The following is a 115343-nucleotide window of genomic DNA, read 5'->3' as shown; positions in this document are numbered from 1 at the left end:
GTCGTAGTTACGGAAACCGTCAGCTACTGGCTCCAGCCATGCGAACTGCTCAACGTCGGTCTGCTCTTGGGTTGCGTCAACACGGCCCGGGGTGAATGGAACCTCGATCTGCTGACCGCCAGCTGCAGCGCCCAACTCAACACCTACGTTGCCGGCAAGAACCACAACGTCAGCGAACGAAGCCTTGACCAACGAAGTGGCGTTGAAGTTCTCAACAATTTCTTCCAGCTTCGCGATGACGATCTTAAGCTGCTCTGGCTGGTTCACGCTCCAGGAAACCTGTGGTTCCAGACGGATGCGGCCACCGTTGGCGCCACCACGCTTGTCTGAGGAACGGAAAGTTGCCGCTGCCTTCCATGCGGTGGAAACCAGCTGCTGAACGCTCAGACCGGAGTTCTTGATCAGTTCCTTCAGCGAGGAGATCTCTGCAGCGCCCAGGGTGGTCTCTGGTGCAGCTGGCAGTGGATCCTGCCAGAGCAGGTCTTCTGCTGGAACCTCTGGACCGAAGTAGCGGGACTTCGGGCCCATGTCGCGGTGGGTCAGCTTGAACCAAGCGCGAGCAAAGGCGTCAGCGAACTTTTCCTGGTTGTCCTTGAACTCGCGGGAGATCAATTCGTAAGCAGGATCTACGCGCAGTGCCAGGTCGCTGGTGAGCATGCGTGGTTCTCGGCGAGCTGCAGCGTTGTGAGCCATAGGAACCAAGTCGGCACCGCCACCATCCTTTGGACGCCACTGCTGTGCGCCGGCCTCAGAGTGGAACAGTTCCCACTCGTAAGCGAAGAGGATGTGGAAGAACTCGTTATCCCAACGGGTTGGGTGGTAGGTCCAGGTAACTTCCAGACCGGAACCGATGGTGTCATCGCCACTGCCGGTACCGAAGTCAGACTTCCAGCCCAAGCCCTGCATTTCCAATGGGGAAGCTTCTGGGTCGCCACTCTTGTGCGACTCTGCGCTGGCACCGTGGGTCTTACCGAAGGTGTGGCCACCGGCAATCAGGGCGACAGTCTCTTCATCATCCATGCCCATGCGGCGGAAGGTTTCGCGAATATCAGCTGCGGAGGCCAGTGGGTCAGCAACACCGTCTGGACCCTCAGGGTTGACGTAGATCAGACCCATCTGGACTGCAGCCAGTGGAGCCTCAAGGTTGCGGGCGCCGGTGTAGCGTTCGCTATCCAGCCATACCTTTTCTGGACCCCAGTAAACGTCGTCGTCTGATTCCCAAACGTCCTTGCGGCCGCCGGCGAAGCCGAAGGTCTTGAAGCCCATATCTTCCAGAGCCACGTTACCGGCAAGGATCATCAGGTCGGCCCAGGAGATCGACTGGCCGTACTTCTTCTTTACTGGCCACAGCAGACGGCGAGCCTTATCCAGGTTCACGTTATCTGGCCAGGAGTTCAGTGGAGCGAAGCGCTGCTGGCCTGCGGAGCCGCCGCCACGACCGTCGTGTGAACGGTAGGTGCCGGCGGAGTGCCAAGCCATGCGGATTAAGAATGGACCGTAGTGACCGAAGTCAGCTGGCCACCAGTCGTAAGACTTGGTCATTAGCTCAGCTAGGTCAGCCTTGACCGCTGCCAGATCCAAAGCTTCAAAAGCCTTGATGTAATCGAAGTCTGCATCCAGAGGGTTAGTAGCCTCCTGATTTTTTGCAAGGATCTTTAGATTTAGCTTATTTGGCCACCACTCGGTGTTGGCGTTGCCCTGGGTCGGGTGTACTCGACCAGTGTTGCCTACAACCGGGCACTGACCTGCTGTTGTCTCAGACATATGCTTTTCCTTCCGGATTTCTTGGGTTTAGGGATCGATGCTCATCGCGCGAGAAGTAACGCTCGATGACAAAGCGTAAGGGCCTTGCGGTTACTCGTTGATCAGCTCAGCCTGGCATTCGGGGCAGGTGCCCCAGTAGATGACTTCGGCTTCGTCAATTTTAAAGCCGTGATCATCCGAGGCGTGTAGACATGGCGCTCCGCCGACGGCGCAGTCGACGTCTGCGAGTTTTCCGCACCGGCGACAAACCACATGATGGTGGTTATCGCCAACGCGGGTTTCGTAGCGCGCAATATGGCCTTGTGGCTGAATCTGACGGATAACACCCAAGCTAGTGAAGAGTTTGAGTGAATCGTAGACCGCTTGGTGTGACACTGCGGGGTGCTCGCGGTGGACCGCCGAAATAATTGTTTCGGTGTCACCATGAGGGTTTGCTGCAACTGCTGCGAGGACAGCAACGCGCGGTTGCGTCACTCGCATGGATGCCGCTTTGAGCACTTGCTCAATCCCGTCCTGTGATGTCATATCTTCAGCATGCCTGCTTATTTTGAACGAGTCAAGATAAGTCGCAATGTATTTCAGGTTACGTCACAAAGACCTGCTGGTTAATCGCCACTTCACTGGCTGGTTAGTGAATATTCCGAATGGAGAATATGTTCTGCTGGATCTGAATCAGGGCCCAGCGTGTGCAGATGAGGCAATTCTTGCTCCACACAATTGCAAATTGCTCCAGAATCTCAGGGCTAGAATTCGGGTCCTGGAAGTCAGAAATAGGTGTGGCTCTCACGGGGAATTGCGCTCACGAGAGGGAGCTCACAGGTTTGCAATCCCTTAGGCATACTGCGCGAAAAACGGGCCATCTTGGGTCAAGAACCGCGAAAAATCAGCACTCTGGTTTGACCAATGGGTGTCGTTCGACCATGCTTAAAAAGGACTATTTACGATTTATTGTGAGAATCCGAGAAGAAATAGCGTCGGGTCACCGGAGAAATTGCCCGGTCATTCCCACAGGGTCGCTGTACCAATCAGCGCCCGCTGACGCTAGATTTGGAATCAGTAAATCTACACCGATAAGCAATTCGCAATCAAGCACACTGCACGGCAACCACTTCCCGCGGGAACGGTTGTTTGTCGGGCTCCGGCCGGATTTCATCCGCAGAGCCTCACCAGTGAAGGAAGAACGCAATGGAGCAGACGGATCAATCTTTTGAAGACCTCGTCGGCGAGCTGCATTCGGCTCGACAACGACGACCAAAGAAATATTCGGTTTCAGGAACCGACTATTGGGTATTTGGTATCGCCGGCGCCTTAGCGCTGGCATTTATTGTGTGGGGTTTTGTGACCCCTGAGGGCCTAGGCAAAGCCTCAGATGTAGCCCTTGACTGGGTCATCACCAACACCGGTTGGCTGTTTGTTATTGCAGCCTCGGTCTTTGCACTCTTTGTCATTGTGGTCGCCGCGAAAAACTTCGGGCGCATCCCACTAGGCAAGGACGACGAAAAACCACACTTCAGCACTGTTTCATGGATCTCCATGATGTTTGCTACCGGTATGGGTATCGGCCTGGTCTTTTACGGCGTAGGAGAACCACTGTTCTTCTACATGTCGCCTCCACCAGGAACTGTTGAAGGTTCCACGGACGCAGCATTAAGCACCGCCATGGGTACCACGCTGTTCCACTGGACGCTGTTCCCATGGGCAATGTACGCCATCGTTGGTTTGGGTATGGCCTACGGTAGTTTCCGTTTGGGACGCCCACAGCTATTCTCAGCGATGTTCACCTCGATCTTCGGTGAGCGCATCATCCACGGCTGGGGCGGACGAACCATTAACATCTTGGCTATTATCGCCACCCTGTTCGGTTCGGCCTGTTCCCTGGGCCTGGGCGCACTGCAGATCGGCGGCGGTATCCAGTCCGCTGGAATCATGGAGAAGGTTGGCTCCGGTGTACTGGTAGTCATCATCGCTATCCTTACCGCACTGTTTGTTGCCTCGGCCGTTTCCGGCATTGAGCGTGGCATTCAGTGGCTGTCGAACATCAACATGGTTCTGGCAGTGATCTTGGCACTGATCGTATTCATCGGTGGACCAACCCTATTCATCCTGAACGTTATTCCTAACGCAGTAGGTGCCTTCATTGGTGACCTGCCGCAGATGGCATCACGCACGGCTGCCTCGGGTGACAGCACCATGTCTAGCTGGCTGTCCTCCTGGACCGTCTTCTACTGGGCTTGGTGGATCTCATGGAGCCCATTCGTAGGCTTGTTCATCGCGCGCATCTCGCGCGGTCGCACCATCCGTCAGTTTGTCACCGGCGTTCTTCTGGTTCCATCAGCCGTAACGCTGGTCTGGTTCTCGATCTTCGGCGGCGGCGCCATTGGTTTGCAGGAACGTGCAGAGCGTGCAGGTAACACCGGCGACATGCTGACCAAGATGGCGGACGGAGCTCCGGACATCAACTTCGACCTGGTCCTCTTCGACCTGCTCGATAAGCTTCCGGTCTCCGGTTGGGTCGCAACGATCCTCATGATCGTCACGGTCTTGCTGATTGCCATCTTCTTTGTCACCGGCGCTGACTCGGCATCCATCGTGATGGGTGCACTGAGCGAACGTGGTGCAGAGGAACCAAGCAAGAAGGCAGTGATCTTCTGGGGTGTGGCTACCGGTGCTGTGGCAGCAGTGATGTTGCTAGCCGGTGGTGATCATCCGGCCGAGGCACTGAATGGTCTGAAGAACATCACCATCGTTTCGGCACTGCCGTTTGTGATCGTGATGCTGCTACTGTGCGTTGCACTGTGGAAGGACCTGAGCCGAGATCCGCTGATCTTGCGCGGCAAGGTGGCACGTACCGTGCTGGAGCAATCGGTGACCCAGGGCGTGGACCGGCATGAAGGTAGCCAGTTCAGCTTGATGACCACCGAAATCCCTATCGTTCAGCCGGCACAACAGCCTGGTGAATCAACTGGGGAAGCAACACAGGTATTTGTTACTGAAGCTGATGAGAAACCATTGGATCAGTCCAAGGACTCGTAGCTAGAAGCTCGTAGCTAAACAGTAAACAAGCCTCGTCTGGCAATTGCCAGACGAGGCTTGTTTACGTTAACGCACTTTGTGTTCTGAAGCAGGACTACCTGCCAAACTAGTTGCGTGCCCGGCAGATCGCATTGATTTCAGGGATGCACGGTTCATTTTGCAGGCTGGTGGTATCACCCAAAGCGGTGCCTTCAAAGAGCTGGGTGAGCAAGCGGCGCATGATTTTTCCAGAACGAGTCTTGGGAACGTCTGGAACCAGCACCACATCGCGTGGCTTAGCAATCGGCCCAATTTGCGTGGTTACCGTGGAGCGCAGCTGACTAATAAATTCTGCCTGTCGGGCAGCGAGCTGCTCATCAGGGTGTTCTGCAATCAGGGACTTATCCAGTGGCACCACAAAAGCGGTAGCGGCATGACCGGTCTTTGCATCCGGGGTCGGGCAAACGCCAGCTTCCACCACGCCTGGGTTGGTAACCAACGCTGATTCAATTTCAATGGTGGATAGTCGGTGACCAGAAATGTTGATCACGTCATCAGTGCGGCCAAGAATGAAAATATCTCCATCGTCATCAAAGCGAGCACCGTCCCCAGCCAAGAACCATCCTTGCTGAACGTACTGCTCCCAATAGCTGGTGTAATAACGTTCCGGGTTGCCCCAGACCGTACGTGCCATTGATGGGCCGGTTTGGGTGATGACAATATTGCCTTGGGTATTCGGCGCAACGCTGTTCCCCTGAGCATCCACGATATCTACGCTGACTCCGGGCAGGGCGCGAGCGGCGCACCCTGGCTTGAAGTAGTCATCGGTGGGCAACGGGGAGAGGATGGTAGCTCCGGATTCGGACTGCCACCAGGTATCAACCATGGGCAGACCCGCAGTGGTGTCGCGGCCGAGCTGTTCGCGGAACCACTTCCACGCTTCGGGGTTAACAGCCTCGCCCACGGTGCCGCCAATGTTGATGGTGGACAGATCGTATTTGGCTGGAATACCTTCTGGGAACCACCCCATCAGCGAGCGAACCAAGGTTGGTGCGGTGTAGTAACTGGTGACCTTGTAGCGTTCAATCACTTCAAAGTGTCGTCCCGGGTGCGGCGCATTGGGCACACCCTCGTAGATCACCTGGGTGACGCCGTTAGACAGCGGACCGTAGATCTCGTAGGTGTGCGCGGTAACCCACGCCAAGTCAGCAGTGCACCAGTGCACGTCGTTGTCTCGCTGGGACGCATCAGGGTTGGCGAAGAGCAAGTTGTAGCTCGCGGTTGCCTGGGTCAGGTAACCGCCGGTGGTATGAACCAAACCCTTGGGTTGGCCAGTGGTGCCGGAGGTGTACATGATGAACAGCGGCGTTTCTGAATCAAAGAACTGTGCCTGATGTTCGGTGGACTGGGTCTCTACGGCCTCGTGCCACCACACGTCACGGCCTTCGGTCCAAGGGATCTCATCGCCGGTGCGGCGAATGACCAAGACCTTCTCGATATTGTTCTCACCGGAGACCGCCTGATCGGCATTGGCCTTAACCGCAACTGTGGTGCCACGTCGGTACTGGCCATCGGTGGTGACCAGTACTTTGGCCTTGGTGTCTTCTACTCGGAACTTCAGCGCTTCGGCCGAGAAGCCACCGAAGACCAATGAATGAATGGCTCCGATGCGCGCGCAGGCCAGGGTGATGACGATAGTTTCAATCAACACCGGCAGGTAGATAACGACACGGTCGCCCTTGACTACACCCAGAGCTTCCAATGCATTGGCTGCTTGGCTGATGCGCTCTTGCAGGTTTTTGTAGGTGACGGTCTGTCGGTCACCGGGTTCGCCTTCAAAGTACAGCGCGACTTTGTCTCCGCGGCCAGCAGCGACGTGGCGGTCAGCGCAGTTGACCGCAGCGTTGAGTTGGCCACCTAAGTACCACGAGATTTCTGGACCACGCTTGGCAGCTGCGTCGGCTGGGACGATTTGGCTAGTGGTGTGCCAGTTGGTATCCCAATCGAGGAGGTTTGCCGCTTCGTCCCAGAATGCTTGGCGTGCTTCCTCTGAGGCCAGCGTTGAGGTGGATGCCGATTCGATGGTCATGACAGAAAATTTCCTTGATGTGTTTTTTGGTTGGCGAAGTTGAATTGGGACAGCGGGAACTCTTAGGTCCAACGTTTAATGGCCCAGCGTTCTGCTATCGAGAGCAGGGCGTCGGTAATTTTTCCGAAGATGGCCAACAAGATGATGGTCATGATCAGTCGGTCCAGTCGGCCGTTGTTCTGCGAATCAGTCAGCAGGAAGCCCAGACCCATCGAAGCGCCGAGTAATTCAGCGGCAACAAGGAAGAGCCAAGACTGCGCTAGGGCTAGGCGCAGCCCGGAGAAAATCGAAGGCACCACCGCAGGAAGCTGCACCGTACGCAGCAACTTGATTCCGTTCAGCCCGAAAGATCGGGCGGCTTCTACCAGCTGGGCATCCACATGACGAAGAGCCAAGGCCACGGTGGTGAAGACGGGGAAGAATGCACCAATGATCACTAGGGTGACTTTGGAGTCTTCACCCATTTTCATCCACAGCACCAGCAGCGGGACCCATGCTAAGGATGGCACCGCACGCAACGCACTAATGCTCAAACCCAACAGAGCATCAGCCAATTTGGACAGGCCGACCAGTGCGCCAAGCAGTAGACCGAGCAAGGAACCAAAGAAGAATCCAAGCAATACACGTTGCGTGGAAATGCCAATGTGTTTGCCAAGATCTCCGTCACGCAATAGCTCAACTGCTGAAGTGACTACAGAAGTGGGGGTGGGCAAAGTCCAAGGAGCGACGATTCCAGTGGACGTCACGACCTGCCAGATCACCAGAACAATAACCGGCAAGATCAGGGATAACAACCAGTGTGGAGCGCGCAAGATGGTGGCAGAGACTCCGGATTTAGCCTTCTTCGGATTTCTCGTGGAGACGGTGGTGCTCATTGCTGACTACTCTCCGGAAATTTTGGTTGGGTCAGCTTTGGTAGCAAATTGGTCATCAACCAAAGTTGCTAGGGCCTCGTCTACGGATTCCTGCTTGGAGACATCGCCGCTGGCGACCAAGGTGGGCGCGATAGTCTTCAAGACTTTGGTGTACTCGGTTCCGGGAACGGCCGATACGTCCAAGTTGGAACGTTCTTCGATGACAGTGGTGGCAACCTTAGGATCTAGACCGGCAACATCAGCCAAGATCTTGGCGGTCTCTTCTGGATGCTTGCCCGACCATTCGCGTGCTTTCTCGTAGGAGTCAACGACCAGCTGGGCTAGTTCGGGGCTCTGCTTGATGAAGTCTTCGCGAGCATTAAGTGCACCGTAGGTGTTGAAATCTAGGTTGCGATACAGCAGCTTCGCACCGTCTTGTTCGGCTGCGGCCATGATGGGATCTAGTCCGCTCCAAGCGTCAACCGAACCGTTGACCAACGCGGTACGACCGTCCGCGTGTTGCAGATTCTGTACGGTGATGTCCTTTTCGCTCAGACCTGCCTGCTCTAGTGCTTGAAGCAGGAAGAAGTAAGGATCGGTGCCTTTGGTGGCGGCCACAGTTTTGCCCTTGAGGTCTTTCACCGATTTGATCTTGGAGTCCTTAGCAACCACCAGAGCGGCCCATTCTGGCTGCGAATACAGGTCGATAGTCTTGATCGGTGAACCGTTGGACCGGGCTAACAAAGCGGCGGATCCTGCGGTGGAGCCAACATTCACTGCGTCAGCACGTAATGCTTCATTGGCCTTGTTAGAGCCAGCGGACTGAACCCATTCCACCTTGACGCCTTGATCCTTAGCGGCGTCGTCGAGCCAACCTTTTTCTTTGATGACCAGGCTCAGCGGGTTGTAGGTGGCGAAGTCAATGGACAGGGTCTTATCTGATCCTGAGGCCGTAGCGTTTTCTCCGGCGCAACCGGTCAGGGCAGTAGCCCCGATCAACAGTGCTGCGGTGGCAAGTGCGGTACGTCGAGTGAAGCGGTGCGAAAGCATAATAATCCTCTAAATTGTGCGTGCGGGTAAGCGACAGCTATGTCGCTGATGGAGTAGATCAGGGGGAATCGGTGTTAAACGTCAATGGTTAGTCGGGTCCACACCAAGAAGTCGAAGCAATCCTGCGCGGTGAGCGATGAACTGATCTTCGTTGTGTTTGCGAGGATGAGAAGCGCTCATTGAGAGTTCTTTAATGACGGTGGCCGCGGTATCTTGACCCTCACGTCCCAGGACGATGACTCGGTCAGCCAAGGTCAACGCCTCGTCCACGTCGTGGGTGACCATAAGAATTGTGGTGGGGAAGGAAGCATGGATGGAGAGCAATAGATCTTGCATTTTCAGCCGCGTCAAAGCGTCCAGTGCGCCGAAGGGTTCATCAAGTAGCAGCACTCCAGGGCGCCGTGCCAAGGCACGAGCCAGCGAGACGCGCTGAGCCATACCACCTGAAATTTCGCGCGGGCGAAGATCTGTCGCGTGGCTGAGCCCGGTCAGCTCGATTAATTCATCAATCAGTTCAGCACCGTCGGCCTTGCTGGTACCTGGCGCGAGGCCCAAAGCGATATTTTCTCGGACCGATCGCCACGGTAGTAGTCGTGGTTCCTGAAATGCGACCGCACATAGTTCGTTGATGCCATCTACGTTGCGTTTTCCGGTACGGATGGATCCGGTGGATGGTTGGTCCAACCCGGAGACCGCGCGAAGCAGTGTGGACTTGCCGCAGCCGCTAGCACCAAGGATCGCAACAACTTGGCCCGCGGGGATCTGCAAGTTGATATCGCTGAGGACCGCGCGGCTTTCACTTTTGGTGGTGAAGGTGCGCGAAACATTGCTGAATTCCACGTCTAAAGCGGTCGAGGTGTGCGCTTGAGGCAGTGCAAGGCTAAGAGCCATGATCATCTCCATCGGTCCTGGCGGTAGCACCGGCCTATGGAGTGTGTCATCCATAGGTGGTTGCTGCGGCGTCACTGAGCCAGATCTCTCGGCCGCTCGGGATGGTTACGTGTCCATTACAGGCTTTCGAACGATTTGAAAGCAAATCTTGCGTAACATGAAAAATCTTCGATAACTACGTCACATGCGCGGGTTATTTCGTTATTTATTTCATTAGAAGGCTGTTTAATCGATAGTTGGGGATTCTTGCCAAGTCATCTTCGATATGACGCGTCATTGACTGTGCAACGCAACTGTCAAGCCACCTGGTCTGAACAATGAAATGTGACTTCGTGGCTTGGAATGATTGCTTTGTTACGGCTACAAATGAATGACAACCCATCCAGAGCGGCTGAGAGATCTGGCTCGACGACGCCGCAGCAACCACCCGAATCGCGGGACGGTGCTACCGCCAGGACCGATGGAAAGAATTGAGGACTTCAATGTCATTTGGCGAGTCGCCGAACTCTTCCGGTTTGGACTTCAACCAGCTCAGCGATCCTTCGCAGGCTAGCGCCATGGGACTAGATGACTTCGAAGAGCAACTGCCTACCCGGCAACTACTCAAAGTCACACCCGGTCCGGGCGCGGATGAACAGTATGACCGTTTGGCTGAAATTTTCCGTCCGGTATTCGCGCAGATCGCGTCTACCGCAAGGGACCGCGATCGCAACCGCGTGCTTCCCTTTGAACAGGTGGGCCTGCTGAACCGCGACCGCTTTGGTGCGCTGCGCATTCCAGTTTCTGAGGGCGGCTACGGCGCACGTCTGGTTGACGTGTTCCGCCTGCTGATTGAACTTTCCGAGGCTGATTCCCATGTTGGCCAGCTCTGGCGAGCACACATCGCCTTTGTGGAGAGCATTCTGATTCTTGAAGATCAAGAGCTGCGCAACAAGTGGGTTACCCGTATTGCTGCCGGTCAGATTGTCGGCAATGCGTACACCGAACGTGGCGGCAACGCACTAGGTACGCTGAACACCAAGGTCACCGAGTCTGAGGGCCGCTGGCTAGTTGACGGTGAAAAGTATTACTGCACCGGCACCATCTTTGCCGACTGGACCGCAGTGGCAGTGGCCCATCCAGAAAAGGCTGGCCGGCAGATTGCCGTCGTTTCCACCCAACGCAGTGGCGTAAAAATCCTTGACGATTGGGATGGGTTTGGTCAGGGGCTGACCGGTACCGGCACCACCGAGTTCCATCAGGTGCCCGTGGACTGTTTTATCCCACAGGCAACTAACGACTCCGAAGCTGCGATCTACCAGCTGGTCCTCACCGCAGTGCAAGCAGGTATTGCCCGCGCCGCGCTGAACGATCTGCGCCAGTCGGTCCAGAACCGTACCCGCATCTTCACCACCGGCACCGGCGTTCCGGCCTACCGCGAACCACAGGTACTTCAGCTGGTCGGCGAAGTCTCAGCAGAGTCCTTCGCCGTCGACTCGGTAGTGATTGGCGCAGTACTAGAAGTTGAAGCAGCACTGGTAGACCCAGGACTGAACGACGAGGAACGCTACGCGGTCTGTGAACTATCGGCTAACCGCGCCCAGACCATCGTGCAACCGTTGGTGCTCGGAGCAACCAGCAAACTCTTTGACGGTTTAGGGGCCTCATCAACCAGCATTGTGTGCAACCTAGATCGGCACTGGCGTAACGCACGAACCATCGCCACCCACAACCCGGCCATGTACAAGGCGCGCATCGTGGGGGACTACGAAATCAATGCGGTTCAGCCTCAACGTCTCTTGGTCACCGGCGAAGACAGCAACAACCAAAACTACGGCGCCTAAGCGCCTAATTTCTAATTTCACCAATACAGATTCACGGCAAGGAGAACACCTATGAGCACGAAGCGCGAAATTCTCTTCAACGCATTCGACATGAACTGCGTGGTGCACCAGTCGCCAGGTCTGTGGCGTCACCCAGATGACAAAGCCTCAACGTACAACACCATCGGCTACTGGACCCACCTAGCGAAGGTGCTAGAAAAGGGTAAGTTCGACGGCCTGTTTATTGCCGACGTACTAGGTACCTACGATGTCTTTAACGGCACCAACGAATCCCCACTGCGCTCGGGCGCACAGGCACCGGTTAATGACCCGATGATGCTGGTCTCGGCCATGGCTGCAGTAACTGAAAACTTGGGCTTCGGCGTCACCGCCGGAACCGCCTATGAGCACCCATATGCTTTTGCCCGTCGTCTGGCTACCTTGGATCACCTCACCGATGGTCGTGTGGGTTGGAACGTGGTCACCGGTTACTTGCCTTCGGCCGCCCGCAATATGGGCCAAGAAGACCAGATGGAACACGACGAGCGTTATGACCACGCCGACGAATACCTCGAAGTGGTCTACAAGTTGCTTGAAGGCTCGTGGGAAGATGACGCGGTTCAGAACAACAAGGAAACCGGGATCTACACGGACCCGGAAAAGGTGCACAATATTGAGCACGAGGGCAAGTACTTTAAGGTGCCCGGTATTGCTATCACTGAGCCGTCCACCCAGCGCACCCCGGTGATCTACCAGGCCGGCGCTTCTTCACGTGGCATCAAGTTCGCCTCACAGAACGCTGAAGCAGTATTTGTTACCAGCCCTACCCGCGAAATCCTCAAGGCTACGGTCACCAAGATTCGTGACGCTGTTGAGGCTGCTGGCCGCGACCGTTACGATGTGAAGATTTTCGCCATGCAGACCATCATCACCGATGAGACCTCTGAAAAGGCTCAGGCCAAGTACGAAGACTACAAGTCCTACGCGGACGTCGAAGGTGCACAGGTACTGATCTCCGGTTGGATGGGTGTTGACCTCTCCGAGTTGGATCCCGATGAGCCACTGGGTTCCAACGTGAAGTCCAACGCCATCCAGTCCTCGGTGGAGACCTTCCAGAAGGCCAGCGGCGATGACGGCAACCCATGGACCATCCGTCAGCTTGCTGAATGGGTTGGTGTTGGCGGCTTCGGTCCAATCACCGTTGGCTCGGGCCCAGAGGTTGCAGACAAACTCATTGATTGGGTGGACTACACCGACGTTGATGGTTTTAACCTCGCCTACGCCGTGACCCCGGCAACCTTCGAAGATGTTGTTGAGTACGTAGTTCCTGAGCTACAGGCTCGTGGTGCCTACAAGAGTGAGTACGCCGACGGTTCGCTGCGCAACAAGCTCTTCGGTACCGGGGACCGCGTGAAGGAAACTCACCGCGCTGCAAAGTACAAGATCAGCAATCGCTTGGCTGCCAAGAGCTAAAGTTCCTAAGGCCTAGCTAGCTACAAAGCGTGGAGGCGTTGTTCACTCAAGTGAACAACGCCTCCACGCTTTTGCGTTAGAAACTTACTTGGTTGGGTCAAGCACCAGGGCAGAACCTCCGCCACGGCGCACTGGTTCGGCTGCCGCCGTCAGCGTTCCGTCAGCATTGATTTCTACGGCTTCCACCGCACCAATTTCTGCCTGCGGGGTGAAGGAATCTCCGGCAGGAGTGAGCTTATGACCGAAGGCTTCCATCGCTGAACCGTATTTGGAGATGAACTCAGGTTCCGCGGTGACCGCGGCAGTATTGCGTTGCGAAGCACGAGGTGCAGCAATCGCCTCACTGATGCTCATGCCCAGATCGTAGCGGTTGAGCAGGGTCTGCAACACCGTGGTGATGATGGTGGAACCACCAGGGGAACCGATGGCCATAACTGGCTTGCCGTCTTGCAAAACAATCGTTGGCGCCATCGAAGAGCGCGGACGCTTACCTGGTTCAAGACGGTTTGGATCTTGCGGATCATAAACGGTGGAGAAGTCGGTGAGCTCATTGTTCAGCAAGAACCCACGGCCTGGAACTACCATGCCCGAACCACCGGTCTGTTCAATGGTCAGCGTGTACGCGACCGCATTACCCCAACGGTCAACCACCGACAGGTGGGTGGTGGAGATGTTCTCGGTGTCTTGCTCCTTAGCTGGCTCAGCAGTACTTGCTGGGCACTGACCATCAAAGTTTGCGACATCACCCGGAGCCACCGGCTTAGTGGCGGCCTTAGCTGGATCGATTTCGCACGCACGGTCGGCACCAAAGAGCTTACTGGTCAAGGTTTGGGTGGGAACATCGACAAAGGCAGGATCTCCCACATACTTACCACGGTCAGCGTAAGCCAACGCGGTGGCCTCAAAGTAGTGGTGCAACGCGTCGGCTGGTTCCATTGATGCAAGGTTAAAATTGCTCAGAATATTCAGTGATTCACCAATGGTGGTTCCACCGCTAGAGGATGGGGCCATGCCATAAACATCTAGTCCACGGTATTTCACCGTGGTGGGCTCCTGCTCCGCGACCTTGAAGTTGGCAAGATCTTCGGTGCTCACGTAGCCAGCGGGTACTGGCAGTTTGGTATCTTCCACCTTGGGTGGAGCCTGCACGGTCTGGGAAATCTCTGAAGCAAGATCACCTTGGTAGAAAGCTTTTGGACCCTTGGCTGCCAACAGCCGGTACGTGTCGGCCAGCTCTGGATTCTTGAAAATGGTGCCTACCTTTGGGGCATCACCCTCAGGCAAGAAGAGATCGCTGGTTGAGCTGAAAGCAGCAAAGCGTTCCTTGTTATCTTGAGTTTGTTCATGGAAGGTCTTGTCCACCACAAAGCCTCGCGAGGCGACCTGAGTTGCCGGTTTGAGAACCTGCTTGAGGCTTTGTGAACCCCAGTTATCTAGCGCCCGTTGCCAGGTGGCCACGGTGCCAGGAACGCCTACTGCTACACCGCTGGTGACCAGTTCGGGGGTGAAGTTATAGGGCTTTGAGGTAGCCGGATCGATGAAGGCATCATGCGGTATTGCTGCCGGCGCGGTTTCACGCCCATCGATGGTGCTGACCTTGCCCGTGGACGCGTCGTAGTACATGAAGTAGCCGCCGCCGCCAATGCCAGCGCTGTAGGGTTCGGTGACACCAAGGGCTGCAGCGGTAGCCACCGCGGCATCAACAGCGTTGCCACCCTTACGCAATACTTCGAGTCCTGCTGCCGAAGCTTCTGGATCCACGGAAGCTACTGCGCCTCCGGTACCGGTAGCAGTCGGGGTCTTTTCTGTGTGCCTTGGGTCAGCGCTCGCCGGGAGGACTGTGAAAGCTCCTAGTCCCAAAGAAAGAATCGTTGCGCCAGCCAAAGCGCGCAAACTTGATCGTTGCATACTCTGATCTCCTGAAAGAGGTGGGGATGAAGTATGCGTCAATTTACGGGAAGTGCTCGAAGCGCTAGGGGTGTGACACGAGCCATCTTTTTAGAAGCGTTGTAATTCCGCGCAAGTGATCACAATATTTATAGTTATGACGTTAGAACTGTGGGCAGTGATCCCCGACTAGTCAGTCGAGGATCACTGCCCACTTCAGCGTTGGTGCAGCTGGTTAGTTTACTGAGCCAGAGCTTCCTTGATGGTCTTACCCAACGATGCGGTTGGACGGCCAATGAGCTGGGAAAGATCTGCCGAGTTCACTTCCAGGGCACCGTCACGAACCTGCACGTCGGTATCAACCAGGATGTCTGCAAACTGTGCTGGCACGCCGGATTCGGTGTAGATCGCAACGAGCTTCTCTGGTTCAACTTCCTGGTAATTGACCTCTTGGCCGGCGGCGGCGCCCACGGCACCGGCCAGCTGACTCAGGGTGAAGGCCTTGTCGCCACCAAGTTCGTAGATCTTGCCGGACTCATTTTCTTCGGAGAGCAATACCGCTGCGGCTGCTTCTGCGTAGTCGGCACGTGGGGCGGCGCTGATCCTGCCGTTACCTGCGGCGCCGAGAACTACGCCGCTGTTGAGGTAGCCCAGGAGCTGATCGGTGTAGTTTTCGGTGTACCAACCGTTGCGTAGCAAGACGTATTCAATGCCGGAGCCCGCCAGTAACTGTTCGGTAGCCACATGCTCTTGCGCCAGTTTCATGTTGCCGGTCAGGGCATTGGCAATAGAGGTATAAGCAATCAGCGATACGTTCACGCGCTGGGCAGCGTTGATGACGTTCTCATGCTGGGTGATGCGCTGGCCAACTTCGCTACCTGAAATCAGAAGCAACTTGTCTACGCCTTCGAGAGCTGACACCAGGCTTGCCTCGACGTTGTAGTCAGCGGCGCGGGTCTCCAGACCCTTGCCCGCCAGAGGAGCGAGTTTTTCTTCAGAACGTCCAAGGGCAACCAGTTGTGCAGGATCTGCACCGCGCTCTAATAGTGCGTTGATAACCAGTTGGCCCAGCTGTCCGGTGGCTCCTGCAATTGCAATCTTCATGTTGTCCTCTCGTTGGTCTGCAAACTAATACAACCACGTCCCTCGCGGTTCAATTCCCGACGGTCAGTCGTGCGCATGAAACCAAAAGGGGAATCAATACGTCAAGGGTCGTCGTCTTGATTCGAAACCTTTGAGGAAAGTGAAGAATTGCTACGCAGACCAAAGCAATTTTTTGACGTTGTGAGTAAGTTTTGGTGACTTCATGACTTCCGTTTACGTAATTATTGTTCGGTCATGGCCATGGAAGACAGACTTAAATCGTTCGGACCGTACAACCGAACACACACCATCCAGAGCGACTGAGAGATCTGGCTCAACGACGTCGCAGCAACCACCCGTAAGGGAGCGGTGCTACAGCCAGGACCGATGGAGTACTTTCACTTCGCGACGGGAAAGTCTGTTTAAAGACAGGATTTCCTCGTGAAGAACGCTCCGTATAACCAAGCAGTAAAGGAGCGATGATGATTCGTCTTGAGAACGTAACAACAACATTTGGCAATGGCCAGGATCAATTCACGGCAGTTAAAGACGTGACCCTGAACATTGAAGCCGGAAGCATTCACGGGATCATCGGCTTCTCCGGTGCTGGCAAGTCAACGCTGTTGCGCAACATCAACTTACTTCAGCGCCCAACCTCCGGTCAGGTTTTTGTCGATGACGTGGAACTTACCGGACTCAGCGATGGCGATTTGCGTAAGCAACGACATGAAATCGGAATGATTTTTCAGCACTTCAATCTGCTGAACAATCGCACCGCGTTGCAGAACGTGGAACTGAATCTGAAGTTTGCTGGTGTAGCAAAAAACGAGCGTCGCGAACGCGCCTTGGAAGCTTTGGCCATTGTTGATTTGGCTGACAAGGCCAGCGCATACCCAGGACAGCTTTCAGGCGGTCAGAAGCAACGCATCTCCATTGCACGAGCGTTGGTGACCGAGCCAAAAGTCCTCTTGTGCGATGAACCGACCAGTGCAGTGGATCCGCGAACCACGACCTCGGTGCTGCAGTACCTCAGCGACATCAACGCCAGCCTCGGAATCACCACAGTTATTGTCACGCACGAAATGAACGTTATTAAGGCCATCGCAGACCGCGTCTCGGTGATGGAAGACGGTTCAGTAGTTGAAGAGTTCGCCCTGAATGAGTTGCAAGAGCCTGGCTTTGAACCCACGACGCCTATCGGACGCTATCTGATCAGCGATGAAATTACGTTGAACCGCAGCCCAAAACCCGTTTCATCCTCATCAGCTGCCCACGTAGCGCGCGTATAAAGAACCTGGATTACCAATGAACTTATCTTCACTAGTGCTGGGCACGAGCAACGGCAGTGCAGCAGCTTTTAACTTTGACCGAATTGTTGAACTGGCCCCGGAAATTTGGGTGGCCATGGCACAAACTTTCGCCATGCTTCTGGTCGCCATTCCAATTGCAATTTTGCTCGGAACGCCACTGGGGATCTGGCTGTTCTCCATGTCGCCTAATGGTCTGCGTCCCCGTCCGCGGTTGCACCAGATTGTTGACGGAATAGTGAACACCATCCGTTCCTTCCCATTCCTTATTTTGCTGATTGCCATCATCCCGTTCACCCGGTTTGTGGTGGGAACGACCATTGGAACTGCTGCCGTCATTGTTCCGCTGACGATTAACGCGATTCCTTATTTTGCACGTTTTGTGGAACAGAACATCAGCCAGCTTGGCAATGGAGTTGTTGAAGCTGCGCAGGCCATGGGTGCTACCCGCGGACAGATCATTCGCGAAGTATTACTTGTCGAGGCAAGACCTGCACTGCTCTCATCTATCACCATCATGACGGTCAGTTTCATCTCGTACTCAGCGATGGCCGGTCTGGTAGGTGGCGGAGGTATTGGCGATTTTGCTATCCGCTACGGCTACTACCGTTACGAAACCGGCGTCATGCTCCTAGCGATCATTCTGATGATCTTGCTGGTGCACGCAGTTCAGTTTGTTGGTACTCGGCTCTCGCGTGCAGCAGACAAACGCTAAACACTTCTTCTCAACTCGCACTTTATCTAAGGAAAACATCATGGCAGTATCTCGTCGTACTTTCTTGACCTTCGCCGCTGGCTCGGCAGCACTCTTAGGACTAACCTCATGTGGTCTGGTCGGAGGCGGAGAAGCTTCCGGAACTGGGGACAAGACCATCAAGATCATTGTCACCGAATCGGCTCCGTCGCAGGAGCCCACCAAGATCGCTCAGAAGCTACTGGCTGAGAAGGGTTGGAAGCTGGATGCCACGTATGTCACCGATATCGTGCAGCCAAACCACGTGGTATCTAACGGTGAGTATGATGCGAACTTCTTCCAGCACGGTGCCTACCTTGAGCAGTTCAAGAAGGACCAGAACGTGGATGTGGATCCAGCCTTCTACATGTACAGTTCACCAGCCGGCGTGTACTCGAAAAAGTACGATTCCATCAAGGAACTGCCTAACGGTGCCACCATCGCATTGCCTGTAGATACCGCTAATAATGGTCGCGCATTGGCCCTGCTTGATAAGGCAGGGGTATTGAAGGTCACGCCAAACAAGAGCGTGATTCGCCTGTCGCAGAATGACATTTTGGAGAACCCAAAGAACTTCAAGTTTGTTGAAGTTGATCAGCAGTCATTGTCCAAGACTCTGCCGGACGTTGACGCCGGATTCCTCTTTGCTCGCCTCGGCGCCGAGATTGGTCTGAACCCAGACGACGCGTTGCTCTTTGAAAAGGAAGAAGAAGCACTTCCATACATCAACATCATTGGTGCCAAACCTGGATTCATGGATACCGAGAAGGGCAAAGTCCTTGAAGAGGCTTATCACTCAGATGAGGTCAAGCAGTGGTACGCAGATTACCTTGACGGCGCTCTAGGCACCCCATGGGCCCGCGACCTGGAAGCAGATTTCGCCACCTGGAATAAGTAGGCCTTGGCCCCACGACGATAGTTGATCCGCGTCGTGGGGCCACTACTTTTTGATACTGAACTTAGATACCGATGTCCTGCAGGGAGAAGCAATGACGACAATCGCCGCGGCAACAACAGAGAGCCACTACCAGGAACTGCTCAAGCGTTTCAGTGAAGTTTTCGCACGAATAGCTGAGGGAAGCCGAGAACGCGAACAAAACCGTGTTCTGCCATTTGAGCAGGTGCAGTGGCTCAAGGACGCAGGATTTACCACGTTGCGCGTACCTGAAAGTCACGGTGGCACACCAGTCAGTCACGAGCACCTCTTCCGTTTGCTGATTGAACTTGCCACGGCAGATTCCAATGTGGCTCATTTGTTGCGCAGCCATTTCGCCTTTGTAGAGACCATCGCATTGCAACCCGAGAAGTTTCAGGACCGTTGGTTCCCACGGGTGCTGGATGGTCAGATCTTTGGCAACGCTGCAACTGAACGTGGCGGCAACGCATTAGGCACCACGAATACCAAGCTCGTGAAGAACGCTGATGGCTGGGTCTTGCGCGGTGAAAAGTACTACACCACCGGATCGATTTTTGCTGATTGGGTTGTGGTCATGACCAGTACGCAAGGTGTTGAAGGGCGTCAGTACGCCATCGTTGACCGGAACGCTGACGGGGTGGAAATCCTGGATGATTGGGATGGGTTTGGCCAGCCATTGACCGGTACCGGTACTGCCATATTCACTGATGTTCCGGTTCAGGCCGAGAACATTATTCAGCGTAAAATCGCATCTACTCTGGAACCTGCGTTCTTCCAACTGTGTCTACTGTCGGTACTTGTAGGCATCGGTAAGGCCGCCCGCAATGAGGCAGCACAGATCGTAGCTACGCGTACCCGCACCTTTAACACCGGTTCGGGTTCTTTGTTCAAGGATGATCCGCAGATTCAAGAGTTGGTTGGACGCTTGGCGGCGAATGTTTTTGCTGCTGAATGCATAGTCACCACAGCAGCCCGCGAATTAGACGCGGCCCTAGATCCGCAGCTGGCTTTGGATTCTGATGCTGCGTACCTGCGTGCAGAGTTGGCAGTTCAACAAGCTCACGTAACCACACCAAAGCTGATTTTGGATGCCACCAGCGAACTCTTTGATGTCACCGGCGCGTCAGCGGTATCGACCTCTAAATCGTTAGATCGTTTCTGGCGCAATGCACGCACAGTTGCGACCCACAACCCGGTAGCCTTCAAGGCTCGCTCTGTGGGCGACTATTTCATCAACGGCACTGTGCCAAATGGCCTGAACTCTATCGGCGAAGCAAAAGCAGGGAAGTAATCATGGGAACTTTTGAATCACGTCCACGTTTGCTGCTCTCAGCATTCCTAATGAATACCTCAAGCCACATTCTTGGTGGCATGTGGCGTCACCCAGAAGCGCAGCAGCACCGTTTTAATGAACTGAATTTGTGGGTGGATTTGGCAAAGAAGCTGGAAGACGCCAAATTTGATGCGTTGTTCTTTGCCGATGTTGTGGGCCTTTATGGAGATCATGAGGGTGGTTGGGCATCCCACGTACGCAAGGGCCTACAGGTTCCTAGCCATGATCCGCTGGTACTGCTCTCTGCCTTGGCAACAAGCACCAAGGATATTGGTTTGGCCATGACCAGTTCTGTCATTCAGAGTCACCCTTTCCAATTTGCCCGACAGATTTCAACCCTTGACCACCTCTCGCAGGGCCGCGTTGCGTGGAATATCGTGACCAGCGTTCTAGAAAATGCACACCGCAACTTTGGTGGCAAGGACCTCGTAGCTCACGATGACCGCTACGGGTGGGCTGAAGAGTATGTGGAAGCTGCCTACAAGCTGTGGGAGGGGTCTTGGGAAGAGGACGCGTTGCTGGCCGACAAGGTCAACGGAATCTATGCTGATCCGTCCAAGGTCAACAAGATCAATCACCGTGGGGACTACTACCAAATTGATGGCCCACATCTTGCTTTGCCCAGCGCACAACGCACGCCGTTCCTCTTCCAAGCTGGATCATCAGCGCGCGGTTCGCAGTTCGCAGCAACGCACGCAGAAGCAACCTTCCTCTTCGCACCGCACGCAGAATATGTTGCAAAGAAAAACGCTCAGCTAACTGAAAATCTCGTTGCTGCAGGACGCCAGCGAGAAGACATCAAAGTCTTCGCAGGGTTGTCCTTTGTTGTTGGATCCACCGAGGCTGAAGCCAAAGCCTTGGAAGCCGAATACGACGAGTACTTGGATCTAGATGCGATTGTCGCGCACATTGGTGGCGGTCTGGGAGTAGATCTAGGCGGGTTGGATCTGGACACCCCATTGGGAGACATTCAGACCCAGGGTGCCCAAGGCGTACTTGAAGCGATCAAAGCTTCTGTCCCGGGCGGCAATCCTACGCTGAAGGACTTGGCCCATTACCGGGCCAAGGCGCAGCAAATCGTGGGTACCCCAGAAAGTATCGCTGATGAGCTTGAACGCTGGCAGGATGCAGGAATTGACGGCTTGAATATCATGAACCATGTGCTGCCTGGCTCCTACGACAACTTCATTGAAGGACTTATCCCTGAGTTGCGCCGACGAGGTCTGGCACAAAGCGAATATGAGCAGGGTAGCCTGCGACAAAAAATCTTTGGACGAGGAGACTACCTGCCACAGAACCATCCTGCGGCGCAGTATCGGGGAGCATTTTCCTCGCTGAGCGCAGCAGATACCGAGGCAGACGTCCAACTGCAGAAGTAGAAGGATCACGTCAGTGAGGTCAGCAGTCTCAGGTCAAGGATCGCTGCTGACCAACTGAGGATTATCAAACTATGCAGTGTCGCAGGTGGAGCGAGTAATGTGGCGCGTATGCACAATAGTCACGTAAATGATCCCGCGGTGATTCGTCGGATCTTGAGTACCCCGGGCAGGTGGGCAGTAGTTGGACTCACCAACAATCCCACCCGAGTAGCTCCGTCCATTGCACGATTCCTGCGTGATGAACTGTCTATGCAAATCATCCCGGTTTCACTAGATGCTCAGGATGTGATGGGGGAGCAAGGGTATTCAAAGCTTGCCGACATTCCAGGACCTGTTGATGTTGTTGACTGCTTTGTAAACTCGTCAAAAGTTGGCGATATCGTCGACCAGGCAATTGAGATCGGGGCCAAAGCTATTTGGATGCAGCTAGGTGTCATTGATCAAGACGCTGCCCAACGTGCCAAGCGTGCTGGGCTCGATGTTGTCATGAATACCTGCCCCAAAATTGAGTACCCGTTTCAGTAGTCGAGGCGAGAATGACAAACGATAAAAGCCAAGAAGTACTCGAACAAGCATGGGCGAAGCTGTGTTTGAGCCTGCCTTGTTCCTTCGCTGATTATCCTTTCGGTCCCGAATACACCGTCTTTAAAGTTTCGGGGCGGGACACGAGCAAGGCAAAAATGTTCGCGATGGTGATAAGCCTGCAAGGTGAGCCAGCGTTGAACCTCAAATGCGAGCCAGCGTTGTCAGATCAGCAACGCAGCGAGCACCCGGAAATCACGCCTGGCTACCATATGAACAAAAAGCATTGGAATACCGTCAGATCTGGTTTAGACCTTGAACTGATGCGAGAACTCATTGAAGATAGCTATGATCTTGTGGTCGAGGGCATGTCGGTGAGGGATAAAGAATACATTCGTTTGCAAGACACCATTAGCCACGGAGCCCTATACTAGAGGCATGTACTTCATCGTTGTTAAATATCAGGTAAAGCCAGAAAACACCGAGAACTTCATGGATCACGTTGCAGAGTTCACCAAGGCCACCCGCGCCGAAGAAGGTAACCTCTGGTTCGATTGGTCCGTGAGCGTGGAGGATCCCAACGAGTTCGTTCTTGTTGAAGCCTTCCGTGATGACGAGGCAGCTTCTGCCCACGTAAATTCCGCACACTTCGCAGCTGGCATCGAGTCCATGCGTCCGCTGCTAGTTTCTACTCCAAAGATCATCTCGCGCAAGGTTGAAGGCGACGATTGGGATTCCATGGGCGAATTGGTCATCGACTAATTTCCCAAACAGTGAAGGGACGTAACCACGAGATAATTCGTGGCTACGTCCCTTCGTTCATGTCCGGCTGTTTCTAGCGTCCGGCCTTGTTGCCGAAGCGGCGGATCAGTAGCAAGATGATGCCTGCCAAGACAATGACTCCTGCAACGATGCCAATCCAGCCAGCGGTGAAACCGGTATCGGCCAAATCCTCGGTGTCCTGCTGCTGAGAATCATCCGAGGAGTTATCCTTCGAATCGTCCTCTGACGGGGAAGATGAGTCGCTGGTTGGCGCTGAGCTATTAGTCGGCTCCGGAGAATCAGAGTCATCCTCAGATGGTGAGGATGGATCATCTGAAGAATCAGATTCGGAAGGTTCCGGTGTTTCAGTTACATCTTCGGACGGCGAAGGCGTAGCTGACGGCGAAGCCGACGGGGTCGGCTGTACTGGCGCTGCAACGACCGAGAAGTCAGTTGTAATGTCTTCATGCTGTACCTGCGAAACAATCAGCTGGTAGTCGCCAGGGGCTACAGAGCTTTCGACTGGAAGCTGGAACTTGGTGGTTCCGGATGCATCCGCAGCCGGGATGCCAGCAACCTCAACGGCGCCATCAAAAGCAGAAGCCGAGATTTGCGCGTTTTCTTCCAAACCGGTGACCGTCACCGTAACGTTTTCACCAGCGGTTGCTTCAGTTGGCGCAAGCGCAACCTTGGCCCAGTCGGTGCCAGCCAATGCTGCACGGCCTAGTGGAGATGGCGAGACTACATCGTGAGCCTTGAAGAAGTTCACGGTGGCATCAAGGTCAACCTGACCAGAATCAGAATGGTTGGTGCCCTCAGCGAAGGCCAAGAAGTTATCGCCACCGCCAGCCAAGAAAGCATTGGCGGCTACGCGGAAGGTCTCCGACTCATCCAGCGGCTTGCCGTTAAAGGTGATCTTCTTGATGTGTTTGCCTGCTGGGGCATCCTCAACGTAGGTGTAAGCCAGACCTTCAGAAATACCCAGCTGCAGCTTGTTACGTTCAGAGCCCTCAGGCTGCCACTGCTGTTCTAAGGCTTCACGGATCTGAGCTCCCGTGAGGTTAAAAGTCACAAGGGTATTAGCGAAAGGCTGGACCTCTGCGGCGCCCTGATAGGTGACGGTTCCGTCCTTGCCATACAGCAGATCAGCACGAAGACCGCCGGCGTTCATAAAGGCAATCTGAGCTGGCTTGCCAGCGAAGTCTTCATTGGAAGTGGCCCAGAGGTGAATATCTGCCACGGTGTTGCCTAAGGTAGATTCAACGCCGCGGTCTGAGCCTGGGGTCTGCCCACCACGCAAGATATCTTCCGAAATTGCGCCGACCTTCTTGCTGCCAACAACTTCAGCTTGGTCTTCGGCGTCCTTCACAATCTTCGCCACAGCTGGATCCGCCGCGTAGTTTGCCGTCCAGTTTCCCTCGGAATCTTCAGTGGCCAGCGGAAGACGTTCGCTGCTGGACTTCAAAACCTCACCGGTAGCAGGATCAACATCGAGGCTGACCTTGCCCAGAGTGGAACCGTACTGGTGCGATTGAATCACTGGGCGCTCGCCGGAAGGGCCAGCAATAGAGCAGTCATAGGAGTTGTGAGTGTGCCCGGAGAAGATCGCATCGATCTTGCCACTGGCTTTGCGCAGCAGATCTCCGTACGCAGTGTCTTCGGCAGCGATGCTTGGGCATTCGGCATTGGCTGAACCGTTGTGGGTTAACAACACAATCACGTCGGCTTCGCCGTTGGCGTCGTCGCCGTCGCTGAGCTGGGTAGCAACACGGTTGGCTGCCTCAAGTTCGCTTCCGATGCTCAAGCTTGAGATGCCGCTAGGTGAAACCAAGGACGGAATGTCTTCTGTTGCTGTGCCGATGAAGCCAACGGATAGCCCGCCCACTTCACGGATTGCGTACTCTTTCAGAGCTGGAGTTTTGGTGCCGGCCTTGTAGACGTTGGCGCCTAGCGCGAAGTCCGCACCTGGCTTTCCCGTTGCTTTGGCGAACCTGTCAACTACCCGTCCTTTGAGGTCCTCGTAGCCCTTATCGAACTCGTGGTTACCAACTACCGATACGTCCAGGCCAGCTGCACCCAATGCGTCGATTGTAGGAGCATCCTGCTGGGATGCGGAGGCGAAGGTCGAAGCTCCAATATTGTCACCAGCGGAGAGGAAAAGTGTGTTTACGTTTTCGCTTCGAAGCTGGGTAACTGCTCCGGACAAAACAGCCGCGCCGGCGGAATCCCTATCGGCTGCAATCCGGCCGTGGAAGTCGTTGATTCCCACAAGGTCCAGGGTCACCGAATCTGCTGCTGCGGTTGAGGCTGAGCTTTTGGTTGGCTCCTCGGTGGAAGCTGCCTGCGCAAGAGCGGTGCCGGTAGCTACGAGCGAAAGTGTTGCCAATGATGCGAGACTGAGTTTTCTCATCTGCTTGAATGCAGACATAGATGCTCCTAAAGAGTGACGAGTGTGACTACTTACATATCTATCCCATCTATATGAACCTGTCGATGCCTCGGTGTTAAATTGCCGTGAAGGACTACGACTTCTGGCGATTAAATAGTCAAAGCAATACACCAGCGGTGGGCTGACGTATTGCTTCGAAATGAATTTGGGGCTCTAGCGGCGACGTTTTTTTCGTGGTTCCGGGGACGTGACCGCAGAAGAACCCAAGATAATTCCCAACAGCAGCATCGCTGCAGCAATGAAGAATATTGTTGAAAGCACCCAGCAACCCATGGCTGCATCGCGATGGGAAGTATTCAAGGCAAACGCAAAAAGGCAGACGCTTGCTAGCAGCAGAAGGGCAGCTGACAACTTAGTCTTCATTGTTCGCCTTAGCAGCAGAGAATTTTACTGGCAGTCACAAAACATAATGACCATTAGCTTGATAAACACCATGATGCCACAAATCCATCAGGTTGACTATAGGTCTTAAGGAGGATATTTCTCCGCATAGCCAAGTTCTGTGTCTGCACAATGGGTCGATAGCCATTAATTACACGCAGGATTTTAGAATGCGCTCAATGGTGTCGTGTTCTGCCTTTGTCATCCACGCGCCGTACTTGGCTTTGACCTGTGTCTGGCGTGAGACGTATTCGCAGCGGAAGCTTTTGTTGGGCGGGAGCCAGGAAGCTGCGTCCTTGTCGCTCTTGGATCCGTTGGTCGGTCCGTCCGAAGCCATGAGGTTTAGCGGATCGTTGGCAAATTCGAAGCGTGCTTTTTCACTCCAGCGCTGTGCACCCTTTTGCCAGGCATCGGATAGGGGAACAACGTGATCAATCTGAACTGCAGTGCTGGTGTTCTGACCGCGAACAAACTTGATAGTTGTATTGGTATACGGATCGTGAAAGATTCCGCTGAGCACTACGCAAGGCCTTGACGCTGATTTGTACTTCACGTTTTCCAGATCGCGGGTCAGAATGTCATTGCGGGCATCACATCCGTTGTGATCCGGATCTTTCCAACCATTACTGAATTTTTCTCGCTCGTACCCGGTCTTTGGCGCACGGCCCTTAATGTCAATGTTCGCCAACAGATCCAGGGAGCCAGCGTAGCCGGCACGTTGCTTGGCAGAATCTTGTGAAGGGGCCGCCTGAGCATCCGGCGTTGTGTAAAGATCGATGGAATCCAAGGTTGAGCAACCGCTCATGACCATAGATGAAGCGATGAGGGCAAAAGCAATGGTGCGGCGCAGCAAACGCATGCGGTGGTACGGCTCCTAGGGCGACGACGAAAAGTAGGGGAGAGCCCCCCTAGAAAACTATATGGATCGCAGCGGACCATTTAGACGGCTGCGCGACGTGTTTCAGTGTGAGATCTATGGGAAATTTGTGGTGAAGTATCCGTTGACTGCGAATTACTTGCTCTCTACGTGCGCCAATATCCGTTGTTTAACTGGGCGTCGTGGCATAGGGTCAAAGAAAGTTTTGCAGTGTGGTGACTCGGAGAATATATGAAGCGGATTGTGCCAGTGGCTGTTGTGCTTGTTTGTGCTCTCACCTCGTGCACCACTCCGGTCTCGAAGCTGAAACCTTCGCAAGAACCGACCGTGTCCGTTGTTGAAGAGACCACGCAAGAACAATCGTCCGGTCTTGACCCGTCGTGGTTTCCGCCAATGGCCAATTTTGGCCACACGATTCTAGTGGGCAATGGTTTGCTGAATATCGAAAATGATCAGGGTGGCGAATTCATGGCAGTCAACGGTAACCACTCGGTGGCGTCATCGGTAAACACATTTCGGTTTAGCGACGAGGGTGAAGCGCTGCCGGAGACTTTGATCTATCGAGTTCAATTCGGGACAAAAAATCTTCTCAGGTGAGCCTGCCAAGGCACCGGAGCGGTTCAACTTCAAGTGCGGGTGGGTCAGGAAATGATCGCTGAAGATACCGCGCAATGCGCAATCCCGGCCGATGAGCTTAGCATGGAATTTGATGTCCCGGCCGGCCCTGAAGTAACGATCATAGAACAACCTAGCCCGGAGACGCGCGGATTCTACGAGATAGCATTTTACGACTAAATCGGTCCTCAGAATAGCTGGGTCGAGTGCCTCGGGAGATTGACTCCTAGCCTGCCTTCGCGAAGGGTCCAGTATGAAGAGATATGCGTTGCTCGTTTATCTAGATTCCAGTACTTGGTGATGTGGTTAATGGCCTTGACCGTTGAACGCTCGGCGTGAGCGATTACCCCGATTGGTGCCGTTGGTAACGGCAAAGTGCGTAGCGCTTCGGCGATAACGTGACTGCGCCCGGCTGGATCTTGATTCCGCGGAAGCCAGCTTAAAACAACCCCTTCGGGATGTTTCACGTCAAACATTGAAGTTGCCTCGGCAACTTCGAGCAGTGCCACCCCTTGTGCCTGTGCCGGTAGGGCTTCTAGAACTTTGGCAATCGCAGGCAACCCCGCTTCATCGGCAGCAAGCACATAGTATTGAGCATCCAGCGAAGGGGAGGACTTGCTGCGAGCTGGAGAAATAACTAATGGTTCTCCCGGCTTTGCATGTGCTGCCCAATGCCCAACCGTCCCCGGATCTCCATGAACTACAAAATCTATGGAGAGCTCGTTGAGCGCGGTGTCGACCCAACGGATCGTATAAGACTTTGAGCGGGGTACCTGTTCGCGCGGCAGTCGGTGACGCAAGGCATGGATGTCATAGGGCGGTACTAAGCCAAGTTCAGGGTCGGCTACATAGACCTTGACGTATTGGTCTAACGCCGAGTTGGAACGAAAGCCAGCTAAGTCTGGGGCGGCAGCAATGATGCGAACCATATTGGCAGAGAGCTGTTCTATCCGCGTGATGGTCAGGACATGTTGCTCAACTTTTTTGCGAGGTGCCTGGAAGTTTCCGAGCGACGGGGAGTACTGGGCCAGAGGTTCTTCATAGTTCTTTGGAGAAACTTGAGTAGCAACAGTTTCAGGATCAGCGGACAGCTGTGGCTCAGCGTTTGAACGGAAAGAACTTCGAAGCGTTTTGTCGATCACCTTACGGGCGGCGAGCAGCGCAGCTGCTGATCCGGCGCGCTGAGCTGCTGCCAGCAACTCTTCGGTCTCTTGTTCGTTGAGGATCTCGTTGTTGTTACCAATGCTGCGGTAGAGCTCTTCTTTTGCCACCGCATATCCAGCCTTGGCCCCAGCTTTTTCGGCGATGGCCAATACTTCTAAGGTCAGTCGCTCACCTGCGGGGATCGCGCTTGAAACGTGGTGCCCGCGATGCTTGTAGTGTTTAGACATTGGTGCGCTGCCCCCTCAAAGTGCTGTCGCAGTATTTGGCTCCTATGGCTGAGTATGAGCGCGGTTGATGAAACAAAACAAGTGGTCTTATAACAGCCTGCCCGCTTTGGGCCACCTTGGTGAATGGGAGATTCTAGGGCCGAAGTTGGCAACGGTATTCGATATTCGATTCATTCGACAATGGGAGTTCTGAGTAACTAAAATTAGCCCCATGTCTGATTCTTTGCCTCCGTGCCCAAAGTGCTCCAGCGAGTACACCTACGAACTTGATGCGTTGCTGGTTTGCCCTGAATGCGCACATGAATGGAACGCTGAAACCGAGGAATCGGAACCAACCGAGACCGTCATTAAGGACGCAGTGGGCAACGTTCTGCAGGATGGTGACACTGTCAGCATTACCAAGACCATGAAGGTCAAGGGCGCCCAGAGTGCACTGAAAGCCGGCACTAAGGTCCGCAACATTCGCCTAGAGCCAGGCTCCGGCGATCACGATATCGCCGCAAAGGTGGACGGCTTCGGCCACATGGAACTCAAGTCTTCCATCGTGAAGAAGATCTAATACTTCACCACGGTGATACTGGCGGTCAGCTTTCCTTCGAGGAAGCTGGCCGCCTCAGTTTTTAACCTGACAAAAATTGTGGGAATTTAATGGCGATTGACTCTAACGCCAATTTAGCGCAAGACTCTAGCTAGAAGGCAAAGGCACCAGCAAAGGGTTTATTGTGAGCGCAGAAAACACGGCAGGCATGCTCGACACCATCGTTATTGGCTGGGGCAAAGGTGGCAAAACGCTGGCTGGCACGCTAGCTCGCTCGGGTGAACGAGTGGCGATGGTTGAACAGTCGGCCCAAATGTATGGCGGAACATGCATCAACATTGGGTGTGTGCCCACCAAGATCTTGATTCATGAAGCCGAGCAAGCCCACGGTTCTGATTTTGATCCGCAACGCTTTGAAGCCGCGGTGCAACGCCGAGACAAGCTGACCTCGATGATGCGCGCCAAGAACTTCTCGATGCTTGATGATCTTGAGTCGGTCTTGGTCCTCACCGGGCACGCCACCTTCAGTGGACCTCGAACCATAAAGGTCAGTACCGAAACTGAAGAGCTGGAATTGAGTGCGCGGCGGATCATCATCAACACCGGTTCGGTTCCTGCCCAACCAAAAATTGAGGGAGTCGAAATTCGTGGCCGCGTCCATGACTCCACGACGTTACAGCATGCGGAGATGCCAAAGTCCCTGATTGTTGTGGGTGGCGGTTATGTCGGCATTGAATTTGCGTCAATGTTTGCGCAGTTTGGCGCTAAAGTTACCGTCTTGGATCGTGGTGAGCGTGCGCTGTCCAAAGAAGATCAGGACATCGCCAGCGAGGTTCAGTCATCATTAGTTGATGCTGGAGTTTCTATCATCAGCTCTGCTCAAGTCACTAAGATTAGCCAGGATCATTCCAGCGCAACGGTCAGTTTTGAACTCGACGGGCAAGCGCAGCAACTTGAAGCTGACGCAGTATTAATTGCCTTAGGCCGAACCCCAAACACCAGTCATCTGGGTCTTGAAGCTGCCGGAGTAAAAGTCGGTGAGCGAGGGGAAATCGTCGTAGATAAATTCTTGGCCACGAGCGCCGAGGGAATTTATGCTCTGGGTGACGTGAACGGTGGCCCGCAATTCACCTATGTATCACTGGATGATCATCGAGTTCTGGCCAATCACCTCTTAGGTGATGGTTCGCGTAGCACCGAAGATCGCGTGGCTGTTCCCTATACCATCTTCACTACGCCACCATTGTCGAGGGTTGGGCTAAGCGAAGCTGCAGCTATCGAGCAGGGCTTAGAGGTCAAGATTGCGGTGAAGAAAGTCGCAGAGATTGCCGCCATGCCACGGCCAAAAATAGTCGGTGACCCGCGAGGCGTGATCAAGTTTGTCGTTGATGCGCACACCGACCAGATTCTTGGTGCAGCGCTCATGCACGTTGATTCCCAAGAAGTGATCAACCTTGTGGCTTTAGCCATGCGCCAGAAAATGACCGCCAGCTCGCTACGCGATCAGATTTTTACTCACCCATCATCCACTGAGGCCTTGAACGAGGTCCTTGGCCAGCTCTCGTAATCTCGAACGAGTAGCGGGCTTAGTTTTGCCGTTCTTTCTTCCGCGCGTAGGCTCGCGCAGCGCGGACCCGGTCGCCACAGCGTGTTGAACACCAGTGCCGGCGGCCGTGGGTGCGCAGTAAATATCTGGTGCAAGGCTCTGATTCGCATTGGGCTAACTGAGTGGCCTCGTCGCTACTCAACAGGGAAGCCGCATCTTCGGCCAGTGTGGCTAACGCATGTTCAGTTAGCTGCGTGGCGGGGTGTTCCAGCGCGCGGAAAAATCCCTTACCGCCCTCTTGCTTCAGCAAAGGCGTATTTGGTGCTGCCAACAAGGCCGCGTTGATTCCTTGCAGCGCCACTTCATCAATTGGTGTACCCGAAGTGCTTGCCGAAAAAGCCTGGCGCACGTACTGGCGCAAGGTGACGAGCCGGTTCTGGCAATACTCCTGAAGCTGCGCATCTTCAGGTACGAGTTCTCTGTCAATCAGCCAGTCAGTGGTGGATTCTGGTGAGGCCAGCGCGTCGAATGTTTTGTTACCGGGTAGCTGGATTTCACTGTTGACCAGATCGATGCTGCTGTGTTGCTGCGCACCGGGGCTCGGGGGAAGTGGCATCTGAGTCATACTCTCATGGTATCAGTCTTGTTTTAACGTGATTTCCTGTTAGGGTGAGTATCACGGTAAAAGTCAAAATAAACATGAGAAATGAGATTTGCTTTGCAACCAGCGCCACGATTTGGCTCTGCGCCTTTCGCTCTGTCTGTACACACTGGTGGCGGACCAGGCGTCGGGCAAACAGCTCAAGATGGATTGAGTGACACCATCGATCTTGCCAAGGCAGCGGATCAACTGGGCTTCCACCGATTCTGGACGTCGGAACATCATGCAATGCCCGCACTATCCGTGGCCTCGCCCCCGCTGATGATGGCCAGGCTCACCGCCGATACCCGCCAAATCAGGCTCGGTGCCGGTGGAATCATGCTGCCAAATCATGCACCGTTGATTGTTGCTGAACAGATTGGAATGCTTGAAGCGCTGGCGCCAGGGCGGATAGACCTTGGGGTGGGGCGAGCGCCCGGTACCGATGGCGCAACAGCAGCAGCGCTTCGTCGGGGAACTGGAAGCGCGCAATCATTTGATGAGCAGCTAGCCGAACTTATTGGATTCTTGGCCGACGACTTTCCGCAGAATCACCCATACAGCACCGTGCACGCCGTTCCTGGGCCATGGCAAAACCAGCAGAACCAAGTGCCGGCAGCGCAGCATCAAACCCCGCTGTGGATCTTGGGTTCTTCGCCTTATTCGGCGCAATTAGCGGCGCGTCTGGGCCGGCCATATGCGTTTGCCCTGCAATTTGGTGAGGCTGATATTGAAACTGCGCTGCGTATCTACAGAGATAACTTTGTTCCATCAGCGCAGTTGGAGCACCCCTACGTCCTGGTCAGTCTTAGTGCCATTGCCTCCGAAGATATCGAATTTGCCGGGGCACAGGCAGCATCCGGGGCCATGGCTATGCTGCGGATGTTTAAGGGCGAATCCTATAAATTGCTGAGCCCTCAAGAGGTGGCCGACTACTCGGCGACACTCAACGAACGAGCCATCATTCAGATGTACACCAACCGTACCTTCGCAGGAACAGCGCAACAGGTTGCGTGGCGGCTCGAAGAATTGCAAGAGCGAACTGGCGCCGATGAGCTGATGTTAGTGACTGGTTCTCACGTGCGGAACGCCGCGCTAGGTACCGTGCAACTGATGGCAGAGCACTACAAGCCCGCCAGCAAGTCTTGAAAAACGGCACCAACCGGTGCCACCGTTATACCGAATCAAAGGAGAACATCATGTCCACACCACGTCGTGCACTAGTCGTCATTGACGCTCAGCAAGAATATTTTGAAGGCCTGCTCAAGATCCAATACCCTGAGCGTGAGAAGTCCGTAGCAGCCATTGCGCAGCTAATGGACGCTGCACAACAAGCCGATACCCCTGTTGTTGTAGTCCAGCACCAGGGTCCTGCAGGGTCACCGGTTTTCGCTCCTGAATCTTCAACCTTCGCCCTTCAGCCACAGATTCATGACCGGCTTGAGTCGGCAGCTCTGCGCATCACTAAGAACTTCGCCAGTATCTTTGAAGGCACCGGACTTGAAGTTTGGTTGCGCGAGCGAGAGATCGACACATTGACCCTTGTTGGCTACATGACCAACAACTGCGTGATCGGTTCGGCCGCTGCCGCCGAACCACTGGGATTCGCGGTCGAGGTGCTCTCCGATGCCACCGGCGCTATTGATATCGTCAACTCCGCTGGTTCAATCCCCGCCAAGCAAGTTCACGAAACCTTGATGGCTGTTTTGAACTCCAATTGGGCTGCCGTGGCACCGAGCGCCGAATGGGTCAGCGCGATTGAATCCGGCAGTGCATTAGCCGGGGATAACCTTATTGAATCAGCAGCCCGAGGGCGCACCGAACAGTAGTCACCACTGGCTCTAATAAAGCCAGTGAGGGCCCTGCGTAGTTTGATTTAGTTAGGCGGAGGTCGCCAACTGAGCCGATCCAATGAGATCGGCCAGTTGCGCCTCTGGCCGGTTGGCGCCAAACGCTGGCTGCCCCGGTTGCAATCGTTGACCTTCACTCAGCGAGCCGATGCGCAGTGGATCAAATCCAAACTCGTCCACAATTCGTGCAACAATTTCCAGATCTGCTTCAAGATCGCCGGCCACTGCGATGGCCTTGCGCCCAGCGACGCCAGCTGCACGAGATTCCTCTTCAATCTCGTGATAACCCATGTGGTTGAAGGCTTTCACTACACGGGCGCCGGGCAAGAACTCTTGAATCAGTTCGCTGGTGGAAACTTCTGGTCCGTTCAGGTCTTCACGGATACCGTCGGTTTCCCACCAGTAGTTCATGGCATCGATAACCAGTTTTCCGGCCACCTGCTGTACCGGAATGCTTTGGTACTTTCCCAGCGGCAGAGCCAAGATCACAATGCCGGCGTCTTTAGCCGCGGTATGCGCATCAACGGCTACTGCACCTGGCGTGAGGATTTGAATGGTGAGTGCGATGGCGCTGGGGTCACCGGAACCTGCAATGAGCACTTTGTAGCCGGCCTTGAGGGCTAGCCGAGCCAGTGCGGTGCCAATCTTTCCTGCACCTAGAATGCCGATAGTTTGCTGTTCCATGTTCGTGCCTTCCTGCAAAGTCGGTGATGCTAAGTGATTATGCTTGGGCAAGCATTTCGCGGACCATTGGGATGACCTTGCTTCCGTACAGTGCCACAGCGTGAAGTCGAGCGCCTGCATCCACGGCTCCGCCGGAGTAGATCAAATCAAAGCGTCCGATATCAAGGGACTTCACCGTGTTGGCGATCTTGCGGGCAACGGTTTCAGGCGATCCGATGTACAACGAGCCTTCGATTGCTTCATGCTCAAATTCTTCGCGGCTCATTGGGCTCCAGCCTCGGCTGGCGCCGATCCGGTCGCGCTGTTCCTTGTAGGCGTCAAACATTGCTTCGCGGGCCAGTTCATCGGTATCAGCTACGAAGCCCGGGGAATGTAGACCAACCGGAGTCGATTGGTGGCCGAACTGCTCATTGGCGCGGCGGTACAGGTCGATATAAGGTGCGAAGCGTTCCGGTGAGCCGCCGATAACTGCGAGCATCATTCGGAAACCGTAGTGCGCCGTGCGGATCACGGACTGTGGGGAACCCCCGACGCCTACCCAGGTGCGCAGTCGGCCGGATTCAGTTTTTGGGAAGACGTCCATGTCGGCTAGTGAAGGACGCTTGGTGCCTTGCCAGGTAACAGGCCTCTCGTCGAGCAGCTTGTGGAAGAGGTCGATTTTCTCATCAAAGAGGATTTCATAGTCGGCCATATCGTGCCCAAAGAGTGGGAAAGACTCAGTGAATGAGCCGCGCCCCAGCATGACCTCAGCGCGTCCGTTGGATAGCGCATCTACGGTGGAGAAACGTTGGAAAACGCGCACCGGATCATCAGAGGATAGGACGGTAACGCCGGAGGAGAGGCGAATACTTTCCGTTGCGGTGGCAATGCCAGCCAGTACGGTTTCCGGGCTGGAAATAGCGTACTCAGGTCGGTGGTGCTCACCAACAGCGATGACGTCAACGCCTGCCTGATCAGCAACCATGGCTTCTTGGACGGTGGCACGAATGGCTTGCGCTTGAGTTAGTAGCTGGCCATTGGCTCCGCTAGGTACATCACCAAAGGTGTCGATGCCGAATTCGATATTTTCGATGCTGTCCATGACCCGCTCCTCGTACCACGAATTAAGTTGATGCATCAATCATGACTCAATATTGTTGACGTGTCAACTATATAAATAATGTACTGCGGAAAGGCGCGCGTCTGGGCGTCGTGTGCGGCTGACGGGTAGGCGGGGTCCCAGCCATGGGCCATCAAAGCAATTGGCCCGCCTCCCAGAAAAGGGAGGCGGGCCAATCAGGCTTCAACCGGTGGGTATTAGCCGAAGTACTTCTTCATGGTGCCTTCGTTAGCCTCACGAAGCTCATCCACCGAAGCGGTGAATTCACCCTGGACTTCCAAAGAACCGGACTGCGCATCAACGATGCCCAAGCGAGCCACGGTCACACCGCGGGCGCTGGTCATATCCTTAAAACGAACTTCTTCGCTTCGTGGGACAGCAACGATGGCGCGGGCCTGAGTCTCCGAGAACAAAGCGGTGAAGGAATCTACGCCGTCACGTTCCTTGATCTCATCCAGTGCTACACGAGCGCCAACGCCGAAGCGCAGAACCATCTCGGTCAATGCTGCGGCCAGACCACCTTCTGACAAGTCGTGAGCTGCATCGATCATGCCATCGCGGCTAGCGTTGATCAGGATCGCGCCCAGTTCCTTTTCCGCTTCCAGGTCAACTACCGGCGGTACACCGCCGAGGTGACCGCGCAGGTTGGCGAACTCCGAGCCATCCAGCTCGTCCTTGGTGGTGCCGATCAGGTAGATCGCCTGGCCGTCGGCCTCTTCGCGCCAGCCCGAAGGGGTGCGGCGAGCAACGTCGTCGAACTTGCCCAAGGTGGCAACCACTGGGGTTGGGTGGATCGGCTTGTCGCCGGTCTGGTTGTACAGCGACACGTTACCGCCGGTGACTGGAACACCAAGCACCATGCAAGCATCAGACAGACCACGGATACCCTCGGCTAGCTGCCACATGACATCTGGGTTCTCTGGGGAACCGTAGTTCAGGCAGTCCGAGACCGCCGCAGGGATTGCACCAGAGGTAGCAACGTTGCGGTAGGACTCGGCCAGTGCCAGCTGAGCGCCAGCGTATGGATCCAGATAGGTGTAACGGCCGTTGGCATCGGTAGCGATGGCCACACCCAAACCGGTGGACTCATCAATACGCACCACACCGGAATCATCCGGGGCGGCCAATGCGGTGTTGCCACCAACGTAGCGGTCGTACTGGTTGGTGATCCAGGACTTGTCGCACATATTTGGGCTGGCAATCAGTTCCAGCACGGCAGCCTTGAGCTCATCACCGGTTGCTGGCAAGTTCTTGCCGGCCTCCGAAGACTTAAAGGTGTCAGCCTGCAGAGCATCCTGCCACTCTGGGCGAGCGTAAGGGCGGTCGTAAACCGGGCCGTCGTGGGCCACGGTCTTAGGGTCCACGTCCACGATGACCTCACCCTTCCAGGTGATGATCAAACGGTCGGTATCGGTCACCTCGCCCAACCAGGAGTACTCCACGTTCCACTTGGCCATAACAGCCTCGAACGCGTCAACGTTTTCAGGGGTGACAACTGCCATCATGCGTTCCTGGGACTCCGACATCAGGATTTCGCCCGGGGTCAGGGTGGAGTCGCGCAGCAGCACGTCGGTCAGCTCAACCTGCATGCCGCCTTCACCATTGGATGCCAGTTCGCTGGTTGCACAGGAAATACCTGCAGCACCCAAGTCCTGGATACCTTCAACCAGTGAAGCCTTAAACAGTTCCAGGCAGCACTCGATCAGTACCTTCTCGGCGAACGGGTCACCGACCTGTACAGCAGGGCGCTTGGAAGGCTTGGTGTCATCGAAGGATTCGGAAGCCAGCACCGAAGCGCCGCCGATGCCATCGCCACCGGTGCGTGCACCGAAGAGCACCACCTTGTTGCCCACACCCGAGGCGTTAGCCAGGCGCAGGTCTTCGTGGCGCAGTGCGCCAACAGCCAAGGCGTTCACCAGTGGGTTGCCCTGGTAGATCGGATCAAAGACGGTTTCGCCGCCGATGTTCGGCAGGCCCAGCGAGTTGCCGTAGCCGCCGATGCCCGAGACTACGCCGTGCACCACGCGTTGCGAGTCTTCGTGATCGATGGCGCCAAAACGCAATGGATCCATCACGGCGATCGGACGGGCACCCATGGAGATGATGTCACGTACGATGCCACCAATGCCGGTAGCAGCACCCTGGTATGGCTCAACGTAGGAAGGCGAGTTGTGCGACTCGATCTTGAACGTCACGGCCCAGCCGTCGCCCAGGTCGGTAACACCGGCGTTTTCGCCCATGCCGACCATCAGGTCCTTCTTCATCTCATCGGTGACCTTCTGCCCAAACTGGCGCAGGTGGTTCTTGGTGGACTTGTACGAGCAGTGCTCGGACCACATCACCGAGTACATGGCCAATTCAGCAGCGGTGGGACGACGGCCCAAGATCTTTACGATCTCGGCAAATTCGTTGTCCTTCAAGCCCAGCTCTGCCCAAGGCAGTTCTACATCTGGGGTGCCGGCGGCGTTATCGACGGTGTCGATGTTGAATTCTTTGGTGACTTCCTGGCTCACTTTTTTCCTCCAACAAGGTGGGTCAGAACACTGGTGAAGAAGGTTAGCCCATCGGTGCCGCGGGCATCGGGGCCAAAGCCGACCTCAATGGCATGCTCCGGGTGAGGCATAAGACCCACCACGTTGCCAGCCTTGTTGCTGACGCCAGCGATCGAACGGCGCGAACCATTCGGGTTCCAGCCCACATAGGAGAACGCAATGCGGTTCTCGGCTTCAAGCTCATCCAGGGTCTTCTCGTCAGCCACGTACTGGCCGTCCTGGTTTTTGAGCACGATGGTGATTTCCTGGCCAGCTTCAAAACCATTGGTCCAAGCGGTCTGGTTGTTCTCCACACGCAGCAGCTGATCGCGGCAGATGAACTTCAGGTGATCGTTTTTGATCATCGAGCCAGGCAAAAGATGCGACTCGGTGAGGATCTGGAAACCGTTGCAAATACCCAGTACAGGCAGTTTGGCATCGGAGTTCGCAGCGTCGGCGATCTTGGCCATCATTGGAGCAAAACGCGAGATCGCGCCAGCCCGCAGGTAGTCACCGTAGGAGAAGCCACCAGGGATTACCACGGCGTCAACATCCTGCAGGTCGGTGTCGGCGTGCCACAGGGACACTGCCTCGGCACCGGAGGCGCGCACTGCACGGGCGGCATCACGGTCATCAAGGGTGCCCGGGAAGGTCACCACGCCGACGCGTGCTCCTGACAATTCGTTTGTTGGCGCTGAGTAGTCGCCAATCAGGGGGAGTTCGGTGCTCATTAGTCTTCGACTACCTCGACGTTGACGACATCTTCGATCACCGGGTTGGAGAGCAGGGTTTCTGCTGCCTCACGAGCCTGAGCAAGGATTTCTTCGGTCACCTCGCCGTCCACGGAAAGTTCAAAGCGCTTGCCCTGGCGGACAGCTTCGAAGGAGGTGAAGCCTAGGCGGGGAAGTGCTCCCGCGATGGCCTTGCCCTGAGGGTCAAGGATTTCTGGCTTGAGCATGACATCTACAACGATGCGGGGCATCCGGCATATCTCCTGTTGGCGAGGTTAAGTTAAATGCCACACGGAGATGCCGTCTCACACCAGGGGGATTTGGCGCTCCGCGAGCTTGCCCTAACAGTCTACCCGTGAATGTGACCGGCCAGACGTGCCTGTGCCTGATCGGGCCGATATCCCTAGATATAAGTCATGTGATCTTTGGCTCACGGGGCGCAAAACTGTGTGCGACGCGTATTCTGAAAGCGTGAAAAACTCTAGTCAGACAACGTGTTCATGCCGTGAATTGGACTCGGTCAAGCTCAGTTACGCTCAGTGCTGCCAGCGCTTTCATGACGGACGGGCGGACGGTTCGGTATTGCCTGAAACCGCTGAAGAACTGATGCGTTCGCGCTACAGCGGATTTGTGCTGGGCCTGGTTCCCTATCTTCTGGCCACCTGGCATGAGAGTACTCGCCCTCAAGAATTGGATTTGGACCCCCAGATGCGCTGGGCGGGTTTAGAAATCCTGTCCACTCGTGCTGGTGGTGCTCAGGCCACCCGTGGTGTTGTGGAATTTGCCGCGCACTATGTTGATGGGGGCAATGCAGCTGCGCAACATGAGGTGAGCACCTTTGTCCGCGAAGCTGATGCTTGGTTTTACGTTAACGCCCTGTGAGCTTTAGCGGCGGCTAGCAGTCTGCAGCATGGTTAACATCTGCGTCTGCTGGCGATCACGGGCCATCTTGAAAGCGTCGGCTCCGGTACGGTCTTTGAGTCGTGGATCTGCGCCGTTGGCAACCAACAACTCGGCGATATTCACTGAACTCTTGGTGCCTTGGCCCAGCACGATAGTTTCATGCAAGGCAGTCCAACCCAGATCATTCACGTGGTCAATGTTGATGTTAGTGCGCAACAGAATTCGTACGGCCGCAACCTGGCCGTTTTCGCTGGCCACAGTCAAGGCGCTGCCACCCATCCGATTGACCTCTTGGACGTTGGCGCCGCCCTTGATAAACATCTGCAGCGCACCGGTTTGACCGTTAGCGCTGGCGCGTAAGAACGGGGATTCCTGGTAATTGTCCTTGATGTTCGGGTTGGAGCCGGCATCAAAGAGTGTCTTGATGATGGGCTCATTTTTGGCAATGACTGCCTGCATCAGTGCCGTGCGTCCGGAGCCATCTTTGACTGCCAAATTAACGCCGGACTTCAGGACCTTTTTGACGCCCTTCAGATTATTGGCCTTGATGGCAGCAAATAGCTTGCTTGATTCGGCGGGAAGAGCCGCCACGGTGGATTCCACTGATTTCAGAGTCTCGCCGGATCCGGCTCCGGAAGCCAAAGGTGAGAGGGTGCTCTGCGAACTTGCACTACTTGGGGTGGCGCTAGCTGTAGCAATTGCTGAAGCAACAGTTGCTGGAGCACTAGTGGCTGCGGGGGTAGCTGACGGTGTGGCCGCCGTGCTTTGAACTGGTGCCTGCGAAGCGGAACTAGACGGTAGCGCTGAGGATTTTGAAGCTGTCGAAGATTCTTGAGCGACGGTTGGAGCTGGCGTGGCACTGGAGGCACTAGGGGCGTTGCTTGCCGAAGGGCTGCTGGACTGCGTTCCTTGGGCTTGCGGTGAGGACGGGGCGCAACCAGTGAATGCACCGATCGCGGCTGCCAATGGAAGCGCAATTAACGCGATGCCACGGCGGCGCGTGGAGAGCCCGGTTAGAAGTGCCATCTGTCCTTTCGCGGTTTCGGCAACCGTTTCCCATGACAATTAATGCCAATAGGGGATTTCGCTTGGAAACTTTCGATTTCCTTTGTGAGCATATCGGCTGAAGCTGAAAATTTACGGTCAATCAGCGCCAAAAATTCTTGGCGTTTGTTGTAGCAGATCTTCGCTAAAATCGTAGACATCATGGAATGCCTCTACTTTTCTGCCTCCCGTTGCCGCTCATGCACACAAATGACGGTTCCTTATGCCCGCCAGTTGCAAGCAAAAGTTGAGGATTGCCAACATCTGCTTGCCGACTTTGACACACTGAAATTCTTGCCCGCTCAACCAAGCAATGAACAGGGCTTCCGCAATAAAGCCAAAATGGTCATCTCCGGAACGACCCAGGCTCCGACCATCGGCATCCTCGATACCGAGGGGCACGGCGTGGACCTGCGCAACTGTGGCGTCATTGCGCCAACCTTGCGCACACTGTTGCCGGTGATTGAGCGATTCATCAAAGAACTCAAACTCATCCCTTATGACGTTCCCAAGCGCAAGGGTGAGCTCAAGCATGTAATCCTCACACTTTCGGACACCGGAGCGGTGATGGTGCGTTGGGTCTTGCGCACAAAGAAGCACTTTGTGGCCTTGCGCGATTCGCTGCCACAATTCTTGGAACTGTTGCCGCACCACAGTGTGGTTTCGGTGAACTTCCTTCCGGAGCACAAGGCAGTGCTGGAAGGTGAGGAAGAAATTATCCTTACCCGTCGCACCACCTTGGAATTTGGGCTCAACGGTGTGCCAATGCATCTGCGTCCACAAGGTTTCTTCCAAACCAATACCGAGATCGCTGCGGCCCTGTATCGTCAGGCACGCCAATGGATTGATGACGTTGAACCTGAAAGCGTGTGGGACCTGTATAGCGGAGTCGGTGGCTTTGCCCTGCATACCGCTGGCGAAGGCCGCACCGTCTACGGAATTGAAACTAGCGAAGAGGCAGTTGCTGCCGCAAAGATCAGCGCTGAATCAATGGGTTTCACCGATGCGCACTTTGTTGTCTCAGATGCCACCGAGTTTGCACTGAACGCAGGCTGGGCCCCGGACGCAGTGATTGTGAACCCACCGCGACGAGGGATCTCAGCTGAACTTTCGCAGTGGCTGAACAAATCTGATGTGCAGCACCTGATCTATTCCAGCTGCAATGCCAAGTCCTTGGCCCGGGACCTTGAGCGTCTAGAAAACTACACGCCTCGGGTGGCCCGTGTAATGGACATGTTCCCGCAGACTGACCACTACGAAGTCATGGTCAAGCTGGAGCGCAAGAGCTCCTAGCGGTCCAAGGTGGCGGTGCGTCGGTCCAAGCGGACAACAATCTCGTCCACCAAATGCGGATCAATATTCGGTTCGCGGCGAGCCTTGAGCAACTCGTCGCGGGCCGCTTCCAAGGCAATGGCCTGGATCGAATCTGCCTTGGCGATCACGGCGCGAATCTGAGTGTATTTTTCATCAGAGATCGCATCGTGCGGGTCCGGATCTTTAGACAAGATTGAATGCAATGAGTTCATGCGGCGGCGTACTGCCTGCTGGTAGTTCTCCGGTAACTCCTGCAAGTCAACGTTCTTGCGCAGCGTTGACATTGCAACAGCTTCAGCGCGACGGGCCAAAGCACGACGAGCACGTTTGGTGTCCTGCTCGTTATTGCGCAGCTTCAGTACACGCATGAGAGCTGGAAGGGTCAGACCTGGCACCACCAAGGTGCACAGCAATACCGCGCACGCGGTCACCACAACAAAGTTGCGTTCTTCGATGACCGTTCCGTCGGCTCGTACATGAGGTAGCGCCAAGGCGAGGGCCAAGGTTGCCAGACCGCGCATGCCACACCAGGTGAGTACCAGTGAGTCCTTGCGTGCGGGGATTTTGGCCTTGCTGCGGTTAGGCAAATAATACGTGCCGAACATCCACAGTGCACGTATCGCGATTACTACGAAACAGATGGCGGCAATACCCGGGATGTAGCCAATCAGGTTGCTGCCTTCCTCCTGAATAACCTGGTTCATTTCGATGCCCATCAAGCCGAAGGCCAGACCGGTGGCGAGCAGTTCCAGTACTTCCCAGAAGGCCTGACGGGTCAAGCGTTCCGCCGAGTCCTGAGGACGGTCACGACGAACCATTTCCAGGGCGGTGACCACCACTGCAATAACCCCTGAGACATGGACTTCTTCAGCGATCATGTACACCGCGTAGGGGGCCACCAAGGTGGCGGCGCTACGTGCGGCCAGGTTAGGAACAAAGCGGTTCAGCGCACCAATAGCCCAACCCATGGCTAGACCCAAGACCACTGCACCAGCAGCACCGATGACAAACTGTGGGATGAGCTCCAGCCCGACACTTGAGTTATCCACGGTGGCTTGAACAGCCAACTGGAAGATCACGATAGCCATGGCATCGTTGAACAGACCCTCGGTTTCCAGCAACGAAGTTAATCGTCGTGGCATTTTTACCTTCGTCGCAATGGCGTCCACTGCTACCGGGTCAGGCGGGGCAACAATCGCGCCCAAAGCCAGTGCCAATGGGATCGAAACGACGGGGGTGAAGGCCATGGCTGTGGCCGCGACCGTACCCGCAGTGACCACAATGAGCACTACCGCTAGCCGGATCAGGGCTTTCCACCGAAGTCGGAAGACCGACCAGCTGCTTCGCTGCGCTGTGGCAAAGAGCAGAGGCGGTAGGAATATTGGCAGGATCAGTTCTGGTTCGATATGCATTTCGGGCATGAACGGGAGGAAGCCCGCCAGCGACGCGAATATCAACATCAGGATCGGGTAAGGCAGTTTAATGCGTTCTCCGACACCGACGATCAGAATAGTGGCGAACAATAATCCGATGACCAGAAGGAAAAAATCCATAGTCTTCTAATTGTAGTAGATTCTTGCAACTAATTTGTGGTTTGTTTCCCTCATGTACCGGAATCCAAGAGGAATTTTGCTGCGTCCCATTGGCTAATCAAGCAGCCGTCGGATCGGGAGAATTCGAGGTTTACCGCTTGTCCGCGCAACAGTCCAGAGACCTGGGCGCGTTGCGGCCCACCGTAAATTTGGGTACAGACTTTAGTGGGGTTGGGCGAGGAATTTACTAGGGTAGTTAACTTTTCCAAAGAAGCACAGGCAGCCAAAGCATCGGGCAGAGTGCTGGTATTGGTGGCCTTTTCCCCATTGCAGTCCAGGGTGTGCTGGGCGGTAACTTTTTCACCGTCGGCACGGAAGATGATTTTCAGTTGAGTTTGCGCAGAAGGTTGCTGTGGCGCTGAGCAAGAAGTCGCCACCAAGATCAGTACGACGATGAATCCATGGATTAGAACCCGACTAGGGCGAGTATTGGTGCCCATAAAAACATTGTGCTCCGTGACCCTAACCAAGATCTAGTCTTGGACGATAAGCGGTAGGTTGTTGGCGACTTCCAGCAGTCTAAGACGCAGCACATCAGCCCTATCGGCAAATTGTTTTTGCAGCCGAACGTATTCGGCTTTTCCGCTAGGAGTCTCGATACGAATCGGCTCATGGCCCCAGTCGCCCAGGTCATAGGGAGAAGCTTGCATGTCCATGGTGCGGATATCCCATGCGAGTTCAAAACAATCCATAACCAAGTCGCTAGGCACGGCTGGGGAGAGCTTATAGGCCCACTTGTAGAGGTCCATGTTGGCGTGCAGGCAACCGGGCTGTTCCAGGTCGCGTTGAGTTTCGCGGGTGGGCTGTAGCTCGTTGAGGCCCACTGCTTGTGGCGTATAAAAACGGAAGGCATCAAAGTGCGTGCAACGAATTTTTTCGGTTTCCACTACTTCGTCGGTAGCCGCTGCGCCCAAGCGCAGGGGTAGGTACTCATGACGGATGCCATTAACCTCAGATTTGTAGGCCATGGCCCATTCGTGCAAGCCGAAGCACGCAAAATTTCCGGCCCGTTCCGAGGTGCCAGCCAGAATTACTCGGGCAAAATCTATGGCCCGGGCACGTGCCTGAACAAAGGCCTGTGCATCAAACTCGTAGCCGGTGCCCGAGGCGGTTTGAACCGGTCGATAGAACTTCCAATCAGCACGCTGTTGAGCCTGCTCCCCGCTGAGCACAACATTCATTCCTGGATGCCAGCGATACAGCTGACCCGGCTTTTGCGTGTAATAAGTGAAAAGAAAGTCCTCAATCGGATGCTTCTTTCCCTTCATGCGTCGGTCTACAAATGGTTCACCGAAGGCACGCGCGCGGGCCTCGTGGTGGTTGGCCAAGGGCGTCCACTGTGAGGCTTCCAAAATGGTGGCGGTAACGGGCATACTTCTCATTATTCAATTCATCGCTCGGTGAGACCACTTTGGTACGCCAACTCACACCAACCTCAGGAGTAGGCCATGGATGATTTTCCTGTTTGGGAACCGCCAGTGTTTGCTAGCGAAGAGCTGCACCTATTTGCCATGCTTGATCGGTTGCGGGTGACTTTTAGGTACAAGGCTGACGGGCTGCAGATCACGCAATTAACTGCACAACTGCCCAGTAGTGCCTTGAGCCTTGGCGGTCTGCTCCAACACCTTGCAGCAGTAGAGGATGAGAAATTCACTTATCTCATTGCACAAAAGCGTCCCGAAGTGTTGCTGGAACTCACCGCTCAGGGACACGATCCATTTGCTGTAGACAGCTCTCAAACAGCTGAAAATCTCTATGAACTCTATGACCAAGCGGTGGCCAATAGTCGAATGATCACGCAACAGATCCTCGAGAACAACCTGTTGGATACCGAATCAGCCCTGGATTTTGAAGGACAATTTTTGTCGGTACGTCGGATCGTTTGCGACTTGATTGAAGAGTACGGCCGGCATACCGGACACGCTGATTTACTGCGGGAAGCCATCGACGGCAGGGTGGGTGAAGATCCGCCGCAGGATTTTCTCCCCTCATGGTTTGACGCTTAAAAATGCGGCGTCCCGCAGTGCTCAAGATTGAGGACTGCGGGACGTCGCTTTTGAACTAATTACTGTCTGCGGGCATTAGCCCATGTGGATTGCTCCGAAGATCACACCGGTGGCAAGCATAACCAAGGCCACAACCAATGCGCGCCACAATACCTTCTTGTGGTGATCGCCCAGATCTACGCGAGAGAGCGATACCAGCAGCAAGATGGCAGGAACCAGTGGGGACTGCATGTGTACCGGCTGGCCGGTGATCGAGGCGCGAGCCATGTCTACGGCTGGAACACCGAAGTGTGCACCGGCTTCGGTGAGCACTGGCAGGATGCCGAAGTAGAAGGCGTCGTTGCTCATCAGGAAGGTGGCCGGGATGGAGATCAAACCGGTGATAACTGCCATGTATGGGCCCATGGAGTCAGGGATGATATCAACCAGCCACTGGCTCATGGCATCAACCATGCCGGTGCCGGAGAGCACGCCGGTGAGTACTGCTGCACCGAGAACCATGGAGACCACAGCGATGATTTCGCTGGAGTGCGCTGCAATCATCTTCACCTGGTCGGAGACCTTCGGGAAGTTCACTACCAAGGCAACTGCGGTACCAACCATGAACAGGTAGGACAGTGGAAGAACGTCAACAACCAGCAACACCATGATGGCTACGGTGAGCACCAAGTTGAAGTAGAAAGTCTTTGGACGCAGGGTCTCGCGGTTTGGATCCAGTACGGTGCCGTTCATCGTGGCAGCTTCTGAACCATCCCCCTTGCGGGCTACAGCTTCAAGGACAGCAAGGTTTCCACCGGATGACGAAGTGCCAGCTGGTGAGGTGCCACCGGTTGGGGAGCTCATGTTGCCGCCACCGAATTCGGTGCCCCAGAGCTCTGGGCGTTCACGCTGCAAGCGACGGCGTTCAGCAACGCCCATCTGCCATGCGAACAGGGCAATAACAACCAGTGCGACACCCAAGGAAGGAAGCATTGGAACAAAGACGTCAGCTGCATCAACCTTTAGCGCTGCGGCAGCACGAGCGGTTGGGCCGCCCCAAGGAACGATGTTCAGCGTGCCGTTGGTCAAACCTGCAACGCAGGTCAGTACTACTGGGCTCAGGCCCAGACGCTGGTAGATCGGCAGCAGGGCTGCGGTGACCACGATGAAGGTGGTGGAGCCGTCACCATCTAGCGAGATGACTGCGGTGAGCAGCGAGGTGCCCATAACTACCTTGGCCGGGTCATTGCCTACAAGCTTTTGAATGCCAGCAACCAGGCGGTCAAAGAGGCCAACATCGATCATGATGCCGAAGTACATGATGGCAAACATCAGCAGTGCTGCGGTGCCGGACATGTCCTTGATGGAGTCCATGATCATGTCGCCCAGGCCGAAGCCGGCGCCGGTGAACAAACCGAAGATGGTTGGGACGAGAATCAATGCCAGAAGTGGCGTCATGCGTTTTGTCATGATCAGCGCCATAAAGGTGGCGACCATGAGGAATCCGAGTGCAACAAGCATTGCCCCGACCTCCATTTCGGTGAGTGGTACGTCTTTGTGTCACCCAGAAGTTCAGGGCACCAGTCAAAAGTACGTGGCGGGGCTCACGTTGCGCGCCTTGTGCTGATTATTGAACGCTTAAGTTCTTAACCATCTTTTTGCTCTTTAAAATCGCGTTGGCTCTTCAGTGCGTCTATGCTGGGTGGCATGTTCCGTTCTGGCCCTCGCTCGAGGCATTTTGCATCGCGCATTATGCGTTTGCAGTTCCTTGTTGTTGGTGTACTCATCGTGCTGGTCACCGCCGGAACGCTTTATGCCAGTTATGACCGGGTGTATTCGCGCGCCGAAGACACCTCGCTGACCATCGCTAGATCTGTCGCGGTACTTCCGGAAGTTGTTGACGAGGTGAACCGCTACTCGGCGATGGAAGACCTTGATGAAAAAGAGCTATCCAACGGGAAATTGCAGCAGCTGGCCAATGCCATTCTGGAACAAAAACAGGCGTACTTTGTGGTGATTACCGAGGACCGCGGACTGCGCCTGAGTCATCCCAATCCAGCAGAAATAGGCCAGATGGTTTCCACCGATCCGGTGGCACTGGACGGAATCGAAGCGGTGTCTAGGGAGCATGGCACCTTGGGCGAATCGGTGCGCGCCAAGGTCCCTATCCATGGCGGATCCGGCCAGATCATCGGCGAGGTTTCGGTGGGCGTGACCACCCAGTCACTGACCGGTGCACTCTTACAATCGTTTAGCTGGATCGTGCTCTTTGCCCTCTTGGCTGCCGGGCTGGCCACGGTGGCCGGACGGATCACCGTGCGCCGACTCAAACGCCAGACGCTGGGACTTGAACCGACCGAAATTGCCCAGCTGGTCCGTGATCAGCAGGCGGTGCTCTACGGTGTGACCGAAGGCGTGATGGGCATCGGCGTTGACCGACGGATCACCGTGCGCAACAAAGCGGCCCGGCAACTTTTGGGCCTGCCACATCGCACCGAACTCGAAGACGTAGTTGGGCGGCACTTTGAATCTGCTGGTCTGGACCGACGGTTGGTCAAGGCCATTAAAGAACGAGATCCGGCCCCGGTGCGCCTGGAAGCCAACGGCAATTCACTGGTTGCCCGAGTAAACGAGGTGAACCGTGACGGACTGGATTTGGGGCAGGTGGTGCTGCTCCATGATGTCACCACCATCGAGGCCCTGGGCACCAAGCTGGATGCGGTTCAAGATATGGCTGATGCCTTGCGTGCTCAGCGCCATGAGTTCGCCAACCGTATGCACGCGGTATTGGGACTTATTGATTTGGGCAAAATTGAGCAGGCCGAAGCCTACCTGCGTGAAGTGATGGAAACCGGGCCGAAGATCGCACAGGTGCCCGGACTGGAAGCGATCCAAGACGCCTATCTTTCGGCATTTATCTCGGCCAAGGCGGTCCGTGCTCACGAACAGGGCATCAAATTGCGGGTGTCGAGTCAATCGATGCTCTTTGGCCAGATCGCCTCGGCTCATGATGCTCAAGACGCCACCGCGGTGCTGGGCAATCTGCTAGACAACGCCTTTACCGCGGCCTTGCGCGGTAGCGGAGAGCCGTGGGTGGAAATTGATTTGCTCTCCGAGGCGACAACGCTGCACCTGGCGGTGGCAGATTCCGGTCCCGGCATCACCACCACGGAAGACATTTTTGCCCGGGATGTCAGTACCGGATCGCATCTAGGCAATGAACATGGGCGCGGGGTCGGGTTGCCCTTGATCAAGCGACTGGCACAGGCCCGCAGTGGGGATGTCTGGATTGCTGATCCGGGCAACGGCACCGACGGCGCGGTGTTTGCCGCCCGATTGCCTGCGGTACTGGTGGAACCTTCCACCCCAGAGAACAACAACAAGACTGAAGGAGCGTAGTGATGAGCGAAAACGCCAATGGAAACTATCAAGTCATGATCGTCGATGACGACTTTCGTGTAGGTGCCCTCCACGCAGAGATGGTCAATTCCATTCCGGGTTTCCAAGCTTTGGAACCAGTCCAAGACCCGCGCACGGTACCCAAACTTGTCACTACGCTTAAGCCTGACTTGTTACTCTTGGACCTGTACTTGCCACATGTCAGTGGCATTGAGCTGCTGCGTGAACTGGACGTAGATGCCATCATGATCTCGGCGGCCACCGAGCCAAAAAACATTGACAAAGCCATTCGGCACGGCGCCCTGGCATTTATTATCAAGCCTTTTGACGCTAAAACTTTGAGCGCCAAACTCAAAGGGTGGGCACGGTATCGACGTCAACTCACCGGTGTGACTGAATTTAATCAGCAGGGTGTTGACCGACTCTTCAGAGCCTTGCAAGGCAGTGAAGAAACAGCCCCGAGTGTGGGTGCTGCTCCCACCGAACAGGCGGTGCTCAACTGCGTGAAGGAAGCAGCTGAACCAATGAGTGTGGCCGAGGTGGCAGAAGCCGTAGGCGTTGCACGAGCTACTGCCCAGCGTTATCTCGCTGCCCTGGTAGCCAACGAATCCTTGGAGCTGCAGTTGGGCTACGGGACCCGAGGCCGTCCCGAGCATCGCTACGTGGCACGCTAGAAACGTGGATTAGGTAGCGTCCCAGATACGTGATGACGGTTGCCGCTAACAAGGCAATCCTGCCTTTGGCTGATCTGAATACTAGATGTTGAGGGTCAGGTTAGCACTCAGCGTAACTGAACTGTCCGTAGTGCGAATCCTCTAGCGCGTAGCTGAAACTGATCCGGCATCAATAAGCTTCGGAGACAAGTAATCAGTGTTGTCAATGATGAAGGTGGCGCGTTCCCACGGTTTGGCGGCTTCGAAGTACTGTCGCTGGCCGCCGACGTATCGATTCATCGTTGGATGCTCGGGGTCTGGATTGCTGCCGTTGCGAACTGCCATCCGAGCGGCAGTTTCTATGAATGGGACGTCGAGGAACATTGAGCAATCCCAGTGTGAAACTAGTTCGTCACGGTGGAGGAACATGCCTTCAACTATGATGAGTGCATTTGATGGGGCCAGTGCCTTGTCAGCCAACCTGAACTTGTCCATTTGAACGTCGTATGAAGCCGGCGAATACTGTCCGTTGCCGTTGGCCTTGAGTGGTTCTAACACGTGGTCTATCAACGAATGATAGTCATAGGTGTCTTCCCAGAAGCCTTTGGGGGAGGAGCGCCCCCGGGCATGACGGATTGAAGCTGGATTCAGAAAATTGTCTACGTGGATGATGATGACAGGCCGTTCATTGATCTCCGCTATGAGGTTAGCTGCGAAAGATGTTTTGCCGCTGCCGTCCACACCGTCGATCGCCACTAGTCTGCGTCCTGGCCCGACGTTGTCGAGAACTCTTTCTGCCAATGACTTCATGAACTTCTTCATGGACTCATTTTCCATGAAATCAGCTGAAGATAAGTGCCGGATTACGGATGCGCTGAGAGCCGAGTGCAATGAACGAAACCCTACTTTGGCTCCTCCCCGCTTTTTGCCCAGCTGAGCATCGCGGAACGAAGATGCTCTGGGGTTAGCATGAACTTCGGTGTTAGCTCTTCCCAACCTGGCTGCTTAACTTGGCGACTGTATCCTGCGTGGGTCGCATCAATAGCGTGCTCCTCATCGAGACCAGACCCCTCGGTTCCCGTGAGGCTCAGGTGATACATCCATGCTGAACCATCAGCTTCCTCATGGCGGAAGGTCGCTTCAAAAACTGCACGTTGAGCAGGTATTGATGCGAGGCACTCATCGTATCTATCGTTGAGAACGGACATCCATTCTTCAAACTTTTCTTCTTGGCCTTCAACGCTCTTTGAGCGGCTGAGCTCGAGACGTAACCCCTCTGGCACGGACAGTGGCATCAGGTGCCCCGGGAAGTCGCGTGGTTCGGGACGAAATGGGATGGCTGGGTAGTTGTTATCCATGACAGAATCCTGCCAGATACGCGCACCGGAAACCTTGATTGAACCAGTTCGTCGACTAGCCTCGCAGGATAAATGCTCCGCGGGATTCCGTAAATCACCGAGCATCTAGTCCACGTTCTGTACTGAAATAATGTCCTTCTCGAATCTGAGTACCGGATGCCATGTCGAGTCAGGCCCGAATTCAATGATTCCGCGTTCGCGGTAACCGAGCCCTTCATAGTATCTACGTAGATTGTCGTTTGTTGCGACGCAGTCCAGTCGGGCAACAGCGCGACCGCTGCCTCGAATTTTTTCTTCCGCCCATTTCAAGATAGCCTGACCAATCCTTTGCCCGGATAGAGAACGATCAACCATCAGGCCGTGGATATATGCCGCAGCTGGATTGCGGTCAGGCCAAATGAGGTCGTCAGTATTTGTTAGGCGTACGGCGGCTGTGACATCTTGTGCGTCGGTGCGAATCCACCATTCAGCAAGGCTGATTTGTTCTGCAACGTCGCTAACGGGGAGTTCTCCTGGTGACCATTGCTGAATCGACTGTTCCTGTTGCCAAAGAGCTAAAGAGTCGCGAAGTTCAACGATTCCATTTGCTGATGAGCGAGTGGCACGATGCAGCGAAGCTAGCGTATCCATGCATTGAATTGTCGCATGTGACCAGCAGGCAGAGTGACTTCGGACCACCTCCAATGACGCCGAACTTCAATGAGCGTCTAACCGGCAAGTGCACTGCTTCACCGCTGAAACAGCGCCGTGAGGGGTGTGCCCGGAATGCCATTTTGGAGAGTCCCGTGAGCCGGTCGTCTTACGGGACAGGCGTCGATCTGACTCGTGATGATTTCATGACTGCGAATTCTCAAAAGTTTTGATTTCCCGTACACCCCGCCGGATAGAATTCTCGGAGTAGGGGCCCATTCAATACAAGCTGTGACACCATGTGAGCTTGGCATTTGAAGAAGGTGCTTTCAAGCGATCTAGCCCAGCGAGTTTTCGGTGCAGCGGTCGCTAGGATAATTTCTCTTTGTATTCATCTCAGCTCAAGGAAGCGGCTGAATTAGTCATGAACACTGAATTCCATGACTAATATTTCGCGTCGAAATTTGCTGACCGGCGCCTTGGGCGCAGGAGCCCTAGGCCTCGTTGGGCCCACCGGTGCCGCTCTGGCCTCTAGCAGCCCACGCTTGGTCCGTTCACGTTTGGGACTCACCAGTGGTTTCTCCATGGGTGACGTTTCCACCAACAGCGCGGTACTCTGGGCCCGCAGTTCTGGTGAAGGCCGACTGCGCGCACAGTTGCGTGCCGTGGATGAAACCGGACAGATCATTCGCGGTCGGGGATCCTTCGCCCGCACCCTAAGAGGTGCCCAGGCTACCGAGGCGAGCGACTTCACCGCAAAAATCAGTGCCGCCCATCTGCCAGCTGGAACACGCTTCTCGGTAAGCATCGGTTTTGAAGATGAGAACGGAACCGTAGGTGAAACCGAACAGGGCTGGTTTAGCACCGCACCATCCCTCAACGGCCGCCGCAACCATGAGGCTGCCCGAGCGCAAAGCTTCGTTTGGTCGGGCGACACCGCCGGTCAGGGCTGGGGCATCAATGAGGAAATCGGAGGCATGCGTGCCTACGCCGCGATGCACGCCACCAAGCCTGACTTCTTTGTGCACAGTGGTGACACGATCTACGCTGACGGTCCGATCCTTGCCGAGGTTAAAGAAGCCGATGGCCAGATTTGGCGCAACCTAGTGACTGAAGAAGTTTCCAAGGTTGCCGAAACTTTGGCCGAATACCGTGGGCGCCACCGCTACAACATGATGGACGCTAACGTGCGGGCGATGTATGCACAAGTCCCTGTCATCGCGCAGTGGGATGACCATGAAACGCACAACAACTGGTGGCCGGGGGAGACCATCACTGATGAGCGTTACACCGTGCGTGATATCAATACCTTGGCATCCCGAGGACGCCAAGCGTGGCAGGAATATCAGCCCATCGCTGATCCTCGTGCTTTGCGCGGTGGCACCGGTTTTGAAGCTGCACGAATTTACCGCAAGATTTCCCGCGGTCCGGCCTTGGACTTGTTCGCATTGGATATGCGCACCTTCAAGTCAGAGAACACCGCTGGCATGGAGTCAAAGGAAACTGCGATCCTCGGTGAAAAACAGCTGAGCTGGTTGGTCGACGGGCTAAGCCAGTCCAAGGCGACCTGGAAAGTCATCCTCAATGATCTGCCTCTGGGCATCATCGTTCCTGACGGCAAGGCACAAGAATCCATTGCTAACGCTGATCACGGTGCCCCGTTGGGTCGAGAACTGGAATTGGCGCGACTGCTCAAAGCCATTAAAGACCGTGACATCAAGAACGTCGTCTTCCTGACCGCGGATGTGCACTACTGCGCGGCACACCACTACTCGCCTGAGCGAGCGGCCTTCAGCGACTTTAACGAGTTCTGGGAATTTGTTGCCGGCCCGGTTAACGCCGGTTCCTTCGGCCCTAACAAGATGGACGGAACTTTTGGGCCGAAGGTGGACTTCGCTCTGGCCGGTACCGTCGCTAACCAGTCACCTCGCGATGGCAAGAGCCAGTTCTTTGGACATGTTGATCTGGATGATCAAGACATGTTTACCGTCAGCCTGCGCAACGGGTTGGGCGAAACTGTCTACTCCAAAACTTTGGAACCAGCCAAGTAATCGAAATATCCGCTCAAAAGATCAGGCCGGTGTCCGCTGAAAATTCAGCAGACACCGGCCTGATCTTGGGTAGAGCGGACTTAGCGTCCGGTGCCGCCGTAAACGGTAGCTTCTACGTCGGTATCCAAATCAAAAGCGGTATGGATGGCACGCACAGCGTCATTAAGCTTGTCAGCGTCGGTGACCACAGAGATGCGGATTTCTGAAGTGGAGATCATATCCACGTTCACGCCTGCGGTGTGCAGGGCTTCGAAGAAGGTGAAGGAGACACCTGGGTTCGAGCGCATGCCGGCACCGATCAGCGACAGCTTGCCGACCTCGTCGTTGTGCTCAATGTCTTCAAAACCGATCTCGCCCTGAGCGGTGGTGAGCGCGCCCAATACGTTCTTGGTTTCAGTCATTGGCAGGGTGAAGGAGATATCGGTCTTGCCCGAGCCGCGAGTCGAAATGTTCTGCACGATCATGTCGATATTGGCCTGAGCTGCGGCGATGACACCGAAAATCTGGGCTGCTTTGCCAGGGATATCTGGCACGCCGATAACGGTGACCTTGGCTTCGGAGTGGTCGTGGGCGACACCTGAGATGATTGGCTGTTCCAAGGGTTCTCCCTCTTGAATTTTGATTTTGTCGTCGGGGTTCGGGAGCACCCAAGTGCCCTCGTGAGTGCTGAATGAAGAACGCACATGCAGCGGCACACCAAAGCGTCGCGCGTACTCCACACAACGTAGGTGCAGAATCTTTGAGCCGCTAGCGGCCATTTCCAGCATTTCTTCGCTGGTGATTTTTTCAATCTTTTTAGCTGAGGCGACCACGCGTGGGTCAGCGGTGTAAATGCCGTCAACGTCGGTGTAGATTTCGCAGACGTCGGCGCCGAGGGCTGCAGCCAATGCCACTGCGGTGGTATCAGAACCACCGCGACCCATGGTGGTGATGTTGTTGGATTCCTTGCTCATGCCTTGGAAGCCAGCAACAATCGCGATGAAGCCGCGGTCAATGGCCTTACGCACACGCTGTGGAGAGACCTCCATGATGCGTGCTTTACCGTGGGATGAGTCAGTAATCAGACCGGCCTGGGATCCGGTGAAGGAAGCAGCTTGCTCACCAAACTGGTTGATGGCCATAGCGAGCAAAGACATCGAGATGCGTTCTCCGGCGGAGAGCAGCATGTCCATTTCTCGTGCAGGTGCATCATCGGTGAGCTGACCCGCCAGATCCAGCAGGTCGTCGGTGGTGTCACCCATCGCGGAGACGACAACTACGACATCGTGACCCTGGGACTTGGTTTCAATAATTCGACGCGCCACACGCTTGATGCCGTCGGCATCCGATACGGACGAACCGCCAAATTTTTGAACAATTAGGCCCATGGGCACTCACTCCACCTGTTTGAAAGCTATGTCTCGGCGTTGGTGCTGCACGGGTAGAAACGTTCAGGTTTCTAGTCCATGGCACAGCGCAAGACATCTACCAAATAAATATTGTGTCAGTTGCAGGCCAAGTTCACCTACTTGTGACGGTAAACATTGGTCATATTGCCTAGAAACTTTCACAGCTGTTGTTGAAAATCGCTGACTACTTCTTGAATTCGGCCAATATTTGTCGCCAAAAGCTCTTCCAATCCGACAACTGATCTGGTGTCTTAGCCTTAGTAACGTTAATGGCAATCGAGGATTTGTCCCCTTTGAGCCCAATGTCTACTTGGGTCTTGGTGCCGTCGGAAAAACTCGCACGCCAGTAACGCCAGCGTTCGGAGCTACTGGTACGGGCGGGGTCGCTGAGAGCTTGGGAATTGAATTTGTCTAAGTGTGCAATGGTAGATTCCCACTTGGCCAGTGCAGCGTCCAAATCGGCATCGGTGGTGGTGCTGACCGAACCTTGGAAGGTTCCATCTTGGGCCTGTCCAGGTAGACGCCGTCCAATTTGCTGCTCGTAGGCTACTGCTACGGACTGCGCCCACCAGCCTGGGTTCTGCACTGTTTCGGACATGTGAGCGTAAGCGAGCTCGGCAATTTCCTTATGTGTCAGTGCGCTTGCGTTCTTCGACTCCAGCGTTGCGCTCCACTGTTCCCACGAGGTGCCGGTGGCATTGGCGATGGCGCCGGTATTGCTGCTCTTGATTCCCATAGCTGAAGTTTAGGCATGGCCAGTTGCTTCGGACCAGGAAAGACTCGGGCACCACGGGATTTATCCCGTGGTGCCCGAGTCTTCGCACCGATCTTGTTGACGAAGCAGGCTTGCAGCTAGATTGTCTGAATCTCCGAGTTCAACCTACCCAGAAGATCAACCAACGTATCCAAGTCCGCATCTTCCCAGTTGGTCATACGTGAGCGAAGTTCTCCTCGCCATTGCTCAAAGCCGCTACGCCAACGACTTTTTGCGTGCTCCGTTGGTAGCAAGTCGAAGGCCCTGCGGTCCTCGGCATTGACTTCACGAACAATCAGATCAAGTTGCTCCAGCTTGGAAACCATCCGAGACAGCGTGGCCTTATCGATCAACAGCTTTTCGCAGATCTCGGATTGGGTGATGCGCTCAGTGCGCAAAATAAGTCCGAGTACCGGCAAATATCCCGGGGTCAGCTGACCATGGAGGCGGACCGCTAGTTCACGTTTAAAACGCGAGGTGAGGGCAATCAAGGAAAACAATTCCTGTTCGGCCTTCGAATAGCGGTCGGTGCGCTCCTGGCTACAGACTGCGTCATCCGTTCTAGTGGTATCCATGGGAATACTCCTAGCTATCGGCTGACTTCTGCGCTGACTGCGAGGTTGCGCTGTGTGCCGCAACAGCTTCCATTGTCTCAGCCTCGCGCTCAGCGTTATTGCTGGTGCCGGTGGAACTAGCTCCAAGAACGGCGGCCTCGGCTTCAACTTCCTGCAGACGCTCGGAAGCGTTCTGAGTGGTTAGTGACTGATTAGGGATCAGGCATACGGCGACAACAACGAGCAAGGACAGCGGAGCTGCGAAGGTGAACAGTGAAGGCACTGCATCACCATAGATGGATTCGAAGATCACTCGTACCGGCTCTGGCAGGGTGGAGACCGTTGGCAGGTTGCCCGAGGAGAGAACCTCTGCCACGGCCTTGCCCTTTTCGCCGAGCGATCCGATGGCCTGCATCAAATCTGCCTGGCGATCAGCGATCATGTCCGGGATGGTGGCTGCCAAGATGGCACCCAAACCTGCGGTACCTGCGGTGCCGCCCAAGGTGCGGAAGAAGTTCACCGAGGAAGAAGCAACACCCAGTTCCTTGATGTCCACCGAGTTCTGCACTACCAGCACCATGTTCTGCATGACCAGACCCATACCGGCGCCAAGGATGAACATGAAGGAAGCAACTACCGCGTAGTTGGTGTCGTAGTGGATGGTTCCCAGCAGGAACAGTCCAATGACGATGAGTACCGAACCGGTGACTACCAGTGCTTTCCACTTACCGGTGCGCGAGATGATTGCGCCACCGATGGTTGAGATCACCAGCAGGCCGCCCATCAGTGGGAAGGTCATCAGTCCGGCCATGGTGGCTGAGGCACCACGAGCCATGATCATGTACTGGCTGAGGAACACCGAGGTGCCGAACATTGACACGCCAACAGCCAACGAGGCAATGACAGCGAAGGTGAAGGTGCGGTTCTTGAACAGGGACATGTTCAACAGTGGTTCTGAAGACTTGATTTCAACAATGATGAATGAAGCAATCAGAACGATCGCGCCAAGGACCATCAGGAAGCTGGTGGTAGAAGCCCATTCAAATTCGGAGCCGCCCAGCGACATCCAGATCAAGAGCAAGGAAACGCCGCCGGAGAGCAACACGATGCCCCAGTAGTCGATCTTGACCTTGCGCTTGGCAACAGCTGGCAGGTGCAGGGTGCGCTGAATCAGGATGACTGCAGCGATGGCAAATGGCAGGGCGATAAAGAAGTTCCAGCGCCAGTTGATGGTGTCAGTGACAAAGCCACCGATCAATGGTCCACCGACGGTACCGATGGCCATCACTGCGCCGAACAGCCCCATGTACTTGCCACGTTCGCGTGGGGAGAGGAAGTCGGCCATGACAATCTGTGCCAGGGCGCCAACGCCACCACCGGCAAGACCCTGGATGACACGCATGGAAATCAGGAAGGCAGTGTCCTGCGAGAAGCCGGCAGCCGCTGATGCGAGAACGAAGATTGCCAGCGAGATCTGCAGCAACAGCTTACGGTTGCCGAGGTCAGCGAGCTTTCCCCAGATAGGGGTAGAGATGGTAGTTGCCAGCAAGGTGGCGGTTACTACCCAGGTGTAGGAAGTTTGGCTGCCGTGCAAATCGGAAACGATTACCGGCAGTGAACTGGAAACGACGGTATTAGCCAAGATCGAGACGAACATGCCCATGAGAATGCCGGTGAGGGCGGTGAGGATTTCTCGGTGCGTCATCTTTACCTTGACGACCGGTGCGGTTTCGGTCATTAAAGCTCCAAAGAAAAAAGGGTCGGCTATGAGAGCCGATTGGTTGATTTATATCAACCATACGCCGATAGTTGATAATTCTCAACTAAGCGTGTTCCATCGCACACCTATGTATTGACCGTCGGCTGAAACTAATAAACCCCGCCGTTCCCGCGAGCTGCGGGTGGGCGAGGTTCACTAGGCGAAGCCTTGATTAGTTACCGGCTACGGTGGTCATCCATCGGTGGAACTACCGGGTGTGACGGGCGCGAAGCTTCATCGGCGGGAGCCTGATCCGGGTTAACCGCGCGGAACAACCGGGGTTCTGCGCTCGAAGAAGCGGGTGCTTTGTCCTCTTCTGCTTCGTCGTTTCGCGCTGGAGCAGATGTAGGTGCATCGTTGCGTCGTGCTGCCGCAGAGTTTGACCCTGCGGTGCGTCGACCTTCAAAGGCACGAGCCAAGGTGACCTCATCGGCGTACTCCAAGTCGCCACCCACCGGAAGTCCGGAGGCCAGGCGAGTGATTCGAATGCCCAAAGGAGCCAGCGCGCGCACCAGATAAACTGCCGTGGCCTCGCCCTCAAGGTTCGGGTCGGTAGCCAGAATCAATTCGGTGATGGACTCATCGGCCAGGCGGGTGACCAATTCACGGATGTGTAGCTGTTCCGGGCCAATGCCAGCCAACGGATTAATCGAGCCACCAAGCACATGGTATTTGCCACCAAAGGCGCGGGTGCGCTCGATGGCCATGACGTCTTTGGATTCCTCGACGATGCAGATCTTGGTTCCGTCACGACGTTCATCACGACAAATTGCACATCGTTCTTGCTCGGAGATGTTAAAGCAGATCTCGCAGAACTTAACCTTTTCCTTGACCAGCTGGATGGAAGCGGCCAACCGGGTCATATCCTCAGAATCGGCATCAAGAATGTGGAAAGCAATGCGCTGAGCCGACTTTGGGCCGATGCCAGGTAAGCGACCGAGCTCGTCGATCAGTTCCTGTACAGCACCTTCGTACACGTGCGCCTTCTTTCTTGCCTTGCTTAGATCTAGTGGAAAACTTCCGTGTTACACCTTAGTGTCTCACCCCGACAGTTCGCCGTGGTGCGGGCTACAGGCTGCGCTTGATTTCCACAACATTGCCGTTAACGTCTCGCTGCTCAATGACTAGACCACCGAGCAACCGTTCCACGGCGGGAACACCGATGAGCGCTGAATCTTCGACCTGGATGTCGTCGTCGCTCGGGACGAACTCTTCAGGCTCTTGGATCGCGGCGCGATCCGGAGCTGCGCTCGGACCGCCCCAACCGCTGGCGGCTTGAGTCGGTGCTGGTGCAGTGGGCGAATCCTTGGCCTGGTTCATCAGCTGCTGGTAGCGGCTCATGCGTTGTCCTGCGGCACTGGCTGCAGGCTCGCTCGGTGCAGCGGCTTGTTCCTGTGGCGTGCCCCAACTCGGGGCTGCTTCTGGAGCCGGTGCGGCGTGAACCGGCGCAGCTTGAACCGGCGCGGGCTGCTGTTGCTGTTCAACCGGCGCCGAGGCAGGCGCAGGAACAACGGCGGGAGCAGTGGTCGGTACGGTAGCTGGTGCCGATGCTACAGGTGACTGCGGCTGTGGCTCCGACTGCGACTGCGGAGCAGCGACAGGTTCTTGAACCTGCGGTGCTGGATCCGGCTCAGGGGTAGTCAAATTCTGGAACGACGCAGTTGTGCTCTGCGGATGCAGCGGCGTGGAAGAGACTGGGCGCGGAATATTGAGCGCTCCGCCCTCAGCTTCACGCGCGCTCATGCCAGCGGTCATGCGTGGTTTAGGCGCGACCGGGGGACCACCAAAACTGCGCGGAGCACTGGACTGTGGAGCAACAACCTCAGCACGCTGCGGCTGTTCGGTTACCACCTGGACAGGTGCTTCCGCTACCGGTTGAGAAGAATAATATGGATCATCCGGGTACGGAGGCTCATCCATAAAAGGCTCGTCGTAAGGCGGCGGAACGTCGTCATAGCTACTGGTGTAGCCATCGGCAGAGCCCGAACGCGGTGCAACTGGTTGCGGTGCCTGTATTGGGGCCGAAGGCGGAGCGCTCGGATCCGGTACAGGAGCAGCGGCCTGCGCACGTGCTGCGGCACGTGCGGCTACCCCAGCGGAAGTTACAGGCTTGTTGAACTTAGTTGGTGCTGGGATTTGCGCCGGGAGTGGCCGGCGCTCACCTTTTGGGGAACCACCACCGCCCGGGTTAGAGCCGCCCTCGGTAAGGACAATCTCTATTGGTGAACCAGCGACCTGGGACACCACACCGGTGATGGTATTCATCAAATCTGGACGATTGCGCAGATTCACAATCGGGCCTGTGTTGCTGAAGGCCAACGTGAGCGTGCGACCATCAAAGCCAGCCACCGAACCATAGGTGGACACCATCGAATGAAGAACTCGCGAACTGCCCTGCAGTTGTTCCAGAATCATCGGCCAAGCCTGCTGGAACTTCTGCACGCCAGAACTTGTAGCCGGTTGCTGCGCCTGTGGAGCAGGTGCTTGCTGTTGCTGGGCTTGCTGTTGAGCTGCGCGTTCGGCAGCTTCACGCTCAGCTTGCTCACGTTGGGCCTGTTCGCGCGATGCAGTTTCTTGAGCTTCACGTTCAGCTTGTGCACGCTGAGCCTGTTCGCGTTGCGCCTGCTGCTCCTGCTGTTGCTGAGCCTGCTGGGCAGCCTGACGCTGCGCATCAATTTGAGCTTGAGAAGGCTGCTCAGTTTCAGCCGGTGCCGCTGGCTGTGTCGGTGCTTGAACCGGCTGCGCTACTGGCGCTTGCGGTGCCTGCGGTTGCTGTTGTGCGGGGGCTGCTGGTTGCTGAGTGCGGTTTGCCGCGGTGCGACGAGCGAATTCGGCCATGGCAGGGTTCTGTTTGACGTCATCAATAGATACACCGGTGCCGAAGGACAAATCTTCGCCACTAGATGGGTCAGGAACCAGACTGAACGGCGCAACACCCTCTGGACGTGCAGCCGGAACACTAGGACCAGGCTGAACTTCAGTGGTGACCGAACGACTATCGTCCTTTGGTCCCCAGGTTGCTCCCCAGTCCGCAGCTTCACCGGTATTCAGCGAATCTGCGCCCGGATCCAATGGTGCATTTGGATCTTCGTTTTCGACCGCTGGTGCCTGCAGCTCGCCCTGAGGTTCGGCAGGCTGTTCCTGCTGAACCGGATGCTGAGCTGGTGCTGGAGCTGACGGCTGCTCTTGGACCTGCGCCACTGGCTGCTGGACCGGCTGAACTGGTTGCGTTGGCTGCTGGACCGGTTGCGCTGGTTGTTCCTCAGGTGCAGCGGGTGCTTCGCTGGCAGCAGGCATTGGAGCGCCTTCACGGCGGGCCTTGGCTGCCGCTAATGCTTCACGTACTGCGGCAGCACCCTGACGGGCGGCTACCGGATTAACTGGCGCGCCCAAGGAAGCAGCAGCTGTCGCTGCATCTCCTTCTTCAAGGGCCGGCAGTGGGCCGCCAGTCATTGCTTGGCGTTCGAGTCGATCCAAACGGGCTGCAAAAGCAGAATCAGAATTCTCTGAACCCGGCAGCATCAGACGAGCTGCCAGCAATTCCAGATGCAGCCGCGGCGAGGTCGCGCCGGTCATCTGGCTCAGAGCCTGATTGGTGACATCGGCCCAGCGCGAAAGCTCGCCAGCGCCAACCAACCCTGCCTGCAGATGCAATGCCTCAAGCTGATCTTCGGGGACTCCACGCAAGATCTTTTCCAGACCTTCAGGCATTGCCTTGGCAATGATCAAGTCACGGAAGCGCTCAAGAATATCTTCAACAAATCGGCGTGGATCCAAGCCAGTCTGGATAATGCGATCGATAGCGCCAAAGAGCCCAGCACCATCAGATTCGTGAAGCGACAGGGTTACTTCATCCAGCAAGGTGGAGTGCGTGTAACCAAGCAACGCAATCGCAGTTTCGTAATCCAGGGTGCCTTCCCGAGCGCCAGCCATCAGCTGGTCCAGAACGGAGAGGGTATCGCGGACTGAACCGCCACCGGCACGAATTACCAAGGGGAGTACACCCTCGGCTACTGCAACGTTTTCGCGTTCGCACAACACCTGCAGGTACGCCAACAGCGCCTCTGGTGGAACCAGACGGAATGGGTAGTGGTGGGTACGCGAACGGATAGTGCCGATAACTTTTTCAGGCTCGGTCGTCGCGAAGATGAACTTGATGTGAGCCGGTGGCTCTTCAACAATTTTCAGAAGCGCGTTGAAACCTGCAGCGGTGACCATATGAGCCTCATCGATGATGAAGATCTTGTAGCGGTCACGGGTAGGAGCAAAAGTTGCACGTTCACGAAGGTCACGAGCATCATCCACACCACCATGGCTGGCAGCGTCAATTTCGATAACGTCTAGGGAGCCCGGGCCACCATTGGCTAGCTCCACACAGCTAGGGCACGTGCCACACGGAACGGGAGTCGGACCCTGTTCACAGTTCAGGCAACGAGCCAAGATGCGTGCCGAGGTGGTTTTGCCGCAACCGCGAGGGCCGGAGAAGAGGTACGCGTGATTCACACGGTTCTTTTCCAGAGCCGTCATCAGGGGAGCGGTAACGTGCTCTTGTCCGATGACGTCGCCAAACGTATCGGGACGATATCTGCGATATAGCGCTGTACTCACACCGGTTCCCTATCGGTTGCGTGATGCTCGGGGCATCAGCTGTTGGACGATATTTTCAGGTTCTACGATCCACGGTTCACGAGGCAAGTTCACCGGATCGAAAGCTTCTAGGGCTGCCTGCAAACTTGTGCTTGGCAAGCCCAACGACTCTAGCAAAATCGCCACAACATCGGCTGGATGTACCCCGTGTTCGGTGATCTCTTCGAGTGTTACTGCACCATCACGCTTGGCTAAGCGCTGGCCTTTGCTATTCAGTGCCAGCGGCACATGAACATAGTCGGGAATTTCGTAGCCCAACAGTGAGGCAAGATAGCCTTGGCGCGGTGCCGAGGAGAGCAAATCATCACCGCGCACTACCTGGTCGATTCCACAGGCAGCGTCATCAACGACTACAGCCAAGTTGTATGCTGGCGCCCCATCGTTACGGACCAAAACAAAGTCATCCACGGTGCCACTGTAGTTACCTGCGAACTGGTCATGAACAGAAAATTCGTTCACTTCAGCGCGCAGGCGCAGGGCTGCGGGACGGATTTTCGCCTTAGCTTCGCGTTCACTATCGCTCAGGTTTCGGCAGGTGCCCGGATAAGCCCCGGGTGCGGCATGCGGTGCACTGCCAGCTTCGGCAATGTCCTTGCGTGAACAGAAGCATGGATAAACGAGATCTCGTTGTTTGAGCTGCTCAATGGCTGCAAAGTAAATCGGGAAGCGCTCTGACTGACGCAGGAGGGGACCAGCAAAATTCAGTCCCAAAGCTTCAAGTTCAGAAATTTGGGTGGCTTCGGCACCGGAACGAACTCGGTCCAAGTCTTCAACGCGCAGTAGAAATTCGCGTTGTGTTGAGCGGGCAAAAAGCCAAGCGAGAATAGCAGTGCGTAAATTGCCAAGGTGGAGTGGCCCAGAAGGGCTAGGGGCGAAACGGCCAGCGCCCACGTGGACTCCATTCGACTTGCGTGAAAAAGTAAAGACCCCTCATGCACCTGCCAGAGCCTATCTACCCTTGCTACCTTCCGGTCCTGGGGGAGTTCAACAGGATGACACCACACGAGGGGTCACCCAAAATACTACCCGAGACTCGTGCCTGATAAAAATCGGTGAGCGTGCGCTTGCTCTCAGCTTTCAAGTGCAATGAAGAGCGCAGATTAAACGCATCTCAACTAGGTTGTTTTCACCCTGTTTCTTGATCTGGCGGATCAATCCAACCTAATACTCGGCGTACCCGATCGGTCAGTTGCATGGGAGGAAGCATCGGGGTCTGGTCCTTTTCAAAATCGAAATTCTGCACATTGGTGACACTGCCTGGCAGCTCAATGCAGATCACCCCGTGCGGAGAACGCCAATTCACCGAACCATCAGCCAAGTATGTGGCTTGCCAGCCCAAAGCGTGTTTAAACATCTGGTGCCGCTTGCACAGCAGATGGGTGTTGGTCCTAGAGGTATGTCCACCGGCAGCCCATGCCTCAATATGATCTATTTCTGAAGTCTCGGCTGGCCGATTACAGCCAGGGAACCGGCAACAGATGTCCCGGTTGCGCAAGAAGTCCCGCAAGGCCTTTGAAGGACGATACTTTTCTCGCCCAACATCAATCACAGCGCCGGACCACGGATCGGTGAGTACCTTCATGAATGACGGGGCGTCCTGAGCAATGCGCAGCGCGGTCCCAATAGGTATTGGTCCGTAGCCTTCTAAATCTGCCAGTGCACGCTTCGGGTTGGCCAACATCTCCAGTGCGGGGATCGTCACGGCGACTCGTGCCTTCAACGGCGTTCCCGGCGCGGCAGGCCAACCGTCGATCAGGGCATCACAAATAATGTCCAGTCTTCGTTGCTGTTCGGTTCGTTCATCATCCGGGTCATCATGCTGCGAGGCGTGCCAGTTGACGGTGTTGATGATGCTCAAGGCCTTTTCTGCAGGGACGTGCAACTGTAGCGTCGACATTCCATTGGGCTCATGCCAGTAGATGACCTTGCGGTCCTGGACGCCCTTTTTGTGGCGCTCTTCAATGGGTTGAGGATGTAACCGTTCATGAATTTTTCGTGCCCTATGAGCCACTGCCGAATCAGCTGCGGTTCGCGCGATAGGCAAAAGCGTCTGTTGCATGTAGCGCACGTCTGCTGGTTCAAGATCTTGAGACTGCTTAACGATTTCCTGCGCGGTCCTGGTGGTGATCTCACCACAACTGAGTTCTTCAAGAGTCTCCGGGCATAAATGTCGCAGACCTTCAGCGATAAATAATCGATCTCTAATGTTGGCTTCGGATGCACGTATGGCTATGGACGCCTCGGCAACGAAGGAAGAACGCACTATCGCCTCATCGGAGGGATTCACGCTGTAGTACGCGGTGGCTTGCTCTTGAAATGGGTCTGGTGACGAATCAATGAGCGGCTCTTGGGTGCCTTGAGCAGATGCTGACTTCACGGCATGTTCAAACGAGTCAGCTAAGACGGCGGCTTCTGCAGCATCAAGCATGCTGCGTAATCGCGACATAGTCTTCAAGGCATCCAAACCTTGGGCCGCTGAAGAAACCGGCGGTTGTTCATAGAGCTGCCGGGCGGTGGCCGCAATTTGCGTGAAGAGATTATCTTGATCTAGATGCGCTGCCCACCGGCCGAAATCACCCGGAGTTGTCCGCGTTCCGGGAGGGCTAATGTGCAGGCGCCGAGGATCATCGGTGCTGTGAAATACCTCTCTTTTGCTCATAAATAGCAGTATCAATGCTTCTGTGGGTTGCAAAACGGGAAAGTTCCGAGCTGGGCATAACCCATAAAATCACCGGATTTCAGGGGAATGCGCCTTGGTTTCTTCGGGCGGATACGATGGGAGAGTGCCCGATTCGTTATTGGGCGAGAATTTAGATATGCTGGACTCTGCTCCACGGAGCAAACTGAGGAGGATTCGCCTAGCGGCCTATGGCGCACGCCTGGAACGCGTGTTGGGTTAACGCCCTCAGGGGTTCAAATCCCCTATCCTCCGCCAAATTTAATGTCCTGATTCATCATGAAAATGATGAATCAGGACATTATTTTTTTGCCTATCAAGATCCCGTGAGCAGTTCCCGGTAGGATCCGAGACATCTATCAATCGATGAATGACTCGACGAGGCAGTAATCATGGCAAGCGTTTTGAGTGAGATTTCCATTGACTGCGCTAACCCGGTGCTCTTGGCTCGCTTCTGGAGTGAAGCGCTAGATTATCGAGTCTTTGAAGAAGAAGTCGGGCTGATCAGCATTGGTCCACAATCGCAAGAAGTGTTTCCCGTGATCTTGACCTTCGCTCAAGTCCCGGAAGCAAAAACCATCAAGAATCGATTGCACCTAGATGTGAGCCCGCGCGAGCTTGGTCAGCAACAGGAAGTTGACCGGTTGCTGTCCCTAGGTGCTTCCTACGCCGATGTTGGTCAAGACGTAGACGTGAGCTGGGTAGTTCTCGCTGATCCTGTAGGTAATGAGTTTTGCGTGCTCGCCGGCAAGGATTATGTAGCAATAAAAAAGACCTGTTGATCTCAACTTCGAAAATCAATTTCGAGCTGAGACCAACAGGTCTTGTCTGTCTTTGCCCAGAATCAGGGTAGAGAGGAAGAATTAGGCGCTTTTCTTGGCCTTGGCAATCTCCGGGTAGTGGATGGCCGCGGTCTGTGGGTGAGCACGCAACCAACCCTTAAGGACGTTGGCCCCGTAGGAAGCCAACATTGGGTTCTGCGGATCATCAGAAACACCACGGGCGTCTGCAGCTAGTTCTGCTGGCAACTCGACCTTGTCGATGACTGCATCTAGACGTGGTGAGTAGAAGAAAGGAACCGAGTAACGGTCAACACCCGCTGGTGGTGCAATGACGCGGTGGATGGTTGCCATCAGGTAACCGTCGGTAGCAACCTCAAGCATCTCGCCGAGGTTCACCACCAAGGCTCCTGGAGTTGGTGGAACTTCGATCCACTCTTCTTGACCATATGGCTGGACCTGCAGTCCGCCGACCTGATCCTGAAGTAGCAGGGTGACAAAACCGTAGTCTGCGTGCAGGCCAACACCCTGGTTGCCCGATTCAGGAACTACATCGCCGGAAACGTAGTGAACCAACTTGCCCATCCATGATGGGGTGTTGGCGAACGGTTCGTCGAAGTGATCTTCGGACAGGCCTAGACCTACTGCGATGGCCGACAGTAGTTCATGTCCGGTTTTGTTCATCAGCTCTGCCCAGGCCATGGCGCGGTTTTCGAGCTGCGGGAAATCTTCTGGGAACTGGTTAGGGCCCTGCAGGTTCAAGTAAGGCTTGTCCTGGGGAACAACGGCCAAGGCATCACGCTCTGGTCCATAATCAATCTGCTCACGGGCGTCGGCACGACCACGGGTGATTTCGGTGCCCATGCGGGTGTAGCCGCGGAACTGTGCGCTGTTGCGGTTATCTAGCTTGATCTTCTGCTCTACAGGCTTGTTGAAGAATTCAGCGATGGTGTCCAACAGCTCCTGATCTTGACCATTTTGGGAGCTGTAGCCAACGATTTGGAAGAATCCAACACGATGGGCCGCATCGCGAAGTGCAGCGACGAAATCTTCGTTGAAGCTTCCGTCTGCGTTACGCGAGGTAGAGATGTCGAGGAGTGGGATCTCGGTGACTACGTTTTTCATAACTCCAGCGTGCACCTTATGACGCGACTGTTACCAGCTAAAGTTACGCCCGGTTCCCTCAAGTTTCTTGCGCTGTAACATTGCTTGCAAAGCGCCTGGGAGAGGAAGATAATTCGCCCTCACGCACTTAGTGCAAGTGGCGAAACCCTTGAATCTTCAGGGAAAATCGCGTGGAGTCGGCAAATCCGTCACCAGCTTTCAACAGCATAGGGTCCGCATGCGGATTGCCGCGCATGGGTTACGCGGTAATGTAACGGTCTCCCGAGCGCCGGTTTGGAAGCTGTGACGAACTTGAAACTCGGATGTTTACCAAGAAAACTTGCTTAAGCGCACATCACTAACGCGTAAGTTCTTTCCAGCGATTCAAACACTCAGATCGTATGCTTAATGGGTGATATTTCGAGCAGTAGGCGATGGCCGTCCGTACCCAGAACACGGGTTGGTTTCTTCGCGCGATTGGAGCGAAATCCCACCACAGCAGGTGAAGTTGGATCAGTTGGTCACGACTAAGTCGACTCTGGATCTTGAAACCTTGCTGTCTGAAGATTCCACCTTCTACGGGGATCTGTTTTCACACGTGGTCCGGTATGAGGGCGTCTTGTATCTTGAAGACGGGGTGCACCGTGCATTACGTTCTGCGTTACATCACCGTTCCGTAATACACGCCCGGATATTGGATTTGGACGTCAATTAGATAAGCTATCGCCACGAGGATAACGAAGCTGTTCTCCTCAGCTAGTTACAGCCGAAGGGTTGCCGGAAGCTAGGTGGGAAGATGCGTAAAAGTGAAGACCCGGATCAATGGCACGGGGCACACATCGTTAATGGGCAAGATTTGAGCTTCAGCTCAGATCACAAAGCGAAAAAGTCTGCGCGCAGACGACAGAATATTGTCTTTATGGCGATGGCGGTACTAGTTCTTGCAGTGACCGTTGGAGCGCTACTCATCGCCACTGGAAACTGGAAACCGGGCGCGAAACCCACCGTCGCGAACGAAGTAACGCCAAGTCCCACAAAAATTGAAAACACCAAGTGTCCTGAAGTGAACTTCTCCTATCAGGACCCCGCGAGTTTCCGTATCCGGGTTTTGAACACCACTGAAATTTCCGGCCTGGCCGGAGATACAGCCAAGTCCTTGGAAGACCGTGGCTTCAAGATTTCTTCGCTAACGTCTGGCTGGAATTCGCTGTCAAACACGGTTGGAGCAGTCATCGCCGGACCTGATGGATACGCTCAAGCCTTTACCGTACAACGACAGGTGCCAGGAACGGTCTTCATCTTTGACGAAGACAAATGGGGCAGCAACGTAGACCTGGCGCTCGGTGAAAAATTCGAAAGCCTGCAAAAGGACCGCAAATTGGATACTTCTGCAGGCAAACTCGTCTGCGAATAGTCGGAGGTACTGATCCGACCATCGGTGTCTACTAGGCGTTAACCTTCTCTGCGTAAACCTCGGTTAGTGCGTTAGCAAATACCTCGGCTGGTTGTGCACCGGAGATGCCGTATTTACCGTCAAGAACGAAAAACGGAACTCCCGTGACACCGATCTGCTGGGCTTGGGAGATGTCCGCCTTGACGTCCTCAGCGAAGGCGCCAGCTTCAAGCTGCGTCGCTAACTCCTTGGTATCGAGCCCCAATGATTCGGCAATTTCAAGCAACGTCGGGGTATCGCCGGTGTTCAGGCCCTTTTCGAAATGTGCAGAGAGCAATGCTTCCTTCATCTCGTTGCCTGCGCCATGCTGCTTTGCGTATTCCAGTACACGCAAAGCGGTGAACGAGTTTGCAACCTTTAGGTTGTCAAAGTCGTACTTCAACCCCTCGGAAGCTGCCTGAGCGGTCACATGTTCGAGCATCTGCTGAACCTGGGACTGGTCTATGCCCTTCATTGCTGAAAGATACTGAGCTTCGCTACCTTCATAGTTATCGGGCAGGGAAGGATCTAACTGATAAGCGTGCCAGAACACGTCAACATTCTCCGAGTATTCAAAAGCTTCAACGCCATGCTCAAAACGACGCTTACCAATGAAGCACCAAGGGCAGGCGATGTCGGAGAAGATATCTACCCGCAGGCGCTTAGATTCAAGAGGCTGATTGCCAGTATTTTCAGTCATGCTTGACTCAACAACTTTTATGCCGATTGCATTCCACTATCCCTTTGTACTGAGTACGACCTAGAGCTGGAATAATAGAGAAGGCCTAGCGCCTCAGCAACGAGGCGAACACCGAAAACAAAGAAAGCAGTGCACGTGGCAAAGAATCTTCGCTGGCGAGCTATCCTCTTCGCAGGAACCATCACCGCCATGGCAGGATTTGTCGACGGTGTCGGCTTTGTGCACTTTGGTGGCTACTTCCTATCGTTCATGTCCGGTAACTCCACCCGCTCTTCGGCCGCACTGATGACCGGGGATAACACCGGTTGGATTAACGCCATGTCGCTTGTGGCTAGCTTTGTTATCGGCGTAGTTATTGCAACGTTGATTACCGCTCCACTGGCAGCTCTACGCAGGCCCGTAGCCATGTATTTCAGTGCCGCGTTACTTCTGACTGCCGCAGCAACCGGTTCGGCTTTCCCACATGCCACGGCCTTGTTATTGGCTGGTGCGATGGGCGTGGTGAATGTTTCCTATACCCGTTCCGGGGAAGTGTCACTCGGTCTGACCTATATGACTGGCACCTTGGTGAAATTAGGCCAAGCGCTCGGCGGAGCGATCCTTGGGCTGTTGACCGGTTCCAATCAAGGAACTATTCGGCTGTTATGGCTGCGCTATGCGGTGCTGTGGGTAATGATCACCATCGGCTCCCTTGGCGGAGTGCTGGCCTACCTAAACCTCGGTTTAGCCAGTTTGTGGATCGTGGGACTGAGCATGTTGCTGTGGGCGTCTCTGGCGCTGTTCCAAGAATTGCGCTCCGTTGCAGATCCTCTTTCAATCGCAGAACGCACCGGGGATAGACGCCGAGTCGACTAGATTCCTGCTTAAAAACAGTGGCACCCAGCTTCACGATGAAGCCGGGTGCCATATTGCAAGCGCCGGTTATTAGCCCAGCAGCGAGTCGCTATCTTGTTTGCTTGAATCGGTAGGGCGCAGCAACACCTTGTAGAGCACACCCAGCAAGATCAACCAGACGACGCCGGTGTACAAGGCCACGCGGGTTTCCGCGCTCAGTGCTAGCAGTACTACAACAAAGACCATGAAGATCATCGCTGCCCAGGCTGCGATGGTTCCGCCCGGTACTGCGTACTCGCGAGCTACCGAATTATCGCGCCCAGCCTTCGCTTCTTTGCGGCGCATGGCTAGGTAGGAAGCCAAGATCATGATCCAAACCCACACGGTCGCGAAGGTGGCGATCGAGGCGATAATCGTGAACAGCGCTTCAGGCAACAGGGCGTTGAGCACCACGCCAACCAGCAACACAATAGCCATGACTATCACCGACATCCACGGCACGCCGTTGCGTGAAACCCGGCCGAAGGACTTCGGTGCATGGCCCGCCAGAGACATGGCGTAGAGCATGCGTCCAGCGCCAAAGGTATCGGCATTAATGGCTGAAATGGCTGCGGTGATAACCACGGCGTTGAGTACGTGTGCAGCTGCCGGCAATCCCAGTCCGTCAAAAATTTGCACAAATGGCGAGGCGGAGCCGTCAATCTGGCGCCAATCAAAGAGCATCATCACTACAGCCAGGGAAGCTACGTAGAAGAGCAAGATACGCCATGGCACAGTGTTGATGGCCTCTGGAACAGACTTCGAAGGATCATCAGCTTCGCCGGCGGTAATACCGATGGTTTCGATGCCGCCAAAGGCAAACATCACCACGGCGAAGGACAATAGCAGGCCCATAAAGCCGTTGGGGAACAGCGTGCCGGCACTCATGAGCGTGGCAAAGCCAGTAGCGGTATCGGTGTCTGGGGCGTTAAAGCCGAAGATGATCAGGGCAACACCGCCAACGATCATGGCGATAATCGCCGTAACCTTCACAATGGCCAACCAGAATTCGGTTTCGCCAAAGACCTTAACCTTCATCAGGTTAATGGTGGCGATCAGCAGCACCACCACCAGAACCCAGATCCACTGCGGTACCTGCGGGAACCAGAAGCCCATATAGATGCCAAAAGCGGTCACATCGGCGATGGCCACAATGGCCATTTCAAAGCTGAAGGTCCAGCCAGTGACAAAGCCTGCAAAGTTGCCCAAGTAGCGCGAAGCGTAGTGTGCGAAGGATCCGGAAACCGGATGCTTCACGGCCATCTCACCCATGGCGCGCATAACGATGAAGACGGCTGCGCCGCCAATCATGTACGCAAAAAGTACGGCGGGGCCGGCAGCCTGGATAGCGGAGGAGGAGCCATAAAATAGGCCCGTTCCGATCGCTGAGCCCAGGGCCATGAAGCGGATGTGGCGGGCCGTGAGCCCGCGGGCAAGTGAGGCCTTGATATCGGTCACGATAGTATTGCTCGGATCCTATTGGGGTGCATTCGATCTGGGCCTGAAAGCGTTCAAAAACAGAAATCAGCCGAGAAAATCCTATGTGTTCACAAGGCTTTGGTGTGTAGAACGTGGCACAGATCAATCGTGAGCTTGACCACCAGCGGTTGCCCGGTAGCACCATTGAGGTGGGAGAATGGGCTTATGAAACTTGGATTCGTCCGCCACGGACAGACGCAATGGAACCTTGAAGGCCGACTGCAAGGCTCCAGTGATATTCCGCTGAACGACACCGGACGGACCCAAGCAAGCGAAGCAGTGAGCGTACTCGCCGGCGGTAACTGGGACGTTATCGTTTCCTCCCCGCTATCCCGAGCACGGGAAACCGCGCAAATTATCGCCGACGGTCTGGGCCTGGAACTTGGTCCTAGCTACGACCTGCTGATCGAACGCGACTACGCGCAGGGTGAAGGCATGGTGGAGGCCGAAGCGCTTGAACTGTGGCCAGATAAGCTCGGTGGCGGCATTGAACCACTGGACTCCGTCGTTGACCGGGGCCTGCGCGCAATCAATCAGATCGCGGCAGACTACCCGGGCAAAAATGTTGCCATCATCTGCCACGGCACCATCATTCGCTACACGCTCTCGCACCTAGCCGGCTACAAGCTGGATACCATCCGCAATGGCTCGGTAGCCATTGTGGGCCAGGACCAGACTGGGGCCTGGGAGCTGGAACTGGTCAACGACGCAGTTCCAGAAAAGTTGGTCCGCTAGTTATCCAGTACTTCGTTGCCTTCGGGTAATACCGCGCGGATGCAGGAGGTCAACTGTGAATCACGTTGTCTTGTTTTCAGGGCGGCAAGCCACGAGCCGAGGCTACGGTAGGCGGCAGCACGCACCGTTGGTGTGGACAAAAAGATGTCATGTAGGGCTCCGGGAAGGCGCACAATATGTAGTTCTCGTCCTAGGTTCAGGCTGCGCTGCGCCACCGTTTGGACGTTGAGAGCGACATCGGCACGGGTGGCCGTGTCATTCCAACGGGGCAGTAAGTAGTTATGGGCTGAGAGCATCACCAAGGTAGGCATCTGTAGGTCTAACCCCTTTTTCACCTTGGCCTGGGCGGAAAATACTGCAGAGATGAAACCGGTGGTGAGTTTAAACCCGTTGGCCGGACGCCACTCAAGGTCATAATCCCACTCGCCAGCAAATTGGCTGGAGACGGTACGGGTATAAAACCCGGGATCAATGGTGGGCAAAAAACGGTGGGGGTTTCGGGTAGTGGCAGGTTGAATCATCCGGGCCAGGGCGGTGCGTCCAAACTCGCTGGCCTGAAATTCCAGCCAGGGGCTGTTGAGCGCCAACGCATCTACCTTGTGAGGATTGGCGCTGGCATAGAGGCAAGCGCTCAACCCACCGGTGGAATGTGCCAGCAGGACAAAGCGGGTGCCCGGGTGGGCACTGGAAATGATCCGGTGCGCAACATCAAACTCTTCAAAATATTCTTCGAGGTCGGTGGTGAACCCCGGGCTGGTTTTTGCATGCAGACCATGAGCCTGGTCGGCGGCGAGGTTGCGTCCGTAATGGCGCAGGTCCAGTGCATAAAAATCTGCGCCGGCTTCGCTGAGGAATTCAGCCAACTCTTTTTGGAAAAAATAGTCAGACCAGCCATGTACGTAGAGCACCGCAATTCCACGCAATGGTGGGGAGAAACGTAGCCGTTGCTTCTTCTTGGGCTTGTGCCTAACTAGCGTCGCAGTAGAACCATCAACCAGTGGCAGTTGGCGCGCAGAAAAGTTCTCGCCCAGTACATCGGGTTGCCAAAGATCCTCGGCTGGATTCTTGAACTGGAAGGCCATGGCTACAGCCTAACCAGTGCACACAAAAAACGGCATCCGCCCGCTGGACTGGTTACCAACGGATGAATGCCGCTTTTCGTGGCCGATCTTGAGGACGACTGGTGACAATCGGCCGGGTATTAGTAGCTACTTAGCCTGCCATTTCCAGCGTGCGAGCTGGAGCATCAAGGTAGCGCAGGTAAGCGTTCTTGGTCAGGAAGGTTGGGAAGTCATCACGCAAGGCGCAAGCTTCAAAGATTTCCAAAGCTTCCTCAAAACGGTCTCCTTCAAACCGCTCCAAGTGATCCATGGTCTCTTCGGCCAGATCCTGTACCCAACGACGGGTGATGATTTCGCCTTCATCGGTGATGGCTGACTGGTGGATCCACTGCCACAGCTGGGATCGTGAAATCTCAGCGGTAGCTGCATCTTCCATCAGGTTACGTAGGGCCACTGCGCCATTGCCGCGCAACCAGGACTCGATGTAACGGATACCGATTTCGATATTGTCGCGAATACCGCGCTCGGTGATCCTGCCACTCACACTCTGAATGTTCAGCAGTGCCGAATCCGAGACCTCAACATCTTCACGGGTGCGCTGCAACTGATTCGGTTTTTCGCCGAGCACTTCGTCGTACACCTCGCGGGCTACCGACACCAGATCTGGGTGAGCCACCCAGGAACCGTCAAAACCATCGGCAGCTTCGCGAGCCTTGTCCTCACGCACCTTGCCAAAAGCGATCTCGTTGATCGAAGCATCCTTGCGGTTTGGAACAAAGGCGCTCATCCCGCCGATTGCGGTGGCACCGCGTCGGTGGCAAGCACGAACCAACTGCTCGGTGTAAGCCCGCATGAACGGTGCGCTCATGGTTACCGTGTCACGGTCAGGGAAAACAAAGCGTGGTCCGCGGGAACGGAAGTTCTTGATGATCGAGAAGATGTAGTCCCAACGACCTGCGTTCAGCCCCGAAGAGTGTTCACGCAGTTCATAAAGGATCTCTTCCATCTCAAAGGCAGCGGTGATGGTCTCAATGAGAACCGTGGCGCGAATGGTGCCGCGCTTGATGCCCATCAGGTCCTGAGCCATGTTGAAGACGTCGTTCCACAAACGTGCTTCCAGATGGTTTTCCAGCTTTGGCAGGTAGTAGTACGGTCCACGACCTGCAGCTAGCAAGCGGTGTGCGTTGTGGAAGAAGTGCAGTCCGAAGTCCACCAGGGCACCGGACATTGGGGTACCGGCAACCAGCAGGTGCTTTTCTGGAAGGTGCCAGCCACGAGGACGAACCACAATGGTGGGCAGTTCGCGCAGCTCGGTGTGGTTCAGCTTGTACTCGCGGCCATCTGGTGCGGTGAAGTCCAGTTCCTTATCCAGGATGCGGATCAGGTTTACCTGATTTTTGATCACGTTCTGCCAGGTGGGCGAGCAAGCATCTTCCATGTCAGCCAGCCATACGTTGGCGCCGGAGTTCAAAGCATTGATGGCCATCTTGCGCTCGATTGGACCGGTGATTTCTACGCGGCGATCTTCCAGCCCCGGAGCAATCGGAGCAACCTGCCATGAATCATCGTCGCGAATTGAGCGGGTCTCGTCCAAGAACTTTGGATCGCGTCCGTTGGCAATGCGTGCCCGGTTGACCTGGCGACGCTGCATCAGTTCGGCACGGCGGGTTTCAAAAGCACTGTGCAGGGATGACAGGAAGTCCAAGGCATCGCTGGAGAGGATTTGTTCCTGATGGCGAACTGGGATAGCGGTGATGGTGATGTTGTTCAAGGTGATGGGGGAGTTCATGGCAGCGTCCTTAAAAATCAAAAATGGTGGTGGTGCTAGCCGGCGACCTTGCCGGCTAGCACCATCGACCCATTAGGGTCTAATGGAATTGGCCTTCTTCGGTGGATCCCACCAGGGCCAGGGTGGAGGCGTTCGGGTTCAGCGCCGTGGAGATTGCGTCGAAGTAGCCGGTGCCAACTTCGCGCTGGTGCTTGGTGGCGGTGTAGCCGGCAGACTCGGAAGCAAATTCGCGTTCCTGCAGTTCGACGTAGGCGCTCATGCCGTCCTTTGCGTAACCCTGGGCGAGATCGAACATTGAGTGGTTCAATGCGTGGAAACCAGCCAGGGTGATGAACTGGAAGCTGAAGCCCATGGCACCAAGTTCACGCTGGAACTTAGCGATGGTGGCATCGTCAAGGTGCTTCTTCCAGTTGAACGAAGGTGAGCAGTTGTAGGCGAGCATCTGATCCGGGAAGTCCTTCTTGACCGACTCAGCGAACTTGCGGGCCAGCTCCAAGTCCGGGGTTCCGGTCTCCATCCAGATCAAATCCGAATACGGTGCGTAGGCCTTGGCTCTGGCGATGCAAGGCTCGATGCCGTTGGTGACCTTGTAGAAGCCTTCCGGAGTGCGCTCGCCGGTGATGAACTGCTGATCTCGTTCATCAACATCCGAGGTGATCAGGGTTGCTGCTTCTGCGTCGGTACGGGCAATCACCACCGAGGGTGTGCCAGCCACGTCGGCGGCCAGGCGGGCCGCGTTCAGGGTGCGGATATGTTGTTGAGTTGGAATCAGCACCTTGCCGCCGAGGTGGCCGCACTTCTTTTCGCTGGCCAGCTGGTCTTCCCAGTGAACGCCTGAGGCGCCGGCCGCAATCATTGATTTCATCAGTTCGTAGGCGTTCAGTGGACCGCCAAATCCGGCTTCTGCGTCAGCGACGATTGGGACCATCCAGTCTTCAACGCTGTGAATGCCTTCGGAGAATTCAATCTGGTCGGCACGCTGTAGTGCGTTGTTGATGCGACGAACCACTTGTGGGACCGAGTTTGCTGGGTAGAGCGACTGGTCTGGGTAGGTCTGGCCTGAAAGGTTGGCGTCTGCTGCAACCTGCCAGCCTGAAAGATAGATGGCTCGGAGTCCGGCTTTGACCTGCTGTACTGCTTGGTTGCCGGTCAGTGCGCCCAGTGCGTTGGTGTAGCCACCGGTTGGGGTTTCCTCGGTGAGCTGCTTCCACAACTTCTGCGAACCACGCTTAGCCAGGGTGTGCTCTTCTTGAACTCGTCCCTGCAGCTTTACAACGTCAGCGGCAGTGTAATCACGAGTGACATTGTTCCAGCGGGGGTTGTTCTCCCAGTCAGTCTCGATAGCTGCGATGCGGTTGTCGATCGAGGTTTCGTTGGTGTTCTCGGTAGTCATTACCTTGGCTCCTTTGCGCAAGTTCCGGGTTCATGTTGATCGGTAGATGATCTTGTGAACTTCTTCGTGAGAACTACTTTTCCTCAAGCGCAAGGGTTGAAATAGGGGTTTTCTACTTTAAGATCTTCACTTCTTCTCAAATATGAAAGATTTACGCTTCTTTGGTCAAAAGTATCCCAAAGCGCAAAAAATCGGCCAGACCTAGTGGTCTGGCCGAGAAGAAGTATGAAATTTTAGAATGTCTCGCGTGATGACGAGCGTGCAGATAACCGAAACCCTCTGTTGAGGGGTGCACTGTGCCGGCCCTCTACGGGAAAGGACGTGCGCTTTTAGGCAAGGTCGAAAGAAACAACCGCCATGACACCGCGACCGGAAATGCGTGGCTCTTGAACGTCCGAACCTGCCACGGTGTCGCGAAGATTAACGGGCAGCTGATCTTCGCCGAGTAGCAAGGTGGCTGAGCCTTGGAGCAGGATGCCTAGCTGTCCATCAAAGAGGTACTGCTCGCGCTTTTTGGACAGCTCGACGATTCTCACCGTAGGGCGAACCTTCTGCGGATCGGCGGCAACATAAACGGTGAGTAGTTCTTCGGTAGGCTGGCTGGCTCCAACCGGTGCTTCGGTGGTGAACTTCAGTGGACGCAACGGTTCTAGACCGTGCTGCTCTCCATCAACATCCAACTCAACGAAGTCTCCAGCGATCAAGGTAATAACTTGGGCTGGGAGAGTGGCAGTGAAAGAAGCTTCCTTCTCAATGGAGCGAATGGAAACTTGCCAGGACGCTTCAGCTTCACCGCCTCGCTGCAAGGTGCCGTCATCGGCCAGAGTGCCTGCGGCGATAAGTCGGACTTGGCCCAGTTCCCACTGCTTCTTGGTGCTCTTGGAAAGCTCAAGAATGGTTCCGGGTGCGTAGGTAGCCTGTGCTTCGCTCATGAGTCGAGTCTACTTGCCTGCGATCATGCGTAACTGATCAACCAATAGCGTCGTCGGCTTTGATGCATCAAGTACCAACCAGTCGTTGAGTTCGGCCAAACGAAGGTATTCGGTTCGTGCTGCCTGAAGGTATTCCACGGATTCTTCGTCTTCATCTCGCGCATTGATGCGTTGTGAGGCGAGGTAAGGATCAACGTCCAGAAGAATGACGGTGGTTCCCTCGGCGCTTTTCTTCGCAAGCCACGGCAAGAGGATCCCCGGCTTGTGGCCGCGAACGTGGCGTAGCACCAACTGGCAATACAAGTGGCGGTCCATCACCGTGAGGCCCGGAGCTTGTGCGGCGGTGAGGGAGTTTCGGGCAACGTTGAAGAGTCGAAACGTTGTCTCGATTAATTCCTGAGCAAGGTGTGGCACCGGGATGCCGGAGGTTCGCGAAAAGTTATTAAGCCAGCGGCGCCCCGCAACATTAGCGAGTTTGCGTGCCGGGATCTGCTCATTATTTAGTTCTTGCACCAGAGCGGTGATGACGGTGCTCTTACCTGCGCCGTCGATACCCATCACGACAAAAGTCTGTGGTGGATCGTGGGCGGAGTTTTTCGCGGATAGTACTTTTTCGACAATGGCTGTCATGGCTCTCCTCGTAGTTCACTATTGATATTTTCAACGAGTGGCAGGGGTGCAAGATTCCGGTGTAGCGCTGTGCATTTGTTGTGAGTGACGAGGCTTAGAGGCAATCGGAAGAATTGAAAATATTTCCTTGGTTGCGCTCCGCAAGACCGGAGTAATGGATCTTTTCTCTCGGACTTCTGGAAAAGTTGAGCGTTCTTCGCCTAGTCTAGGTATGTGACTGCAACCACATGGAACCGCGCAAAGAAGCCGGAAAATAGCAACGGACCCGGAGAAGCTCCGGAGATGGACGCCATTGCTCTGGGACGAAGGATACGTTTCCTTCGCAAAAGTAAGCAGATGACTTTGGACGATATATCGGCCGTGGTTGATACTGCGCCGAGCCAGCTTTCACTGATTGAAAATGGCAAGCGCGAACCAAAACTTTCTTTGCTCAAGTCGCTGGCCGGGGCCCTCGACGTCGGAGTTGATGACCTGTTGGGCACCGAGCCTCCTTCACGTAGAGCGGCCCTGGAAATCGAGTTGGAGCGCGCTCAACGTGGACCGCTATACGAGTCACTAGGTTTACCCACCGTACGTGTGGGTACGCGCCTTCCCATGGACGTGCTCGAATCATTGGTTGGACTTCAGCATGAACTTGAACGCCGACTGAACGACCAGGCAGCGACTCCGGAAGAAGCCCGCCGAGCCAATACGGCATTGCGTCACGAGATGCGAGGTCGCAATAACTACTACAAAGAAATTGAGCAAGAAGCTTCCAAGGTTCTTTCGGCGGTAGGCCACGATGCTGGTCCGCTGTCTCATCACCGTGCAGCAGACATTGCTGAACATCTTGGCTTCAGTCTGCGCTTTGTAGGCAACTTGCCTCACTCCACACGTTCGGTGACCGATCTGAAGAACATGCGTATCTACCTGACTCAGGCCAATCGCACCGATCATGATCCGCGGTCAGTTCTCTTGCAGGCCTTAGGGCATCATGTCCTGGGACATAAAACACCGACGGATTACTCTGACTTTCTGTCCCAGCGTGTGGCCACAAACTACTTTGCCGCAGCATTGATGATGCCGGAGAAATCGACTGTTGATTACCTGCGTCGTGCAAAGAACAATCGTGAGCTGGCCATCGAGGACCTGCGCGATGCGTTTGCGGTGTCCTACGAATCGGCTGCTCACCGATTCACCAATCTTGCTACCGAACACTTGGGTATGACTTGCCACTTCCAGAAGGTGCACGAGTCAGGAATCCTGCACAAAGCTTATGAAAACGACCGCGTGAATTTCCCTGCGGATCATACGGGCGCCATCGAGGGACAGAGCATCTGCCGTTATTGGACCAGCCGAGTGGTCTTTGAACAGATGGACAAGTTTCGGTCTTTTGAGCAGTACACGGATACGGTCAATGGCACTTACTGGTGCTCGGCACGCACCGAACGGCACTCCTCAGGGCTGTATTCGCTATCAATCGGTGTCCCGTTTGAGCACGTGAAATGGTTCCGCGGTCGTGACACCAAAGAGCGTTGTCAGTCCACCTGCCCGGACGAAAATTGTTGTCGCCGCCCACCGGCAGATCTTTCTGACCGCTGGTTTGGCAACGCGTGGCCAGCCACTCGTGCCAACACGCACTTGCTAGCTGCAATGCCGACTGGTGCCTTCCCTGGTGTGGATGAAACAGAGGTTTATAGCTTCTTGCAACGTCAGCAATACTGATCCTGTGGAAATTTCTCAGATGTTCATGCCGGTGCGCCGGGTGGAAGCTATCGACCCTCAGGCTCTAGAGGGAAATCAGCAATGGCCTTTTGTTCTTCCTCCGGTGCGTCAGCTTCTTCATGATGGTCTGGACCTAGGGCAGGTCACGATTCTTGTCGGCGAAAACGGTACAGGAAAGTCGACACTCGTTGAAGCATTGGCCATGGTCTATGGAATGAATGCTGAAGGTGGCTCCACGGGTGCTATGAACACAACGCGAGCCAGCGAATCGGAGCTATGGCAACAGCTAAAGCTTCAGCGCGGTGCGGCAGCTTCGCGCAAAGGATTCTTTCTGCGTGCTGAAACCATGCACAGTTTCTATACCTATCTTGAAGAATCGCGATTCAAAACAAGGTTGCACGAGCGAAGCCATGGCGAGTCCTTCCTTGATCTTGTAGAAGAGAGAATTCCCTATATCCAAGGACTATGGATCTTGGATGAGCCGGAATCAGCACTGTCTTTGGCAGGTTGTCTGCGGCTCATGAAGCTGCTTCGAACCATCCTTGATTCCGGGTCTCAGATAGTCATCTCAACTCACTCACCAATGCTTGCGGCGTTCCCAGGCGCGCGAATCTTGGAAGTCGGTGTGTGGGGATTGCGTGAGAGTGAATATGAGCAACTAGATCTTGTGCGTGGATGGCAAGAGTTTTTTGATGACCCGCAAAGTTGCTGGCGTTAAGGCGCGGTCTATAGAGCGTGCTTGGAAATGAAGTCCACAGTTGCACCGGCCAACCAAGCGCCATCCTGTGCCACCGTTCGTTGTGAACGCGCCACCTTGAATGAATGATTGCCGCCTTCGAACCAGGCCAGTTCCGTCGACTTATTTAGCTTCGCAACAACTGCTTCCATCTTTTCCGGGTTGGCAAACGGATCCTTGGTGCCTTCCAAAAACAGCATCGGAACTGCTAAGGGGTAGAGGTGCTCGTCGCGAAGCTTATCTTCCTTTTTAGGTGCGTGCAATGGGTAACCCAAGAAGATCAGAGCGTTCGACGGCATACCTTCGGCGACAGCCAATGAGGCCATACGTCCACCAAATGACTTGCCGGCAACAACCACTGGCAGACCGCCGGCTAAATGATCTTCAACCCATGAACGCACTTGATGCCAGACAGCGATGGCGGTAGGTGCCTTGTCTGGGAATTTCTTTCCTGCGTCCATATACGGGAAATTGAAACGCAGTACGCTGACGTCGAGATCAGCGACTGCTTGAGCGAACCCAGTCATGAACTCGTGGTCCTTGCCCGCACCAGAACCATGGGCCAAAATCATCAGGGCTTTAGCCTTCGATGCCGGCATCCACAGTGCGCTCAGCACAGAATCGTTAAAAGGAATCGACAGTTCTTGCGTCATAGATTTAAGCCTAGGGCGCGATGCGGATAGCGGCAGAATCTGTTGAGGCCGGGGTTCTAGCTCTATTGAATCCAGTCTTCACGATTGGCAGTGCCTGTATCCCCGCCGGACCTAGCGATGACGGTCAGCTTATCGACTTGCTCTCCGGCAGCAGCTTTGTCGTTGATCTTGATGATCATGTTTGAGGAGACGAAGCTTGAGGCAGGAGTGTCATAGGTTCCACCCATCCACGGACCGTCCTTGATGGTGACGACAAGTTCACCAAAGGCCGGTGACTCCACCTTATCTACGTAGGCATGTGGGTCATCCGGAAGGCAGCGGCGGTACACCTCTAAGGTGGTAATTTCTGCGTGGCACATGGATTCGTAAACGTCATTCATGCCCGAAAGCCACTGCGCGTATTTTTCTTTGGCCCAGGCTTTGCGGTCGTTGGGGTCTGCTCCGGTTCGGGCGCGGGAGTAGGTTCCGGAATTCTTGCCGTCCTCGGTGGCGAAAGTGATGCTTTCCAACTCCGGCGACTTCTCACCCACGCTCTCGAACATGATTAGGCCCATGAACCGGAGTTCATCCTCGCGGGTCTGGTAGCTTTCTTGCATTCCGTCCCGGTTGAAAATCATGCTGTTGTCTAACGAGATATTTATGACGCCCGGCTTTGGCGACTCCCATGAAGTCATCAAATTGTAGGGGTACGAGAATCCTTGAGTGGATTTGATGCCCGAATTGTCTTTCCACATCTTAATCTTGGAGTCCGCCCATGCCTGACCAGTCAAGGGTGCTGCAGTGGATTTAGTCGGAGACGGGGCGAGCGAATTTTCAGCAAGCTCGGTGTCAGCAGTTACCGCAGAGGCCGGGGCGTTAGCCGGGGCAGTTGCTGACTCTGAGGGTTCGGAAGAAGGTGTTGGGGCTTGGCTTGCGCTGCACCCTGTCATCAAAATGGCAACGAGAGACAAGGTCATGAAACTTCGGATGCGCAAGAGTAGCTCCTAGGAGAGTGATGAATTCCCAGTCTATTAGGGGACCTGCGCTCAAAGCTATCTATTTTAGAATCGCGCGAATACCCTGATTGGCCCAGATTTAAAATCTGCACCTTCAGTCAGCCCCATCGATTCATAAAACGCTCGTTGCCCTGGCTCATCATCGGTAATAAGCACAAACTGGCGAAGGTGTTTGTATCGGTCTTGAACGGCAGTAAATAGTTCCCTGCCGGCACCGCTGCGCTGGGCTTCTGGGTGAACCAAGATGTCTTGCACGTAGCAAATGGTCGCGTCATCGGAAATCGCCCGGGCTAAGCCGATGAGTTGGTGTTCCTTGTCGTAGGCGTAGACAAGAAAGTCAGAGTTTTTCAGTGCCGTGGCCAGTACGTCGGGGTGATCCGTATAGGCGCTCCACCCCACGGAGTTGTACAGAGCAATAACTTGCTCAGGGGAGGGGACCTTAGTGGTGGAGATTTCCATAGCGCAGTTGCTCTCATCGTGTCCAAGAATTGGGTTCACCCTAACACGCAGTAACTGAGCTCCCGCTAAAGATCAGTGCACACACAAAAGGGGGCTTGATACGCCGAAGCCAAAGCTCCGGCGTATCAAGCCCCCAACAGGCTAGTGCTTCCTAGTTATCGAAGTAGCTAGGTACCTGCTCGTTCTGTGCTGGCGGGGTGGGTGCATCCACCTTCTTGCGCACCACCAGCTTGTCCTGCGCGTAGTCCACCACGACGGTGTCACCGGCAGTCAGCGAATCATCGATGAGCAGATCGGCGATGGCGTCCTGCACCTTGCGCTGCACCAAGCGGCGCAGTGGGCGGGCACCAAACTCTGGATCGTAACCCTCAGAGGCTAGCCAATCCACGGCAGCATCACTGACTTCCAAAGCAAGTTCCTGATCCACCAGGTGCTTCTCGGTATCGGCGATGACCAGCTTGACGATCTGGCCGATCTCCGACTGCGAAAGCTTGGAGAAGAGCAGGACCTCGTCCAGACGGTTCAGAAACTCGGGGCGCATGAACTCGCGCACCTTGCTCATCACCTTGGCCCGGATCTCGCCGGCTTCACTGGCAGCCTTGGCCGAGGTGAAACCGAAGTTTCCGGCCTTGTTGGCCAGGTACTCGCCACCGAGGTTACTGGTCATCAGGATCAGCGTGTTCGAGAAGTCCACGGTGCGTCCGGCCGAATCGGTCAACCGTCCGTCATCAAGGACCTGCAGTAGTACGTTGAATACATCTGGGTGGGCCTTCTCGATCTCATCAAGCAGGATCACCGAGTACGGATTGCGGCGAACCTTCTCGGTGAGCTGCCCGGGCTCGTCGTGGCCAACGTATCCCGGAGGGGCACCGATCAGACGAGCAACGGTGTGCTTCTCGCCGTATTCGCTCATATCAACGCGGACCAGCGAGTCAGCCGAACCGAAGAGGTTGGTCGCCAGTGCCTTGGCCAGCTCGGTCTTGCCCACGCCGGTTGGGCCCAGGAACAAGAACGAACCAATTGGACGACCCGCAGGGGAGAGGCCAGTACGGTTTCGACGCACGGCGCGAGCCACGGCAGAGACCGCATCCTTCTGGCCGATCACCGAGGCGTGCAGGGATTCTTCCAGCGAAGCCAGACGCGACTTGTCGTCCCCGGTGATCCGCGAGGTAGGGATACCGGTGGAGCGGGCGATAACCTCAGAGATCTGAGCTTCGTCCACCACGCGGGTTACGCCCGCATCGCCGGCGGCCTCGGCGGTATGAATCCGAGTGGTCAGCTCCGCTATATGATCGCGCCAGGCGCTGGCGTCCTCATAACGTTCCTCGCCAATGGCGCGGGACTTTTCGCGTTCCGCTTCCATCAGATCGGTGCGCAGGGACTGCACGTCCTCGGTATCTCCGGCGGCGATTGAGCGTCGTGCACCGGCGATATCGATCAGGTCGATGGCCTTATCTGGCAGCTGGCGGTCGGTGAGGTACCTCGCCGAGAGTGATACCGCGGCCTTCAGCGCTGCTGGGGTGTACTGCACCTGGTGGTGATCTTCGTAGGATTCACGCAGACCTTCGAGGATGGCCAAGCTGACTTCCTGCGATGGCTCATCCACGGTGACCTTGCCGAAGCGGCGGGCCAACGCGCTGTCCTTCTCTACCTTGCGGAATTCGTCCAGCGTGGTGGCACCGATCAGGTGCAGCTCACCGCGTGCCAAACGAGGCTTGAGGATATTAGCTGCATCCATATTGCCCGACTCTCCGGAGCCAGCGCCGACCAGCAGGTGCATCTCATCGATGAACACCAAGATCTGACCTTCCGAGTCGGCAATCTCTTCAAGCAGGCCGGTGAGGCGTTGCTCAAAGTCACCGCGGTAGCGGGTGCCGGCGAGCATGCCGGGTAGGTCGATAGAGATGAGTCGGGCGCCACGGATCTGTTCTGGAACCTGGTCATCTACGATGGCGCGAGCCAGGCCTTCAGCGATGGCGGTTTTACCCACGCCGGCTTCACCGATCAATACCGGGTTGTTCTTGGTGCGACGAGCCAGGATCTCAACTACCTGATCCAGTTCGTCATCGCGACCAATGACCGGGTCAATCTGTCCGTCGGCAGCCAGGGCGGTCAAGTCAGTTCCGAAGCGCTCCAACATGGATGCATCGGACTCTTCCTGCCCCTGGTCGCCTCCGCCGTTCTGGGCGCGCTGGGCTTGCTCCATGGCAGCCTGCTGGAGTGACTGGCCGGTGATGCCGTGCTGTGCCAACAGGTTGCTGACCGGCGATTCCGGGTTGAAGACAAAGGCAAGGAACAGGTGGTCCGGGTCAATGTAGGTGGAACCGTAGTTGCGGGCCACCTGGTAGGCGTCGAAGAGACTGCGCTGAGCGGCCGAGGAAAGGCGTGTTGGCTTCTCTCCGGACTCTTGGCTCTTTGGCATGTGCGCAATTGCGTCCTTGCCGAGGGCTTCGATGTCGATGCCCATGGCGGTCAGGTGTTCGCCAACTGGTTCGGTGCGCAGAAGCGCGGTGAGCAAGTGCAATGAGTCAATCTCATCGTGGCCGTGTTCCTGGGAGATTGCTGCCGCGGTAGCTACTGCCTCGTGGGTACGGGTGGAAAGTAGGCGGGTGATGTCGATCGGACGTGCTGCCTGAGCCCGTGAAGAGAGGAACCGTGAGAGGAATTCCTCGAACGAGCCGTCAGATGGTGCACCAAAAAATGCTGGCAAGTGAGCCTCCTAGTAGAAACTTGAGCGGTCTATGCTCATGTTCAACGCATAGGACCTCAAGATATTCCCGCATGATCCAAAATTCCTTTTTTAGCACTCGAGCTCACACCCTTCGAGGTGCTTCGGAGGGGAAGTACTTAATCCTTCGGGATTTCAACAATCCCCAGTCGCGCAGCAGCTATCAGGGCCTGAACGCGGTCGCGGACTGAGAGCTTGACGAAGATTTTTGCCATGTGTGTCTTGACCGTGGTCTCGGTGATGCCGAGGGTTTTGGAGATTTCAACATTATTAAATCCCTGAGCAAGGAGTTTTAGAATCTGGATTTCTCTACTGGTTATGCCCAGATCATCAATGAGATCTTCGACCTGTTGAGAATTATCCGTATGTGCTTTGCGCACCGCGGAAATCAGGTCGGCTGAAACCGAGCGGGAAATGACCGCAGTGCCGTGATGAACTGCGTGCACGGCATTAATTATTTCTCCCGGTTCTGAATCCTTAACTAAATAGCCGCTGGCGCCTGCGGTAAGTACAGGCACTAAATACTCATCCGAGGAAAATGCCGTAATTGCAAGGACTGCGGGGCTGTCTATGCGAGATTTAATGGCGCGAGTCGCGCTAACCCCGTCCATGATTGGCATCTGTAAGTCCATCAAAACAACGTCAACTTCGTTTGCCACGCAATAGTCGGCTGCCTGCTGTCCATTTTCTGCAAAAAATACGGTTACAAGCCCAGAATCCGTTGATAGGATTGTCCCCAACGCATGCCGAATTAGTGGCTCATCATCAGCGATTAGGACCTTTATTTGTTCCATCTGTTTCCTTAGCGTCGATGCTGCAAGCTCCAAACGGGTGCTCACTTGAAAGTATATAAGTTGTCGAGATGTGGAGTTTGTTATGAAGGCTTTGAAGATGATGGCCGTTGCCGCATTGGCATTGGCACCGTTAACCGCAGTGGCTGCTCCCGCATCAGCGGCGCAGAGTCAGTCAATCGGCTCCGGATCAGTTGCAACCCCAGCCGGATGGGGTGCAGACTTTTCGAAGTGGATATGCATTCACTACGGCGTAGGTTGCGAATAAGCTATTTGACTTGAACGCTGTCGCCGTGAATTATTCGGCATATGAGTGAACGACTAAAAGGCACCCTGACCAAGCACCTCGCTGGCCGGGGTGTCATTATTTGGGTGGGGATCGCTGTCCTTGTTCTCCTGTCGGGCAGTGAGTCCGTCACCCTCTTTAGGGACGGTTTTAGTCGAGCGTCACAAACAACCATCTTGGGAGCCCTCGTAGGGCTCGTGCTTTGCGTGGTGCTGGCTATCGGTCTTCGATGGGTCGCAGCGTCCCTCGGACTGTTTATTGCCGTTGCCTTCTTCTTCCTCAACGAGAGCTTCCTATTCTTCTTCACCTTCACTGCGTTTATGATTTTTGCGGCGCTGGCAGCAACTGTTGATGCACGAAGTGTTCGAGGATTGTTCCTCACGCTATCGGCGGCCTGGATGGTTCTGTTTGCTATCCAAGCCCATCAGGACGCCATATTGCTCGTCGCGCTGGTGCCGTTGACTGCCCTGTCCTACTTTGTAACGCGCAGTATCTATTCATTGCGAGAGAAGAATGATCACGCTGTTGATCAGATGCAAAAGGCTCGGGAACAGACGCGTATAGCCATAGACAGAGAACGTAAAAACATCGCCCGCGATCTGCATGACATCGTTGCTCATGACATCACTATCGTCGCGATGCAGTCAAAGGCGGCCAAGTTCGCCAACGACGGGCAGGCCGCGCTAGAGGCACTCGATATCATCGCTAAGCTCAGTACCGAAACCTTGCATGACTTGCGACTGATGCTCAACGTCCTACGGGCCGATGGCACCATGTCCACAGAAGGCAGTGCCAACTTTGATAAGCCGGCTGCAACTACTGTCAATGCGCTTCAGGGAGCAGAACTTTTTGCTCAACGGCTCAAAGATGCCAACTTTAGAGTGACCTCGACCACGGATGAAAAAATCTCCGAACTGCCTCGTTCTGCGCAAACTGCGATCTATCGTGTGATGCAAGAAGGTACAACGAATGTCATAAAGCACGGTGTCCCGGGTGGTCACTGTTCATTAGAATTGCTTTCAAACGGCACCGAAGCCTCACTAGAAATCACTAATCAGGTGGGTGTTTCCGGTAGGAAAGTGAAGGGGCTACCAGCGGGCGGAAGTGGCCTCATTGGTATGGCCGACAGGATGCGTGCCTTTGGTGGAAAGTTCTCAACCAGCCAAGAGCAAGGTGTTTGGACCCTTCGCGCCAGCATTCCGTTCTAGGCCTTACCCTCCTACTAAAGTATGATTTCGATTTTTCGCTGAACACGATAGGTTAGATATGTATCGGTGAAGACCGATCACCGAGAAGGTACTTGGTGGTGTTTTGCGAGTGGCATCATCAAGGACCAGAGGGTGATTAAAAGGTACGTTGCATTGTGTGAACAGACTGATCTTTCATCGGCATTGCGCCCCCATCGCGTGCCGTTGTCTGTCGGCAATGCGACGTACCTTTTATAACTTCAGGTTTCCGTTCTTACGGAGACAGTAGGACGCCGATACATGCGAGCTTAAGTAGAAAGCGACGGATCCGGGATTTTCTCCCGGATCCGTCGCTTTTGTTCTGCGCCGACTATGCCTCTGAATCGTTAGAGTCGGAGTCGGTTTTCAGGACATGCTCGGAGACCTTGCCCAGTGCGCGTTCCAACGAGGAGCGCAGCACAATCGGAACGGTGATTTCCTCAGTGATCTGAACCAGACCCTCGCGCTCAAAGACACGAAGTAGCGATTCCACCTGAGGAACAACTTCTTCGAGGCTAGGAATCAAGTGGTGCTGCTCTTCGGGCAGATCCTCTTTGGTAGGAATCTGCAGCGCAAATTCAGTACGGACGGTGTTTGTCGAGGCAGCATTACTCAGCACCCCAGCAACCATCTCGGCGATCTGTGCCTGGCCCGGCTTTTCAAGAGTATTGATCAGAATGTGCGAGTAGAGCACCTCAGCGATCAGTTCCTTGATCAAGCGTGACCCTGCACCGCTGGTGGCGAGCAATGCTTCACTCAGTGATTCGGTAGGTGTCGCATTAGGTGCCTGATAGCGCAACAATGCGGTTCCGATTAGTGCATCCCAATAGGCCGAAAGGCGAGGGATGTCAGCCAGCGATGGAACGCTGGTTCCGTCTTCTGGTTCCCACTCAGGGTGCTCAATAGCCTCGGCGCTTTCGTCGACCTTGATGAACATTCCCAGTGCCTGGGCTGCATCTTGCAAGGTTTCTCCGGTGAGAACGCCAGCTGGTGTAGTTGGCTTACCTTCACCGACCCAGCCGATAAGTTCGCGGGCAGCAAAGACAAATGGCATTGATTCGAAGGCTCCGTTGGCCTCGTCGTCTTCAAGGTAAGGGGCGACGATTGGTGAATCACCAGCCATACGGGAGAGGAACTCGAAGGTCTGCTTGAAGTCTTCTACGCTGCCACCAAAGTTTGCAGTGGTGCCCAAGAAGGTTAGGTAGTGCTTGAGGATCGCAGCGCTGGCTTCTGAAACTTGCTTGCCCAGCGAGGACAGGTGGCCGAGCTGCTCGCCAAGAACAGTTGGATCCAGCGACTGGACGTCAACACTCTTGCGCAACTGCGCATGCACGGTCAGTAGCGTCGTGAGTCCTTCGAGCGCAGCGCGTGTTTCGCTGGCGGGGTGTCCGTCTTCTTGGAAGTGGCGGAACAGCTGGGACTTAAAAGGCTGTAAAGCTTGGCGCACTTCAGTTTCAAAAGGTACGGAGCTCGCCCCGGACTGACGAGCCGGATGACCCTGTGCGGTTTTCTTCTTGGCTGGTTTTCGTGAGGCCATGTGTGTGGTGGTGATCCTTTAAAACGGCTTGTCGAGAAAGATGATTATTTGCTTACTTTCAGTGTACGCAGAGCACAGATAGAGCGAACTTCTTGTGAGGGGTCTAACGCTTTCCGACGGGGTAAAAATGATCTAGTCGAGGGAAGTGCCGTAGAAAAGACGGTGTAGAGCAAGGATTTCCGCAAAAAATACAGATCACAGGGGAGTGTGGTGGCGCTCACCGTTGAATCCTCAGAACTCGTTGAAATTCTGCCTGGATCGCGCGACAGTGAACACATACAACCTCGCATTATGGGGCCAACGAGTTTCTAGGAGAGTGGATCATGGCTGGGATGACTGCGCCAGATCATGTAGTCGTTGTCGGTGCCGGATTTATCGGATTGTCGACTGCTTGGTATCTCCAAGACGCTGGCGTCAAGGTCACGGTAGTAGATCGTGGCGGGGTTGCCTCGGGGTCCTCGTGGGGTAACGCCGGTTGGTTGACCCCAGCTCTCACTCTGCCCATCGCAGAGCCATCAATCTTCTCCAACGGACTGAAGATGATGTTGGATCCAACCTCTCCGCTTTATATCCCCCTGAGCGCTGATGCCAAACTGCTGCGCTTCTTGATCGGCTTTGCCTGGCACTCAATGCCCAAGCGATGGGAAGAAGCCATGCGAGTCTTCTCGGAAATCGGAATCACCGGACTTGATGCCTTTGACGAAATCTCTCAGCACACGGCCGCTGGCCCAGGAGTTGCGGAGCATTCCAAGGCGGCCGATCCGTTCTTGACTGGTTTTACTTCGCTCAAGGACCGGAACGCGCTGCTGCACGAGTTTGAGATGATCGAAAAAACCGGTGGCACTGTCGACTTTGAGCTGCTCACCGGGGATCAGCTGCGTGGCATTGAGCCTACCCTTTCTGATCGCGTCGCCGCCGGCGTAGCAATCAAGAATCAGCGCTACATCAACCCGCCAAAGTTCATTGCTTCTCTCGCTGAGTCTGTGGTTGCACGCGGTGGTGACATTATTGGCGCTTTTAATGTCACCGATATTCGCGACAACAAGAACTCGGTGACGGTTATTGGTTCAGAAGGCCGGGCCATCACGGCGGACCACGTAGTTCTTGCTACCGGTGCGTGGATGACCGACATGGCTCAAAAGTTCGGCGTCAACGTTGTGGTTCAGGCTGGACGAGGTTATTCGTTCACCGTGGAGCCGGAACATATGCCAACGCACCCCATTTATTTCCCAACTCAGCGCGTAGCCTGCACCCCACTGGGGGATCGCTTCCGGATCGCCGGCACCATGGAATTCCGGGACGTCAACCACAAACTGGAGCCAAAGCGCATCGAAGCCATCGTGGCCGCTGCTACTCCGGTGTACAAGGGGATCAACTGGGAGAACCGCAAGGAAGAGTGGGTTGGTGGGCGTCCATGCACCGCTGACGGGTTGCCGTTGGTTGGCCAAACGCGTTCCCCGCGGATTTCTGTCGGCGGTGGCCATGGAATGTGGGGCGTAGCCCTTGGTCCATTGACGGGAAAAATCTTGGCTGCCCAAATCACCGGTCAAGAAGTCCCCACTATCGCACGTCACTTCAATCCGCTGCGTAAAGGGTTCTAGAGCTGAGCAATTTGAACCAGCCGGATTCTCACGGAGGTAGGAGGGTTGAAGGGACTCCGCACAATCAAGCAAGGTGCTCATCAGATTGCCGAGTGAACCGCCGGGCCTAGGCATGCCGGGTGGAAGTGCCCGATAACATCTGACGGTAGCCCTCGACGTAACTAGGGAATTGAAGGGACAACCCGCTGTCCAACAGCCGGGTGTTGTCCAAGCGCCGGTCGCCAGCACGTCGTTCGGCCGGAGGTGCCTCATGTTCAGGCTGCTCTAGACCTAGTTCGTTGGCTAGGAATTCGTAGACCTCTGCCAGCTGGGCAGGACTATTGTCCGTGGCCAAGTACAGGTCGGCTACCTGATCATCTAAGCCGGCTACATGGACAATGGCGGCGGCTAGATCATCGCGGTGTATTCGGTTGGTCCAGTGTGAACCGTGTGGGATTCGGGCGCTGCCCGAGGTCACCAGGTCTATCAGTCGGTTACGTCCCGGGCCGTAAATTCCCGAGGCGCGCAAGATTGTCACCGGCAGTCCACTCTCGGTGAGCGCTGCCTCTGTGCGGGCCAAGACCTTTGCCGTATCGCGGGTGGCAACTACGGGTGCCTGCTCGTTAACCCACTGGCCATCTTCACCGCCCATCACGGCAGTGGAGGAGATGTAAATCAGTCGGCGCAGCTTTGGTGCCTGGCTACGAAGCCGAGCGCTGAGTTCTTGAGCCACCTGCAAATAGCTGCGCTCATATCCTTGTGCGTCGCGGGTTACCGGAACCGGGGTGAGCACTACGACCTCGGTATCTGGATCTACCACTGGCCAACGGTTGGGATCGAGTAAGTCGACATCCGTTCCGGCGAACTCTTCTGGAAGCTTGTTACTGTTGCGGCGCCATCCTGTGACGTGGTGTCCCTTGGCGTGGAAGCGTAACCCTGCTTCGGTGGCGACGTCGCCGCAGCTGACCAGTAATACCTTCACAATGCTCCCTCGGACTTGTTTCTCTTCTCTCTAGAATAGAACCAATTACCGTGACGGAAAGTTTCCGTCAGTGATAGAGACCGCGCTAAACATGCACGAGGAGGTCACTGTACTGATGAATCAGTCGGTGCTTTGTCTGCTGTTTGTTGCTGTCGCTTTCTTCTCACTTTTGGGTGAGGGCATGGCCGTTTTTGCCTTGACCCTTGAAGCCGCAGACCAGCTGGGTTCGTGGGCAGTGACCGCACTGTTCTTAGGTGGGCTGTTACCTCCGGTGCTTGTCGCGAGCTTAGTGGGCCGATGGGTGGATAGTTCGTCGTTATGGCGCGTGTGGATTATTAACCTTTGCGTCCACGTATTGATCTTCGCGGTATTGGCGCAGGCAGAAAACATGATTCTTTGTTTGGCTCTCATGCCAGTGGCCAGTATTTGCGCGGTGATTAATGGTTCAGTGATCTTCAAGATTGTTCCGCGAATTCGTGGCAGCTTTAGCTTGTCCAGAGCTGGCAGCTTTCTTGTGGTCGCCACGTCCCTGTCTGGAATCATCGCTCCGGCAGTTGCTTCATGGTTGTCAGCGCATGCGGGTTTCGGCACGGTTCTTTGGTGCGGGGCCGTTGGGTTCGCATTGCTCAGCATCGCAGCTATCTTGATGCGTTGGACTCTACGTGAGACTGCGCTGGGCGAACCGCAGCCCGAAAACCAAGACCGGCTGAAGCGGACTACAAGTAGTCCGGTTCTGTTTCAGAACCGTTGGTTGCGGATTCTGTTGATACCTGTGGCGGCCATTGTTTTGTTCACCTCGGCCGAGGGCGTAGCAGGAGTTTTCTATCTGAGAGATATCACCGCCGATGATACGGGGTATGCACTGTTGCTGGGCGCTTGGTCATTAGGTGCGGTGGCAGGGGCACTGATGGGTGGCAACTCGTGGTTCGACTCGCGCGGATCAGTACCCACACTTTTCGGGGGAGCGCTTGTAGGTATGGCGATACTTGTGGAGGGACTTTGGCCAAATGCCACGGCATTGCTGATTATTTTCCTTGTCGGGGGACTACGCAACGGCCTGCGCAATACCGGGGTGCGAACCGCCATCTATGAGCACGTTCCGCAAGCACGCCACGGAAGTGCGTGGGCTCAATTGCGCATGCTCATTAACGCCATGGTGGCGTTGGGATATCTCTTGGGAACGCCGGGATTGATAATGAATTCTGCTCAAATGATCATTATTCTTGCCGGCGCAGGGACCGCGCTGTCCGTGGTTGTGGCGCTAGTTTTGTCCCGAAAAACTGCGACGCACAATGCCGCGCGGGCAGCGGAATTAAACTAGCGGTTTTTGCTCTAGGGTTAATAGCAGGCGCAAAAGTAGAATGGGCGCAGCCTGGCATCGAGGACGATTGCCATTCTGTCCTTAAATTCGAAATGGTGTCGACAGATTTCTATTACTGCTCTCTGGTGCTTCGGTAACCGGATTGCCAGATCCACCAACGCTAGGGTGAAGATTTATCCGTTCCTCAATCATCAGACCAGTCAGGCGATCAACGGCCATCCTAGAAATAGTGATGGTCTTGCTACTGGTCTGGACGTTGATCACCATCGAACCCACTGGCTGGGATCTGTCTGTATACCGCGAAGGTGCGCTGACTCTTCTGCGCGAACCGCAGAATCTATATGGGCCATTTGTCGGTCCGATTAATGCGCCCGGATTGCCCTTCACTTATCCAACGTTTGCGGCAATCATGTTCCTGCCAATGGCCGTCTTCCCCTACTGGGTTTCAGTAGCAGTGACCATGGTGGCTTCTATTGTCTTGACCTTCTTTGTTGCCAAGGATCTGGCTCTGCGGATAGCGCGGCGTTGGCCGCAGCTGGGGCGATGGGTTACGCCGCTGACCTTGACCAGCCTGATGCTGATCTCCGGTCCCTTCAGGGACACCATTTGGTTTGGTCAGATCAACATTCTGATCCTCGGCGCTTGTTATCTGGCGCTAGTTAATTCGAAGTCAATGACTCCGTTTGTTATTGCCGTGGGCATTTGCGCCGGAATTAAGCTCACACCTATAGCCCTGCTGATTCTCCCGTTGGCCATGCGTAAATGGCGTGCAGTGATTACCGGAACCTTAGTCTTCTTGGGCACTCAGTTGGTCGGGCTGATCTTCCAGTGGCGCAACACCCTAGACTACTGGTTCGACGTCGTGCGTGATCCTTCGCGCGTCGGAGACGTTGGCTATATCGACAACATTTCGCTTCAAGGATTACTGACTCGCTTGGGCGCGGGTTCGCTGATCTGGTTTGTCCTAGCGCTCGCCGTGGGCCTGGCATTCATCGCTCTTCTTTACCGGCTTCACGACAAGGTTGAGCCGGTGGTGCTTCTGGGCGTAGCGTCGACCTGCCCCTTGCTGGTATCTCCAGTGAGCTGGTCACACCACTGGGTGTGGGGACCAGTCATGGCCTACGCCTGGGTTGTGGTTGCCATGCGGCTGAAGGCTTGGCCACGACGGATCATGTTGCTGGTGGTTGTGTTCTTTAGCGTGGAACTGATGCTGTCAGCAAAGTGGGCCATCCGCCTCTTTGGCATCCACCCGGATCATGAATTGGCATCGTGGTGGTATATCTGGCCTGCGGTCCCCGTTGTAGGCATGCTCATTTGCCTCGTTACTGCCCTAGTAGCGAAGCCTCAGGAAATAGCAGAAACCAACTAGCATGAAGCACTCCGCGCCGCACTGTACAATTCTAGTATTCGAATATTTGTACTAGTTTGCAGTAGGAGGTGGTGGCGGTGGCTGAAGACAATGAATTGTTGCCACCCGGAGCTAGTCACGGGCCGGTACAAGCTGTTTCGGCGATGGGTTTTCCTTCACCAGCGCGCGACTACTTTGACGGCGGACTGGATCTAAACCGTCTGCTGGTACGGGATCGTGTCTCCACCTTCATCATGCGCGTCAGCGGACATGCGATGCGTTCGGCGGGCATCTATGACGGTGATGAAGTGATTGTTGATCGCTCACTATCGGTCCGTCACGGCTCAGTGGTGATTGTGAATCTTAATGGTCAGATGTTGGTGCGACGCTGGCACATTGATGGAGCCAAGGTTGGCTTGCTCAGCGACGAATCCCCCTTGCCGGTCTTACTAACCGAGGGCGATGAAGTAGGCGTTTTTGGCGTGATTACTAGGTGCCTGCATCATGTCAGGTAACCGATAATCCCTATACGGATGACTCATACAATCGCTGATCCTTCGGATCCGCAACAACAGTGCTTCCCCACGTTGACGTAAGCTCGTTCTTTGCTCCGACGCTAGAACCCTGGCCGATGCCTAGCGGGCATACCCCGGAACAACCTCTAAGAACTTGGCCATGAAGCAGGACGAGAAATGCCTGGCTGGCACTCGTTACCGCGCATCGTGAGTCGCAGGACAAATGCGCAACGAATTCACAATCCGACCTTCGGTCTACGCATTCAGGGCCAGACGTGAAGCGTCGAGGATCGATCGCGCTCGATGTGCAGGTACCTGGTCCGCGACACTGAGCCAAACGGTGACTGGTGGCGCTCCGATCAAGGGCACAAATTCAACGCCAGGGTGTATGCCCCTGGTGCGAGCGATGTCCGGGATGATTCCAACTCCGCGATCGGCGGCGACAGTTTCGATCCATTCATCGTAACTGCGTGTCTCCACAATCTCCGGAGTGAGATTCGGCCAGAGATCCGTTGTGGTTGACCCGTTAACCGTGTTGATGACCAAGGGGCGTTGGGGTACGTCTTCCCACCGGATTGGCGCTCCGGAAGTCCAGGGGGATCGATTCGAGCACGCGAGTACGCGTGGTTCTTCAAAGAGCTTGATTGTTCGGGGGCTGTCGAGCAGCGCTGGGGATACCGGTGAGCGCAAGACGACCGCGTCTACATCTCCACGGGCCAGGGGTTGAGCCGTGGCATCTACTCGGGTAAAGGTCACTTCGATGCCGGCGGTATCTTGTAAATGTCGTGCCATATCCTGCGCCCATGGGGTGGGCAGGAGCCAACTGAAACCTAGAGTGATTGTAGTGTTTCCTCGGGCCACGGCAATTGCTCGATTAAGGTTGGCCAGCGTAGTCCTGGCATGATCTAGGAATAAGGCTCCCGCTGCGGTAAGCTCGAAGCGCTTTGAGGTCCGCCGGATCAGCTGGACCTTGAGAGCGGATTCGAGTTGCTGCACCGTTCTTGACAGGGCCGGTTGAGTGATCCGCTGTCTCAAGGCCGCATGAGTAAAGGATTCTTCTTCGGCTACAGCGACGAAGGCCCTTAAGTGCCGTACTTCCACATCCATGCTTCCCAAGCATAGACCCTTGCCGATCTGTTAGCTGTCCATTTAAACCAATTGTCGTTGCCGCCCTTATTTGAGGGGCGGCAACGACAATGGCTGCTATGAGAAATCGGTCAGTTGCTGGCCTTTAGCCCGCGGGAGTTGCCACCAGGTGGTGAGCCCATTGCCCGACGTTATCGCGGTTATATTCCACGCGAGTGTGGTTGCGATCTTCCCTTGCTTGCATGAACTCGAACTCGTCGGGCACGAGTGTGTAGTGCTGCCAGTCGGGATTCGGTTGGCCGTCGTAGCTGGGGCGTCCGCTCCAGTCCAGTTGCGATGCTTCGTCACTGAGCGCTGACGCGGTACCGGTGACGCGTACTTGACGTCCGGACTCGCGCCAGAAAAATACCAACGATGCGCGAGGGTTCTCTTGGAGCTCTTGGCCCTTTCGGGAGCTGCGGTGGGTGGAGAACTGGTAGCCGTTCTCGTCAAAGTCCTTGATGATCAGGGTGCGCCCCACGGGAGTTCCGTCTGCACGATTGGTAACAAACGTCATCGCGTGCGGTTGCCGATTCCCTGCTTCGATGGCGCTGTTCAGCCATGATTCAAACAAAGAGTTCGGATTCTCGGGGACAGTCTCGCTATCCAGGGTCGATAGTTCCTTGGGGAACGATGGCAGCTTTGCTAGCCGTTCACGTAGCTCGGTCATTCTCTCTTCCTTAGCTCTTGGTTCTGCGTGGTTATTCGGAGATTTGGACGACGGTGCGTCCTGTCCCATGCCCGTCGAGCAGGTCCTTTGCTGCATCTGCGGCGTCTTTGAGCAGGACGGTGCGTGTGACGGAATCTAGATGCTCCGGGTTGAGGTCGCGGGCAAGGCGTTCCCAAGCGTCGCGGCGCAGCCCTGGCTTCGTGCGGACCGAGTCCACGCCCAGTAGATTGACGCCACGGAGGATAAATGGCAGCACGGTGGTTGGCAGATCGCTGCCACCAGCTAGTCCGCAGGCAGCCGCGGCGCCGTTGTTGTGCAGTCCGGCCAGCGCCCCTGCAAGGGTAGGACCCCCTACGCTGTCGACGACTCCAGCCCACTGCTGCCGGGCCAGTGGGCGGTCGGTGTTCAGCTCACCACGGTTGATGATCGATGTTGCACCGAGCTCGGTCAGTCGCTCGCATAGCGCGTCGGGGCGGCCTGTTGCCGCGATGACTTCGTAGCCAGCTTGTGCGAGCATCGCGATGGCGACCGTTCCGACTCCGCCGCCAGCGCCGGTGACCAGGACAGGGCCGTCATTGGGGTTTACTCCCTGACGCTCGAGCGCAAGAATGCTCAGTGCCGCAGTGAATCCTGCGGTGCCGATTGCGGCGCTCTGGGCGGGGGTGAAGGCATCAGGGATGACAACCAGATCATCGCCGCCAACACGTGCAAGACCGGCCAGCCCGCCGTGGAGCTCTTCGCCTAGGCCCGCGCCGTCGAGCGTGACCAGATCGCCCGGGTGCCATCTCTTATCCCGCGAGGCGATAACTTCTCCGGCCAGGTCGATGCCGACGATGAGCGGAGTGCGTCGGATGACACCGGGCTTGCCGTGCAGTGCCAGAGCATCTTTGTAGTTAATGCTGGAGTAGTGAACCTGCACGGTTACGTCGAGGTCGTCTAGGAAGCTAGTCTCGGCTTCCTCAAGGGTGGTGCGGATGCGGTTATCTTCGTCCTTGCGGGCGATCCAAGCGGGAAAAGTACTCATTTTTCTGCCACCTTGTCCTGTGCATTTTGGGTGTCGTCGGGAAGTTCGCCGGTCAGGAACTGCGCGCGTCCTTGGCCAAATGACCAGTCCGCGGAGGTGTTCTCCGTGATACTCACGATGACGTCTTCGCCTGAAATCTCCAACCGGTCACCGAGGTATGTGGTGATCTTCTCGTAGAGACGCTGTTTCGCCTCGGTCGGTCGGGGCTTGCTAGTGACCTTTATGATGGTCAAGTTCTGCGTACGGGTGTAACCCAGACCTGTATCTAAGGCACGAAGCTCGAACGGTTCATGCTGGTGCAGGATTTGGTACCGATCGGTGAATGGGACATCGAACGCTTCGACGACGGCGTCGTGGATCGCATCAAGAAGACGGACCAGGTAATCCTCGTCGTGACCTCGAATGACATCGATGGTGATCAGTGGCATGATCTTGTTCCTTTCATAAAAACGGTTGTAATGGGCAAAGCTTTACGTGCGTGGTCCATTCAGCGGTTCACGCCTGCGCCGACAGTCTCGGCGGTCACCGGTTCGAATGTGGATTCGCTGGCAGGCCGGTGGACGGCCGGGAATCGAATCCGAATCAGCGCCGTAGACACCGCAGCTAGCGCGACGATTACGGCAGCTATGAGCAGCGGACCATGGAATCCGTCTGATAACAACGGGGCAACAAGGATAGGGCCGGCAGTTTGTCCTACTGCATATACCAAGCTGAGGATTGCGACCGCTGTGGGGACTTGCAGGTGTGCTCCCGCATCAAGGGCGAGGGTGGTAATGCCCATGAATGTCCCGCCAAAGAGTACCGCTCCTGCCATGCCAAGGTCGAGGGCAGCTAATCCGATTCCCGCCGCTTGCAGCAATAGCGCGATGGTCAGCAAAGTAGGGTGGGCCAACTTCTTGCTCAGCCAGGCCCAGCCAAGACAGGACGGGATAGCTGCCAAACCGACCACAATCCAGCTGAGCTTCCCCAGTCCGCCCGAGGCAGAGGACGCTATTGCAGCGACCAGGAATGTGCCCGCGATGATGTATCCGACACCTTCGAGGAAGTATGCCGCCACGAGCGGGACAAACCAGCGGTGGGGGCGATGAATCGGCTCCGTATGTGCAGGCGAGGTGTGTTCTGACTGCTCGGCCTGTACCAGTTGCCATGCGAAGGCACCAAGTATTGCCGTAAGCACCCCAGAAGCAAACCAGGCCTCACGCCAATCTCCGAACTGAGCGATCATAAGTACTACCGCACCTGAGATCGCGATTCCAGCTCCGACTCCGCCGTAAGACCAGCCAACCAGGTGGTGGGATTGTTTTGGAATGGTGTGGACAATGACGCTTGCCGCGACGACAAACATGATCGCGCTGGCTAGTCCGGCAAGACCGCGAAGTGCGATCCAAGCCTCGGGAAGTTCGGTGGCGGGCATCGCCATCAGAGAGAGTACGAGTACGCAAATACTAATACGCAGGGCGAGTGCAGAACGCGCCCACCGTGGAACTGCCATCATAACTATGGCGCCGATCATGTAGCCCAGGTAATTGCTTGTGGCTAGAGCCGCTCCCAGCTCGGCGGTGACGCCAGCTCGCTCTTGCATCAGAGGAAGAATCGGGGTGAACACAAAACGACCAACCCCGACGGCTGCCGCCAACGCGGCCCCGGCCCGTAGCGCGATGACCCATCCGGAGCTTACTACTTTCGCCTTCAATGACACCGATCTCCGATCACTTTTGATAGGACACCACGTTCTATCTCATCTGCTTTCGAGGCTACTCTCGGATCGGGCTTACGAAAATTGGCATTTACGCATGATCTATGCATCAGAAGCATGGACGTGCGTACTGATTCCTGCAGATAGAGTTTGGTGAGCGCCTCCGTGGCACTCCCAGCCCTGAATCTTGGTGACATTGTCTATGTGGAGCCAGCTGCGACGGTGGAACTATAGCGGCAGAACTGGGCTTGTTGCCGCTTTACGTTCAATCTTTGCCGTAGACATGATCGGCTATGCGCGCCATGCATGGTTGATGACTAGACGGCATTTTTTTAGCGCCTTAGGCTGTGCCTACTATGGAGGTAATTACTAGGTAGGGTGCGCTTCAAGCGCCTGAGCTAGCGCAACCGTCCTCCCGGAATTCTTCCGCGAAGATCAGCAAAGACAAAGGGTGAGACTCACGTGACTGACCGCAGTGCATCGGCTGAGTATTCAAACGACACTAGTCCGCTGGCAGCCTCGGGCCTCCTGGCCAAGCTCGGGGCAACCATTCCGCTGGTTTCTGCACCTATGGCAGGCGGTCCGAGCACCCCTGCTCTTGTCTTGGCCGCCGCCGAAGCGGGAGGATTGGGCATGCTGGCTGGTGGATATAAATCGCCCAAACAGCTCGCTGAACAGATCACCGAGGTAAGTACTGGAATTTCCACCATCGGAGCCAACCTTTTCGGCGTAAATCTCTTCGCACCGAACCCGGTGCCAATCGACAAAGATGCCTTTGTTGAATACACCGAGGCCCTGCGTGAGCTAGCAGCAACCTACGACCTGTCCCTGAACGAGGTCGAAGCCCTAGAGGACGACGATGAGTGGGCGGAAAAAGTGGACATGCTGGTCAGTGATCCCGTGCCAGTGGTCAGCTTTACCTTTGGGCTTCCCCCTGCCGAGGCTGTTCGCCGGCTGCAGAAAGCCGGATCATTGGTATTTCAGACTGTCACCAAGCCGGACGAAGCACAGCAGGCCGCAGACCTAGGTGTCGACGGGTTAGTAGTTCAGTCGTACAAAGCGGGCGGTCACTCAGGAACCTTAACGCCGGGCACGCCGATCGAGCAGATACCATTGGCGCAGTTGCTTGACCGCGTCCGTTCCCGGACCACACTTCCTATGTGGGCAGCAGGCGGAATCTCAACGCCCAACGCAGTGCGCGAGGCGCTCGCGCACGGAGCAGAAGCCGCTGTTCTTGGAAGCGTGCTACTGCGTAGCGATGAGAGCGGAGCCTCAAAACCTTATAAGGCGGCGCTGGCGGATCCTCGTCGCACTGAGACGGTTTTGACTACAGCCTTCTCGGGTCGTCCGGCGAGGGCTTTGCGTAATGATTTCGTGGACCAGTTCCATGGTGCTGCACCCAGTGGCTACCCAGCCATTCACCATCTGACCAGTCCTATCCGTAAAGCGGCAGCGGCCGCTAATGATTCGGAAAACATCAATATCTGGGCCGGCACAGGCTATCGCGACGCCACCGAAGAGCCGACAGTAGTAATCATGCGCCGGCTCGCAGCAGTGCGCTGACTCGGGCTAAGTCGCCCGGCGGCTGGAACCGGTGGTCAAGATCCGCTTCATGCACCCCCAGTCGGATCCAAAAATCCTAGTTGCGACGCCCAATGGCGGGCAAGTGAACCTTCGTGCTGCGATGGAATCTGAACGCAGCGGTGGTTCAGTCGCAGGATCCACTTGGTAGGCATACAAAGGATCTGGACCGAAAAATAGTGCCCGGTGAAGGCTCATCGAGATCTGTGCTGGTGTGAGCCTCAATCAGCTCGCTGTAGGTGTCGAATCGTTAGCTTGTAGTTAGCATGTAATGGAACAAACGTTCTATGATTTGAGTATGGCAGATTATTTTTCGAAAGTTTTGTTCTGACATTAAGCGCGTTATTGAATGATCAACGCTGAGATGGGATCAGATGAACTTCAACGGAAGCGATAACAACGTTTACCAACACACTGACCATGTGTCTCTCGTGGACGTTAATAATTTTTATGTCTCTTGCGAACGCGCCTTTGACTATTCATTGCGCAATCGTCCCGTGGTGGTGCTCTCTAATAACGACGGCTGCGTAGTTGCCCGTTCCCAAGAAGCCAAAGATCTGGGAATTGCTACCGGAGAACCATTCTTCAAGATTCAGCGTTTGATGGAGAGCCATAACCTAGCCGTGCGCTCCAGCAACTACGAACTCTATGGCGACATGTCCGCTCGCGTGATGGAACTACTGGGACGTTTTGGAACTTGGCACGAGGTGTATTCCATCGATGAATCGTTCATCGGGTTGGAAGGAAACCTAGAGCAGGTGCGTAAAACCGCAGCACACATCCGCACGGCTATCGATAAGACCATTGGGGTCCCGGTCTGCGTTGGTGTTTCCTCCACCAAAACATTGGCAAAGCTCTCCAACCACATTGCAAAACACAATGCAGGGCTCAACGGGGTCTGCGTCCAAGGCCTCATGGATCAGCAGGTTTTAGAAAACATTCTCACCCGGGTGCCCGTCACTGATGTCTGGGGAGTTGGACGTAAATCTGGTGCCAAGTTGGCGTCCATGGGCATAGAGACAATCGCGGATCTCAAGGCGGCTGACCCGTTGTTAATCCGCAAGAAGTTTTCAGTGGTTTTGCAGCGTACGGTTTTTGAACTTAATGGTCAGCGCTGCATTGGCCCGATTGAAGAGCGAGCCGACCGCGGACAAGTTATGTTCACTCGATCTTTCTCTTCCCCAGTACGCACCCGTGAAGCGATGGAAGAAGTTATGTCCATCTATGCGCAGAAGGCCGCGAGCAGGCTGGCCCGCGAAGGACGCTACGCCACCTTACTCACCGTCACTGCAGGCACCAGCCGCTTTGCTCAAGGTGAGGCTTCATTCCCGAGCGCGCAAGTGCGCCTACCGCGGCCAACCAGAGATCCGATTCTGCTTAGCAAGCTGGCTATCGCGGCCATGGGTGATCTTATGCAGCCGGGGACGGACTACGTGCGTGGAGGAGTGATCCTCTCTGGCCTCAGCGATTCACCGGGTGAAAAACAACTTGATCTTTTTGACATGGGTGATGAGCACGATGAGACAGAACAGAAAAATGTCTCCTCGGTAGTCCAAGATATTTCAGCTCGATTTGGCGCGAAATCCATTGGTCTAGGCCCTGCGGGCTTGGCGCAAAGCCCTACCTGGACAATGAAACGTGAACATATCTCTCAGCGCTACACCACCGAATGGGATGAACTACTAGAAGTTCGTGCCTGAACCGTCCAGAGCGGAATTCTGGCTGAAGACATTCGGTATCCTTGCAGATCACGGTGAGAGGATGAAGTTATGACCCCTCACGTCAGACAGCTCATGTCGCTGGGAATGCTTGCCATGCTCATGCTGACCAGTTGCAGTTCGCCAAGTTCCGAGACCAGTACGCAGAGCTCTCCAAAAGCCAGCTCTTCAAGTAACAATGGATCTGCACCATCAGCAACGTCCTCTGAGGACAGCACCCAAAGTAGCTCCGCCGCTGCCCAAACACCGCAGGCGCCTACGTCTCGTGAACAGGCCGAGGAACTTGTTGATCAACTGTCCGTTGAGCAACAAACGGCCAGCCTGGTGATGGCTGGAGTCCCTGCCACGGGTGCCAGTAGCACTGAACTGAAAGCCATGGAGAAACAGGGCATCACCAATGTTTTCTTGCGCGGACGTTCGCAACTCTCGGTGAAAAAAACAGCGGCGCGAACCGCTATCATCACCAAGCGCCTGAAATCCAATGTCCCCGATGATTTACCGGTGTGGGTGGCCACCGATCAAGAAGGTGGATTTGTTCGGGTCCTGCAGGGGACAGGTTTTACCAATCTGCCGGCCGCCGCGCAGCAAGGCCAATGGTCCTCGGGCAAACAGGCCACGAACATCAAAAAAGTCGGCGCGGAGCTTGCTGAGGCTGGCATCAATGTAAACCTCGCACCGGTCGCCGATGTGGTTCCAGCCAAAGTTGGCACCAGCAACGCACCGATCGGTTATTTCGGGCGACAGTATGGCAATACTGCCGGCGAAGTTTCTCAAGCCATCGGCACAGTGAACGACGCGTTGAATGACGCCGGAGTGCAGCCGGTAGTTAAGCACTTCCCAGGACTGGGCAGGGTGGCCAAAAATACCGATACCTCCAGTGGTGTCACGGACACCGAGATCGGTGCAGACGCCACCGATCTTGAACCCTTTAAGCAGGCGATTAGCCAGGGTAACTCGTGGGTCATGATCTCCAACGCCCGCTACACAAAAAATGATGCGCAGAACGAAGCGCCGTTTTCAAAGAAGGTCATCACCGGTCTGCTGCGCCAAAAACTGGGTTATCAGGGTGTGGTGATTTCCGATGATCTGTGCGAAGCCAAACAAGTGGCGCAGGTAGCGGTCGGTCAGCGCGCAGTGAAGTTTGTAGCCGCCGGCGGCACCGTGCCACTGTGCGTCAAATCTAGCCCGGCGATCACCATGGCTAAAGCGTTAGCCAAAGAAGCTAACGAGGAAAAGAAGTTCGCCGACCAAGTTCGTGAAGCGGCAGTGCTGATTCTGGAAGCTAAATTAGACCAAGCTGGCTAGCTGAGAAAAACCGTGGCATTAAAAAGGTCCGGGGCACTTTCCTACTCGCTAGGAAAGTGCCCCGGACCCGGTCTAGGGAAAACTGAAGACTAGTTGCTCTTCGGCTTTCCGGTGTTACCGGAAACGATATCCAGTACCTGGGCACGCTTGGTATCAGCGTTGTGCAGGTGCAGCAGCAGTGCCTTGGAAGCCTTGGCGCTGTCGGCTACGGTGACCGGAATCGTGTTGCCCTTTAGGTCGGTAAGCAGTGAACCTTCTGCACCAAAATCAACCTGTGGGGTTGCCACGTTGAAGTTGATCCAGTCGGTCTGATCTACCGGAACCATGGAGCCACCGTCATCGGTGTTGTACCAGGTGTAGCCAAGGACACGGTAGGAGATATCTGCAGCATCTTCATCCAGGCCAAGGGCCGAGAGGGAGACTGGCAGGATTGCCGTATTGGTGTCAAAGGTGTTGGCATCAACATCGCCAAGCACACCGTTCACTGGCTGAAGATCAACCTGTTCGCCGGTCGCCAGATCGAAGGTTGCTGCCAGATCCAGATCAATCTCGTCCATCACGGTGGTGAAGGTGACAAAGTCTGCCTTGCCATCGCTATTGGTATCAATCTCAACGTCCAGCTCGGTGCCACCGGCTAGGTGAGCCCAGTTCTCCCAAGTGGAAATACCGATGTTCAACTGACCATCGGCCACACCGGTACGAGGTGCAGTGCTTGATGCACCGACGTACTGCAGGTCCATGGAACGTGCTGCAGGAATGGCATCCAGCGAAGCGTCGCCGCGATCGCTGGAAGCACCAAGTTCAAAGGCACCAAGCAACGAGGTAACCTCGGTAGCGCCTTCACCAGCGGTGATGTCCTTGCCCTTGAGCTTCAGCGAGGTGGTGTTAGAACCCTTCTTCAGCTTCTTGACCGACCCGGACATATCCGAGGTCAGCTTTGGAGCAGCCTGTACAGGAACACGCAAGGTTGGAGCGTCACTGCTGGTCAGCTCAACGCGACCGGTAGTGTCGGCAATCCACGTGCGAGCCAAACCGGACTGAGTGGTTTCCATCGTTGGATCGATGGTCTTAGTCCACTGCTGCGGATCAACCTTCAAGGTCACCGTCAACTCGGCGGTGCCGCCAGCTGGGACAGTAACGCTGTTTTGATCCAAGGTGTAGCTTGCGCCCGGGATCTGGGTTGCAGCTACGTAGTCAGCCTTGTAGGTCTGAGCCTTGTCGCTGGTGTTCTTCACGGTGATCTTGCGCTGTGCGGAGTAGCCCTTCTTACCGTCAAGCTCAATCACGCCAAAGACCACGCTGGTCAGATCCGGTGCTTCAGAATCGTAGGCAAATGCTGGAGTATCCAATGCAGCATCGGCCATCACTCGGCCAGCACCCACACGGTTTGGTCCATAAGCTTCGCCATTGGCTGCCTTGATATCGGTGGCAGCGGTATTCATGATGACGCTCTTAGCCTGGTACGGGGTGTAGTCGCTGTCCTGAAGAACCAGAGCTGCGATACCTGCAACCAGTGGGGTAGCCATCGAGGTGCCCGACATGACTGCGGTACCTGTGCCGGTTCCGACGCCTACCGAGCTAATCTGCGTACCTGGGGCTGCTACGTCTGGCTTCACCACACCGTTGGTGCCGTGTACGCCACGCGATGATGAGGAGTTCAGCGTGTCACCTGCTCCTGATTCGCTGGAGGAGGCTCCAACAAAATCAGGGGACAGGGTAACCTTCAACGTTCCGGCTTCAGCAGCTGGACGCAATTTTTCGGACTGATCCAAAGTGAACTGAGCACCTGGGATCGTAGCGTTACCGGCAATGCCAGCGTCGAAGAGGTTAGCCTCGGAATCCAAGAGCACTCCGGTGGCACCGGCGGCTTCAGCGTTGTTGAAGCGAGCGCCGGATCCACAAGGGAATTCGCCGTTCTCGCTCCACTTGAGCCAAACCCACTTGCCTTCCAGAGAACCTGCTTCGAATGGCTCGCAACCAAATTCATTGCCAGCCGGGGCCATAACTACATCGCCCGAGAGCGCAGCAGCATCAGCCTTGGTGTAGTTGAAGTTTGCGGAGTACTGTCCGGAGGCCGAACCGGCAACATCACTTGGTCCATCAATCTGGATTTTATCCAGGGTGACGTGTGAGCCTACCGAGTTGGCTACGGTCAGTGAGGATCGCGAGTTACCTGGCGAACCGCCGACGTCGGTGACATCTCCTGCGTTACCCGAGGCTACTACCGAGAGGATGCCGGCCTTGGTCAGGGCATCAACAATGTCGTTTTCCGGATCCTCGGTAGGTGAGTGATCTGAACCCAAAGACATGTTCACTACCTGGGCGCGGTCGGAGAAATCGCCGTCACCGTTGGGATCCAGAACGTAATCCAGTGCCTGGCCCACTACCGATGAGGAGCCGGAACAGCCAAAGACGCGAATGCCGATGAGCTGTGCTTCCGGAGCGGAGCCGGGGCCAACTTTCATCTCTGATAGGGCCTTGGCATCAAGGTCCGAGTATTTTCCGGTGAAGGTGGAACCATCTGCGTTTACGCCGTAGCCTGCGGTGGTGCCCGCAACGTGGGAACCGTGGCCGGCTGCTTCACAGTCCAATGGGTTGGGGTCTGGGTGCGGAATCGGCTGGTAGGTGTCATCGGCATCGTTAGCGTTGTAGTCATCGCCAACAAGGTCCCAGCCACCAATGAACTTATCGCCGTCGCGCAGTTTTGATTCTGCAGAAGGAAGTTCCGTTGATGCTTGGGCTTGCTTATAGGCTTCCAAGGTACCTGGCCCACCGAAGCTTGCGTGGGTGTAATCAACGCCGGTATCCAGTACAGCTACCTTGACGCCTTTACCGGTCTTGTCCAAGGACTTCCAAGATTCCAAGGCCCCGGTATCAACGACCGACGAGCGGTTGGAAGGCTTCTTTGGAACGATGGAACTGATTTTTGCTACGTCACTACGTTCAGCGAGCTTTCGCAGATTATCCGCGTCACCGGTCAGCGCCACACCCTGCAATGCATTGTGGGTGGTGTAGATGATTGAAGACTTGGACTCGGCGGCGAGCTGCTTGCCCTTGGCCTTAACGTCCTTGTCCATCTTCTTTACCTTGGCAGCATCTTTTTTCTTGCCTGATTTTTTGACGGTTTCAAATGCTCCGTCGCCCTCAAATTGGACAAAGACGGATACCTTGCCGCTGGCCTTAGCTAGTGGCCCTGAAACCTTCAGTTTTGATAGCGCCTGGGTGTCGCTAATTGGTAGCGAGAAAGCTTGTTCGCCATCTGCTGGTTGGGGGATACCTGCTGCACTTGCCGGTCCTGACAAGGTGACAGCCATTGCAAGTGCAGTGGCTGACCCCAAGATCAGACGCGGCACTCGTTGCGTGCGCCGAGTGACCATGATTCTCCTAGCTGGGCTGGATAGCGGTAGTGCTCCCGTCATGGGCGGGCGAAAATGGCAAAGCGGTGCGAGCTTTGATGATCGTCCGAGGCCCACGTCCGCTAGTACGAGGGCCTATAGCTAGGAATCCTAGGTGACCCACAGCATATATCAAGGGGTTGTTGAATAATTTTCTGTAAACGGTATCGTGCGTGGCTTGGCGGTTTCACAATAAAATCCGCGCACCACCGCGACAAACCCGCCCAGCGTTAGCGACCGAGCGCGTCGATTTTTTAGAAAAAATAGACGCATTGTTACTCAGCAGTTGGCTAATGCTAGGCGGGTTTGTTGTTGGTCCATCGAGGTGAACCTAGATGCTATGAGCCGTGGTTAGAGGCGGTTCAAGAAGCTATGAACTCGCTCGTCGAGTAGCTCGATGCGTTCGGCAACAACCACCATTGGATCCGGGTAGATCGGATTTTTTGGAGGTGGAATGCGCACATTGCGTGAGCATTCGAAGTTCAGGCAAATCAAGGTGCCCAAGGTGTCACCGTCACGTCCGGCCTGTCCAGCTTTGCGTGTGGTCCACATGCCCACGGCAACAGGAATGTTGACGTCTCGGCACATCTCGCACATGGTGACGTTGGTCGGCTTGCGCTCGCCACTTGCTGGGCGCAACAAGATGCCACGGGTGTTTCCTGAACTATCGGTGTGGAACAGGTAACCGCGCTGCTGCAACTTGGAATCTCGCCAACCCAAGTACTCCATGGAATCCCAGTCCAGGGTGGCGAAGTTCTCTGGAAGCGTCAGTCGCTTTGCTTCTTGGCGGGTGGCGTTAACGAAAGATGAGCGAATGATTTTTTCGGTCAATGGCTGCATGATAATCCTCAAATTATCCGCGCACAGAAAAAGGGCGCACGGAAGTTTTAGTCAAAAAAGGGAGACTGAGGTCTGCAACGTAAAAAAGATGCGGGTGCGCCAATCAAAGCCCGCAGGCCTAAACCTTTGGCGGGAGACTTTCTAGCTAACCCCGTTCGACGCGCAGACGAACGGGTGGAGCGTCAAAGTGGCTTGCATAGCCGACCGCCCTTTCCCGTGACCTATTCACGCATCGAAATAAATGTTCTAAAGCAACCGTAGCAAGAGTGATCGAAACTTGCCAATGAGCGTGATCACGCTTAAACGTGGTGCCGGTCGCATTCAATAATGAATGCGACCGGCACCATGGTGAATCAGGTTTTGACCCCGGGCTTAGCGGCGTCCACCCTGCCACAAGGCATCAAATGGGGTGTTTCCCGAAACGCGGTTGCGAATGCCCTCGGTAACAAAGGCCTTAGCCGTGCGGGCAGCTTCCAGCGCGGTAGCGCCCTTGGCGAGCTCCGCGGTCACGGCTGCTGCCAGTGAGCAACCAGCACCTGAAACGGCGACTTCGCCGATCTTCTTTTCGCGAAGAATTTCTAGGGTTGTGCCGTCGTAGAAGACATCAATAGCGTCTTCGCCAGCGATGCGTACCCCACCCTTGGCCAATACTGCAGCGCCGGAGATTTCGTGAATCTTCTTGGTTGCTTCGACCAGATCTTCTTCGGTGCTGATCTTCAGTCCGGAAAGCTGTTCTGCTTCAAAGTGGTTTGGGGTCACGAAGGTAGCTAATGGCAGCAGTTCGGCCTTCAACGCTTCGTCGGTATCCAGTGCGTGGCCAGGTTCCTGACCCTTGCAGATCAAAACTGGGTCCAGCAAAACGTTGTCCCACTTCTGGGACTTCAATGCGGTGGCCACGGTGTTGATGGTTGCTGGTGAACCCATCATGCCGAGCTTGACGGTGCTCAACTTGTCTTCGTAGCAAGTTTGGATTGCTTCGAGCTGATCTGCAATGACCTGCTGATCGACTGGCACAAAGCGGTGGTTCCACGAATCCTTAGGATCAAAGGAGACAATGCAAGTCAGGGCAACGATGCCGTAGGTTCCCAGTTCCTGGAAAGTCTTCAAATCGGCCTGAGCACCTGCACCGCCGGTGGCTTCGGAACCTGCGATAGTCAAGGTTATGGCTGGAGCAACAATGTTTGTATTAGTCATAGTCTCAATTGAATGTAGTACGGATTTCGAACGGTTAGTTGTGCTGCCAGAAAGTCAGCGTGGTCGCTTTGGACCAACCTTCAGGCAAGCTAGCAGCATGCTCTTGCGTAGCTACCATCAGTAGCCAAGGCAGTCCATGGCTGAAAGCGGATCCGGCCAAGTTGGCCAGTACCGCGCGGCGGGCGACATCTGGATCATCGGGAGAGAACAAGTCCGGGTCGCTGAGCAGACCGTACGTTGCACCAAAGTGCATTCGTCCGCGGGCGACCGGGCGGTCAAAGTCGGTCACCTCGACAACATCATAGTTTTCCATGGGAGCTTCAAAAAGCCCTGAGGTGTCCGCCAGCTTGACGACTTGTTCTACATCTTCTGGCTTACCAGCTAGCAAGTGCATGGTTGCACTTTGCTCCCAGCCCTCGCCCTGTAACTTTGCGACGGTGCTGTCATTAGCTGGGCCCAAGAAGATCAAACGCTGTGCATCGGACGGGGCGGTCCATGAATCATCAGGCCAGTAACGAAGGATCTCTACGTCGTCGCCGTTTTGATTCACTGAACGAATTTCCTGCTGGTTAGGGAAAGACGCAATACGATCACGCAATAATGCGTAGCCGCTGGTCCAACCTGGTAGTGCTCGCGCAGTTCCGCTCATAGTGCTGCGTTCTCCTTTTGAATCGCTAGGGGTCACCTATCGGCATCACTGACTTTACGCCTAAAAACTGGGCAATACTCAACTGTGTTTCTAGGATTTCTCTGTCAGCGAGGACAGCCGATATCTAGGAAGCTTTAGACCGCTTTAGCGCCGAGCTCACCGAATGATCCGTTTCCATCTTGCCAGCGGTTTTCGGATCAATGAGAGACAGAATGTCTTCAAAGAGGGAACGGACTACGGGCAGACGGCAAAGCACTGCAAATTTAGCGACCACAGGTGCCAAATTTTTGATCAGCGTATGTGAACGTCGTTGCTCAGGGGACTGGTCAAAGGCCCACGCGGTGAACACCTGCCGCGCAACAAGTAGCAAGAACCGGGGGAGATCTCGGCGGATACCTAGGGGAGGCAAAGGCCGAGCGCCACCAACAGCCTGTTCCCACATCATCAGTTCAATTTTGGTTACTTCTTCATTGGCATGCTCGCCAGAAAGCAAAAGCTTCAAAAACGCCGGCCCGAACTCATGATAGGGAGCCAAGGATTGCACGCCAGCTTCCAGCACGATGCGAATGTTGGTTTCTAAGGTATTGCCCTCATCGAGCCCGTCTTGGCACAACCGCAATTGCTCATTGCGTAGGTTCAGCAGCAGCTGCGCGACGATGTCTTCTTTGGACTCGAAGTAGTAGTACGCATGTGAAAGCGCTACCCCAGCATTGGCAGCGATGACCCGCATGCTTGATGCGCGGTATCCCTCAATGGCAAAACAGTCCAAGGCAGTCGCCAAAAGTTTGGCCTGCGTCTGTCGACCTTTTTCAGTGCGCGGTTGGATGCTCTTGAGCCTTTCGAACGGAAGCTAATGGAGTTGATTCTAGCATTTATTGAACGCGTTCAAAAAACTAAAACTTTCATGCGGATGCAAGCGAGGGCAATCACTAGGGGAGTAGATTCCTCGATTTACTGTTTCGAAGAATGCCAGATGAGATGCGGAATTTTGAGATCTAATGGTTCGAAAACTAAGTTGCACGTTCAAGCGTTCCTAAGTCGAGGGCCGTCAGCATGGGATACTTGCTAGGTAAGTGCTAATACAGCGGAACCGCGCGCTGGCATGAAACTCCACCCATTCCTTTGAGGTACGAGCATGCCTTCGCGACGAAGTTCTGGCGAACCACTTTTGACAAGGACAACTACATGGGCGCGAACAACGCCGAAAACAACCTGACCAAAGCCAATAAAGCGGTCTTTGCTTCAGCGGGGTCACCATACTTTTCCACGGTGCTCACCCTGATGGGTGCCATCGTGATCCTCTCAAACATCGGTGCATCCAAAGGCGTAAGCTTTGGCCCAATCATCACCGACGGAGGATTCTTTCTCTTTCCGTTGGCCTACATTCTCGGCGACGTTATTTCCGAGGTATACGGGCTAAAGGCTGCACGGCGGTCAATTATTCTCACCTTCGCACTCGCCATCTTTGCGGTGTTCTCCTTCTGGATCATGATCCAACTACCATCCGCCGAGTTCTACGACGGTCAAGAAGCACTCGAACGCACGCTGGGCCCAATCTGGCAGATCGTTCTCGCTTCGGCCTGCGGCTTCTTGGTTGGACAGTTTGCTAACTCGTGGGTGCTGGTCAAACTCAAGGAACGTACCGGGGAGCGTGGGCTCATTGGACGACTAATTGGTTCCAGCGGCGTCGGCGAATTCCTCGATACCCTGATTTTCTGCTCTGTCGCCGCACCGGTCATTGGCATTACCGATGCGCCGAACTTCATCAACTACGTAGTGGTCGGTTTTGTCTATAAGACAGCTGTCGAAATCATTCTTGTACCGATGACTTCGCTGGTCATCAAATGGTTCAAGCAACGCGAACCAGGCTACATCCAAGCCGTAAACGCTAAGTAGTGAACAAAGGGCATCATCCGCGAGGACGATGCCCTTTGTGGTTGTAGCGGGATAACGTTACAAGCATGCAGACAGGTCAGAGCACCAAGATTGTCTTGGAAGCACGCGAGCTGATTATTGGCTACCAACAACGCGTCATTTGTGGTCCGCTAGATCTGCAGGTTTCCGCAGGCGACGGGGTGGGAATCATTGGAGCCAACGGTAGTGGCAAATCTACGTTGGTGCGCACCATCCTTGGACACCTATCGCCGGTGCAAGGCACTGTCGAATTTCTAGGTCTGCCCGTGAACGAGGACTCGCTAGCCTTCCGCCAGCATGTCGCTGTCCAGATCACCGATGGAGCGTTTTTTGAAGAACTCACCGTTGCTGAACACCTTGAATTGGTGGCTCGCGGCCACAATCTGAACTCTTGGAAACAAAGCGTCAGTGAAGAGCTGGAGTTTTTTGAGCTACAACAAGTGGCCGGGCTACTGCCCAGCGAGCTCTCCTCCGGCCAGCGTCGCAAGGTGCTGTTGGCGGCGACACTCATTCGGCCTGCACAGCTGATGATCCTTGATGAACCGGAGCAACGTTTAGATCTGCGTATCCGGCAGAAACTCTATGATCGATTGGCCGTACTCAGAGGTTCCGGGACGACACTTCTAGTAGTGACCCACGATCCGCAGATGCTGCGTCACTGTTTGAACCACGCCTTCTTGCTGAACGAAGATCAAGGTGAAGCCCTTCACTCCGAGGCCGGAGCGCAGTGGCTTGAACGCTAGAGAAAAACTTCTGCAGGAAAACAAATTTGATCCGCAGCAGTTGCTCAACCGCGCAAAGCGACGGCGCAACTTTTCAGAACGCTTTGATCACTTCTCTGATGTCTATGTATGGGTGCTGGCCGCGGTTGTTGCTTTGGCATATCTTTTCAGCGCGATCTTTGGCCTCATCTTTGCTCTTCTTGGGCAGACGGTAGCTCACGTACAGACACCGTGGACGGTATGGAGTTTGCAAGAGCTGTCGCCGGTACTGCTCATACTCAGCGCCATCTGCGTTCTACGGCTGTTTTTATACCTAGGGCCTGTAGGCGTGAATGCTGCCAAGGCGGACTGGTGGCTGCCGTTACCAATTAGCACCAGGCCCATTCTCGGCCGATCGATTCGAAGCGCACTACTGTCTGGATTGCTGACCAGCAGTTTTGTAGGGGTGCTTTGGCTGATTGTCATGTTTGGTTTGGTCGGTGCTTATGAACCGCTGGTAGCCCTTTACGCACTGATTAGTTTTGCATTATCCGGAGTGCTCTTGACCAGCCTTGCGGTTGTGTTGCAAAGCTACGGGCTGCAACCACGTGCACAACGCTGGCTGGGACGCTGCATCGTGGCCGCCATAGTTGTCCTTGCAGCATTCTGGTTCTTGCTTCAGGTGAAGATTCCGTGGGCAATAAGTGTCTTCGAAGGTGCGTCGAGCTCTGTGCTCCGGTTATCTGCATGGGCTCCTGCCGCAATCGGTTTGCTGTGCTTGAGTGTGCTCAGTACTTGGTGGGCATGGAAACGCAGCCCAAGGATCGGGGCGCGCGACATGCGCGTAGCCGGCGAGCATCAACGCTTGGCCTTGGGCTCTGCGATGCAAGCAGATACCAGAGGCGCCGTGGAGCCATCTTCGGCTTCAATTGGTCGCAGGCGACGTCGTGGGAACAAGCTTGCTTCCCGACTGCCGGTGGCCTGGCGCATTCTGGTGTTGCGTTTACTGCGAGGCGGGCGCTGGCATGCAACGCTGGGGTATCTGGTGATGGTCATGGCACTGGTTGCGACTGTTGAACAGGTGGCCAACCCGCTGAGCGCTCTGCTGTTTTACCTCGTGCTGTGTTTGTTGCTGACGATAAACGTAGCTGGAACTATTTCGCCTTTGATCTCGCAGCCGCAACTGACACAACACCTGGGACAATCTGCGGTTAAGCTACAACGAACAGCGGTACTTTTTGCAGTTTTCTATTGCGTGATCGCGTTGACCACGCTCACTGGGGGACTGGCATTGCTGGGCGTCGTTCAGCTGAGCAATTTCTGGTTGTGGGGTGCAGCAGTGATCGTCGGCTCCCTTGGCGGGGCAGCAGCCAGCCTAGGTCATGCGCAACGTAAAGAACGCGACTGGGAGAGCCTGTTAGGTGGCTCCACCAGCGATACAACAGTGGTCATGGTTCTGATGAATGAAGCGTCCACCTTAATTCCAGCGGTGGCCACTTACGCGCCGCTCTTTGCTTTAGTGCTCAGTCCTGAAACCGGAATTGGTTGGCCGCTGTGGGGAATTTCCGTGCTATTTGCTCTCCGGGCCCTACGACCATTTCTCGGACGGGCGTACGCAGGTTTACGCGGATAGGATCAGAAGATGAGCGTAGAAATTTCAATTCATAAGCCGGAAGACCTCAGCACTGAGCAGCTGTATGCGTTGCTCAAACTGCGTACGCACGTTTTTATTGTTGAGCAGCGTTCTTCTTACCCGGATTTGGATGGTCTGGACCTCGTTCAAGGAACCCTGCACCTGGGCGCATGGGAGGACGGCGACTTATTGTGCACCGTACGAATTCTTGATATTCACGGTGAAAACCCGCATATCGGCCGTGTTGCTACGAAGGCGGAAGCACGGGGTCGAGGACTGGCCGGAACGCTGATGAAGCAAGCTGTTTTTATGTGCCGCCCGGACGTTCAGATTCATCTCGGCGCTCAAACCCAGTTGGAAGACTGGTATGGAAAATTCGGATTTGAACGATGTGGCGAAGACTTTGATGATGACGGAATCATGCACTTGCCGATGATTAGACGAGCGGCGACTGCCTCAGCCTAGAACATGACAAAGGGTGCTCATTTCCCGCCTGACGGCGGAAAATGAGCACCCTTTTTAATTGTTATCCGACTACTATGCCACCGGCTGACCCTGGGGATCCGGCTTGCCAGCGTAGTAGCTAGCCAAGACCTTATCCTTGAGATTAAAGAAGGTGCCATCTTCCAACGCCTGGCGGGCAGATTCAACCAAACTAACGGTGAAGTGCTCGTTGTGGATGGAAATCAGCGTGTGGCTGAGTAGTTCCTTGCCCTTGAATAGGTGGTGAATGTAGGCGCGGGTGAAGTTCTGGCAGGTGTAGCAATCGCAGTCTTCAACCAGTGGGGTGAAATCACGCTTGTAGCGGGCACCGGAAAGATTGAAGCGGCCCCACGGGGTGTAAAACGCCGAGTTGCGCGCCACACGAGTTGGCGAAACGCAGTCAAAGGTATCTGCACCGTTTTCAATGGCAGTAAAGATGTCATCCGGCTCGGAGATCCCCAGCAGGTGGCGAGGCTTGTTTTCGGGAAGTTCCTCGGCGCACCAACCTACGATGGTTCCAAGGTTTTCCTTTTCCAAGGCTCCACCAATACCAAAACCATCAAAGGCCATGGCTCCAAGATCCTGGCAGGCCTTGCGACGAAGGTCTTCATACTGTGCACCCTGGATGACGCCGAAGAGTGCCTGATATTCCTTGCCCGCACGGTTATCAGTTAGTGAGAAGTGCTCGGCGATGCAGCGCTCAGCCCAGCGACGGGTGCGCTCCAAGGACTCAATCTGGTAGCCGCGCGA

At 55.3% G+C, this 115343-nt stretch carries 102 protein-coding genes, 1 tRNA gene, 1 other RNA gene and 3 riboswitches (2 of these 107 cut by a window edge); of the genes, 43 read left to right on the top strand and 61 right to left on the bottom strand.

The annotated features are described in order from the left end of the window. Positions 1-1764, bottom strand: partial view of a catalase/peroxidase HPI gene (katG, locus tag EYR88_RS15060; RefSeq protein ID WP_131090579.1) — the 5' portion only. Its footprint begins 417 nt before the window's first position; the window shows 1764 of its 2181 coding nt (coding positions 1-1764); the start codon lies at positions 1762-1764; its stop codon lies beyond the left edge, outside the window. 90 nt (positions 1765-1854) lie between these two features. Further along, positions 1855-2289 carry a Fur family transcriptional regulator gene (locus EYR88_RS15055; RefSeq protein WP_207306535.1) on the bottom strand — a complete coding sequence of 145 codons (435 nt, stop codon included), beginning with the start codon at positions 2287-2289 and terminating at the stop codon, positions 1855-1857. Positions 2290-2949: 660 nt separating this feature from the next. Between EYR88_RS15055 and EYR88_RS15050 the strand changes: the two genes are divergently transcribed. Next, positions 2950-4797 carry a BCCT family transporter gene (locus EYR88_RS15050; protein ID WP_131090578.1) on the top strand — a complete coding sequence of 616 codons (1848 nt, stop codon included), beginning with the start codon at positions 2950-2952 and terminating at the stop codon, positions 4795-4797. 106 nt (positions 4798-4903) lie between these two features. Here EYR88_RS15050 and acs read toward each other — a convergent pair whose 3' ends face one another. The 4 genes from acs to EYR88_RS15030 all read right to left on the bottom strand — a co-directional run bounded on the left by acs (position 4904) and on the right by EYR88_RS15030 (position 9660). Then, complete coding sequence (gene acs, locus EYR88_RS15045) at positions 4904-6910, bottom strand: acetate--CoA ligase (RefSeq protein WP_262199682.1); 2007 nt, start codon at positions 6908-6910, stop codon at positions 4904-4906. Positions 6911-6927: 17 nt separating this feature from the next. Beyond that, positions 6928-7740, bottom strand: a complete 813-nt coding sequence (locus EYR88_RS15040; protein ID WP_131090576.1) for an ABC transporter permease — start codon at positions 7738-7740, stop codon at positions 6928-6930. Positions 7741-7746: 6 nt separating this feature from the next. Then, entirely contained in the window at positions 7747-8769 is a 1023-nt protein-coding gene (locus tag EYR88_RS15035) for an aliphatic sulfonate ABC transporter substrate-binding protein (RefSeq protein ID WP_131090575.1), read from the bottom strand. An 81-nt stretch (positions 8770-8850) separates the two neighbouring features. Then, positions 8851-9660: an ABC transporter ATP-binding protein gene (locus EYR88_RS15030; RefSeq protein ID WP_131090574.1), complete on the bottom strand. Its 810-nt coding sequence runs from the start codon at positions 9658-9660 to the stop codon at positions 8851-8853. 5 nt (positions 9661-9665) lie between these two features. Next, positions 9666-9768: riboswitch (SAM riboswitch) on the bottom strand. Between the two features lie 267 nt (positions 9769-10035). Next, positions 10036-10127: riboswitch (SAM riboswitch) on the top strand. Between the two features lie 15 nt (positions 10128-10142). Between EYR88_RS15030 and EYR88_RS15025 the strand changes: the two genes are divergently transcribed. Next, on the top strand, positions 10143-11483 hold the full coding sequence (locus tag EYR88_RS15025; protein WP_131090573.1) for an acyl-CoA dehydrogenase family protein: 1341 nt from the start codon (positions 10143-10145) through the stop codon (positions 11481-11483). A gap of 51 nt (positions 11484-11534) precedes the next feature. After that, positions 11535-12935 carry an LLM class flavin-dependent oxidoreductase gene (locus EYR88_RS15020; protein ID WP_131090572.1) on the top strand — a complete coding sequence of 467 codons (1401 nt, stop codon included), beginning with the start codon at positions 11535-11537 and terminating at the stop codon, positions 12933-12935. A gap of 84 nt (positions 12936-13019) precedes the next feature. Here EYR88_RS15020 and ggt read toward each other — a convergent pair whose 3' ends face one another. Together ggt and EYR88_RS15010 are read right to left on the bottom strand one after the other, a co-directional pair. Further along, positions 13020-14843, bottom strand: coding sequence for a gamma-glutamyltransferase (gene ggt, locus EYR88_RS15015; RefSeq protein ID WP_131090571.1), 1824 nt, complete (start codon positions 14841-14843; stop codon positions 13020-13022). Positions 14844-15062: 219 nt separating this feature from the next. Continuing rightward, positions 15063-15926 carry an SDR family oxidoreductase gene (locus tag EYR88_RS15010; protein WP_131090570.1) on the bottom strand — a complete coding sequence of 288 codons (864 nt, stop codon included), beginning with the start codon at positions 15924-15926 and terminating at the stop codon, positions 15063-15065. A gap of 283 nt (positions 15927-16209) precedes the next feature. Continuing rightward, a riboswitch (SAM riboswitch) is annotated at positions 16210-16299 on the top strand. A gap of 85 nt (positions 16300-16384) precedes the next feature. Between EYR88_RS15010 and EYR88_RS15005 the strand changes: the two genes are divergently transcribed. From EYR88_RS15005 to EYR88_RS14970, 8 genes are all read left to right on the top strand, one after another. Beyond that, a complete protein-coding gene (locus EYR88_RS15005) occupies positions 16385-17194 on the top strand; it encodes a methionine ABC transporter ATP-binding protein (RefSeq protein ID WP_242632612.1) in 810 nt (269 codons plus the stop codon). A gap of 16 nt (positions 17195-17210) precedes the next feature. Then, on the top strand, positions 17211-17927 hold the full coding sequence (locus tag EYR88_RS15000) for a methionine ABC transporter permease (RefSeq protein ID WP_131090568.1): 717 nt from the start codon (positions 17211-17213) through the stop codon (positions 17925-17927). A gap of 40 nt (positions 17928-17967) precedes the next feature. Further along, complete coding sequence (locus EYR88_RS14995; protein WP_131090567.1) at positions 17968-18843, top strand: MetQ/NlpA family ABC transporter substrate-binding protein; 876 nt, start codon at positions 17968-17970, stop codon at positions 18841-18843. Positions 18844-18934: 91 nt separating this feature from the next. Continuing rightward, the gene (locus tag EYR88_RS14990; RefSeq protein WP_131090566.1) at positions 18935-20152 is read left to right on the top strand and encodes an acyl-CoA dehydrogenase family protein; all 1218 of its coding nucleotides are present in this window, start codon (positions 18935-18937) and stop codon (positions 20150-20152) included. A 2-nt stretch (positions 20153-20154) separates the two neighbouring features. Next, entirely contained in the window at positions 20155-21573 is a 1419-nt protein-coding gene (locus tag EYR88_RS14985) for an NtaA/DmoA family FMN-dependent monooxygenase (RefSeq protein ID WP_131090565.1), read from the top strand. Between the two features lie 108 nt (positions 21574-21681). Beyond that, positions 21682-22098, top strand: coding sequence for a CoA-binding protein (locus tag EYR88_RS14980; RefSeq protein ID WP_131090564.1), 417 nt, complete (start codon positions 21682-21684; stop codon positions 22096-22098). Between the two features lie 11 nt (positions 22099-22109). Beyond that, positions 22110-22529, top strand: coding sequence for an MmcQ/YjbR family DNA-binding protein (locus tag EYR88_RS14975; RefSeq protein ID WP_131090563.1), 420 nt, complete (start codon positions 22110-22112; stop codon positions 22527-22529). Positions 22530-22533: 4 nt separating this feature from the next. Further along, the gene (locus EYR88_RS14970; RefSeq protein WP_131090562.1) at positions 22534-22857 is read left to right on the top strand and encodes a putative quinol monooxygenase; all 324 of its coding nucleotides are present in this window, start codon (positions 22534-22536) and stop codon (positions 22855-22857) included. A gap of 73 nt (positions 22858-22930) precedes the next feature. Here EYR88_RS14970 and EYR88_RS14965 read toward each other — a convergent pair whose 3' ends face one another. The 3 genes from EYR88_RS14965 to EYR88_RS14955 all read right to left on the bottom strand — a co-directional run bounded on the left by EYR88_RS14965 (position 22931) and on the right by EYR88_RS14955 (position 26546). After that, positions 22931-25285 carry a 5'-nucleotidase C-terminal domain-containing protein gene (locus EYR88_RS14965; RefSeq protein WP_131090561.1) on the bottom strand — a complete coding sequence of 785 codons (2355 nt, stop codon included), beginning with the start codon at positions 25283-25285 and terminating at the stop codon, positions 22931-22933. A gap of 174 nt (positions 25286-25459) precedes the next feature. Further along, positions 25460-25669 carry a hypothetical protein gene (locus EYR88_RS14960; RefSeq protein WP_131090560.1) on the bottom strand — a complete coding sequence of 70 codons (210 nt, stop codon included), beginning with the start codon at positions 25667-25669 and terminating at the stop codon, positions 25460-25462. 169 nt (positions 25670-25838) lie between these two features. Then, a complete protein-coding gene (locus tag EYR88_RS14955; RefSeq protein WP_131090559.1) occupies positions 25839-26546 on the bottom strand; it encodes an HNH endonuclease family protein in 708 nt (235 codons plus the stop codon). Positions 26547-26795: 249 nt separating this feature from the next. Here EYR88_RS14955 and EYR88_RS14950 point away from each other — a divergent pair, with 249 nt between their 5' ends. Then, the gene (locus EYR88_RS14950) at positions 26796-27161 is read left to right on the top strand and encodes a hypothetical protein (protein ID WP_131090558.1); all 366 of its coding nucleotides are present in this window, start codon (positions 26796-26798) and stop codon (positions 27159-27161) included. Between the two features lie 206 nt (positions 27162-27367). Here the strand turns inward: EYR88_RS14950 and EYR88_RS14945 are convergent, their stop codons facing one another. Then, on the bottom strand, positions 27368-28570 hold the full coding sequence (locus tag EYR88_RS14945; protein ID WP_131090557.1) for a siderophore-interacting protein: 1203 nt from the start codon (positions 28568-28570) through the stop codon (positions 27368-27370). A gap of 211 nt (positions 28571-28781) precedes the next feature. On the opposite strand from EYR88_RS14945, the gene EYR88_RS14940 reads away from it, so the two are divergent. Continuing rightward, positions 28782-29129, top strand: coding sequence for a zinc ribbon domain-containing protein YjdM (locus EYR88_RS14940; protein ID WP_131090556.1), 348 nt, complete (start codon positions 28782-28784; stop codon positions 29127-29129). Between the two features lie 163 nt (positions 29130-29292). After that, the gene (locus tag EYR88_RS14935) at positions 29293-30675 is read left to right on the top strand and encodes an FAD-dependent oxidoreductase (protein ID WP_242632611.1); all 1383 of its coding nucleotides are present in this window, start codon (positions 29293-29295) and stop codon (positions 30673-30675) included. A gap of 19 nt (positions 30676-30694) precedes the next feature. Here EYR88_RS14935 and EYR88_RS14930 read toward each other — a convergent pair whose 3' ends face one another. Further along, complete coding sequence (locus tag EYR88_RS14930; RefSeq protein ID WP_131090555.1) at positions 30695-31279, bottom strand: CGNR zinc finger domain-containing protein; 585 nt, start codon at positions 31277-31279, stop codon at positions 30695-30697. Between the two features lie 81 nt (positions 31280-31360). On the opposite strand from EYR88_RS14930, the gene EYR88_RS14925 reads away from it, so the two are divergent. Then, positions 31361-32443: an LLM class flavin-dependent oxidoreductase gene (locus tag EYR88_RS14925; RefSeq protein WP_131090554.1), complete on the top strand. Its 1083-nt coding sequence runs from the start codon at positions 31361-31363 to the stop codon at positions 32441-32443. A 50-nt stretch (positions 32444-32493) separates the two neighbouring features. Further along, positions 32494-33123, top strand: coding sequence for a cysteine hydrolase family protein (locus tag EYR88_RS14920; protein ID WP_131090553.1), 630 nt, complete (start codon positions 32494-32496; stop codon positions 33121-33123). Between the two features lie 51 nt (positions 33124-33174). Here EYR88_RS14920 and EYR88_RS14915 read toward each other — a convergent pair whose 3' ends face one another. The 5 genes from EYR88_RS14915 to purS form a co-directional block, all read right to left on the bottom strand. After that, positions 33175-33948 carry an NADPH-dependent F420 reductase gene (locus EYR88_RS14915; RefSeq protein WP_131090552.1) on the bottom strand — a complete coding sequence of 258 codons (774 nt, stop codon included), beginning with the start codon at positions 33946-33948 and terminating at the stop codon, positions 33175-33177. Next, complete coding sequence (locus tag EYR88_RS14910; protein ID WP_207306534.1) at positions 33866-34909, bottom strand: LLM class flavin-dependent oxidoreductase; 1044 nt, start codon at positions 34907-34909, stop codon at positions 33866-33868. Before EYR88_RS14910 ends, EYR88_RS14915 begins: the two co-directional genes overlap by 83 nt. Before the next feature lie 215 nt (positions 34910-35124). After that, positions 35125-37440: a phosphoribosylformylglycinamidine synthase subunit PurL gene (purL, locus tag EYR88_RS14905; RefSeq protein WP_131090551.1), complete on the bottom strand. Its 2316-nt coding sequence runs from the start codon at positions 37438-37440 to the stop codon at positions 35125-35127. After that, positions 37437-38189, bottom strand: coding sequence for a phosphoribosylformylglycinamidine synthase subunit PurQ (gene purQ / locus EYR88_RS14900; RefSeq protein WP_131090550.1), 753 nt, complete (start codon positions 38187-38189; stop codon positions 37437-37439). The genes purL and purQ overlap by 4 nt, the downstream gene beginning before the upstream one ends. Then, positions 38189-38440 carry a phosphoribosylformylglycinamidine synthase subunit PurS gene (gene purS, locus EYR88_RS14895; protein WP_038991933.1) on the bottom strand — a complete coding sequence of 84 codons (252 nt, stop codon included), beginning with the start codon at positions 38438-38440 and terminating at the stop codon, positions 38189-38191. Before purS ends, purQ begins: the two co-directional genes overlap by 1 nt. Before the next feature lie 220 nt (positions 38441-38660). Between purS and EYR88_RS14890 the strand changes: the two genes are divergently transcribed. Beyond that, a complete protein-coding gene (locus tag EYR88_RS14890; protein ID WP_131090549.1) occupies positions 38661-39071 on the top strand; it encodes a YchJ family metal-binding protein in 411 nt (136 codons plus the stop codon). Between the two features lie 3 nt (positions 39072-39074). Here the strand turns inward: EYR88_RS14890 and EYR88_RS14885 are convergent, their stop codons facing one another. Next, positions 39075-40118 (bottom strand): ankyrin repeat domain-containing protein, encoded by a 1044-nt coding sequence (locus EYR88_RS14885; RefSeq protein WP_131090548.1) that lies wholly within the window; start codon positions 40116-40118, stop codon positions 39075-39077. A 180-nt stretch (positions 40119-40298) separates the two neighbouring features. Here EYR88_RS14885 and rlmD point away from each other — a divergent pair, with 180 nt between their 5' ends. Then, positions 40299-41429 carry a 23S rRNA (uracil(1939)-C(5))-methyltransferase RlmD gene (gene rlmD / locus EYR88_RS14880; RefSeq protein ID WP_131090547.1) on the top strand — a complete coding sequence of 377 codons (1131 nt, stop codon included), beginning with the start codon at positions 40299-40301 and terminating at the stop codon, positions 41427-41429. Here the strand turns inward: rlmD and EYR88_RS14875 are convergent. From EYR88_RS14875 to EYR88_RS14865, 3 genes are read right to left on the bottom strand one after another with little or no spacing between them, the layout of a single operon-like run. Next, positions 41426-43003, bottom strand: a complete 1578-nt coding sequence (locus EYR88_RS14875; RefSeq protein WP_131090546.1) for a sodium:proton antiporter — start codon at positions 43001-43003, stop codon at positions 41426-41428. The two genes, rlmD and EYR88_RS14875, sit on opposite strands and share 4 nt — an antisense overlap. A gap of 50 nt (positions 43004-43053) precedes the next feature. Further along, the gene (locus EYR88_RS14870) at positions 43054-43482 is read right to left on the bottom strand and encodes a hypothetical protein (RefSeq protein ID WP_131090545.1); all 429 of its coding nucleotides are present in this window, start codon (positions 43480-43482) and stop codon (positions 43054-43056) included. A 33-nt stretch (positions 43483-43515) separates the two neighbouring features. After that, positions 43516-44415 (bottom strand): 3-methyladenine DNA glycosylase, encoded by a 900-nt coding sequence (locus EYR88_RS14865; RefSeq protein WP_131090544.1) that lies wholly within the window; start codon positions 44413-44415, stop codon positions 43516-43518. A gap of 75 nt (positions 44416-44490) precedes the next feature. On the opposite strand from EYR88_RS14865, the gene EYR88_RS14860 reads away from it, so the two are divergent. Beyond that, positions 44491-45048 (top strand): DUF664 domain-containing protein, encoded by a 558-nt coding sequence (locus tag EYR88_RS14860; RefSeq protein WP_131090543.1) that lies wholly within the window; start codon positions 44491-44493, stop codon positions 45046-45048. Between the two features lie 75 nt (positions 45049-45123). Here the strand turns inward: EYR88_RS14860 and EYR88_RS14855 are convergent, their stop codons facing one another. After that, on the bottom strand, positions 45124-46548 hold the full coding sequence (locus EYR88_RS14855) for an SLC13 family permease (RefSeq protein ID WP_131090542.1): 1425 nt from the start codon (positions 46546-46548) through the stop codon (positions 45124-45126). 186 nt (positions 46549-46734) lie between these two features. Here EYR88_RS14855 and EYR88_RS14850 point away from each other — a divergent pair, with 186 nt between their 5' ends. Together EYR88_RS14850 and EYR88_RS14845 are read left to right on the top strand one after the other, a co-directional pair. Further along, positions 46735-48426, top strand: coding sequence for an ATP-binding protein (locus EYR88_RS14850; protein ID WP_131090541.1), 1692 nt, complete (start codon positions 46735-46737; stop codon positions 48424-48426). Positions 48427-48428: 2 nt separating this feature from the next. Next, on the top strand, positions 48429-49100 hold the full coding sequence (locus tag EYR88_RS14845; protein WP_131090540.1) for a response regulator: 672 nt from the start codon (positions 48429-48431) through the stop codon (positions 49098-49100). A 141-nt stretch (positions 49101-49241) separates the two neighbouring features. Here the strand turns inward: EYR88_RS14845 and EYR88_RS14840 are convergent, their stop codons facing one another. The 3 genes from EYR88_RS14840 to EYR88_RS14830 form a co-directional block, all read right to left on the bottom strand. Continuing rightward, the gene (locus EYR88_RS14840) at positions 49242-49901 is read right to left on the bottom strand and encodes a uridine kinase (protein ID WP_131090539.1); all 660 of its coding nucleotides are present in this window, start codon (positions 49899-49901) and stop codon (positions 49242-49244) included. A gap of 80 nt (positions 49902-49981) precedes the next feature. Further along, on the bottom strand, positions 49982-50437 hold the full coding sequence (locus EYR88_RS14835; RefSeq protein ID WP_131090538.1) for a DUF6176 family protein: 456 nt from the start codon (positions 50435-50437) through the stop codon (positions 49982-49984). Positions 50438-50542: 105 nt separating this feature from the next. Further along, the gene (locus tag EYR88_RS14830; RefSeq protein WP_131090537.1) at positions 50543-51067 is read right to left on the bottom strand and encodes a GNAT family N-acetyltransferase; all 525 of its coding nucleotides are present in this window, start codon (positions 51065-51067) and stop codon (positions 50543-50545) included. Between the two features lie 440 nt (positions 51068-51507). Between EYR88_RS14830 and EYR88_RS14825 the strand changes: the two genes are divergently transcribed. After that, positions 51508-53118, top strand: a complete 1611-nt coding sequence (locus EYR88_RS14825) for an alkaline phosphatase D family protein (protein ID WP_131090536.1) — start codon at positions 51508-51510, stop codon at positions 53116-53118. An 80-nt stretch (positions 53119-53198) separates the two neighbouring features. Here the strand turns inward: EYR88_RS14825 and EYR88_RS14820 are convergent, their stop codons facing one another. The 9 genes from EYR88_RS14820 to EYR88_RS14780 form a co-directional block, all read right to left on the bottom strand. Further along, entirely contained in the window at positions 53199-54485 is a 1287-nt protein-coding gene (locus tag EYR88_RS14820; RefSeq protein ID WP_131090535.1) for an aspartate kinase, read from the bottom strand. A gap of 205 nt (positions 54486-54690) precedes the next feature. Beyond that, a complete protein-coding gene (locus tag EYR88_RS14815; RefSeq protein ID WP_131090534.1) occupies positions 54691-55242 on the bottom strand; it encodes a hypothetical protein in 552 nt (183 codons plus the stop codon). Positions 55243-55358: 116 nt separating this feature from the next. Further along, positions 55359-55835 carry a MarR family transcriptional regulator gene (locus tag EYR88_RS14810; RefSeq protein ID WP_131090533.1) on the bottom strand — a complete coding sequence of 159 codons (477 nt, stop codon included), beginning with the start codon at positions 55833-55835 and terminating at the stop codon, positions 55359-55361. A 10-nt stretch (positions 55836-55845) separates the two neighbouring features. Then, on the bottom strand, positions 55846-57552 hold the full coding sequence (locus tag EYR88_RS14805; protein WP_131090532.1) for an MFS transporter: 1707 nt from the start codon (positions 57550-57552) through the stop codon (positions 55846-55848). Positions 57553-57749: 197 nt separating this feature from the next. Continuing rightward, positions 57750-58550, bottom strand: a complete 801-nt coding sequence (recR, locus tag EYR88_RS14800; RefSeq protein ID WP_131090531.1) for a recombination mediator RecR — start codon at positions 58548-58550, stop codon at positions 57750-57752. A gap of 91 nt (positions 58551-58641) precedes the next feature. Then, positions 58642-62181: a DNA polymerase III subunit gamma and tau gene (locus EYR88_RS14795; RefSeq protein ID WP_131090530.1), complete on the bottom strand. Its 3540-nt coding sequence runs from the start codon at positions 62179-62181 to the stop codon at positions 58642-58644. 9 nt (positions 62182-62190) lie between these two features. Next, positions 62191-63111, bottom strand: coding sequence for a tRNA glutamyl-Q(34) synthetase GluQRS (gene gluQRS / locus EYR88_RS14790; RefSeq protein ID WP_131090529.1), 921 nt, complete (start codon positions 63109-63111; stop codon positions 62191-62193). A gap of 27 nt (positions 63112-63138) precedes the next feature. Next, positions 63139-63235, bottom strand: an RNA gene (ffs, locus tag EYR88_RS14785) — signal recognition particle sRNA small type. A 111-nt stretch (positions 63236-63346) separates the two neighbouring features. Next, positions 63347-64879 (bottom strand): HNH endonuclease signature motif containing protein, encoded by a 1533-nt coding sequence (locus EYR88_RS14780; protein WP_131090528.1) that lies wholly within the window; start codon positions 64877-64879, stop codon positions 63347-63349. A gap of 188 nt (positions 64880-65067) precedes the next feature. Between EYR88_RS14780 and EYR88_RS14775 the strand changes: the two genes are divergently transcribed. Next, positions 65068-65155: transfer RNA gene (locus EYR88_RS14775), tRNA-Ser, on the top strand. Positions 65156-65289: 134 nt separating this feature from the next. Then, positions 65290-65679, top strand: a complete 390-nt coding sequence (locus tag EYR88_RS14770) for a VOC family protein (protein WP_131090527.1) — start codon at positions 65290-65292, stop codon at positions 65677-65679. An 81-nt stretch (positions 65680-65760) separates the two neighbouring features. On the opposite strand, the gene EYR88_RS14765 is transcribed toward EYR88_RS14770, so the two are convergent. Then, the gene (locus EYR88_RS14765; RefSeq protein ID WP_131090526.1) at positions 65761-66801 is read right to left on the bottom strand and encodes a 2-oxoglutarate and iron-dependent oxygenase domain-containing protein; all 1041 of its coding nucleotides are present in this window, start codon (positions 66799-66801) and stop codon (positions 65761-65763) included. Positions 66802-67192: 391 nt separating this feature from the next. Between EYR88_RS14765 and EYR88_RS14760 the strand changes: the two genes are divergently transcribed. Then, positions 67193-67495 carry a type II toxin-antitoxin system VapB family antitoxin gene (locus tag EYR88_RS14760; protein WP_131090525.1) on the top strand — a complete coding sequence of 101 codons (303 nt, stop codon included), beginning with the start codon at positions 67193-67195 and terminating at the stop codon, positions 67493-67495. An 81-nt stretch (positions 67496-67576) separates the two neighbouring features. Further along, positions 67577-68194: a LytR C-terminal domain-containing protein gene (locus EYR88_RS14755; protein WP_131090524.1), complete on the top strand. Its 618-nt coding sequence runs from the start codon at positions 67577-67579 to the stop codon at positions 68192-68194. 31 nt (positions 68195-68225) lie between these two features. Here EYR88_RS14755 and EYR88_RS14750 read toward each other — a convergent pair whose 3' ends face one another. Continuing rightward, on the bottom strand, positions 68226-68912 hold the full coding sequence (locus EYR88_RS14750) for a DsbA family oxidoreductase (protein WP_131090523.1): 687 nt from the start codon (positions 68910-68912) through the stop codon (positions 68226-68228). Between the two features lie 135 nt (positions 68913-69047). Here EYR88_RS14750 and EYR88_RS14745 point away from each other — a divergent pair, with 135 nt between their 5' ends. Next, complete coding sequence (locus EYR88_RS14745) at positions 69048-69767, top strand: YoaK family protein (RefSeq protein WP_131090522.1); 720 nt, start codon at positions 69048-69050, stop codon at positions 69765-69767. Positions 69768-69836: 69 nt separating this feature from the next. On the opposite strand, the gene EYR88_RS14740 is transcribed toward EYR88_RS14745, so the two are convergent. After that, a complete protein-coding gene (locus EYR88_RS14740) occupies positions 69837-71186 on the bottom strand; it encodes an amino acid permease (protein ID WP_131090685.1) in 1350 nt (449 codons plus the stop codon). Positions 71187-71429: 243 nt separating this feature from the next. On the opposite strand from EYR88_RS14740, the gene EYR88_RS14735 reads away from it, so the two are divergent. Next, positions 71430-71999, top strand: a complete 570-nt coding sequence (locus tag EYR88_RS14735) for a histidine phosphatase family protein (RefSeq protein WP_131090521.1) — start codon at positions 71430-71432, stop codon at positions 71997-71999. Here the strand turns inward: EYR88_RS14735 and EYR88_RS14730 are convergent. From EYR88_RS14730 to EYR88_RS14710, 5 genes are all read right to left on the bottom strand, one after another. Next, positions 71996-73081 carry an alpha/beta hydrolase gene (locus EYR88_RS14730; RefSeq protein WP_131090520.1) on the bottom strand — a complete coding sequence of 362 codons (1086 nt, stop codon included), beginning with the start codon at positions 73079-73081 and terminating at the stop codon, positions 71996-71998. The genes EYR88_RS14735 and EYR88_RS14730 overlap by 4 nt on opposite strands. A 130-nt stretch (positions 73082-73211) precedes the next feature. Next, the gene (aceB, locus tag EYR88_RS14725; RefSeq protein WP_131090519.1) at positions 73212-74849 is read right to left on the bottom strand and encodes a malate synthase A; all 1638 of its coding nucleotides are present in this window, start codon (positions 74847-74849) and stop codon (positions 73212-73214) included. A gap of 79 nt (positions 74850-74928) precedes the next feature. Continuing rightward, entirely contained in the window at positions 74929-76242 is a 1314-nt protein-coding gene (aceA, locus tag EYR88_RS14720; RefSeq protein WP_131090518.1) for an isocitrate lyase, read from the bottom strand. A gap of 329 nt (positions 76243-76571) precedes the next feature. Next, the gene (locus EYR88_RS14715) at positions 76572-77174 is read right to left on the bottom strand and encodes a HutD family protein (protein WP_131090517.1); all 603 of its coding nucleotides are present in this window, start codon (positions 77172-77174) and stop codon (positions 76572-76574) included. A 9-nt stretch (positions 77175-77183) separates the two neighbouring features. After that, positions 77184-77804 (bottom strand): AAA family ATPase, encoded by a 621-nt coding sequence (locus tag EYR88_RS14710; RefSeq protein WP_131090516.1) that lies wholly within the window; start codon positions 77802-77804, stop codon positions 77184-77186. A gap of 282 nt (positions 77805-78086) precedes the next feature. On the opposite strand from EYR88_RS14710, the gene EYR88_RS14705 reads away from it, so the two are divergent. Together EYR88_RS14705 and EYR88_RS14700 are read left to right on the top strand one after the other, a co-directional pair. Next, positions 78087-79508 carry a helix-turn-helix transcriptional regulator gene (locus tag EYR88_RS14705; RefSeq protein ID WP_242632622.1) on the top strand — a complete coding sequence of 474 codons (1422 nt, stop codon included), beginning with the start codon at positions 78087-78089 and terminating at the stop codon, positions 79506-79508. Between the two features lie 4 nt (positions 79509-79512). Next, the gene (locus tag EYR88_RS14700; RefSeq protein WP_315973741.1) at positions 79513-80226 is read left to right on the top strand and encodes an ATP-binding cassette domain-containing protein; all 714 of its coding nucleotides are present in this window, start codon (positions 79513-79515) and stop codon (positions 80224-80226) included. Between the two features lie 8 nt (positions 80227-80234). Here EYR88_RS14700 and EYR88_RS14695 read toward each other — a convergent pair whose 3' ends face one another. Continuing rightward, the gene (locus EYR88_RS14695; protein ID WP_131090514.1) at positions 80235-80897 is read right to left on the bottom strand and encodes an alpha/beta family hydrolase; all 663 of its coding nucleotides are present in this window, start codon (positions 80895-80897) and stop codon (positions 80235-80237) included. 62 nt (positions 80898-80959) lie between these two features. Further along, positions 80960-81514: a hypothetical protein gene (locus EYR88_RS14690; RefSeq protein ID WP_207306532.1), complete on the bottom strand. Its 555-nt coding sequence runs from the start codon at positions 81512-81514 to the stop codon at positions 80960-80962. Between the two features lie 163 nt (positions 81515-81677). Here EYR88_RS14690 and EYR88_RS16090 point away from each other — a divergent pair, with 163 nt between their 5' ends. After that, entirely contained in the window at positions 81678-81884 is a 207-nt protein-coding gene (locus tag EYR88_RS16090) for a hypothetical protein (RefSeq protein WP_165477385.1), read from the top strand. A gap of 53 nt (positions 81885-81937) precedes the next feature. Here the strand turns inward: EYR88_RS16090 and EYR88_RS14685 are convergent, their stop codons facing one another. The 3 genes from EYR88_RS14685 to EYR88_RS14675 all read right to left on the bottom strand — a co-directional run bounded on the left by EYR88_RS14685 (position 81938) and on the right by EYR88_RS14675 (position 85918). Continuing rightward, positions 81938-82390, bottom strand: a complete 453-nt coding sequence (locus EYR88_RS14685; protein ID WP_347559261.1) for a GNAT family N-acetyltransferase — start codon at positions 82388-82390, stop codon at positions 81938-81940. Positions 82391-82502: 112 nt separating this feature from the next. Continuing rightward, the gene (locus EYR88_RS14680; RefSeq protein ID WP_131090513.1) at positions 82503-85061 is read right to left on the bottom strand and encodes an ATP-dependent Clp protease ATP-binding subunit; all 2559 of its coding nucleotides are present in this window, start codon (positions 85059-85061) and stop codon (positions 82503-82505) included. A gap of 137 nt (positions 85062-85198) precedes the next feature. Continuing rightward, positions 85199-85918, bottom strand: a complete 720-nt coding sequence (locus EYR88_RS14675) for a response regulator transcription factor (protein ID WP_242632609.1) — start codon at positions 85916-85918, stop codon at positions 85199-85201. A 261-nt stretch (positions 85919-86179) separates the two neighbouring features. On the opposite strand from EYR88_RS14675, the gene EYR88_RS14670 reads away from it, so the two are divergent. After that, positions 86180-87364 (top strand): histidine kinase, encoded by a 1185-nt coding sequence (locus EYR88_RS14670; protein WP_131090512.1) that lies wholly within the window; start codon positions 86180-86182, stop codon positions 87362-87364. A gap of 349 nt (positions 87365-87713) precedes the next feature. On the opposite strand, the gene EYR88_RS14665 is transcribed toward EYR88_RS14670, so the two are convergent. Then, the gene (locus tag EYR88_RS14665; RefSeq protein WP_131090511.1) at positions 87714-88919 is read right to left on the bottom strand and encodes a hypothetical protein; all 1206 of its coding nucleotides are present in this window, start codon (positions 88917-88919) and stop codon (positions 87714-87716) included. 323 nt (positions 88920-89242) lie between these two features. Between EYR88_RS14665 and EYR88_RS14660 the strand changes: the two genes are divergently transcribed. Further along, positions 89243-90520, top strand: a complete 1278-nt coding sequence (locus tag EYR88_RS14660; protein WP_131090510.1) for an FAD-dependent oxidoreductase — start codon at positions 89243-89245, stop codon at positions 90518-90520. Between the two features lie 106 nt (positions 90521-90626). Here EYR88_RS14660 and EYR88_RS14655 read toward each other — a convergent pair whose 3' ends face one another. Continuing rightward, entirely contained in the window at positions 90627-91481 is an 855-nt protein-coding gene (locus EYR88_RS14655; protein WP_165477394.1) for an NAD-dependent epimerase/dehydratase family protein, read from the bottom strand. 115 nt (positions 91482-91596) lie between these two features. Between EYR88_RS14655 and EYR88_RS14650 the strand changes: the two genes are divergently transcribed. The 3 genes from EYR88_RS14650 to umuD all read left to right on the top strand — a co-directional run bounded on the left by EYR88_RS14650 (position 91597) and on the right by umuD (position 94665). Beyond that, positions 91597-92802: an MFS transporter gene (locus EYR88_RS14650; RefSeq protein WP_165477393.1), complete on the top strand. Its 1206-nt coding sequence runs from the start codon at positions 91597-91599 to the stop codon at positions 92800-92802. A 232-nt stretch (positions 92803-93034) separates the two neighbouring features. Beyond that, complete coding sequence (locus EYR88_RS14645; RefSeq protein WP_242632620.1) at positions 93035-94171, top strand: glycosyltransferase 87 family protein; 1137 nt, start codon at positions 93035-93037, stop codon at positions 94169-94171. A 77-nt stretch (positions 94172-94248) separates the two neighbouring features. Then, positions 94249-94665 carry a translesion error-prone DNA polymerase V autoproteolytic subunit gene (gene umuD, locus EYR88_RS14640; protein ID WP_131090506.1) on the top strand — a complete coding sequence of 139 codons (417 nt, stop codon included), beginning with the start codon at positions 94249-94251 and terminating at the stop codon, positions 94663-94665. A 255-nt stretch (positions 94666-94920) separates the two neighbouring features. Here umuD and EYR88_RS16305 read toward each other — a convergent pair whose 3' ends face one another. From EYR88_RS16305 to EYR88_RS14615, 5 genes are all read right to left on the bottom strand, one after another. Further along, entirely contained in the window at positions 94921-95457 is a 537-nt protein-coding gene (locus tag EYR88_RS16305; RefSeq protein WP_242632608.1) for a substrate-binding domain-containing protein, read from the bottom strand. A gap of 439 nt (positions 95458-95896) precedes the next feature. Beyond that, positions 95897-96460: a pyridoxamine 5'-phosphate oxidase family protein gene (locus tag EYR88_RS14630; protein WP_131090504.1), complete on the bottom strand. Its 564-nt coding sequence runs from the start codon at positions 96458-96460 to the stop codon at positions 95897-95899. Positions 96461-96491: 31 nt separating this feature from the next. Continuing rightward, a complete protein-coding gene (locus tag EYR88_RS14625; protein ID WP_131090503.1) occupies positions 96492-97484 on the bottom strand; it encodes an acryloyl-CoA reductase in 993 nt (330 codons plus the stop codon). Then, a complete protein-coding gene (locus tag EYR88_RS14620) occupies positions 97481-97912 on the bottom strand; it encodes a tautomerase family protein (RefSeq protein WP_131090502.1) in 432 nt (143 codons plus the stop codon). The genes EYR88_RS14625 and EYR88_RS14620 overlap by 4 nt, the downstream gene beginning before the upstream one ends. Before the next feature lie 59 nt (positions 97913-97971). Then, positions 97972-99183: a YbfB/YjiJ family MFS transporter gene (locus EYR88_RS14615; RefSeq protein ID WP_131090501.1), complete on the bottom strand. Its 1212-nt coding sequence runs from the start codon at positions 99181-99183 to the stop codon at positions 97972-97974. Positions 99184-99642: 459 nt separating this feature from the next. On the opposite strand from EYR88_RS14615, the gene EYR88_RS14610 reads away from it, so the two are divergent. From EYR88_RS14610 to EYR88_RS14600, 3 genes are all read left to right on the top strand, one after another. Continuing rightward, the gene (locus tag EYR88_RS14610) at positions 99643-100743 is read left to right on the top strand and encodes a nitronate monooxygenase (protein ID WP_242632607.1); all 1101 of its coding nucleotides are present in this window, start codon (positions 99643-99645) and stop codon (positions 100741-100743) included. Positions 100744-101135: 392 nt separating this feature from the next. Then, positions 101136-102461, top strand: coding sequence for a Y-family DNA polymerase (locus EYR88_RS14605; protein ID WP_131090500.1), 1326 nt, complete (start codon positions 101136-101138; stop codon positions 102459-102461). 69 nt (positions 102462-102530) lie between these two features. After that, positions 102531-103784 carry a glycoside hydrolase family 3 N-terminal domain-containing protein gene (locus EYR88_RS14600; RefSeq protein WP_131090499.1) on the top strand — a complete coding sequence of 418 codons (1254 nt, stop codon included), beginning with the start codon at positions 102531-102533 and terminating at the stop codon, positions 103782-103784. 89 nt (positions 103785-103873) lie between these two features. Here EYR88_RS14600 and EYR88_RS14595 read toward each other — a convergent pair whose 3' ends face one another. The 5 genes from EYR88_RS14595 to EYR88_RS14575 all read right to left on the bottom strand — a co-directional run bounded on the left by EYR88_RS14595 (position 103874) and on the right by EYR88_RS14575 (position 110643). Then, positions 103874-107161 carry a S8 family serine peptidase gene (locus EYR88_RS14595; protein WP_131090498.1) on the bottom strand — a complete coding sequence of 1096 codons (3288 nt, stop codon included), beginning with the start codon at positions 107159-107161 and terminating at the stop codon, positions 103874-103876. Positions 107162-107530: 369 nt separating this feature from the next. After that, positions 107531-108019 carry an FBP domain-containing protein gene (locus EYR88_RS14590; protein WP_131090497.1) on the bottom strand — a complete coding sequence of 163 codons (489 nt, stop codon included), beginning with the start codon at positions 108017-108019 and terminating at the stop codon, positions 107531-107533. Positions 108020-108391: 372 nt separating this feature from the next. Further along, the gene (locus EYR88_RS14585; protein WP_131090496.1) at positions 108392-109213 is read right to left on the bottom strand and encodes a hydroxymethylpyrimidine/phosphomethylpyrimidine kinase; all 822 of its coding nucleotides are present in this window, start codon (positions 109211-109213) and stop codon (positions 108392-108394) included. A gap of 34 nt (positions 109214-109247) precedes the next feature. After that, on the bottom strand, positions 109248-109862 hold the full coding sequence (locus EYR88_RS14580) for a hypothetical protein (RefSeq protein WP_131090495.1): 615 nt from the start codon (positions 109860-109862) through the stop codon (positions 109248-109250). A gap of 124 nt (positions 109863-109986) precedes the next feature. Next, positions 109987-110643, bottom strand: coding sequence for a TetR/AcrR family transcriptional regulator (locus EYR88_RS14575; protein ID WP_165477392.1), 657 nt, complete (start codon positions 110641-110643; stop codon positions 109987-109989). Positions 110644-111047: 404 nt separating this feature from the next. Here EYR88_RS14575 and EYR88_RS14570 point away from each other — a divergent pair, with 404 nt between their 5' ends. The 4 genes from EYR88_RS14570 (at position 111048) to EYR88_RS14555 (ending at position 114575) form a co-directional block, all read left to right on the top strand. Further along, positions 111048-111758: a queuosine precursor transporter gene (locus tag EYR88_RS14570; protein ID WP_131090493.1), complete on the top strand. Its 711-nt coding sequence runs from the start codon at positions 111048-111050 to the stop codon at positions 111756-111758. Between the two features lie 65 nt (positions 111759-111823). Continuing rightward, on the top strand, positions 111824-112519 hold the full coding sequence (locus EYR88_RS14565; protein WP_131090492.1) for an ABC transporter ATP-binding protein: 696 nt from the start codon (positions 111824-111826) through the stop codon (positions 112517-112519). Beyond that, positions 112509-114110, top strand: coding sequence for a DUF6297 family protein (locus EYR88_RS14560; RefSeq protein ID WP_131090491.1), 1602 nt, complete (start codon positions 112509-112511; stop codon positions 114108-114110). The genes EYR88_RS14565 and EYR88_RS14560 overlap by 11 nt, the downstream gene beginning before the upstream one ends. 9 nt (positions 114111-114119) lie before the next feature. Continuing rightward, on the top strand, positions 114120-114575 hold the full coding sequence (locus EYR88_RS14555) for a GNAT family N-acetyltransferase (RefSeq protein ID WP_131090490.1): 456 nt from the start codon (positions 114120-114122) through the stop codon (positions 114573-114575). Between the two features lie 72 nt (positions 114576-114647). On the opposite strand, the gene tgt is transcribed toward EYR88_RS14555, so the two are convergent. Then, on the bottom strand, positions 114648-115343 hold the 3' portion of the coding sequence (gene tgt, locus EYR88_RS14550; RefSeq protein WP_131090489.1) for a tRNA guanosine(34) transglycosylase Tgt. The gene runs 600 nt beyond the window's last position; 696 of the gene's 1296 nt are visible here — the last part of the coding sequence; its start codon lies beyond the right edge, outside the window; the stop codon is at positions 114648-114650.

Source organism: Arthrobacter sp. S41, assembly GCF_004320535.1.
Lineage (GTDB): Bacteria > Actinomycetota > Actinomycetes > Actinomycetales > Micrococcaceae > Glutamicibacter.
The sequence above is the reverse complement of the archived record's forward strand: the minus strand, read 5'-3'. Positions and strand labels throughout refer to the sequence as shown.

What these genes read in the sequence shown, in the direction of transcription:
- EYR88_RS15055 (WP_207306535.1), bottom strand. Translation starts at nt 2,289, where the DNA reads ATGACATCACAGGACGGGATTGAGCAAGTGCTCAAAGCGGCATCCATG.
- EYR88_RS15050 (WP_131090578.1), top strand. Translation starts at nt 2,950, where the DNA reads ATGGAGCAGACGGATCAATCTTTTGAAGACCTCGTCGGCGAGCTGCAT.
- EYR88_RS15040 (WP_131090576.1), bottom strand. Translation starts at nt 7,740, where the DNA reads ATGAGCACCACCGTCTCCACGAGAAATCCGAAGAAGGCTAAATCCGGA.
- EYR88_RS15035 (WP_131090575.1), bottom strand. Translation starts at nt 8,769, where the DNA reads ATGCTTTCGCACCGCTTCACTCGACGTACCGCACTTGCCACCGCAGCA.
- EYR88_RS15030 (WP_131090574.1), bottom strand. Translation starts at nt 9,660, where the DNA reads ATGGCTCTTAGCCTTGCACTGCCTCAAGCGCACACCTCGACCGCTTTA.
- EYR88_RS15025 (WP_131090573.1), top strand. Translation starts at nt 10,143, where the DNA reads ATGTCATTTGGCGAGTCGCCGAACTCTTCCGGTTTGGACTTCAACCAG.
- EYR88_RS15020 (WP_131090572.1), top strand. Translation starts at nt 11,535, where the DNA reads ATGAGCACGAAGCGCGAAATTCTCTTCAACGCATTCGACATGAACTGC.
- ggt (WP_131090571.1), bottom strand. Translation starts at nt 14,843, where the DNA reads ATGCAACGATCAAGTTTGCGCGCTTTGGCTGGCGCAACGATTCTTTCT.
- EYR88_RS15010 (WP_131090570.1), bottom strand. Translation starts at nt 15,926, where the DNA reads ATGAAGATTGCAATTGCAGGAGCCACCGGACAGCTGGGCCAACTGGTT.
- EYR88_RS15005 (WP_242632612.1), top strand. Translation starts at nt 16,385, where the DNA reads ATGATGATTCGTCTTGAGAACGTAACAACAACATTTGGCAATGGCCAG.
- EYR88_RS15000 (WP_131090568.1), top strand. Translation starts at nt 17,211, where the DNA reads ATGAACTTATCTTCACTAGTGCTGGGCACGAGCAACGGCAGTGCAGCA.
- EYR88_RS14995 (WP_131090567.1), top strand. Translation starts at nt 17,968, where the DNA reads ATGGCAGTATCTCGTCGTACTTTCTTGACCTTCGCCGCTGGCTCGGCA.
- EYR88_RS14990 (WP_131090566.1), top strand. Translation starts at nt 18,935, where the DNA reads ATGACGACAATCGCCGCGGCAACAACAGAGAGCCACTACCAGGAACTG.
- EYR88_RS14985 (WP_131090565.1), top strand. Translation starts at nt 20,155, where the DNA reads ATGGGAACTTTTGAATCACGTCCACGTTTGCTGCTCTCAGCATTCCTA.
- EYR88_RS14980 (WP_131090564.1), top strand. Translation starts at nt 21,682, where the DNA reads ATGCACAATAGTCACGTAAATGATCCCGCGGTGATTCGTCGGATCTTG.
- EYR88_RS14975 (WP_131090563.1), top strand. Translation starts at nt 22,110, where the DNA reads ATGACAAACGATAAAAGCCAAGAAGTACTCGAACAAGCATGGGCGAAG.
- EYR88_RS14970 (WP_131090562.1), top strand. Translation starts at nt 22,534, where the DNA reads ATGTACTTCATCGTTGTTAAATATCAGGTAAAGCCAGAAAACACCGAG.
- EYR88_RS14965 (WP_131090561.1), bottom strand. Translation starts at nt 25,285, where the DNA reads ATGTCTGCATTCAAGCAGATGAGAAAACTCAGTCTCGCATCATTGGCA.
- EYR88_RS14960 (WP_131090560.1), bottom strand. Translation starts at nt 25,669, where the DNA reads ATGAAGACTAAGTTGTCAGCTGCCCTTCTGCTGCTAGCAAGCGTCTGC.
- EYR88_RS14955 (WP_131090559.1), bottom strand. Translation starts at nt 26,546, where the DNA reads ATGCGTTTGCTGCGCCGCACCATTGCTTTTGCCCTCATCGCTTCATCT.
- EYR88_RS14950 (WP_131090558.1), top strand. Translation starts at nt 26,796, where the DNA reads ATGAAGCGGATTGTGCCAGTGGCTGTTGTGCTTGTTTGTGCTCTCACC.
- EYR88_RS14945 (WP_131090557.1), bottom strand. Translation starts at nt 28,570, where the DNA reads ATGTCTAAACACTACAAGCATCGCGGGCACCACGTTTCAAGCGCGATC.
- EYR88_RS14940 (WP_131090556.1), top strand. Translation starts at nt 28,782, where the DNA reads ATGTCTGATTCTTTGCCTCCGTGCCCAAAGTGCTCCAGCGAGTACACC.
- EYR88_RS14930 (WP_131090555.1), bottom strand. Translation starts at nt 31,279, where the DNA reads ATGACTCAGATGCCACTTCCCCCGAGCCCCGGTGCGCAGCAACACAGC.
- EYR88_RS14925 (WP_131090554.1), top strand. Translation starts at nt 31,361, where the DNA reads ATGAGATTTGCTTTGCAACCAGCGCCACGATTTGGCTCTGCGCCTTTC.
- EYR88_RS14920 (WP_131090553.1), top strand. Translation starts at nt 32,494, where the DNA reads ATGTCCACACCACGTCGTGCACTAGTCGTCATTGACGCTCAGCAAGAA.
- EYR88_RS14915 (WP_131090552.1), bottom strand. Translation starts at nt 33,948, where the DNA reads ATGCAGGCGCTCGACTTCACGCTGTGGCACTGTACGGAAGCAAGGTCA.
- EYR88_RS14910 (WP_207306534.1), bottom strand. Translation starts at nt 34,909, where the DNA reads ATGGACAGCATCGAAAATATCGAATTCGGCATCGACACCTTTGGTGAT.
- purQ (WP_131090550.1), bottom strand. Translation starts at nt 38,189, where the DNA reads ATGAGCACCGAACTCCCCCTGATTGGCGACTACTCAGCGCCAACAAAC.
- purS (WP_038991933.1), bottom strand. Translation starts at nt 38,440, where the DNA reads ATGCCCCGCATCGTTGTAGATGTCATGCTCAAGCCAGAAATCCTTGAC.
- EYR88_RS14885 (WP_131090548.1), bottom strand. Translation starts at nt 40,118, where the DNA reads ATGGCACTTCTAACCGGGCTCTCCACGCGCCGCCGTGGCATCGCGTTA.
- rlmD (WP_131090547.1), top strand. Translation starts at nt 40,299, where the DNA reads ATGGAATGCCTCTACTTTTCTGCCTCCCGTTGCCGCTCATGCACACAA.
- EYR88_RS14875 (WP_131090546.1), bottom strand. Translation starts at nt 43,003, where the DNA reads ATGGATTTTTTCCTTCTGGTCATCGGATTATTGTTCGCCACTATTCTG.
- EYR88_RS14870 (WP_131090545.1), bottom strand. Translation starts at nt 43,482, where the DNA reads ATGGGCACCAATACTCGCCCTAGTCGGGTTCTAATCCATGGATTCATC.
- EYR88_RS14865 (WP_131090544.1), bottom strand. Translation starts at nt 44,415, where the DNA reads ATGCCCGTTACCGCCACCATTTTGGAAGCCTCACAGTGGACGCCCTTG.
- EYR88_RS14860 (WP_131090543.1), top strand. Translation starts at nt 44,491, where the DNA reads ATGGATGATTTTCCTGTTTGGGAACCGCCAGTGTTTGCTAGCGAAGAG.
- EYR88_RS14855 (WP_131090542.1), bottom strand. Translation starts at nt 46,548, where the DNA reads ATGCTTGTTGCACTCGGATTCCTCATGGTCGCCACCTTTATGGCGCTG.
- EYR88_RS14850 (WP_131090541.1), top strand. Translation starts at nt 46,735, where the DNA reads ATGTTCCGTTCTGGCCCTCGCTCGAGGCATTTTGCATCGCGCATTATG.
- EYR88_RS14845 (WP_131090540.1), top strand. Translation starts at nt 48,429, where the DNA reads ATGAGCGAAAACGCCAATGGAAACTATCAAGTCATGATCGTCGATGAC.
- EYR88_RS14840 (WP_131090539.1), bottom strand. Translation starts at nt 49,901, where the DNA reads ATGAAGAAGTTCATGAAGTCATTGGCAGAAAGAGTTCTCGACAACGTC.
- EYR88_RS14835 (WP_131090538.1), bottom strand. Translation starts at nt 50,437, where the DNA reads ATGGATAACAACTACCCAGCCATCCCATTTCGTCCCGAACCACGCGAC.
- EYR88_RS14830 (WP_131090537.1), bottom strand. Translation starts at nt 51,067, where the DNA reads ATGGATACGCTAGCTTCGCTGCATCGTGCCACTCGCTCATCAGCAAAT.
- EYR88_RS14825 (WP_131090536.1), top strand. Translation starts at nt 51,508, where the DNA reads ATGACTAATATTTCGCGTCGAAATTTGCTGACCGGCGCCTTGGGCGCA.
- EYR88_RS14820 (WP_131090535.1), bottom strand. Translation starts at nt 54,485, where the DNA reads ATGGGCCTAATTGTTCAAAAATTTGGCGGTTCGTCCGTATCGGATGCC.
- EYR88_RS14815 (WP_131090534.1), bottom strand. Translation starts at nt 55,242, where the DNA reads ATGGGAATCAAGAGCAGCAATACCGGCGCCATCGCCAATGCCACCGGC.
- EYR88_RS14810 (WP_131090533.1), bottom strand. Translation starts at nt 55,835, where the DNA reads ATGGATACCACTAGAACGGATGACGCAGTCTGTAGCCAGGAGCGCACC.
- EYR88_RS14805 (WP_131090532.1), bottom strand. Translation starts at nt 57,552, where the DNA reads ATGACCGAAACCGCACCGGTCGTCAAGGTAAAGATGACGCACCGAGAA.
- EYR88_RS14780 (WP_131090528.1), bottom strand. Translation starts at nt 64,879, where the DNA reads ATGAGCAAAAGAGAGGTATTTCACAGCACCGATGATCCTCGGCGCCTG.
- EYR88_RS14770 (WP_131090527.1), top strand. Translation starts at nt 65,290, where the DNA reads ATGGCAAGCGTTTTGAGTGAGATTTCCATTGACTGCGCTAACCCGGTG.
- EYR88_RS14765 (WP_131090526.1), bottom strand. Translation starts at nt 66,801, where the DNA reads ATGAAAAACGTAGTCACCGAGATCCCACTCCTCGACATCTCTACCTCG.
- EYR88_RS14755 (WP_131090524.1), top strand. Translation starts at nt 67,577, where the DNA reads ATGCGTAAAAGTGAAGACCCGGATCAATGGCACGGGGCACACATCGTT.
- EYR88_RS14750 (WP_131090523.1), bottom strand. Translation starts at nt 68,912, where the DNA reads ATGACTGAAAATACTGGCAATCAGCCTCTTGAATCTAAGCGCCTGCGG.
- EYR88_RS14740 (WP_131090685.1), bottom strand. Translation starts at nt 71,186, where the DNA reads ATGGCCCTGGGCTCAGCGATCGGAACGGGCCTATTTTATGGCTCCTCC.
- EYR88_RS14735 (WP_131090521.1), top strand. Translation starts at nt 71,430, where the DNA reads ATGAAACTTGGATTCGTCCGCCACGGACAGACGCAATGGAACCTTGAA.
- EYR88_RS14730 (WP_131090520.1), bottom strand. Translation starts at nt 73,081, where the DNA reads ATGGCCTTCCAGTTCAAGAATCCAGCCGAGGATCTTTGGCAACCCGAT.
- aceB (WP_131090519.1), bottom strand. Translation starts at nt 74,849, where the DNA reads ATGAACTCCCCCATCACCTTGAACAACATCACCATCACCGCTATCCCA.
- aceA (WP_131090518.1), bottom strand. Translation starts at nt 76,242, where the DNA reads ATGACTACCGAGAACACCAACGAAACCTCGATCGACAACCGCATCGCA.
- EYR88_RS14715 (WP_131090517.1), bottom strand. Translation starts at nt 77,174, where the DNA reads ATGAGCGAAGCACAGGCTACCTACGCACCCGGAACCATTCTTGAGCTT.
- EYR88_RS14710 (WP_131090516.1), bottom strand. Translation starts at nt 77,804, where the DNA reads ATGACAGCCATTGTCGAAAAAGTACTATCCGCGAAAAACTCCGCCCAC.
- EYR88_RS14705 (WP_242632622.1), top strand. Translation starts at nt 78,087, where the DNA reads ATGGACGCCATTGCTCTGGGACGAAGGATACGTTTCCTTCGCAAAAGT.
- EYR88_RS14695 (WP_131090514.1), bottom strand. Translation starts at nt 80,897, where the DNA reads ATGACGCAAGAACTGTCGATTCCTTTTAACGATTCTGTGCTGAGCGCA.
- EYR88_RS14690 (WP_207306532.1), bottom strand. Translation starts at nt 81,514, where the DNA reads ATGATTTTCAACCGGGACGGAATGCAAGAAAGCTACCAGACCCGCGAG.
- EYR88_RS14670 (WP_131090512.1), top strand. Translation starts at nt 86,180, where the DNA reads ATGAGTGAACGACTAAAAGGCACCCTGACCAAGCACCTCGCTGGCCGG.
- EYR88_RS14665 (WP_131090511.1), bottom strand. Translation starts at nt 88,919, where the DNA reads ATGGCCTCACGAAAACCAGCCAAGAAGAAAACCGCACAGGGTCATCCG.
- EYR88_RS14660 (WP_131090510.1), top strand. Translation starts at nt 89,243, where the DNA reads ATGGCTGGGATGACTGCGCCAGATCATGTAGTCGTTGTCGGTGCCGGA.
- EYR88_RS14650 (WP_165477393.1), top strand. Translation starts at nt 91,597, where the DNA reads ATGAATCAGTCGGTGCTTTGTCTGCTGTTTGTTGCTGTCGCTTTCTTC.
- EYR88_RS14645 (WP_242632620.1), top strand. Translation starts at nt 93,035, where the DNA reads ATGGTCTTGCTACTGGTCTGGACGTTGATCACCATCGAACCCACTGGC.
- EYR88_RS16305 (WP_242632608.1), bottom strand. Translation starts at nt 95,457, where the DNA reads ATGGCACGACATTTACAAGATACCGCCGGCATCGAAGTGACCTTTACC.
- EYR88_RS14630 (WP_131090504.1), bottom strand. Translation starts at nt 96,460, where the DNA reads ATGACCGAGCTACGTGAACGGCTAGCAAAGCTGCCATCGTTCCCCAAG.
- EYR88_RS14625 (WP_131090503.1), bottom strand. Translation starts at nt 97,484, where the DNA reads ATGAGTACTTTTCCCGCTTGGATCGCCCGCAAGGACGAAGATAACCGC.
- EYR88_RS14620 (WP_131090502.1), bottom strand. Translation starts at nt 97,912, where the DNA reads ATGCCACTGATCACCATCGATGTCATTCGAGGTCACGACGAGGATTAC.
- EYR88_RS14605 (WP_131090500.1), top strand. Translation starts at nt 101,136, where the DNA reads ATGAACTTCAACGGAAGCGATAACAACGTTTACCAACACACTGACCAT.
- EYR88_RS14600 (WP_131090499.1), top strand. Translation starts at nt 102,531, where the DNA reads ATGACCCCTCACGTCAGACAGCTCATGTCGCTGGGAATGCTTGCCATG.
- EYR88_RS14595 (WP_131090498.1), bottom strand. Translation starts at nt 107,161, where the DNA reads ATGGTCACTCGGCGCACGCAACGAGTGCCGCGTCTGATCTTGGGGTCA.
- EYR88_RS14590 (WP_131090497.1), bottom strand. Translation starts at nt 108,019, where the DNA reads ATGCAGCCATTGACCGAAAAAATCATTCGCTCATCTTTCGTTAACGCC.
- EYR88_RS14585 (WP_131090496.1), bottom strand. Translation starts at nt 109,213, where the DNA reads ATGACTAATACAAACATTGTTGCTCCAGCCATAACCTTGACTATCGCA.
- EYR88_RS14580 (WP_131090495.1), bottom strand. Translation starts at nt 109,862, where the DNA reads ATGAGCGGAACTGCGCGAGCACTACCAGGTTGGACCAGCGGCTACGCA.
- EYR88_RS14570 (WP_131090493.1), top strand. Translation starts at nt 111,048, where the DNA reads ATGGGCGCGAACAACGCCGAAAACAACCTGACCAAAGCCAATAAAGCG.
- EYR88_RS14565 (WP_131090492.1), top strand. Translation starts at nt 111,824, where the DNA reads ATGCAGACAGGTCAGAGCACCAAGATTGTCTTGGAAGCACGCGAGCTG.
- EYR88_RS14555 (WP_131090490.1), top strand. Translation starts at nt 114,120, where the DNA reads ATGAGCGTAGAAATTTCAATTCATAAGCCGGAAGACCTCAGCACTGAG.